This is a genomic window from Achromobacter sp. JD417 (assembly GCF_041879325.1).
In the GTDB taxonomy this organism is placed as follows: domain Bacteria; phylum Pseudomonadota; class Gammaproteobacteria; order Burkholderiales; family Burkholderiaceae_B; genus Achromobacter; species Achromobacter mucicolens.
In genome coordinates, this window is sequence record NZ_CP087159.1 from 1,022,406 (window position 1) to 1,136,139 (window position 113,734).

General features: G+C 67.0%; 100 protein-coding genes and 1 riboswitch (2 of these 101 only partly in view). Of the genes, 45 read left to right on the forward strand and 55 right to left on the reverse strand.

Annotated features, from left to right (window positions below; all coding sequences use genetic code 11):
* On the forward strand, window positions 1–238 hold the end of the coding sequence (locus LN047_RS04695; protein WP_338618093.1) for a tripartite tricarboxylate transporter substrate binding protein BugE. 755 nt of this gene lie to the left of the window's left edge; only the last 238 of its 993 coding nucleotides appear in the window; its start codon lies off the left edge, out of view; it ends in the stop codon at window positions 236–238.
* 78 nt (window positions 239–316) lie between these two features.
* Here LN047_RS04695 and LN047_RS04700 read toward each other — a convergent pair whose 3' ends face one another.
* Window positions 317–1,297 (reverse strand): LysR family transcriptional regulator, encoded by a 981-nt coding sequence (locus LN047_RS04700; protein ID WP_373981222.1) that lies wholly within the window; start codon window positions 1,295–1,297, stop codon window positions 317–319.
* Window positions 1,298–1,424: 127 nt separating this feature from the next.
* On the opposite strand from LN047_RS04700, the gene ggt reads away from it, so the two are divergent.
* Entirely contained in the window at window positions 1,425–3,185 is a 1,761-nt protein-coding gene (ggt, locus tag LN047_RS04705) for a gamma-glutamyltransferase (protein ID WP_373981223.1), read from the forward strand.
* A gap of 66 nt (window positions 3,186–3,251) precedes the next feature.
* Here the strand turns inward: ggt and LN047_RS04710 are convergent, their stop codons facing one another.
* The 4 genes from LN047_RS04710 to LN047_RS04725 form a co-directional block, all read right to left on the reverse strand.
* The gene (locus LN047_RS04710) at window positions 3,252–4,643 is read right to left on the reverse strand and encodes an APC family permease (protein ID WP_056321019.1); all 1,392 of its coding nucleotides are present in this window, start codon (window positions 4,641–4,643) and stop codon (window positions 3,252–3,254) included.
* A 186-nt stretch (window positions 4,644–4,829) separates the two neighbouring features.
* A complete protein-coding gene (locus LN047_RS04715; protein ID WP_279213279.1) occupies window positions 4,830–5,957 on the reverse strand; it encodes a CoA transferase in 1,128 nt (375 codons plus the stop codon).
* A 14-nt stretch (window positions 5,958–5,971) separates the two neighbouring features.
* The gene (locus LN047_RS04720) at window positions 5,972–6,949 is read right to left on the reverse strand and encodes a tripartite tricarboxylate transporter substrate binding protein (RefSeq protein ID WP_226848231.1); all 978 of its coding nucleotides are present in this window, start codon (window positions 6,947–6,949) and stop codon (window positions 5,972–5,974) included.
* Window positions 6,950–7,019: 70 nt separating this feature from the next.
* Window positions 7,020–8,720 carry an acyl-CoA dehydrogenase family protein gene (locus tag LN047_RS04725; protein ID WP_373981224.1) on the reverse strand — a complete coding sequence of 567 codons (1,701 nt, stop codon included), beginning with the start codon at window positions 8,718–8,720 and terminating at the stop codon, window positions 7,020–7,022.
* 120 nt (window positions 8,721–8,840) lie between these two features.
* Here LN047_RS04725 and LN047_RS04730 point away from each other — a divergent pair, with 120 nt between their 5' ends.
* Entirely contained in the window at window positions 8,841–9,752 is a 912-nt protein-coding gene (locus LN047_RS04730) for a LysR family transcriptional regulator (protein WP_373981225.1), read from the forward strand.
* Window positions 9,753–9,755: 3 nt separating this feature from the next.
* Here the strand turns inward: LN047_RS04730 and purU are convergent, their stop codons facing one another.
* From purU to LN047_RS04760, 6 genes are all read right to left on the reverse strand, one after another.
* Window positions 9,756–10,610 carry a formyltetrahydrofolate deformylase gene (gene purU / locus LN047_RS04735; protein WP_056321032.1) on the reverse strand — a complete coding sequence of 285 codons (855 nt, stop codon included), beginning with the start codon at window positions 10,608–10,610 and terminating at the stop codon, window positions 9,756–9,758.
* A gap of 41 nt (window positions 10,611–10,651) precedes the next feature.
* A complete protein-coding gene (locus tag LN047_RS04740; protein ID WP_373981226.1) occupies window positions 10,652–11,761 on the reverse strand; it encodes an NAD(P)/FAD-dependent oxidoreductase in 1,110 nt (369 codons plus the stop codon).
* Entirely contained in the window at window positions 11,758–12,282 is a 525-nt protein-coding gene (locus tag LN047_RS04745) for a flavin reductase family protein (protein WP_056321038.1), read from the reverse strand. Before LN047_RS04745 ends, LN047_RS04740 begins: the two co-directional genes overlap by 4 nt.
* Window positions 12,283–12,351: 69 nt before the next feature.
* Window positions 12,352–12,981, reverse strand: coding sequence for a pyridoxamine 5'-phosphate oxidase (gene pdxH, locus LN047_RS04750; RefSeq protein ID WP_056321041.1), 630 nt, complete (start codon window positions 12,979–12,981; stop codon window positions 12,352–12,354).
* A gap of 114 nt (window positions 12,982–13,095) precedes the next feature.
* Window positions 13,096–13,752: a gamma-glutamylcyclotransferase gene (locus LN047_RS04755; RefSeq protein ID WP_108005390.1), complete on the reverse strand. Its 657-nt coding sequence runs from the start codon at window positions 13,750–13,752 to the stop codon at window positions 13,096–13,098.
* Window positions 13,753–13,754: 2 nt separating this feature from the next.
* Window positions 13,755–14,963, reverse strand: coding sequence for an MFS transporter (locus LN047_RS04760; RefSeq protein WP_128830020.1), 1,209 nt, complete (start codon window positions 14,961–14,963; stop codon window positions 13,755–13,757).
* A 312-nt stretch (window positions 14,964–15,275) separates the two neighbouring features.
* On the opposite strand from LN047_RS04760, the gene LN047_RS04765 reads away from it, so the two are divergent.
* The 5 genes from LN047_RS04765 (at window position 15,276) to LN047_RS04785 (ending at window position 22,800) form a co-directional block, all read left to right on the forward strand.
* Window positions 15,276–16,460 carry an efflux RND transporter periplasmic adaptor subunit gene (locus LN047_RS04765; RefSeq protein ID WP_373981227.1) on the forward strand — a complete coding sequence of 395 codons (1,185 nt, stop codon included), beginning with the start codon at window positions 15,276–15,278 and terminating at the stop codon, window positions 16,458–16,460.
* Between the two features lies 1 nt (window position 16,461).
* The gene (locus LN047_RS04770) at window positions 16,462–18,420 is read left to right on the forward strand and encodes a MacB family efflux pump subunit (protein ID WP_062840311.1); all 1,959 of its coding nucleotides are present in this window, start codon (window positions 16,462–16,464) and stop codon (window positions 18,418–18,420) included.
* Between the two features lie 5 nt (window positions 18,421–18,425).
* Window positions 18,426–19,853, forward strand: coding sequence for an efflux transporter outer membrane subunit (locus LN047_RS04775; RefSeq protein ID WP_253856267.1), 1,428 nt, complete (start codon window positions 18,426–18,428; stop codon window positions 19,851–19,853).
* Between the two features lie 803 nt (window positions 19,854–20,656).
* A complete protein-coding gene (locus LN047_RS04780) occupies window positions 20,657–21,631 on the forward strand; it encodes an IS110 family transposase (RefSeq protein ID WP_373981228.1) in 975 nt (324 codons plus the stop codon).
* 320 nt (window positions 21,632–21,951) lie between these two features.
* Window positions 21,952–22,800 carry a ThiF family adenylyltransferase gene (locus tag LN047_RS04785; RefSeq protein WP_373981229.1) on the forward strand — a complete coding sequence of 283 codons (849 nt, stop codon included), beginning with the start codon at window positions 21,952–21,954 and terminating at the stop codon, window positions 22,798–22,800.
* An 89-nt stretch (window positions 22,801–22,889) separates the two neighbouring features.
* Here LN047_RS04785 and LN047_RS04790 read toward each other — a convergent pair whose 3' ends face one another.
* The 3 genes from LN047_RS04790 to LN047_RS04800 are packed head-to-tail and all read right to left on the reverse strand — an operon-like array spanning window position 22,890 to window position 24,950.
* Complete coding sequence (locus tag LN047_RS04790; protein ID WP_062840314.1) at window positions 22,890–23,201, reverse strand: non-heme iron oxygenase ferredoxin subunit; 312 nt, start codon at window positions 23,199–23,201, stop codon at window positions 22,890–22,892.
* A gap of 14 nt (window positions 23,202–23,215) precedes the next feature.
* Entirely contained in the window at window positions 23,216–23,689 is a 474-nt protein-coding gene (locus LN047_RS04795; RefSeq protein WP_217618764.1) for an aromatic-ring-hydroxylating dioxygenase subunit beta, read from the reverse strand.
* 1 nt (window position 23,690) lies between these two features.
* Window positions 23,691–24,950: an aromatic ring-hydroxylating dioxygenase subunit alpha gene (locus LN047_RS04800; protein WP_373981230.1), complete on the reverse strand. Its 1,260-nt coding sequence runs from the start codon at window positions 24,948–24,950 to the stop codon at window positions 23,691–23,693.
* Between the two features lie 211 nt (window positions 24,951–25,161).
* Here LN047_RS04800 and LN047_RS04805 point away from each other — a divergent pair, with 211 nt between their 5' ends.
* A complete protein-coding gene (locus LN047_RS04805; RefSeq protein WP_062840316.1) occupies window positions 25,162–26,064 on the forward strand; it encodes a LysR family transcriptional regulator in 903 nt (300 codons plus the stop codon).
* 24 nt (window positions 26,065–26,088) lie between these two features.
* Here LN047_RS04805 and LN047_RS04810 read toward each other — a convergent pair whose 3' ends face one another.
* The 3 genes from LN047_RS04810 to uvrA all read right to left on the reverse strand — a co-directional run bounded on the left by LN047_RS04810 (window position 26,089) and on the right by uvrA (window position 33,738).
* Window positions 26,089–26,721 carry an aminotransferase class IV family protein gene (locus LN047_RS04810; protein WP_373981231.1) on the reverse strand — a complete coding sequence of 211 codons (633 nt, stop codon included), beginning with the start codon at window positions 26,719–26,721 and terminating at the stop codon, window positions 26,089–26,091.
* Window positions 26,722–26,799: 78 nt separating this feature from the next.
* A complete protein-coding gene (locus LN047_RS04815; protein WP_373981232.1) occupies window positions 26,800–27,936 on the reverse strand; it encodes an aminodeoxychorismate synthase component I in 1,137 nt (378 codons plus the stop codon).
* A 6-nt stretch (window positions 27,937–27,942) separates the two neighbouring features.
* Window positions 27,943–33,738 (reverse strand): excinuclease ABC subunit UvrA, encoded by a 5,796-nt coding sequence (gene uvrA, locus LN047_RS04820; RefSeq protein ID WP_373981233.1) that lies wholly within the window; start codon window positions 33,736–33,738, stop codon window positions 27,943–27,945.
* Window positions 33,739–33,965: 227 nt separating this feature from the next.
* On the opposite strand from uvrA, the gene LN047_RS04825 reads away from it, so the two are divergent.
* The 4 genes from LN047_RS04825 to LN047_RS04840 all read left to right on the forward strand — a co-directional run bounded on the left by LN047_RS04825 (window position 33,966) and on the right by LN047_RS04840 (window position 36,607).
* On the forward strand, window positions 33,966–34,751 hold the full coding sequence (locus tag LN047_RS04825; RefSeq protein ID WP_152383532.1) for an IclR family transcriptional regulator: 786 nt from the start codon (window positions 33,966–33,968) through the stop codon (window positions 34,749–34,751).
* 22 nt (window positions 34,752–34,773) lie between these two features.
* On the forward strand, window positions 34,774–35,424 hold the full coding sequence (locus LN047_RS04830) for a bifunctional 4-hydroxy-2-oxoglutarate aldolase/2-dehydro-3-deoxy-phosphogluconate aldolase (protein ID WP_062840322.1): 651 nt from the start codon (window positions 34,774–34,776) through the stop codon (window positions 35,422–35,424).
* Window positions 35,417–36,349 (forward strand): sugar kinase, encoded by a 933-nt coding sequence (locus LN047_RS04835; protein ID WP_062840323.1) that lies wholly within the window; start codon window positions 35,417–35,419, stop codon window positions 36,347–36,349. The genes LN047_RS04830 and LN047_RS04835 overlap by 8 nt, the downstream gene beginning before the upstream one ends.
* A gap of 129 nt (window positions 36,350–36,478) precedes the next feature.
* Window positions 36,479–36,607, forward strand: a complete 129-nt coding sequence (locus tag LN047_RS04840) for a hypothetical protein (RefSeq protein ID WP_006226408.1) — start codon at window positions 36,479–36,481, stop codon at window positions 36,605–36,607.
* Between the two features lie 99 nt (window positions 36,608–36,706).
* Here the strand turns inward: LN047_RS04840 and LN047_RS04845 are convergent, their stop codons facing one another.
* Window positions 36,707–37,672 carry a LysR family transcriptional regulator gene (locus LN047_RS04845; RefSeq protein WP_062840324.1) on the reverse strand — a complete coding sequence of 322 codons (966 nt, stop codon included), beginning with the start codon at window positions 37,670–37,672 and terminating at the stop codon, window positions 36,707–36,709.
* Window positions 37,673–37,895: 223 nt separating this feature from the next.
* On the opposite strand from LN047_RS04845, the gene LN047_RS04850 reads away from it, so the two are divergent.
* Window positions 37,896–38,831: a glycosyltransferase family A protein gene (locus LN047_RS04850; protein ID WP_056321085.1), complete on the forward strand. Its 936-nt coding sequence runs from the start codon at window positions 37,896–37,898 to the stop codon at window positions 38,829–38,831.
* Here LN047_RS04850 and LN047_RS04855 read toward each other — a convergent pair.
* From LN047_RS04855 to LN047_RS04920, 14 genes are all read right to left on the reverse strand, one after another.
* Window positions 38,796–39,545 (reverse strand): ABC transporter ATP-binding protein, encoded by a 750-nt coding sequence (locus LN047_RS04855; protein WP_062840326.1) that lies wholly within the window; start codon window positions 39,543–39,545, stop codon window positions 38,796–38,798. The two genes, LN047_RS04850 and LN047_RS04855, sit on opposite strands and share 36 nt — an antisense overlap.
* Window positions 39,542–41,338: a branched-chain amino acid ABC transporter ATP-binding protein/permease gene (locus LN047_RS04860; protein ID WP_152383536.1), complete on the reverse strand. Its 1,797-nt coding sequence runs from the start codon at window positions 41,336–41,338 to the stop codon at window positions 39,542–39,544. Before LN047_RS04860 ends, LN047_RS04855 begins: the two co-directional genes overlap by 4 nt.
* Window positions 41,335–42,375 (reverse strand): branched-chain amino acid ABC transporter permease, encoded by a 1,041-nt coding sequence (locus tag LN047_RS04865; RefSeq protein WP_063953265.1) that lies wholly within the window; start codon window positions 42,373–42,375, stop codon window positions 41,335–41,337. The genes LN047_RS04860 and LN047_RS04865 overlap by 4 nt, the downstream gene beginning before the upstream one ends.
* Before the next feature lie 165 nt (window positions 42,376–42,540).
* The gene (locus LN047_RS04870) at window positions 42,541–43,692 is read right to left on the reverse strand and encodes an ABC transporter substrate-binding protein (protein WP_062840328.1); all 1,152 of its coding nucleotides are present in this window, start codon (window positions 43,690–43,692) and stop codon (window positions 42,541–42,543) included.
* Window positions 43,693–43,854: 162 nt separating this feature from the next.
* A complete protein-coding gene (locus LN047_RS04875; RefSeq protein WP_056321097.1) occupies window positions 43,855–44,583 on the reverse strand; it encodes an SDR family NAD(P)-dependent oxidoreductase in 729 nt (242 codons plus the stop codon).
* Window positions 44,584–44,621: 38 nt separating this feature from the next.
* Window positions 44,622–45,407: a cyclase family protein gene (locus tag LN047_RS04880; protein WP_373981234.1), complete on the reverse strand. Its 786-nt coding sequence runs from the start codon at window positions 45,405–45,407 to the stop codon at window positions 44,622–44,624.
* A gap of 106 nt (window positions 45,408–45,513) precedes the next feature.
* Window positions 45,514–46,761: an SDR family NAD(P)-dependent oxidoreductase gene (locus tag LN047_RS04885; RefSeq protein WP_373981235.1), complete on the reverse strand. Its 1,248-nt coding sequence runs from the start codon at window positions 46,759–46,761 to the stop codon at window positions 45,514–45,516.
* A complete protein-coding gene (locus tag LN047_RS04890) occupies window positions 46,758–47,927 on the reverse strand; it encodes a thiolase family protein (RefSeq protein ID WP_373981236.1) in 1,170 nt (389 codons plus the stop codon). The genes LN047_RS04885 and LN047_RS04890 overlap by 4 nt, the downstream gene beginning before the upstream one ends.
* Window positions 47,924–49,564: an AMP-binding protein gene (locus LN047_RS04895; protein WP_373981237.1), complete on the reverse strand. Its 1,641-nt coding sequence runs from the start codon at window positions 49,562–49,564 to the stop codon at window positions 47,924–47,926. The genes LN047_RS04890 and LN047_RS04895 overlap by 4 nt, the downstream gene beginning before the upstream one ends.
* Before the next feature lie 9 nt (window positions 49,565–49,573).
* Complete coding sequence (locus tag LN047_RS04900) at window positions 49,574–50,065, reverse strand: aromatic-ring-hydroxylating dioxygenase subunit beta (protein WP_373981238.1); 492 nt, start codon at window positions 50,063–50,065, stop codon at window positions 49,574–49,576.
* A complete protein-coding gene (locus tag LN047_RS04905; protein ID WP_373981239.1) occupies window positions 50,062–51,381 on the reverse strand; it encodes an aromatic ring-hydroxylating dioxygenase subunit alpha in 1,320 nt (439 codons plus the stop codon). Before LN047_RS04905 ends, LN047_RS04900 begins: the two co-directional genes overlap by 4 nt.
* A 20-nt stretch (window positions 51,382–51,401) precedes the next feature.
* Complete coding sequence (locus LN047_RS04910) at window positions 51,402–52,379, reverse strand: PDR/VanB family oxidoreductase (protein WP_280148499.1); 978 nt, start codon at window positions 52,377–52,379, stop codon at window positions 51,402–51,404.
* Between the two features lie 27 nt (window positions 52,380–52,406).
* The gene (locus LN047_RS04915; RefSeq protein ID WP_373981240.1) at window positions 52,407–53,951 is read right to left on the reverse strand and encodes an indolepyruvate oxidoreductase subunit beta family protein; all 1,545 of its coding nucleotides are present in this window, start codon (window positions 53,949–53,951) and stop codon (window positions 52,407–52,409) included.
* Between the two features lie 13 nt (window positions 53,952–53,964).
* Window positions 53,965–56,211, reverse strand: coding sequence for a thiamine pyrophosphate-dependent enzyme (locus LN047_RS04920; RefSeq protein ID WP_373981241.1), 2,247 nt, complete (start codon window positions 56,209–56,211; stop codon window positions 53,965–53,967).
* A gap of 367 nt (window positions 56,212–56,578) precedes the next feature.
* Here LN047_RS04920 and LN047_RS04925 point away from each other — a divergent pair, with 367 nt between their 5' ends.
* From LN047_RS04925 to LN047_RS04950, 6 genes are all read left to right on the forward strand, one after another.
* The gene (locus LN047_RS04925; protein ID WP_056322688.1) at window positions 56,579–57,076 is read left to right on the forward strand and encodes a MarR family winged helix-turn-helix transcriptional regulator; all 498 of its coding nucleotides are present in this window, start codon (window positions 56,579–56,581) and stop codon (window positions 57,074–57,076) included.
* Between the two features lie 186 nt (window positions 57,077–57,262).
* Entirely contained in the window at window positions 57,263–58,834 is a 1,572-nt protein-coding gene (locus LN047_RS04930) for an ABC transporter substrate-binding protein (RefSeq protein ID WP_346529158.1), read from the forward strand.
* A 58-nt stretch (window positions 58,835–58,892) separates the two neighbouring features.
* Window positions 58,893–59,882, forward strand: coding sequence for an ABC transporter permease (locus LN047_RS04935; RefSeq protein ID WP_008158681.1), 990 nt, complete (start codon window positions 58,893–58,895; stop codon window positions 59,880–59,882).
* Window positions 59,882–60,796 (forward strand): ABC transporter permease, encoded by a 915-nt coding sequence (locus tag LN047_RS04940; protein WP_056321125.1) that lies wholly within the window; start codon window positions 59,882–59,884, stop codon window positions 60,794–60,796. Before LN047_RS04935 ends, LN047_RS04940 begins: the two co-directional genes overlap by 1 nt.
* Window positions 60,797–60,804: 8 nt before the next feature.
* Window positions 60,805–61,791 carry an ABC transporter ATP-binding protein gene (locus LN047_RS04945; protein ID WP_062840339.1) on the forward strand — a complete coding sequence of 329 codons (987 nt, stop codon included), beginning with the start codon at window positions 60,805–60,807 and terminating at the stop codon, window positions 61,789–61,791.
* A complete protein-coding gene (locus LN047_RS04950) occupies window positions 61,788–62,783 on the forward strand; it encodes an ABC transporter ATP-binding protein (RefSeq protein WP_062840340.1) in 996 nt (331 codons plus the stop codon). Before LN047_RS04945 ends, LN047_RS04950 begins: the two co-directional genes overlap by 4 nt.
* A gap of 51 nt (window positions 62,784–62,834) precedes the next feature.
* Here the strand turns inward: LN047_RS04950 and LN047_RS04955 are convergent, their stop codons facing one another.
* On the reverse strand, window positions 62,835–63,353 hold the full coding sequence (locus tag LN047_RS04955) for a hypothetical protein (protein WP_056321133.1): 519 nt from the start codon (window positions 63,351–63,353) through the stop codon (window positions 62,835–62,837).
* 220 nt (window positions 63,354–63,573) lie between these two features.
* Here LN047_RS04955 and LN047_RS04960 point away from each other — a divergent pair, with 220 nt between their 5' ends.
* The 4 genes from LN047_RS04960 to LN047_RS04975 all read left to right on the forward strand — a co-directional run bounded on the left by LN047_RS04960 (window position 63,574) and on the right by LN047_RS04975 (window position 67,561).
* The gene (locus LN047_RS04960) at window positions 63,574–64,494 is read left to right on the forward strand and encodes a DMT family transporter (protein WP_373981242.1); all 921 of its coding nucleotides are present in this window, start codon (window positions 63,574–63,576) and stop codon (window positions 64,492–64,494) included.
* A gap of 92 nt (window positions 64,495–64,586) precedes the next feature.
* Window positions 64,587–66,260, forward strand: coding sequence for an energy-dependent translational throttle protein EttA (ettA, locus tag LN047_RS04965; protein WP_056321139.1), 1,674 nt, complete (start codon window positions 64,587–64,589; stop codon window positions 66,258–66,260).
* A gap of 350 nt (window positions 66,261–66,610) precedes the next feature.
* Window positions 66,611–67,144, forward strand: coding sequence for an isochorismatase family protein (locus tag LN047_RS04970; protein WP_062840342.1), 534 nt, complete (start codon window positions 66,611–66,613; stop codon window positions 67,142–67,144).
* A gap of 192 nt (window positions 67,145–67,336) precedes the next feature.
* The gene (locus tag LN047_RS04975) at window positions 67,337–67,561 is read left to right on the forward strand and encodes a glycine zipper 2TM domain-containing protein (protein WP_056321146.1); all 225 of its coding nucleotides are present in this window, start codon (window positions 67,337–67,339) and stop codon (window positions 67,559–67,561) included.
* A 91-nt stretch (window positions 67,562–67,652) separates the two neighbouring features.
* On the opposite strand, the gene minE is transcribed toward LN047_RS04975, so the two are convergent.
* From minE to LN047_RS04995, 4 genes are all read right to left on the reverse strand, one after another.
* Complete coding sequence (gene minE, locus LN047_RS04980; protein ID WP_006217654.1) at window positions 67,653–67,910, reverse strand: cell division topological specificity factor MinE; 258 nt, start codon at window positions 67,908–67,910, stop codon at window positions 67,653–67,655.
* Between the two features lie 3 nt (window positions 67,911–67,913).
* Entirely contained in the window at window positions 67,914–68,729 is an 816-nt protein-coding gene (gene minD / locus LN047_RS04985) for a septum site-determining protein MinD (RefSeq protein WP_008158705.1), read from the reverse strand.
* Window positions 68,730–68,871: 142 nt separating this feature from the next.
* On the reverse strand, window positions 68,872–69,804 hold the full coding sequence (gene minC, locus LN047_RS04990) for a septum site-determining protein MinC (RefSeq protein WP_056321149.1): 933 nt from the start codon (window positions 69,802–69,804) through the stop codon (window positions 68,872–68,874).
* Between the two features lie 160 nt (window positions 69,805–69,964).
* Window positions 69,965–71,731, reverse strand: coding sequence for a glutamine--tRNA ligase/YqeY domain fusion protein (locus LN047_RS04995; RefSeq protein ID WP_373981243.1), 1,767 nt, complete (start codon window positions 71,729–71,731; stop codon window positions 69,965–69,967).
* Between the two features lie 136 nt (window positions 71,732–71,867).
* On the opposite strand from LN047_RS04995, the gene LN047_RS05000 reads away from it, so the two are divergent.
* Window positions 71,868–73,211, forward strand: a complete 1,344-nt coding sequence (locus LN047_RS05000; RefSeq protein ID WP_373981244.1) for a cytochrome ubiquinol oxidase subunit I — start codon at window positions 71,868–71,870, stop codon at window positions 73,209–73,211.
* Window positions 73,208–74,263, forward strand: coding sequence for a cytochrome d ubiquinol oxidase subunit II (locus LN047_RS05005; RefSeq protein WP_142050730.1), 1,056 nt, complete (start codon window positions 73,208–73,210; stop codon window positions 74,261–74,263). Before LN047_RS05000 ends, LN047_RS05005 begins: the two co-directional genes overlap by 4 nt.
* 52 nt (window positions 74,264–74,315) lie before the next feature.
* On the opposite strand, the gene recQ is transcribed toward LN047_RS05005, so the two are convergent.
* On the reverse strand, window positions 74,316–76,145 hold the full coding sequence (recQ, locus tag LN047_RS05010) for a DNA helicase RecQ (protein WP_056321158.1): 1,830 nt from the start codon (window positions 76,143–76,145) through the stop codon (window positions 74,316–74,318).
* A gap of 93 nt (window positions 76,146–76,238) precedes the next feature.
* Window positions 76,239–77,576, reverse strand: coding sequence for a fimbrial protein (locus LN047_RS05015; RefSeq protein WP_373981245.1), 1,338 nt, complete (start codon window positions 77,574–77,576; stop codon window positions 76,239–76,241).
* A 219-nt stretch (window positions 77,577–77,795) separates the two neighbouring features.
* Here LN047_RS05015 and LN047_RS05020 point away from each other — a divergent pair, with 219 nt between their 5' ends.
* From LN047_RS05020 to LN047_RS05040, 5 genes are all read left to right on the forward strand, one after another.
* The gene (locus LN047_RS05020; protein WP_056321163.1) at window positions 77,796–78,497 is read left to right on the forward strand and encodes a response regulator; all 702 of its coding nucleotides are present in this window, start codon (window positions 77,796–77,798) and stop codon (window positions 78,495–78,497) included.
* The gene (locus tag LN047_RS05025) at window positions 78,497–80,083 is read left to right on the forward strand and encodes a sensor histidine kinase (RefSeq protein ID WP_373981246.1); all 1,587 of its coding nucleotides are present in this window, start codon (window positions 78,497–78,499) and stop codon (window positions 80,081–80,083) included. The genes LN047_RS05020 and LN047_RS05025 overlap by 1 nt, the downstream gene beginning before the upstream one ends.
* A gap of 85 nt (window positions 80,084–80,168) precedes the next feature.
* Window positions 80,169–81,242 carry a Holliday junction branch migration DNA helicase RuvB gene (gene ruvB / locus LN047_RS05030; RefSeq protein ID WP_056321167.1) on the forward strand — a complete coding sequence of 358 codons (1,074 nt, stop codon included), beginning with the start codon at window positions 80,169–80,171 and terminating at the stop codon, window positions 81,240–81,242.
* A gap of 103 nt (window positions 81,243–81,345) precedes the next feature.
* On the forward strand, window positions 81,346–82,311 hold the full coding sequence (locus LN047_RS05035) for a threo-3-hydroxy-L-aspartate ammonia-lyase (protein WP_056321169.1): 966 nt from the start codon (window positions 81,346–81,348) through the stop codon (window positions 82,309–82,311).
* A gap of 104 nt (window positions 82,312–82,415) precedes the next feature.
* A complete protein-coding gene (locus LN047_RS05040) occupies window positions 82,416–83,342 on the forward strand; it encodes a complex I NDUFA9 subunit family protein (RefSeq protein WP_180098909.1) in 927 nt (308 codons plus the stop codon).
* A 6-nt stretch (window positions 83,343–83,348) separates the two neighbouring features.
* Here LN047_RS05040 and ruvA read toward each other — a convergent pair whose 3' ends face one another.
* From ruvA to LN047_RS05070, 6 genes are all read right to left on the reverse strand, one after another.
* On the reverse strand, window positions 83,349–83,921 hold the full coding sequence (gene ruvA / locus LN047_RS05045; RefSeq protein ID WP_128830056.1) for a Holliday junction branch migration protein RuvA: 573 nt from the start codon (window positions 83,919–83,921) through the stop codon (window positions 83,349–83,351).
* Between the two features lie 70 nt (window positions 83,922–83,991).
* Window positions 83,992–84,540 (reverse strand): crossover junction endodeoxyribonuclease RuvC, encoded by a 549-nt coding sequence (gene ruvC, locus LN047_RS05050; RefSeq protein ID WP_056321180.1) that lies wholly within the window; start codon window positions 84,538–84,540, stop codon window positions 83,992–83,994.
* Complete coding sequence (purH, locus tag LN047_RS05055; protein WP_373981247.1) at window positions 84,540–86,129, reverse strand: bifunctional phosphoribosylaminoimidazolecarboxamide formyltransferase/IMP cyclohydrolase; 1,590 nt, start codon at window positions 86,127–86,129, stop codon at window positions 84,540–84,542. The genes ruvC and purH overlap by 1 nt, the downstream gene beginning before the upstream one ends.
* Window positions 86,130–86,230: 101 nt before the next feature.
* Window positions 86,231–86,470 (reverse strand): helix-turn-helix domain-containing protein, encoded by a 240-nt coding sequence (locus LN047_RS05060; RefSeq protein ID WP_006217670.1) that lies wholly within the window; start codon window positions 86,468–86,470, stop codon window positions 86,231–86,233.
* A 36-nt stretch (window positions 86,471–86,506) separates the two neighbouring features.
* Entirely contained in the window at window positions 86,507–87,532 is a 1,026-nt protein-coding gene (dusB, locus tag LN047_RS05065) for a tRNA dihydrouridine synthase DusB (protein WP_056321185.1), read from the reverse strand.
* A 117-nt stretch (window positions 87,533–87,649) separates the two neighbouring features.
* Entirely contained in the window at window positions 87,650–88,819 is a 1,170-nt protein-coding gene (locus LN047_RS05070; RefSeq protein ID WP_373981248.1) for a UbiH/UbiF/VisC/COQ6 family ubiquinone biosynthesis hydroxylase, read from the reverse strand.
* Between the two features lie 78 nt (window positions 88,820–88,897).
* On the opposite strand from LN047_RS05070, the gene LN047_RS05075 reads away from it, so the two are divergent.
* Window positions 88,898–89,362 carry an NINE protein gene (locus LN047_RS05075; RefSeq protein WP_373981249.1) on the forward strand — a complete coding sequence of 155 codons (465 nt, stop codon included), beginning with the start codon at window positions 88,898–88,900 and terminating at the stop codon, window positions 89,360–89,362.
* Between the two features lie 13 nt (window positions 89,363–89,375).
* Here LN047_RS05075 and LN047_RS05080 read toward each other — a convergent pair whose 3' ends face one another.
* Complete coding sequence (locus tag LN047_RS05080) at window positions 89,376–90,716, reverse strand: aminopeptidase P N-terminal domain-containing protein (protein ID WP_373981250.1); 1,341 nt, start codon at window positions 90,714–90,716, stop codon at window positions 89,376–89,378.
* Window positions 90,717–90,861: 145 nt separating this feature from the next.
* A riboswitch (yybP-ykoY riboswitch) is annotated at window positions 90,862–91,052 on the forward strand.
* 43 nt (window positions 91,053–91,095) lie between these two features.
* On the opposite strand from LN047_RS05080, the gene LN047_RS05085 reads away from it, so the two are divergent.
* The 5 genes from LN047_RS05085 (at window position 91,096) to LN047_RS05105 (ending at window position 98,239) form a co-directional block, all read left to right on the forward strand.
* On the forward strand, window positions 91,096–92,100 hold the full coding sequence (locus LN047_RS05085; protein ID WP_056321193.1) for a sodium:calcium antiporter: 1,005 nt from the start codon (window positions 91,096–91,098) through the stop codon (window positions 92,098–92,100).
* 441 nt (window positions 92,101–92,541) lie between these two features.
* The gene (locus tag LN047_RS05090) at window positions 92,542–92,874 is read left to right on the forward strand and encodes a hypothetical protein (protein ID WP_223574398.1); all 333 of its coding nucleotides are present in this window, start codon (window positions 92,542–92,544) and stop codon (window positions 92,872–92,874) included.
* 429 nt (window positions 92,875–93,303) lie between these two features.
* Entirely contained in the window at window positions 93,304–96,102 is a 2,799-nt protein-coding gene (gene mgtA, locus LN047_RS05095; RefSeq protein WP_373981251.1) for a magnesium-translocating P-type ATPase, read from the forward strand.
* Between the two features lie 53 nt (window positions 96,103–96,155).
* Entirely contained in the window at window positions 96,156–97,259 is a 1,104-nt protein-coding gene (locus tag LN047_RS05100; RefSeq protein ID WP_373981252.1) for a porin, read from the forward strand.
* Window positions 97,260–97,366: 107 nt separating this feature from the next.
* Window positions 97,367–98,239 (forward strand): cytochrome c oxidase assembly protein, encoded by an 873-nt coding sequence (locus LN047_RS05105; protein WP_142050699.1) that lies wholly within the window; start codon window positions 97,367–97,369, stop codon window positions 98,237–98,239.
* Window positions 98,240–98,291: 52 nt separating this feature from the next.
* Here LN047_RS05105 and galU read toward each other — a convergent pair whose 3' ends face one another.
* A complete protein-coding gene (gene galU, locus LN047_RS05110; RefSeq protein ID WP_056322690.1) occupies window positions 98,292–99,143 on the reverse strand; it encodes a UTP--glucose-1-phosphate uridylyltransferase GalU in 852 nt (283 codons plus the stop codon).
* 56 nt (window positions 99,144–99,199) lie between these two features.
* Here galU and LN047_RS05115 point away from each other — a divergent pair, with 56 nt between their 5' ends.
* The gene (locus LN047_RS05115) at window positions 99,200–100,723 is read left to right on the forward strand and encodes a M48 family metalloprotease (protein WP_373981253.1); all 1,524 of its coding nucleotides are present in this window, start codon (window positions 99,200–99,202) and stop codon (window positions 100,721–100,723) included.
* Between the two features lie 168 nt (window positions 100,724–100,891).
* Here LN047_RS05115 and LN047_RS05120 read toward each other — a convergent pair whose 3' ends face one another.
* The 4 genes from LN047_RS05120 to LN047_RS05135 form a co-directional block, all read right to left on the reverse strand.
* Window positions 100,892–101,992, reverse strand: a complete 1,101-nt coding sequence (locus LN047_RS05120) for a YheT family hydrolase (protein ID WP_142050696.1) — start codon at window positions 101,990–101,992, stop codon at window positions 100,892–100,894.
* Between the two features lie 17 nt (window positions 101,993–102,009).
* Window positions 102,010–102,432, reverse strand: coding sequence for a nuclear transport factor 2 family protein (locus tag LN047_RS05125; protein ID WP_056321209.1), 423 nt, complete (start codon window positions 102,430–102,432; stop codon window positions 102,010–102,012).
* Between the two features lie 39 nt (window positions 102,433–102,471).
* Complete coding sequence (locus LN047_RS05130) at window positions 102,472–102,690, reverse strand: zinc-finger domain-containing protein (RefSeq protein WP_056321210.1); 219 nt, start codon at window positions 102,688–102,690, stop codon at window positions 102,472–102,474.
* Window positions 102,691–102,779: 89 nt separating this feature from the next.
* A complete protein-coding gene (locus LN047_RS05135; RefSeq protein WP_062840360.1) occupies window positions 102,780–103,700 on the reverse strand; it encodes a branched-chain amino acid transaminase in 921 nt (306 codons plus the stop codon).
* Window positions 103,701–103,931: 231 nt separating this feature from the next.
* Here LN047_RS05135 and LN047_RS05140 point away from each other — a divergent pair, with 231 nt between their 5' ends.
* The 3 genes from LN047_RS05140 (at window position 103,932) to LN047_RS05150 (ending at window position 106,769) form a co-directional block, all read left to right on the forward strand.
* Window positions 103,932–104,681, forward strand: a complete 750-nt coding sequence (locus LN047_RS05140; RefSeq protein WP_062840361.1) for an AzlC family ABC transporter permease — start codon at window positions 103,932–103,934, stop codon at window positions 104,679–104,681.
* On the forward strand, window positions 104,678–105,013 hold the full coding sequence (locus tag LN047_RS05145; RefSeq protein WP_056321218.1) for an AzlD domain-containing protein: 336 nt from the start codon (window positions 104,678–104,680) through the stop codon (window positions 105,011–105,013). The genes LN047_RS05140 and LN047_RS05145 overlap by 4 nt, the downstream gene beginning before the upstream one ends.
* A 283-nt stretch (window positions 105,014–105,296) precedes the next feature.
* On the forward strand, window positions 105,297–106,769 hold the full coding sequence (locus LN047_RS05150) for a DEAD/DEAH box helicase (RefSeq protein WP_152383560.1): 1,473 nt from the start codon (window positions 105,297–105,299) through the stop codon (window positions 106,767–106,769).
* A 78-nt stretch (window positions 106,770–106,847) separates the two neighbouring features.
* On the opposite strand, the gene LN047_RS05155 is transcribed toward LN047_RS05150, so the two are convergent.
* A complete protein-coding gene (locus LN047_RS05155) occupies window positions 106,848–107,231 on the reverse strand; it encodes a thioredoxin family protein (protein ID WP_062840363.1) in 384 nt (127 codons plus the stop codon).
* A gap of 63 nt (window positions 107,232–107,294) precedes the next feature.
* Between LN047_RS05155 and LN047_RS05160 the strand changes: the two genes are divergently transcribed.
* The 3 genes from LN047_RS05160 to LN047_RS05170 all read left to right on the forward strand — a co-directional run bounded on the left by LN047_RS05160 (window position 107,295) and on the right by LN047_RS05170 (window position 109,964).
* Complete coding sequence (locus LN047_RS05160) at window positions 107,295–108,104, forward strand: EI24 domain-containing protein (protein ID WP_056321226.1); 810 nt, start codon at window positions 107,295–107,297, stop codon at window positions 108,102–108,104.
* 31 nt (window positions 108,105–108,135) lie between these two features.
* Window positions 108,136–108,951 (forward strand): molybdopterin-binding protein, encoded by an 816-nt coding sequence (locus LN047_RS05165; protein WP_142050690.1) that lies wholly within the window; start codon window positions 108,136–108,138, stop codon window positions 108,949–108,951.
* A 149-nt stretch (window positions 108,952–109,100) separates the two neighbouring features.
* The gene (locus tag LN047_RS05170) at window positions 109,101–109,964 is read left to right on the forward strand and encodes an IclR family transcriptional regulator (protein ID WP_056321230.1); all 864 of its coding nucleotides are present in this window, start codon (window positions 109,101–109,103) and stop codon (window positions 109,962–109,964) included.
* 105 nt (window positions 109,965–110,069) lie between these two features.
* Here LN047_RS05170 and LN047_RS05175 read toward each other — a convergent pair whose 3' ends face one another.
* Window positions 110,070–111,047 carry a tripartite tricarboxylate transporter substrate binding protein BugD gene (locus tag LN047_RS05175; RefSeq protein WP_062840366.1) on the reverse strand — a complete coding sequence of 326 codons (978 nt, stop codon included), beginning with the start codon at window positions 111,045–111,047 and terminating at the stop codon, window positions 110,070–110,072.
* Between the two features lie 381 nt (window positions 111,048–111,428).
* Here LN047_RS05175 and phaP point away from each other — a divergent pair, with 381 nt between their 5' ends.
* A complete protein-coding gene (gene phaP, locus LN047_RS05180) occupies window positions 111,429–112,007 on the forward strand; it encodes a TIGR01841 family phasin (protein ID WP_062840367.1) in 579 nt (192 codons plus the stop codon).
* A 143-nt stretch (window positions 112,008–112,150) separates the two neighbouring features.
* Here phaP and LN047_RS05185 read toward each other — a convergent pair whose 3' ends face one another.
* A complete protein-coding gene (locus tag LN047_RS05185; RefSeq protein ID WP_056321238.1) occupies window positions 112,151–113,194 on the reverse strand; it encodes a quinone-dependent dihydroorotate dehydrogenase in 1,044 nt (347 codons plus the stop codon).
* Window positions 113,195–113,258: 64 nt separating this feature from the next.
* A protein-coding gene (locus LN047_RS05190; protein WP_373981254.1) for an arginyltransferase crosses the window boundary here: on the reverse strand, window positions 113,259–113,734 show its 3' portion. 262 nt of this gene lie beyond the right edge of the window; only the last 476 of its 738 coding nucleotides appear in the window; its start codon lies beyond the right edge, outside the window — the gene reads right to left on this strand; it ends in the stop codon at window positions 113,259–113,261.

Here is a 113,734-nt window from a genome sequence, read left to right on the forward strand (position 1 = left end):
GCTGAACCAGCCCGTCTGGTATGGCCTCCTGGCGCCCAAGGACACGCCGATGGACATCGTGAACAAGCTGCGTGACGCCGCCGTCGTCGCCCTGAAGGACCCGAAGGTCATCAAGGCGCTGGAAGAGCAGGGCTCGGCGCCGTCGGGCAACACGCCGGAAGAATTCGCCAAGGAAATCCAGGAGCAGTTCAACTGGGCCCAGGACGTGGTGAAGAAGCAGAACATCAAGCTGGACTGATGTTTCGCGGGGCAGGCGAATCTGCCCCGATCGATATTGCAGCGGGCGCCTTCGGGCGCCCGTTGTGCTTTGTGGCTATCAGACCCGCGCGTCCAGTCCTTCCAGCAGTGCGGCGCAGGCGGCGCGCAGGCGCTCGATCAGGTCGCGGTGCAGGGCGGAAAGCGGATCCTGGTTGCGCGTCATGATGCTGATCGGCACGCGCAGCGCGGGATCCAGGCGGCGCAGGGTCATGCCGGGACGCAGCATGGCTTGCGCGGTGATGGCGTCGACGATGGCATCGCCGCATCCCGCGTCCACCAGCGCGCACGCCACGTAATGCGTCTGCACCTGGATGGCGACCTGCGGCGCCAGGCCCTGGGCGTCCAGCGCCAGTTGCAGCAATGCGCCGGAGGCGTCGCTGGCGTCCAGCACGATCAGCGTATCGGCTGCCGCGGGGGAACCCGACGCACTGGCGCCCAACGCCGCGGCGCCCGACGCAGCGGCGCCCGACGCTTCTACGCCTCTCGCTTCCGACAGCTCCGACAATCGCAGTGGACCCTGCGCGGCGCGGCGGCTCAGGTGCACGAGCTCGGTGTGGCCCAGCCCCATGCGCGTGAGGCCGGGATAGTCGTTGGTGTCGAACGTGATGGCCAGATCCAGTTCGCGCGTCAGCAGCCCCTGCACCAGCTCGGCGCTGTGATGCGTGTGGATATCGAACGTGATGCCGGGCTGCGCGTCGCGGCTGTCGCGCACGACGCCGGGCAGCAGGCCAAGTCCCAGCGCGGGCGCGCAGCCCAGGCGCAGATGGCCGTTGGGCCGGTCGCGCAGGTTGGACGCCAGCCGGCGCACACTGCTCAGGTCCTGGCTCAGCCGCGCGATCTCGGGCGTCAGGATCTCTGCCTCGCGCGTGGCGACCAGCCGGCCCTTCACCCGGTCAAACAGCTTGAAGCCAAGCTGGCTTTCGGCATGCGCCAGCAACTTGCTGGCGGCGGGCTGTGAAATGTGCAGCGCGGCGGCAGCTTCGGTCAGGGATCCGGTGCGGCGGATCGCTTCGAATATCTCGATGTGGCGCAGGCGCATGGCGCAAACGGGGGCTCTGGTGATCCGTAAACCGCGATTCTAAGCCGGAAGGCGCGCATGGGCAGCGGCGCGGGCCTTTGACTATCATGGACGCCTGCCGGACGTCCGGCGATCACCGGAGCTTTCCATGCGCCTACGCCGCCACGCCGCCCTGCTGCTCGCCGCCGCCATCGCCGGCCTGCCGTTCGCATCCGCCAGCTGGGCGCGCACGCCCGCGGCGGAAGACCTGAATCCCGAAGCCGCCAGCGGCGTCCAGCAGCGCGAGCTCGTGCGCGCGCCGCATTTCATGATGGTGTCCGCCAACCCCCTTGCCAGCCGCGCGGGCGACGCCATGCTGCGGCGCGGGGGCAGCGTGGTCGACGCGGCCATCGCCACGCAACTGGTGCTCAACCTGGTCGAGCCGCAATCATCGGGCATCGGCGGCGGCGCCTTCATGGTGGTGTATTCGGCGGCAGACGGCCAGATCCGCACCTACGACAGCCGCGAGACCGCGCCCGCGGCGGCGCGGCCCGACCGCTTCCTGGATGCCGAGGGCAAACCGCTGCCCTTTGCACAGGCCGTCAACAACGGCATGTCGGTCGCCGTGCCCGGCCTCTTGCGCGGGCTGGAACTGGCGCACAAGGCGCAGGGCAAGCTGCCCTGGGCCGATCTGTTCCAGCCGGCGATCGAATTGGCGGAATCGGGCTTTGCGGTGTCGCCGCGCCTGCACGCGCTGCTGGCCGGCAACAAGGCGCTGCCGCAACAGGCCGCCGCCGCCGCGTACTTCTACGCGCCGGACGGCACGCCGTGGCCCGTGGGGCACGTGCTGAAGAATCCGGCGTTCGCGCGCACCCTGCGCGCCGTGGCCTCGCAGGGCGCCGACGCCTTCTACCAGGGCGACATCGCGCGCGACATCGTGGCGGCGGTGCAGGGCCACGAGAAGCCCGGCGACCTGGCCTTGGCGGACCTGGCGGACTATCGCGCCAAGACGCGCGATCCGGTGTGCGGCGCGTACCGCGGCTATCAGCTCTGCGGGATGGGGCCGCCCAGCAGCGGGCCCATCGCCGTGTTGCAGATGCTGGGCGAGCTGGAGCAGTTCCCGCTCAGCCGGTATGCGCCCGGCACGGTGCAGGCCGTGCACTATTTCTCGGAGGCTGGCCGGCTGGCCTTTGCCGACCGCGATTTCTACGTGGCGGACCCCGACCTCGTGCGCGTGCCGGTGCGCGCCTTGCTGGACCCGGCGTATCTGCGCGCGCGCGGCGCCCTGATCCAGCCGGATCGCAGCATGAAGGTGGCGCTGCCCGGCGATCCCGAAGGCAAGCTGCTGTCGCTGGGCAAGGACAACGCGCTGGAGCTGCCGTCCACCAGCCATCTGGTGGCGGTCGACGCGCAGGGCAATGCCCTGACCATGACGACCACGATCGAAAGCGAATTCGGCAGCAAGATCTTCGTGCGGGGCTTTCTGCTCAACAACGAGATGACCGATTTTTCGTCGTCGTTCAAGGATCCCGAAGGCCGGCTTGTGGCCAATCGCATCGAACCGGGCAAGCGGCCGCGCAGCTCGATGGCGCCGATGATGGTGCTCAAGGAGGGCAAGCCGTACCTGCTGGTGGGCTCGCCGGGCGGCAGCGCCATCATCAACTACGTCGCCAAGACGCTGGTGGGCGTGCTGGACTGGAATATGGACATCCAGTCGGCGATCGACCTGCCCAACATGGGCAGCCGCAACAAGGAAACCGAACTGGAGAAGGGCACGGCGCTGGAAGCGCTGGCGCCGGAGCTTGAGCGCATGGGACACCCCGTGCGGATCACGGAGTTTCCCAGCGGCATCCACGGCATCGTCATTGACGCCAAGGGACTGGAAGGCGGCGCGGATCCGCGCCGCGAAGGGCTTGCGGTGGGCGGCTGAAGCGCGCCCGGACCCGCGCCGCGCAGCCGCGCGCCAGCGGTCCGGGCGCCCGCGGCCCTTGCGGCATCACTCCAGCGACGACGGGTCCAGCTCCATCCTGGACTCGCGGCGCCGCGCCAGCCAGGTCACGAACCACATCACCACGCCCAGCAGCAGCAGCCAGCCGGCCACCTGGTACTGGATCACGTCACGGCCGGTCAGCGGGGTGACCAGGAACAGGCAGGCGGCGGCGCCCACCCACGGGACGAGGCGGTTGATGGAGAAATGGCGATGCGCCACCTTGTCGCGCCGCAGCACCAGCACCGCGACGTTCACGAAGGCGAACACGCCCAGCAGCAGCAACGCGGTGGTGCCGCCCAGCGCGCGGATGGCCTGCGAGTCGGTCAGCGAGACCAGGATGATGAGGCCGAAGGCCAGCGCCGTCGTGAACAGGATGGCCGTCCACGGCGTCTGGTTCTTGCGGTGCACGTGCGCCAGGAAGGACGGCAGCACACCCTGGCGCGACATGCCGTACAGCAGGCGGCTGGCCATCATCATGTTGATGAGCGCCGAGTTCGCCACGGCGAACATCGAGATGATCGGCATGATGTATTCCACCGGCAGATCCGGCGCGGCGCGCTTGACCACCAGCACCAGCGGCGTGCTGCTCTTGGCCAGTTCGCCCACCGGCACCAGCGCAACGGCGCAGATGGACACCAGCACATAGATGAGCGCCGTGATGCCCAGGCCGGTCAGCATGACCTTCGGGAAGATGCGGCTGGGATCGTGCGTTTCCTCGGCCATGTTGACCGAGTCCTCGAAGCCGACCATGGCGAAGAACGCGAGCGCGGTGGCCGAGGTCACCGCCAGGAACACACTCTTGTCCTCGGGCGTATCGAACGCGACGACGCGCGAGAAATCCGCCTGGCCGTCGGAGATGGCGTAAAAGCCCAGCAGGATGACCATCAGCAGGCCCGACAGCTCGATCAGCGTGAGCACGACGTTGGCGCGCACGCTTTCAGTCGCGCCACGAAAATTGACCAGCATGACCAGCGTCATGAAGCCCAGCGCGCCAAGGGTGATCCAGTGCTTTTCGGCCTCGATGCCCATCGCGGCGAACAGGTTGGCGGCGAAGGCCTGCGAGGCGGTGGCGGCCGACGTCAGGCCGGAACACATGACGGTAAAGCAGACGATGAACGTCAGGAAGTGCACGCCGAACGCCTTGTGGACGTAGAGCGCGGCGCCGGCGGCGCGGGGGTACTTGGTGACCAGTTCAAGGTAGGAAAGCGCGGTCAGCAGGGCCACCCCGAAGGCCACCAGGAACGGCAGCCAGGCCGCGCCGCCGACTTCGGCGGCCACCTGCCCGGTCAGCGCATACACGCCGGTGCCCAGGATGTCGCCAACAATGAATAGCAGCAGCAGTTTCGGGCCCATCACCCGTTTCAGCTGGCCGTGGTCTTGTGAGTCGTTCGTGGCCATAGTCTTTTATTTCCTCTTATGTGGCTCGGGAAAAGCGTGCGGAGAGCAACGCGAGATGCGGAAAAAAGTCTAAGGCGGCAATCGGGCGGCGTGCTGAAACCAAATGTCTAAGTTGTTGCGCGTGGGGCGGCGGCTCGCTTGGGAAAAAAAAGCCCGGCGGGCGCCGGGCGGTTCATCGATGCGGGATCAGCCCTGTCCAGATGGCGGCGCCAGGTCTGGCGGCAGCTTGCGCAGCGTGGCGGGCGTGCGCGACAGCTTGATGGGCGAGCCCACGCCCTTGTAATCGCCTTGTTCCAGCACCATGCCGCGATGCCGGGTGTGCGGATGCGCGAGCGCCTGGTCCACCGTCTGCACGGCGGCGGCGGGCACGCCCGCGCGCAGCAGCTGGTCCGCTAGCGTGGCCGCCTCATGGCGGGCCAGCAGGGCGGCAAGGTCATCGCGCAGTGCCTGGCGGTTGCGCAGGCGGTCCGCGTTGGTGGCGTAGCGCGGGTCGTCGGACAGCGCGGGGGCGTCCAGCGTCCGGGTCAGCATTGCAAATTGGCGGTTGTTGCCGACGGCCAGGAAGATCGGGCCGCTTGCGGTGGGCAGCGTTTCGTAGGGGGCAATGTTGGGGTGCGCGTTGCCGCTGCGCTGCGGCACCTTGCCGCTGTAGAAGTAGTTCGGCGCATGCGGGTGCAGCAGCGACAGCGCGCAGTCGTACAGCGTGATGTCCAGGAATTGTCCCAGCCCGCTGCGCGTGCGCTCGTTGAGCGCCAGCAGGATGGCCACGGCCGCGTTCAGGCCCGTCACCATGTCCACGACCGGCAGCCCCACCCGGGTTGCCTCGCCGTCCGCCTCGCCGTTCACGCTCATCAGGCCGCACATGGCCTGCGCGCAGGCGTCGTAACCCGGCAGGCCGCCCAGCGGGCCATCCGAGCCGAAGCCGCTGACGCGGCAATGGATGAGCGCGGGAAAGGCCTGCTTCAGGTCGTCGTAGCCCAGGCCCCACTTTTCCAGCGTGCCGGGCTTGAAGTTCTCGACCAGCACGTCGGCGTCGGCCAGCAGGTGGCGCAGCAGTTCCTGTCCGGCGGGCTGCGACAGGTCCAGCGTCATGCCGTCCTTGTTGCGGTTCACGCCGACGAAATACGAGGCGGTCTCGCCCAGGAAGGGCGGGCCCCAGCCGCGCGTCTCGTCGCCGCCGGGCGGCTCGATCTTCAGCACGTCGGCGCCGTGGTCGGCCAGGATCTGGGTGCAGTACGGGCCGCCCAGCACGCGCGACAGATCGATCACCTTGCAGCCCGCGAGGGCGCCGGCATTGGGTAGGGTTTGGGCCATGGCTATGCTTCGCGTCAGTCGATGGAAACGTTGGCGCTCTGAATCAGTTCGCGCCACTTGGGGACTTCGGTGGTGATGAAGCTGGACAGGCCCTGCGGCGTCTTGTCCTGCGCCTCGACGATGCCCTGCGTGCGTAGCGTCTGCGCGATCGTGGGATCGGCGAGGGCGGTCTTGAAGGCCTGGTTCAGCGTGTTCACCACATCGGCGGGCGTGTCCTTGGGGGCGACGATGCCGAAGAAGACGCTGACGTCATAGCCTTTCAGGCCCTGTTCTGACAGCGTGGGCAGATCGGGCAGCGCATCGGAACGCTGGGCGCTGGCCAGCCCGATGGGGCGCAGCTTGCCCGCCTTGATGTAGGGCAGCGCGGTCAGGATGTCGGTGAACGACATCGACACCTGTCCGCCCAGCAGGTCGTTCAGCGCGGGTCCGGTGCCCTTGTACGGGATGTGCATGATCTTGGTGCCGGCCATGCGGTTGAACAGGATGCCGGCCAGGTGCGACGACGCGCCATTGCCGGACGAGGCGTAGCTCAGCTTGTCCGGGTTCTTCTGGGCGTAGGCGATCAGTTCCTGCAGGTTGTTGGCGGGCACCGACGGGTTCACCACCAGGATGTTGGGCAGGTGGCCGATGCGGATGATGGGCGCGAAGCTGGTCTCGGGGTTGTAGTTCTGCTTTTTGTACAGGCTGACGTTGATGGCCAGCGGGCCGGACGTGCCGAACAGGATGGTGTAGCCGTCGGGCTTGGCCGAAGCGACATATTCGGAGCCGATGTTGCCGCCCGCGCCGCTGCGGTTTTCGACGATGACGTTCTGGTTGAGGGGCTCGCGCAGCTTTTCGGCCAGGCGGCGCGCCAGCGCGTCGGTGGGGCCGCCCGGCGGAAAGGGCACCACCAGCGTGACCGGCCGGGCCGTGGGGAAGGCGTCGGCTGCCACGACGGGCGTGGCGGCGATGGCGGCGGCCGCCAGGAACAGGGGGGCAAAATAGCGTTTCATGCGTGTCTCCAGTGGATGACGCGCCGGCTGTGCCGCCGGCGTCGGGTTACCGCGAAAGCCCTGACAGGTGCTACAGCGCGTATTGCAGGATGGCCTGGCAGGCCGCGCTTTCGTCAGGCGGGATGGCGTAAGGGTCGCGCGGCGCCAGGCGGTGCAGCAGCACCTGGTCGGCCAGCCGTGCGCGGGTTTCCAATCCCGCGCCGGTGGCTTCCCACCGCAGCGCGGCCATGGAGACGGCGTGATAAAGCAGCGACGCGGCCTGGCGGGCCAGCTGCGCATGGTCGCCCTGCGCGGCGTGTTCCGCCAGCGCATAGGTCTTTTCCAGGGCGCTGGCCTGCATGCCTGCCAGTTCGGGCGGGCAGGGCGCGCCGTCCGCCAGCAGGCGGTCGATGTGGCTGCGCAGCGCCGGCAGGGAGTTTTCTTTCTTGATGGCGCGCAGCACGTCCAGCGCGACGATGTTGCTGGTGCCTTCCCAGATCGAGCCCAGATGCGCGTCGCGCACCAGGCGCGGCTCGGTCCATTCCTCGATGTAGCCGCAGCCGCCGCGCACTTCCATCGCGTCGCCCGTGACCTTGCGCGCGTCGCGGCACGCGCGGAACTTGATCAGCGGCGTCAGGATCCGGGCCAGCGCGGGGTCGGCCGCGCCCTGGTCGGCGTCGGCCAGCGCACGCGCCGTCTGGAACATGACGCTGCGCGCCTGTTCCGCCCACACGGTCATCTTGACGAGCTGGCGCTGCATGAGCGGCATGTCGATCAGGCGCTTGCCGAACGCGCGGCGGTGCTGCGATACGTAGATGGCCTCGGTGACCGCGCGGCGCATCAGGCCCGCGGCGCGCATGCCGTTGGACAGGCGCGAGTTGTTGATCATGTCGGCCATGTGCTTGAAGCCGCGGCCGCGTTCACCGACCAGCCAGGCGACGGCGCCCTCCAGTCGGATCTCGCCGCTGGCCATCGAGCGCGTGCCCAGCTTGTCCTTCAGGCGCAGGATGCGGTAGTGGTTGTGCGTGCCGTCGGCCAGGTCGCGCGGCAGCAGAAAGAGCGACACGCCCTTCAGGCCCGCGTCCGGTTCACTGCGCGCCAGCACCATTGCGAAACCGGCGTCAGGGTTCGAGCAGAACCACTTGTCGCCGTGGATGCGCCAGGTGCCGTCATCCTGCGGCTGGGCCGTGACCTCGGTGGCGCTGACGTCCGAGCCCGCGCCCTGTTCGGTCATGAACATGGCGCCTTGGCGCAGCGTGTCGAAATCCTGCGAAGTCACCTGCGGCAACACGCGCTCGACCAGCGCGGGATCGCCGAATTTGCGCAGGGTGCGCGCCAGCGAGTCGGTCATGCTGACGGGGCAGCACAAGCCAAATTCGGCCTGCACGAAAAGATGGCTGAGCGCGTACTTGGCCGCGGCGGGCATGGGCTCGGGCCAGCCCAGCACGCCGCCCCGGTGGGACAGCGCCGCCAGGCCGAATTCGCTGTAGGCCAGGCGTTCAAGTTCGACGTAGGCGGGATGCTTGTCGATGCGGGATTCGTCCGTGCCGGCGCGGCTGCGCACCGATAGCGTGGGCGGGTGCTTGTCGGCGACCGACGCCAGTTCGTCCATGACGCCGCCGGCCAGTTCGCCCAGCCGGCTCAGATGCGGCAGCAGGTGCGCATGCAGCTCGGCCGGCAGGTAGCGGCGGCTCAGCGCCTCGGCGTAGGGGTCGGCATCGAACAGATTCAGCCCCCGGGAGTCCGGTACGGGCGTGGCGGTGGCGGCAACAGGCAAGACAGGGGTATCCATGGCGGCATCCGGGTCGGGACGGGAGATGCCCTATGTTGCGGGGGTTGATTCATCTACTCAAATACTGTTTTGATGTAGATCAATCCAAAATAAATATAGATGTGCCCAAAGGAGGGACGCATGGATCTTGAACCGCGTCTGCTGCGCTACTTCATCGCCGTGGCCGAAGAGCGCCATTTCAGCCGGGCGGCGGCGCGCCTGCATATTTCGCAGCCGCCGCTCAGCTACGCGATCCGCCAACTGGAAGAAAACATCGGCGCGCGCCTGCTGGCCCGCACCAGCCGGCACGTCGAGTTGACCGACGCCGGCCAGGCGCTGTACCACGAAGCGGTGATCCTGCTGCGCCAGGCCGAGGAGGTCCGCACGCTGGTGCGCCAGGTGGACGCAGGCCTGCGCGGCCGGCTGCGCATCGGCTTCGTGGGGTCCATGCTGTATCGCGGACTGCCCGCGCTCTTGAACGTCATGCGCAAGGAACTGCCCGACGTGGAACACGTGCTGACCGAACTGAACTCGAACGACCAGATCGAGGCGGTGCGGCGCGGCGAGCAGGACCTGGGCTTCATCCACGCCAATCCGGTGCCGGAGGGCGTGCAGGCGCGCGACCTGATGGCCGAGCCCTTCGTGGTGTGCCTGCCCGATGCGCATCCGCTGGCAGATCGCCAGACCCTGCGGTTGACGGAACTGGCGCAGGACGACTTCGTTTTTTTCGCGCGCGCGGCGTCGCCCAGCTATTACGAGACGGTATTGGCCATGTGCGTGTCGGCCGGCTTCATGCCGGCGATCCGGCACGAGGTGCGCCACTGGCTGAGCGTGGCCTCGCTGGTGTCGCAGGGCTTGGGGGTGTCGATCGTACCGGCCTGCCTGTCGCGCAGCGGGCTGGCGGGCACGCGGTTCATCGCGTTCGAGCACGAGGCGCGCTCGATCAGCCAGGTGATCTGGCCGGATGCGGCGCGCTCGCCCTTGCAGGAGCGCGCGGTGGCGCTGGTGGGGCAGGCGTTTGCGCCGTGGCAACCCACCCCTGCAAGGGCCTGAGGATCAGCGGAACACGACGGTCTTGTTGCGGTTCAGAAGGATGCGGTGTTCGACGTGGCTGCGCACCGCGCGCGAGAGCACCAGGGATTCGATGTCGCTGCCCACCTGGGTCAAATCCTGCGCCGTCATCGTGTGGTCGACGCGTTCGATGTCCTGGTCGATGATCGGGCCTTCGTCCAGGTCCGACGTCACGTAGTGCGCCGTGGCGCCAATGATCTTCACGCCGCGCGCATGCGCCTGGTGGTAAGGGCGCGCGCCCTTGAAGCTGGGCAGGAAGCTGTGGTGAATGTTGATCGCGCGGCCGGTCAGGGCGCGGCACATGTCGGCCGACAGGATCTGCATGTAGCGGGCCAGCACGACCAGGTCGATGTTTGCCTCGTCGACGATCTTGAGCACCTGCTTTTCCTGTTCCAGCTTGGTGTCGGGCGTGACCGGCAGGTAGTGGAACGGAATGTTGTAGGTTGCCGCCAGGCTGGCGTAGTCGTTGTGGTTCGAGACGATGGCCGCCACTTCGGCATGCAGATGGCCGCTGTGCACGCGGAACAGTAGGTCGTTCAGGCAGTGGCCCTGCTTGCTGACCATGATGAGCAGGCGCTCCTTGCGGCGCGCGTCGTGCAGCTTGAGCTCCATGCCGTAGTCGGCGGACATCGCGTCCAGGCGGGCGCGCAGGTCGTCGGCGGACGCGCTGACCGGAAGGTCAAAGTGCACGCGCAGGAAGAAGCGGCCCGTCTCTTCGTCGCCGAACTGCTGCGAATCCAGGATGTTGCAACCCAGTTCGAACAACAGGCCGCTGACGCGGTAGACGATGCCGGTGCGGTCGGGGCAGGACAGGGTCAGGATGTAGTCGTTGTGCTGCATGGCAGGAATGGCTGAATAAGAGAGAAGGGAAGCGGGCGGGGTCAGGCGGACAGGCGCGCCAGGGTTTCTTCCGCCAGGGCCAGGCTGGAGGTCAGCCCGGGGGATTCGATGCCGAACAGGTTCACCAGACCGGGCACGCCGTGAACGGCGGGCCCCGCGATGACGAAGTCCGCGGCCGGTTCGTGCGGACCGGAGATCTTGGGGCGGATGCCCGTGTAGCCGGGCGCCAGCGCGCCGTCGGGCAGGGCGGGCCAATAGCTGCGCACGGCTTCGTAGAACACATCGGCGCGGGAGGGATCGAGGGTGTAGTCCTCGGTGTCCACCCATTCGGTGTCGGGGCCGAACTTGGCCTGGCCGCCCATGTCCAGCGTCAGGTGCACGCCCAACCCGGCATGCTGCGGCACCGGGTAGATCAGGCGCGAGAACGGCGCGCGGCTGGACAGCGTGAAATAGCTGCCCTTGCACAGGTAATCGGTGGGAATGCTGTCCGCCGGCACGCCCTCGATGCGGCGCGCCAGCGCGGGCGCCTGCAGGCCGGCCGAATTGATCAGCACGTTGCAGGTCAGGCTCATGGCGTCGTCGCCGCCGAATTGCAGCTCGAAGCCGCCTTCAGGCCGGACGCGGCCCGACGCGAGCGGCGTATGGAAGACGCACTGGGCGCCCGCGTTCTCGGCGTCGCCCTGGAACGACAGCATCAACGCGTGGCTGTCGATGATGCCGGTCGACGGCGACACCAGCGCGGCGGTGCACTGCAGCGCGGGCTCCAGGCGCATGGCTTCTTCGCCTGAAATGAATTGCAGATCGTCCACGCCGTTGGCGCGGGCGCGCTGGGCGATGCCTTCAAGCTGGGTGGCCTGCTCGGGGCTGGTGGCCACGATGAGTTTGCCCAGCCGGCTGTGCGGCACGCCGCGTTCGGCGCAGTACGCGTACAGCAGATGCTTGCCGCGCACGCACAGGCGCGCCTTCAGGCTGCCGGCGGGGTAGTAGATGCCGGCGTGGATGACTTCGGAGTTGCGCGAGCTGGTGCCGGTGCCGATGGCCTCGGTGGCTTCGGCGACCAGGACTTCACGGCCCGATTGGGCCAGCGCCCGGGCGATGGCCAGGCCGACGACGCCGGCGCCGATGACGACGCAATCGACGTCGGCGCTCATGGCTTGGCCTTTTCTGCGCGGGTGCCGGCCGGCGTCAGATCGAACCCGCCGGCGTGAAAGACCAGCGGCGGTTCGCCGCTATGTCCGCAACGTTCGACTTCTCCGACCATGATGACGTGATCTCCCTCGACGTAGCGACTGCGGTTGCGGCATTCGAACCAGGCGGCGCAGTGGCCGTCCAGCATCGGCGTGCCGCCCGGGGCATGGTGCACCTGCAGCCCGGCATAACGGTCCCGCGTCTTGCCCGTCGCGAAGCGGCGCGCCAGCGCGATCTGGTCGGCGCTCAGCACGTTCACGACGTAGCGCTCGCACTGTTCGAAGGCGTCCAGCGACGACGAGCCCAGCGACAGGCTCCACAACACCAGCGGCGGATTCAGCGAGACCGAGTTGAACGAGCTGACGGTCAGGCCGATGGGGGCGCCGTCCAGGCCGGTGGTCGTCACGACCGTCACGCCGGTGGCGTATCGGCCCAAGGCGGTGCGAAAGAAGACGGAGTCGAAATCAGGGGAGGAGGCGGACATGCAATAGACAGTTCGGTCGGGCGCAGGAGGCGCCCGGCGGATGGACGCCCCGCGTCGGGGCGCCCCGTATCAGGGAGACAGGCGTTCGATCTTCCAGCCCGCCCCGTCCGCCACGTAGCGCAGGCGGTCGTGCAGGCGGGACGGGCGGCCCTGCCAGAATTCAAAGGCCGTGGGCTTGAGGCGATAGCCGCCCCAGTGCGGCGGACGCGGCGGTTGTTCGCCGAAACGCTCGCGGAATTCCTTTTCGCGGGCTTCCAGCTCTTCACGGGTGATGGGCTGGCTCTGGCGCGAAGCCCAGGCGCCGATGCGCGAGCCGGCCGGGCGGCTGTGATAGTAGGCGTCCGACTCTTCGGCCGCCACCTTTTCGACCACGCCCTCGATGCGGACCTGGCGTTCCAGCGGCTGCCAGAAGAACAGCAGGCTGGCGCGCGGCTCGGCTTGCAGGTCCAGGCCCTTGCGCGATTCGTAATTGGTGAAGAACGTGAAACCCTGCTCGTCAAACCCCTTGATGAGGACGATGCGGGCGCTGGGCTGGCCGCTGGCGTCCACCGTGGCCAGGGTCATGGCGTTGGGTTCGGGCACCTTGGCGGCCAGGGCCTCGTCGAACCAACGGGTGAATTGCTCGAACGGCGAGGAGGCTGCCTGGCTTTCCAGCAGCACATTCTTTTCGTAGCTTTGACGCAGATCAGAGACGGACATGGTCTTGGGGGTTCAGCGTTGATAACACGGAGTTTATACCGCCTGGGAGACCGGCCCCTCATTGACCCCGCGCAGGCCCCGGACAAGTTTGCCGCCTCCAGCCGCGGGGGCGCGTCACGGGCCCTCGGGCAGCGGGTGGCCGTCCAGCTCCAGCCGGCGGGCAATGGCGTCGAGCCGGGCGTCGTGGATGCCGGCGGACCGCAGGGCCTGGGCCGTCTGCACCACGTAATCCGTGCAGGGACCGTAGCGTCCTGCCGCGCGGCGTACGATGGCCAGCAGTTCCGCCTCGGGCAGGGCCCGGATATAGGCGGGGTTGTCGCGGTTCATGATGAAGACCAGCGCCCGGACGACGCCTTCGTCCGTGGCGCAGTTGATCCAGCGGGGCAGATAGGCGCCGGTGGACATTTCGCGCTCCCAGAGGGCGGGGAAGTAATGGGGGACCTGTTCGCCGGCCAGGCGGTACACCACGCCCCGGCAGGATCCGCCGCGGTCCAGGCCGAACACCAGTCCCGGGCACTCGGGCGTGCCCCGGTTCACCCGCGACCACAGGCAAAGCGCGCGGTGGTGGCCGCGCAGCGTGGCCAGGCGGCGTTCCATGAAATCGAAATCCGGCCGCCAGATAAGCGATCCGTACCCGAATACCCATACATCTTCCCCAGCCGGCCAGTGCCGCAGCGCGTCGTCGAGCGAGGCTTGCCGTTCCTCGGGCGTCCACAGCCGGAAGGGCAGCGTGGCGCCGGAGAGGTCAGAGTGGGATGACTGCTTGTTCACGACTACGTATTCCGTTCAGACTCGTGCGGAGGGTTGCGGTTGGCCCAGCCCCCGGCCATCAGCGCCACGGAGTAGGCCCAGAAAAGCGGGGCAACGCCAATTACCGCACCCAGCGCCCCGAAGGTCAACGGCAGGGAGACCTGCGAACCGTTGATGAGCGCCATGCGCAGGCCCACCGCCTCGGCCGCGCGGCCGGGGGGCGAGTGCTGGTGCAGCAGGGCCAGCATGCTGGGCTGACAGCAGCCCAGGGCCAGGCCCAGGATGAAAGACAACACGATCAAGACGGTAACGTCGGTGAACAGCGGGTAAAGCATGAAGTCGATGGCCGCGGTCGCCATCGCTACGCGCACCAGCGTCCAGGACCGAACGCGGCGCTGGATAAGAGGCAGAATCAGGCGGATGACGAACGTTGCCGCCGCGAAGGAGGCAAGAATGAGGCCGATTGTGGTGGCTGACAGCCCGATCGCCACGCCAAAGATCGGCACGACGAACAGGTGGGTGTCCCATGCGCCGGACAAAATCGTGTTGACCATGAGAATGCGGCGCAGCGCGGGCACGGCCAGCAATTCGGTCACGCGGCGGCGCTGGGCCTCGCGCACGCCCGTGATGGCCGCATCCACGGCCTTCAATTGATGACGCAGGCTGTACAGGCCGACCGCCGACAGTAGCGGGCCGACCGCCAGAAGGCCGAATGCCGTCCGTGTGCCCAGGTGGTCGATCGCCAGCCCGGCAATCAGCGGACCGGAAAAGCCCGATCCGGCCAGTGCCAGGGACATGAAGGAGAAGTTGCGCAGCCGCTGCTCGGGCTCGGCGTGCCCCAGCAGATCCTGTGTGGCCACCTGGTGCAGCATGAAGCCGATCCCGATGGCGCAGGACGCCACCAGCAGCGCGGACTGGGTTTGCGAGATAGACGGCAGTAGCGTGCCGAAGGCGACCAAAGTGGTGCCGATGACGAGGGGACGCACGATGCCGACGCGGTCCACCCAGCGTCCCGCCCGCACCGAGAACAGCATCGGCAGGACGGCAAACACGGCGACCAGCGTGCCGACCGTGAAGGTGGACAGCCCCATCTGCAGCGCCGTCAGGGAAACGGTGATCCGTCCCCCGGTCAGCGCCACATGATTCATCATTGCCAGCAGGCACAAAAGCACCGCCCCGGAAAATTCCGGGGAACTGGATGGCGAGGAGGGGGATCTGTTGGAGGTAGACACGGCTTAACTGCATTCATTCTGTTCGTAACATCCGTCTATGTCGAGGCGACGCTTTTTTGCGCTGCGTCATGGGGTGACTAGTCACTCTGCGGAGTTAACAGGCTCTAGCGGACAAGTCCCCCGCTTATTCGGCAAGATGACGGCACGTTCACGGCAGGTGCGGTAAAACGGTTCCGCAACCTCCCGGGGATCGTTGTATCGTTCACGCAACGGAACCCTCCGCGCGGTGCAACCCGTCTCTGGTATTCACCGCTTTTTTGCCGCATTACCGGCGCCGCAGATGGCGCCCGCCGTTCCCATCGTCCAGGTTCAATGAAAAAGTCCCGCAGCAAGTTCAAGCGCTACGCCCTGATAGCCGCCATCCTCCTGCTTCTCGTTTTTGGCGCGCGAGCCGCGTTTTTCTCGGCCCCGCCGCCGCCCACGTTTGCCGTGGCCGAGGTGTCGCGCGCGGACCTGGAGGACAGCGTGCTGGCCAGCGGCACCATCGATGCCATCGAGCGGGTCAGCGTGGGCGCGCAGGCCACCGGCCAGTTGAAGTCCCTGAAGGTGGAACTGGGCGACCGGGTCAAGAAGGGCCAGCTGGTGGCCGAGATCGACGACCTGACCCAGCAGAACGAGCTGCGCAACGCGCAAGCTGCGCTGCAGACTCGGCGCGCCGAGCGGGCCGCCAAGGTGGCCACGCTGAAACAGGCGGAGCTGGCCTTCAAGCGCCAGCGCCAGATGCTGGCGGCGGACGCCAGCTCGCGCGAGGCCTACGAAACGGCCGAGGCCACGCTGGCCGTGACCCGCGCCGAGATCGCCTCGCTGGACGCGCAGATCGCCCAGGCCGAGATCCAGGTCGACACCGCCCAGGTCAACCTGGGCTACACGCGGATCGTCTCGCCGATCGACGGCATGGTGGTGGCGGTGGTCACCAAGGAAGGCCAGACCGTCAACTCGATCCAGAGCGCGCCCACCATCATCAAGGTGGCGCAGGTGGACACCATGACGATCAAGGCGCAGATCTCCGAGGCGGACGTGACGCGGGTCAAGCCCGGCCTGCCGGTCTACTTCACCATTCTCGGCGAACCCGACGAGCGCTACCGCGCCACGCTGCGCGCGGTGGAACCGGCCCCGGATTCCATCCAGAAGGAAGACGCGGCGTCGTCGCTGACGACCTCATCCAGCACATCCACCAGCGCCGCGGTCTATTACAACGGCCTGTTCGACGTGCCCAATCCCGACGAGAAGCTGCGCATCTCGATGACGGCGCAGGTCTTCATCGTGCTGGGCGAGGCGAAGGACGCCGTGGTGGTGCCCGCCTCGGCGCTGGGCAAGCGCGGCAAGGACGGGCGCTACGAGGTGCGCGTGGTGCTGGACGGCAACAAGACCGAGACGCGGCAAGTGCGCATCGGCATGAACAACAATGTGCAGGCGCAGGTGCTGGAAGGCCTGGAGGTGGGCGAACGCGTCGTGTCGGCGGATTCCTCGCCGGCCGCCGCCAAGCCGGGAGCCTGACATGGGCGGCCCGCTCATTTCCCTGTCTGGCGTGCGCCGCGAGTTTCCCGCAGGCGACCAGACGATTGCGGTCCTGAAGGACGTCAACCTGTCGATCGAGGCGGGCGAGATGGTCGCCATCGTGGGGGCGTCCGGCTCGGGCAAGTCCACGCTGATGAACATCCTGGGCTGCCTGGACCGGCCCACGCGCGGCGACTACAAGGTCGGCGGCCGCAGCACCGGCGAACTGGATCCCGACGAACTGGCCGAACTGCGCCGAGAGCACTTCGGGTTCATTTTCCAGCGTTACCACCTGCTGGCGGACCTGAGCGCGCAGGGCAACGTGGAGGTGCCGGCCGTCTACGCGGGCAAGCGCCGCGAGGCGCGGCTGGAACGCGCCTCGGCGCTGCTGGCGCGGCTGGGGCTGGCGGATCGCACTGGCCATCGGCCCGGCCAGCTGTCGGGCGGCCAGCAGCAGCGCGTGAGTATCGCGCGGGCGCTGATGAACGGCGGCGACATCATCCTGGCCGACGAGCCCACCGGCGCGCTGGACACGCATACCGGCCAGGAAGTGCTGCGCATCCTGGAGGAACTGAACGCGGCGGGGCACACGATCATCATCGTCACGCACGATATGAACGTGGCGCGCCACGCCCAGCGCATCATCGAGATCAGCGACGGCGAGATCGTCGCGGACAAGCGCAACCCCGATGCGCCGCGCCATCAGATGGCGCGGGACGAGACCCCGGAAATGGCCCAGCGCCCGGCGTGGCAGGCCTATCTGGACCGCTGCGGCGAGGCGCTGCGCATGGCTTTGCTGGCCATGAACGCGCACCGCCTGCGCACGTCGCTGACGATGCTGGGCATCATCATCGGCATCGCCGCCGTGGTGTCGGTGGTGGCGCTGGGCGAGGGCTCGCGACGCAAGATCCTGGAAGACATCAGCGCGATCGGCACGAATACGGTCGAGGTTTTCCCGGGCAAGGACTTCGGCGATGAAAAGGCGGTGAACATCCGCACGCTGGTGCCGGCCGATGCCGACGCGCTGGCGCGCGAGTCGTATGTGGACAGCGTGACGCCGGAGGTGGGCACGAGCAATACGCTGCGCTACCGCAATGTATCGGTGAACGGTTCGATCCAGGGCGTGGGCGAACAGTACTTCCGCGTGCGCGCGATCAAGCTGGCTGAAGGAAAGTTCTTCGATGAGACCAGCGTGGCGCGCCGGGCGCAGGAGGTGGTGATCGACGAGGGCACGCGGCGCGCGTTGTTCGGGTCGCACACCGAACCGATCGGGCAGGTGATCTTTTTGGGGTCGATGCCGGCGCGGGTGATCGGGGTGACGCAAAAGAAGGACACGGTGTTCGGCAACAATGATTCGCTGAACGTGTGGATCCCGTACACGACGGCGCTGTCGCGGGTGCTGGGGCAGCAGCACCTGAAGAGCATCACGGTGCGCGTGAACGACGCGACGCCGCCGGCCGCGGCCGAGCAGGCCATCGTGCGGGTGCTGACGCGCCGGCACGTGGTGAAGGACTTTTTCGTGTTCAACACGGACGCGGTGCGCAAGACGATCGAACGCACGACGGCGACGATGACGCTGCTGGTGTCGCTGATCGCGCTGATTTCGCTGATGGTGGGCGGCATCGGGGTGATGAACATCATGCTGGTGTCGGTCACCGAGCGCACGCGCGAGATCGGGGTGCGCATGGCGGTGGGCGCGCGGCGCAGCGACATCATGCAGCAGTTCCTGATCGAGGCGGTGCTGGTGTGCCTGATCGGCGGCGCGGTCGGCATCCTGCTGTCGCTGGGACTGGGCGTGCTGGTCAGCAAGGCCACGGGCGGCTCGTTCCAGATGATCTATTCCACGGCATCGATGGTGGCGGCATTCACGTGCTCGACGCTGATCGGTGTGATTTTTGGCTATCTGCCGGCGCGCAATGCGGCGCGCCTGGATCCCGTCGAGGCGTTGGCCCGGGAATGAGGAAGATGAGAGCAGTTTCTTTTTTGTGCAAACCGCTGGGCGTGGCGCTGCTGCTGGCGTTGGGCGGCTGCGGCGGCCTGCTGCGCACCGATTACGAGCCGCCGGCCGCAAGCGTGCCGGCGTCCTGGACCCACGCGCGCCCGGCTTCCGATGCCGGCGCAGCGGCGTGGCTGGCGGAGGGCGGGGCCTGGTGGCGCAATTTCGACGATCCGGTGCTCAATGGGCTGGTGGAAGCGGCGCTTGCGCGCAACAACGATCTGGCGGCGGCGGCGATTCGCGTGCGCCGGGCGCAGTATCAGGCGGGATTGGCGGACGACCAGCTGATGCCGCAGTTCGGTGGCGACGCAAACGTGTCGCGGGTGCGCAATCTGTATGGCGACCGCACGATCACGCGAGCCAATTCGGCCGAGCTGACGGTGAGCTATCAGGTCGACCTGTGGGGCAAGCTGGCGCGCCAGCGCGACGCGGCGCAGTGGGAGGCGCTGGCGACGGAACAGGACCGCCAGAGCGCGGCCCTGTCGCTGGTGGGCACGACGGCGACGCTGTATTGGCAGACGGCATTCATCAATCAGCGCATCGCGAGCAGCGAGGAGAGCATTGCCTACGCGCGCCGCACGCAGGATCTGGTGCGGGCGCAGTACGCGGCGGGCGGGGCGTCGGCCCTGGAGCTTGCCGAGGCGGAGCAGACGGTGGCAAGCCAGCAGGCGGCGCATGCGCTGCTGGTGCAGCAGCGGGTGGAATACATCAATGCGCTGACGATTCTTTTCGATGGCCCGCCGGATCGCATCACGGCGGATCCGGCGCGGCTGCCGTCCAGCGCATTGCCCGAGGCGCGGGCGGGTGTGCCGGCGGAGCTGCTGGGGCGGCGCCCGGACCTGCGTGCGGCGGAACTGCGGTTGCGGGAGTCGCTGGCAAACGTTGATGCGACACGGGCAAGCTTTTATCCGCCGGTGACGTTGACGGGGGCGCTGGGCACTTCGAGCCCGACGTTGTCGGATGTGCTGAAGAATCCGATCGGGACGCTGGGCGCGGGGTTGACGCTGCCATTCCTGCAGTGGAATCAGATGCAGCTGAACATCAAGATCTCGAAGACGGATTACGAGGAACGGGTGGTGACGTTCCGGCAGGCGCTGTATCAGGCGATGGCGGATGTGGAGAACGCGTTGTCGAATCGCACGCAGTTGTCGGTGCGGGCGCAGCAGCTGGATCTGTCTTTACGGGCGGCGCGGGAGGCTGAGCGGCTGTACGAAGTACGGTACCGGGCGGGGGCGGTGCCGCTGCGGGATTGGCTGGATGCGCAGGAAAAGCGCCGGGTGGCTGAGGTGGCGCGGGACGAGAATATGCTGAACCGGTTGGTGAATCAGGTGACGGTTTATCAGGCGTTGGGGGGGGATGATGTGGTGGCTGTTGACGGGGATGGGCTGCGGGGGTGATTCCTTGCTTGTGCTCGGGGCGAGATGCGCTGATGCGGCTTTCGGACGGGGGCTTTCTGCTTCGTTGGGGGGCGTTCTTAAGACGTCCGGCGCGGAGGTTTGCGTTGGTAGCCGGGGGCAGGCGTCGATCGTGGTTCTTTTGACGCCCGGCGCGTCGGCGGCCTGGGGCGCGCGGGGCTACGATTGCGGTCCGGAGCCTTCGCTCCGGACTGGCCTAGGCGGCCCCCCCCTTCGTCATCGTCGTTGTCGCCTCCGGCGACTGCCTTCCGATTCCCTCGGGCGCATCTACACGCCCCGCGCACCCCAGGCCGCCGCCACACCGGGCTCGGGTGAGTTCAGCTTGGCGGGCGCTGGGGCGGGTGGGGTTCTTAAGGTTCTTGCCTGGGCTTGCGCGGCTTTGAAGCATTTTGCGGGGCCCGCGCCCGGTTGGCCGCGCGGGCTGCCTCCGGGCGCTTACGCGGTGTCTTGCGTCCGGGGATGACGCTTCGCGCTTGCGGTGGGGGGCGGACGCCGCTGCCTCCGGTGTCTGACACCCTTGGGGCACATCCTTGGTATGACGGCAGTCTCTGTAGGGTGTCAGACACCTTGTATCTTGGCCACTGTAGTGATTAGCTATCGCTACACGCGGACCGATGAGCGTGTTCAGACACCTAGAGCCTGGACTTTGTGGTTCAGATTACGCCTCGGTTCCGCACCTCTGAGCCGGCTGGACACTGGACGGTAGCCTAGGGCTTTGGACCCTGTATGTACAAGGCAAGTGGGCGCAGCGGGCTTCTTTGGTATTGGCAAGGGAGCTTAGGTTTATGTTTTTTCTCGGAATTGACGTTTCTAAGGCGAAGCTGGATTGCGCGCTGCTTGGCAGCGATGCCAACAAACGCAAGACCAAGGTCGTACCCAACTCGATAGCGGGCGTGCAGACGCTGCTGCAGTGGTGCGCCAAGCAGGGAGCCGAGCCTGCGCAGTTGCATGCCGTGCTCGAGCCCACAGGGCAATATCACGAGCAGGCCGCCACGGCCCTGCATGACGCTTCGGTCAGTGTCTCGTTGGTCAACCCTGCCCAGGTGCGCGACTTCGCTGGGGCGCTGGCGGTGCGCTCCAGAACCGATGGGATCGATAGCTACGTGCTGGCCCGCTACGGTCAGGCGCTCAAGCCTGGGCTGTGGCGCCCCGCACCGCTGCATGCCCGTCAACTACGGGCCTTGTTGGCTCGGCGCGACGCGCTGGCCAAGGATCTGCAGCGCGAACTCAATCGCCAGGAGAAGACGCAGTTCAGTGATCCACCCGTGCTGGTCGAGGGATCCATCGCCAAAACGATCGCGTTCCTGCGTGAAGAGATCAAACGCCTGGATCATGCGATCAATGACCACATCGACCGCCACCCGGACCTGAAGGAGGATCGAAAACTGCTGACCAGCATCCCCGGCATCGGGGATCGAGCGGGGAACTCGATCCTGTCGATCATGCATAACCGGCCCATCGAGTCAGCCGAGGGCTTGGCCTCCTACCTGGGGGTGGTGCCGGTGCAACGCCAGTCCGGCACCAGTCTGAACAGCCGGCCGCGGCTATCTAAAACGGGTCCCAGCACAGTACGTGCCACCCTCTACATGGCCGCTATCGTCAGCAAGCGCTTCAACCCACACGTTGGTGCGCTTTATGCGCGACTCTTAGCAGCTGGAAAGAGCAAAATGGCCGCGCTAGGCGCGGCCATGAGAAAGCTGGTGCATCTGTGCTTCGGCGTGCTTAAAACTCGGACACCGTATCGGCCCGACTACGTCTGAACGCTTGACGGTCAAGACGGTATCTTGTCTACACCTGGTCTGCAGGAATGGGGAAGGTGGGTTGGCGGCCGGCTGCCATAGTGCGCCGGTGTCTGACACCCTTGGGGCACATCCTTGGCATGACGGCAGTCTCTGCAGGGTGTCAGACACCTTGCCCGTGGGTTCCTCCCGGATCTGGACGGGTTTCGAAAAGTGCGCCGGTGTCTGACACCCTTGGGGCACATCCTTGGCATGACGGCAGTCTCTGCAGGGTGTCAGACACCTTGTCTACACCTTGTCTGCTTGAATGGGCGGTTGGGTTGGCGGCCGGCTGCCATAAAATGCGGTCCATGAACTCGCCCGAACTCATTCCTGAACCTGCCGATCTCGACCGTCGTTTTGGCGCGCTGTCGCGCCTCTATGGTCCTGAGGCGCCTTCGCGTATCCGAAATGCCCATGTTGCCGTCGCCGGGCTGGGCGGCGTGGGGTCGTGGACGGTGGAGGCGCTTGCTCGTTGCGGGGTGGGGGCGTTGACGTTGATCGATCTGGATCACATTGCCGAATCCAACGTCAATCGGCAGATCCATGCGTTGAGTTCGACGCTTGGGCAATCCAAGGTCGACGCGATGGCCGAGCGGGTGTTGGCGATCAATCCGGAATGCCGCATCACGCGGGTGGACGACTTTGTGTCGCCGGAGAACGTGGGCGAGGTGTTGCCGGGGCCTTATACGGTCATCATCGATTGCACGGACCAGGCGGCCGCGAAGATTGCGATGATTTTGCATGCGCGGGCGCTTGGGGTGCCGATGCTGCTGTGCGGGGGTGCGGGCGGGAAGACGGATCCGTTGGCGTTGCGCGCGGGGGATCTGTCGGGGGCGGTCAATGATGCGCTGCTCTCGAAGCTGCGCAACAAGTTGCGGCGCGAGCATGGGTTTCCGCGGGCGTCGGACAAGAACGGCAAGGCGCTCAAGCGGGTGCCGAAGATGGGCGTGCATGCGTTGTGGTTCGACCAGCCGGCGATTTTGCCGGATGCGTGGACCCGCCTTCGGGAAGGTGAAGATGATATGGGCGCGTCGGGTCTGAACCTGGCGCCGCAGGGCCTGTCGTGCGCGGGTTATGGGTCGGTGGTGACCGTGACCGCCGCCATGGGCATGGCGGCGGCGAACGAGGCTTTGCGGCTGGCGGTCTGAGGGCCGCCGGGGTGGGGGCGCCTCGATGCCTGAGCGCCGCGGGCCTCAACGGCCAGACGCCACGTCGCTGCGTCCGGCGCGCAAATAACTCATAACGCCACGAACACCACGCCATCCTCAATCCGCACGGGATATGTCGCGATGTTTTCCCGCAGCGGGGAACACAGGGCGCGGCCGTCGCGGATGTCGAAGCGGCCCTGGTGCAGGGGGCATTCGATTTCGTGGCCAGTCAGGAAGCCGTCGCAGAGTCTGGCGTTGCCGTGCGTACAGAGGTTGTCGGTGGCGTAGACCTCGCCGTCGACGCCGTATAGCGCGATTTCCTTGCCGCCCGCCTCGACGGCGATGACGTCTTCTTCGGGCACGTCATCGCGTCCGATGGCCTTGATCCATTGCACAGTCATTGTTTGTCTCCGGGTCAGATGGGGTAGATCAGCGAGTTCGGGATCAGCTCGCTGTCGAAGATGCATAGCCGCGATTCGAATTTCAGGCCGTCGGGCGTCTGGCGGATGACGTCCAGATAGCGGCCGACGTTGAAGACGGTGGTGAGCTGGCTGGGTTTGGTGCGGAAGATGGCGTAGTTGGCTTCGGATTCGATGCGGCCGTCCTGCACCAGCAGCACGCGTGGGGCGCCGACGACATGGCGCTGGTAGTAGGGATCGTGAAAGATGGTTTCGGTGGCGCCGTAGATGCGGTCCTTCAGCATTCCGCGGCTCTCGAAGGCCATGGTCGCGAGCGGAAATCCGCGTTCGTGGTTCTCGCGCGGCAGCACCTTGTAGACGCAATCCTCCACGAAGAAGTCGGGCCATTTCTCCCATTCGCCGGCGTCCAGCGCGGCGGCGTAGTCGGTGTAGAGGCGGGTGAGCTGGTAATAAAGCGGAAAGTCCAGCATGTCACGCCTCCATGACGCGGCGCCAGTACGCGTACATGCCGCGTATGAGCGTTTCGGTGACCATGTGGTCGGTGTTTTCGGCGGTCTTGCCGCCCAGTTCGGCGACGCTGCGGTGCCACGGCTTCTGTTCGAAGCCGGATTGCGAGAATTCGATGACCTCGCCGTCGTCGGCGGACACGAAACCGGCGGGACCGAACAGGTTGGCCTGGCGCAGGCGGCGTTGGGTCATGTCGGGGGTGTCGTCGGCAAATCCGAAATGGGTCCAGACAAAGTCGAAGGCGTCATGGCCGACGGGCTGGATGTGCCGGGTGGATAGCGAATTGACCTGCTGCTGGATGATGACGCTGGGAAACAGCGTCATGAGCACGGCGGTGGGGCCGTTCCACCAGGGTTCCTGCACGATGTCCAGAAAGCGGTCGTCGTTCAGCGACATCTGCTCCTTGAAGCTGGACACGCCGCTGGTGACGGTGCTTTTGCCGCCCTGGCCGCGCGTGGAAATCATGGCGGCGTGGCGGAAGTGGCGGTCCATCTTCAGTTCGGACCGGTTGTCCGCGCGCCATAGCCCGAAGGTGACAAACCAGGTGTGCAGGAGGCCGGGGTGGTAGGGGTCTTTGATGTTCTCCTGCATCAGCTTCCAGTTGCCGGGAATGCGCTGGCGGCTGTAGCCGTGGATCACCAGTTCGCGGCCGTCGAAGACGCGGTCGAAGTAATGCGCGATGTCGGGCCCCAGGTAGTCTTCCAGCGGTTCGACGTCATGGTCGAACGACGCGAAGACGACGCCGTTGCGCGCGGCCACCGCCAGCTTGGTTAGGCCGTGCTCCTCGGGCTTGAAGTCGGGCGGCATGCCGCCGTTGATCTTGCCGTCCTGCTTGACGCCGCGGCGGAAGGGCACGCCGATCAGGTTGCCTTGCAGGTCGTAATTCCATTGGTGGTACGGGCAGACGAACTCGCTGCGGTTGCCAGCGCGTTCGCGGCAGAACTGCACGCCGCGATGGGCGCAGACGTTTTCCACGACGCGCACCTGGCCTTCGTTGTCGCGCAGCAGGATGACGGAGCGCTCGCCCACGACCGTGCGCTTGAAGTCGCCGGGATTGGGGATCTCGGCTTCAAGGCCCACGTAGCTCCAGTGCCCGCGGTAGAAGAAACGCTCCAATTCCCGCTGGTGCAGCGCCGCATCGGTGTAGACGCCGAACGGGATGCGATGCGAGCCGTCGCCTTGCCAGGGCGGGACGATATGGATGGGATGTTCGGGGGCGTTCATGGGCGGCCCCTGCGACAGGACGTGAGGCGGCGATGCGTGCGGATGCGCATGATTTGTCTCCATTTTCAGCTGGCCGAGCGGCGGCCGGGCAGTGCCTTGCGCGGCATGGGCGCAGGCATTTTTCTGCATCATCGGGCACGCCCAGAGATTAATAAATAGAATCTGGCTTATTACATAAATCACCAAAATCAATATTGGTGGAGACAAGCGCATGAACCTGAAAGACGTGGATTTGAATCTGCTCGTCGTCTTCAATGAATTGCACAAGCATGGCCGGGTGTCGGCGGCCGCGGAAAGCCTGGGGATTTCACAGCCGGGCGTCAGCAACGCGCTCGCCCGCTTGCGCAAGCTGCTGGGCGACGAGCTGTTTCTACGGACCTCGCGCGGGATGGTGCCGACGCCCTATGCCGAGAGTCTGGCCCAGCCGATTGCCGATGCGCTTGCCGCGCTGCACGGCACGTTGAATGCACGGGTGGCGTTCGATCCGGCGCGCAGCGAGCGGGCGTTTGTGATCGGGGTGAATGATGTGGGCGAGACCTACTTCCTGCCGCGCCTGATGCGGGCGCTGGACCAGGTGGCGCCGGGCGTGACCATCCGCACGGTGCGCACCACCTCGATCGACGTGCGGGACGAGATGGAGCGGGGCCGCATGGATCTGGCGATGGGCTTTCTGCCCGGGCTGAAAGGCGGATTCTTCCAGCGCCGGCTGTTCCGTCAGCCGTACGTCTGCATCTTCCGGCAGGACCATCCGCTGGCGCGCTCGGGGGTGTCGGCGCGGCAGTTTCGCGCGGCCGAACACGTGGCCATCGTATCCGAGGGCACCGGCCACGGCGTGGTGGACGAAGTGATCGCGCGCGCGGGCATCCGCCGCCGGCTGCGGCTGACGGTGCCGCACTTCATGGCGGTGGGGCCGGTGCTGCAGGCCACCGACATGATCGCGGTCGTGCCGCAGCGCTTTGCCGACTGCGCCTGCGGCCCTTTTGGCCTGGCGTCCGCGCCCTGTCCGGTGAAGATCCCGGAATCCGTCATCAACGTGTTCTGGCACGCCCGCAACCACCGCGAAGCCGCCAACCAGTGGCTGCGGCAGGTGGTGGTGGACGTGTTTGCGGATTGATGCCGCGGCGGGCCGGGGGCTGCGCTACGCCTCGCGCAGCGACACCGTGAACCACCCGCGCAGCGCGTTCGACAACCGGATCTCGTCGGCGGCATGCAGGTCGGCCAGGGTCAGCACGCGTTCTTTCGCCTCGCCGGCATCGAGCAGCTGCGCGCGCTGCACGCCGGGCAGGCAGCCGCTGTCGACGGGCGGGGTGTACCAGTGGTCGTCCATGCGCAGGTAGACGTTGCTGCGGCTGCCTTCGCAGAGTTCGCCGCGCTCGTTCAGGTAGACGAGGTCGAAGATGTGCGGATGCGAAGGCAGCCATTCGATCGTCTTGGTGTACCAGGGGCGGTGCGTGGTCTTGTAGCGCAGCAGGGGTTCCGAGGACCGCAGCGCCTCGGGGGCAAGCATCACCTCCTGGTGCGCGGGCAGGGGCGGCAGGACGGCGGTCTGGATGTGGCGGCTGCCGTCGCGCGCGACCAGCAGGCGCAGGCGATGCGGTCCGGCGGAGGACAGGGCCATGACGGCGAGAAGGATGTCGCCTTCGACGTCGCGGCCGCCCCAGACGTAACCCAGCGCCTTGCAGGACGCTTCCAGACGGTCGAGGTGGCGCGCCAGCAGGGGCACGTTGCCGGACGATTCCACCAGGATGGTCTCGATCAATTCGGGTTGCATGGGACTCTCCTGGAATAAGCCGGTCATGGCCGGGCCAAGCCGCGCTCTATGCTACTACCGGCCGTGAGGTTTGCGCTGTCAGGCGCGCAGGATGCGGGCTTTCCAGTGGCATTCCTGCCATTCGCCGGCGGGGTCCGAATCGTAAACGATGCCGCCGCCGACGCTGTAGACGCCGTGGCCGTGCTGGTCCAGGACCAGGGTGCGGATCGCGACGTTCAACGAAAAATCGCCATCCGGGGCCAGCCAGCCGATGCTGCCGCAATACAGGCCGCGCGGGGCGGTTTCCATCTGGCGGATGCGGCGCATGGCCGCGACTTTCGGGGCGCCCGTGATCGACCCGCAGGGAAACAGGGCGTGCAGCACGTCCGACAGCGTGGCGTGCGGCGCGGTGGCCGATACGGTGGACGTCATGGTCCAGACCGTGGGGTAGCGCTCCAGCGAAAAGAGCGCGTCGACCTTGACCGATCCGGGCTCGGCCAGGCGGCCCAGGTCGTTGCGCAGCAGGTCCACGATCATCAGGTTTTCGGCGCGGTTCTTGTCGCTGGCCAGCAGTTCCTGGCCCAGGCGTTCGTCTTCGGCCGGGTCGGGATGGCGGGGCGCGGTGCCTTTCATGGGCCGGGTTGTCAGCCGGGCGCCGTCGCGCCGGACGAAAAGCTCGGGCGAAAACGACAGCACCGTGCGAGCGCCGTCCTGGATGTAGGCGCCATGGGCGACCGGATTGCGCGCCGCGATGCGGCGGTACAGCGTGGCCGGGTCGCCCTGAAAGCCGACGTCGAGCGGCTGCGTGAAATTGACCTGATACAGCTCGCCGTCCTGGATCAGGCCGCGGATGGCGTCGATCTGGCGCACGTAGGCGGCTTCGGTCATGCGCGGCGCGGGCAGGCTGATGGACGCGGCCGGCGCGTCGGGGGCTGGTGCTGCCCACGGCGTCTCGTCGATCTTGCGGTCGAACACCAGCGCGGTCAGGCGGGGCGGCCCGTCTTCGCGCGGCGGCGTCCAGGGGCCGGCCGGGGCGGGCCGGGTGGCCTCGGGCAGCAGCCATTCGCCCAGCTCGTAATCCAGCAACAGCGCGATCCAGCGGCCTTCACGCCGCGCGGCCTCGATGGCGGCCAGCGCGGGCGCGACCTCGGCGGCCGAGCGCGCTTCGATCCGGGCGCGAAAGCCGTCCAGGCGCAGGGCGCGCCCGGCCAGCCGGTCTTCAAAACGACAATCCATGATGGCTTACGGCTGTTGTTGCGCAAGGAACTCCGTCAGGACGCGGCCCGTATGGGAATGGTCGGCCAGCGTCATCACGTGCTCGGGCGAGCCTTCGCCCACCAGCTGGCCGCCGCCCGTGCCGCCCTCGGGACCCAGGTCCAGCAGCCAGTCGGCCTCGGCGATCACGTCCAGGTTGTGTTCGATCACCACCACCGTGTTGCCCGCCTCGACCAGGCGGTGCAGCACGTGGATCAGCTTTTCGACGTCCGCCATCGACAGGCCGACCGTCGGCTCGTCCAGCACGTACAGCGTGTGGGGGATGCGCGAGGCGCGGCCGGTCTTGATCAGCCCATCGGTCAGGCGGGCCTTGGACAGCTCGGTCACCAGCTTGATGCGCTGCGCCTCGCCGCCAGAAAGGGTGGGCGATGGCTGGCCCAGCGTCAGGTAGCCCAGCCCCACGTCCTGCATCAGCTGCAGCGGACGATGGATCTTGGGATGCGCCGCGAAGTAGCCGATGGCGTCGTCCACTTCCATGGACAGCAGATCGCCGGCGTTCTTGCCGCGCATCTGCACGCTGAGCGTGTCGTTGTTGAAGCGCGCGCCGTTGCAGGCGTCGCACGGCACCTTCACGTCGGGCAGGAAGTTCATTTCGATGGTGCGCATGCCCTGGCCTTCGCAGATCGGGCAGCGGCCGTCGCCGGTGTTGAACGAAAAGCGCGCCGCCGTCCAGCCGCGCATGCGGGCCTCGCGGGTGTCGGCGAACTGCTTGCGCACGTCGTCCCAGAAGCCCACGTAGGTGGCCGGGCACGAACGCGGCGTCTTGCCGATGGGCGTCTGGTCCACTTCCAGCACGCGGTCGATGGCTTCCCAGCCCTTGATGCTTTCGCAGCCCGCCCAGCCGGGGGCCTTGCCCTGCGAGACGGCCTGGGTCAGGTTGTCCAGCAGGACCTCGCGCGCCAGCGTGGACTTGCCCGAGCCGGACACGCCGGTCACCACGCTCAGGCGGCCCACCGGAATGCGCGCGTCCACGCTGCGCAGGTTGTGCAGGCGCGCGCCACGGATCTCGATCATGGGCGTGTCGGCCTCGACCGGACGGCGGCCCTGCAGCGGATGCGCCAGCGGCGTCTTCAGGTAGCGGCCGGTCACGGATTCGGGCGCGTCGATCACGTCCTGCACCGTGCCTTGCGCCACCACGCGGCCGCCGCGGATGCCCGCGCCCGGCCCGATGTCGATGACGTGCGAGGCGCGGCGGATGGTGTCGTCATCGTGCTCGACCACCACCAGCGTGTTGCCGTTGCCTTCCAGGCGCGCCAGCGCGTCCAGCAGGATGCGGTTGTCGCGCGGATGCAGGCCGATGGTGGGTTCGTCCAGCACGTAGCAGACGCCCTGCAGGTTGGAGCCCAGCTGCGCGGCCAGCCGGATGCGCTGCGCCTCGCCGCCGGACAGCGTGGGCGCGGCGCGGTCCAGCGCCAGGTAGTTCAGGCCGACTTCCTGCATGAAGTTCAGGCGGCCCCGGATCTCGGCCAGGATGTCCCGGGCGATCTCGCCTTCGCGGCCACGCGCCACCAGGCCGGTGAAAAAGGTGTGCGCGTCCGACACCGGCAGCGAGGCCAGTTCGGCAATCGACTTGTCGCGCCAGCGCACGGCGCGCGCCACGCGGTTCAGCCGCTGGCCGTCGCACTGCGTGCAGGTCTTGGCCTCGCCTTCGTACCACGCGTTCCAGGCGGTTTCCTCGCCGGTCTGTTCTTCGTCAAAGCCCTGCAATTGCAGGCCCGTGCCGTAGCAGCCCGTGCACCAGCCGTGCTTGGAGTTGTACGAGAAAAGGCGCGGATCGGGTTCGGGGAAGCTGGTGCCGCAGGACGGGCACGCGCGCTTGACCGAGAAGTGCTGCTGCTGCAGTTCGCTGTTCAGCGCCTCGTGCAGCTTGTTGACCGGCCACACCACCGACATCACGCCCTGGCCGTTTTCCAGCGCGCTCTTGACGGCCGCGCGCAGCTCGGCCTCGTTGGCCGGGTCCACAACCACGTCCGCTACCGGCAGTTCGATCGTGTGTTCCTTGTAGCGATCCAGGCGCGGCCACGGGGCCACGGGAATGAATTCGCCGTCCACGCGCAGGTGGGAATGGCCTTTTGAGCCGGCCCATTTGGCCAGGTCCGTGTAGTAACCCTTGCGCGCGGTGACTAGCGGCGCCAGGAGGCCGATGTGCACGCCCTTGTGCTCGCGCAAGAGGCGCGCCACGATCTGGTCGGTGTTCTGCGGCTCGACCGCCACGTTGCAGTCCGGGCAGTACTGCGTGCCCAGCTTCACGTAGAGTAGGCGCAGGAAGTGGTGGATTTCCGTCATCGTGGCCACAGTGGACTTGCGGCCGCCGCGGCTGGTGCGCTGTTCGATCGCCACGGTGGGCGGGATGCCGAAGATGGCGTCCACGTCCGGCTTGCCCGCCGGCTGCACGATGGCGCGCGCGTAGGCGTTCAGGGATTCCAGATAGCGCCGCTGGCCTTCGTTGAACAGGATGTCGAACGCCAGCGTGGACTTGCCCGAGCCCGACACGCCCGTGATGACCGTGAACTTGTCGTGCGGGATCTCGACGCTGATGTTCTTCAGGTTGTGTTCGCGCGCATTGCGGATCTCGATGGCCATGCTGCCCTGGCGGCGTTCGCGCACCAAGGATTGCAGCGGCGTGCCCACGCCCGCGCCGTATTCGGCTTGCGGCTCGGCGATGCGCGCGGTCAGGCCCGCCTGCTCGGCTATCTGCGCGTCGGCGTCGCTGCTGACCACCACGTCGGCCGCGCCGCCGGCGACGGCGTCGGCCGGCAGGATGCTGACCTCGTAGTCGCGCAGGGCGGCGCCCGTGTGCGACTTGGGGTTGTCCATCAGGTCCTGCGGCGTGCCGGTGCCCATGACCAGGCCGCCGGCGTCGCCGCCTTCCGGTCCCAGGTCGATCAGCCAGTCGGCCGCGCGGATCACGTCCAGGTTGTGTTCGATGACGAGCAACGTATGGCCCGCGGCCAGCAGCTTGCGGAATGCGCGCATCAGGCGCGCCACGTCGTCAAAGTGCAGGCCGGTGGTGGGCTCGTCGAACAGGAACAGGCTGCCCTTCTTGGCGACCTTGGCGGTGGAGATGCCGCTGCGCGCCGCCTCGGCCAGGTGGCCGGCCAGCTTCAGGCGCTGCGCCTCGCCGCCCGACAGGGTCGGCACGGGCTGGCCCAGCCGCACGTATTCCAGGCCCACGTCGGCCAGCGGCGCAAGACCCGTCTGCACGTCGCGCAGACCCTTGAAGAAGTCCAGCGCCTCGCTGACCGTCATTTCCAGCACTTCGTCGATGGACGCGCTCTTGCCCAGGTGCTCGACGCGCACTTCCAGGACTTCGGGGCGGAAGCGCTTGCCGTCGCAATCCGGACAGCGCAGGTAGACGTCGGACAGGAACTGCATTTCGACGTGTTCGAACCCGGTGCCCCCGCAGGTCGGGCAGCGGCCGTCGCCGCCGTTGAAGCTGAACGTGCCGGCGGTGTAGGCGCGCTCGCGCGCCAGCGGGGCCTGGGCAAACAGCTTGCGGATGGCGTCGAACGCGCCGACGTAGCTGGCCGGATTGGAGCGCGCGGTCTTGCCGATGGGCGTCTGGTCCACCATGACCACGTCGGCAATCTGCTCGGCGCCCAGCAGGCGGTCGAACGCGCCCGGCGCTTCCGACGGCTTGCCCTTCTGCTTGAGCAGCGCGGGGTAGAGCACGTCCTGCACCAGCGTGGACTTGCCCGAGCCGGACACGCCGGTCACGCAGACCAGGCGGCCGAGCGGCAGCTCGACCGACACGTTCTTCAGGTTGTGCGCATTGACGCCTTCTAGCAGCAGGCGCGGCGTGTTGGCCGCCACCGGCATCGGGCGCGGCGCTTCCACGCGCAGGCGGCCGCCCAGGTAGTCGCCCGTCAGCGAGGGCGCGGCGCGCAGTTGCGCGGGCGTGCCGTCGAAGACGATGCGGCCGCCGCGTTCGCCGGGGCCGGGGCCGATGTCGATGATGCGGTCCGCGGCCACCATGACCTGCGGATCGTGTTCCACGACGACCAGCGTGTTGCCGGCGTTGCGCAGGCGGTGCATGACCTCCACCACGCGGTGCATGTCGCGCGGGTGCAGGCCGATGGAGGGCTCGTCCAGCACGAACAGCGTGTTCACCAGCGAGGTGCCCAGCGCCGTGGTCAGGTTGATCCGCTGGACCTCGCCGCCGGACAGCGTGCGGCTCTGACGGTCCAGCGTCAGATAGCCCAGCCCCACGTCGCACAGGAACTTCAGACGCGCGCGCACCTCGGTCATGAGCAGGTCGGTGGCGGCGTCCAGCGCGCCCGAGAACGACAGCGTGTCGAAGAATTTACGAACGCGTTCGATCGGCAGCAGCATCACGTCGTGCAGGCACAGCCCGTCCAGGCCGTTGAGCTGTTCGCGGCTCCAGGTGGTGCCGACGGGCATGAAGCGCTTGTAGCGGCCGTCTTCGGGCGGCAGCACGGCGTCGGCTTCCTCCTTGTTGCCCAGGCGCCAGAGCAGGGCGTCGGGCTTCAGGCGCGCGCCGTTGCAGGTAGGGCAGGGCGTGTAGCTGCGGTACTTGGACAGCAGCACGCGCACGTGCATCTTGTAGGCCTTGGTTTCCAGCCAGTCGAAGAAGCGCTGCACGCCGTACCACTGGTGCTTCCAGGCGTCGTTGCCGCCCTTCCAGTCAGGGGTGCCGTACAGGACCCAGCGCTTGTGCTCGTCGCTCATGTCCTTCCAGGGCACGCCCAGCGGCACGCCCGCGCGCGGCGCGTACTTTTGCAGGTCGTCCTGGCATTCCTTGTAGGACGGCGTGGTCCACGGCTTGATGGCGCCTTCGAGCAGGGTCTTTTTCTCGTCGGGGATGACCAGGCCGAAGTCGATGCCGATGACGCGGCCAAAGCCGCGGCAGGCCTCGCAGGCGCCCAGCGGCGAGTTGAACGAGAAGCTGCTGGGCAGCGGGTCGGTGTATTCGATGTCGCAGTCGGCGCAGTGCAGCCGGTCGCTGTACTTCCAGATATGCGCGTTGCCGCCATCGGCATCCATGACGTAGACGGCGATGTGGCCGGCGCCCATGCGCAGCGCCGTGTCCAGCGCTTCCATGATGCGTTCGCGCTCGGTGCCGGCAAAGCGGAAGCGATCCTGGATGACGTGCAGGATGCGGCGTTCCTCGGTGGCGGCCTTGGCGGTCTTCGTGGTCTTGGCCTTCTTGGCGCCCTTGGCGGGGGCGGCGGCGCGCGGCACGGCGGTTTCCTCGGCGTGCACGCGGGTGTAACCCTGCTGCTCAAGGAAGCCGCGCACTTCGTCTTCGGTGAAGTTGGCCGGCACGGCGATCGGGAACGTCACGACCAGGCGCGGATCGCCCGCCTGCGCGGCGCGCTCGGCCAGCGAGTGATAGACGGATTCGGGCGTGTCGCGCCGCACCAGCTTGCCGCAACCGCGGCAATAGAGCTTGGCGCCGCGCGCGAACAAGAGCTTCAGGTGATCGTTCAGTTCGGTCATCGTGCCGACCGTGCTGCGCGAGCTGCGCACCGGATTGGTCTGGTCGATGGCGATGGCCGGCAGGATGCCTTCGATGCGGTCCACCTGCGGCTTGTCCATGCGGTCCAGGAACTGGCGCGCATAGGGCGAGAAGGTTTCCACGTAACGCCGCTGCCCCTCGGCGTACAGGGTGTCGAAAGCCAGCGAACTTTTGCCGGACCCCGACACCCCGGTGACGACGACCAGTTCGCCGGTGGCGATGGTCAGATCCAGGTTCTTGAGATTGTTCTGGCGGGCGCCAACGATGCGGATATGGGAGCTCATGGACGGTATCGTAGCCTGACGAAGGGAGCATGCCGGCGCGGCGACCCATCGCTGGTTCCGGGCGCGTCGATATGGAATAATTGACTATATTGTGAGGCGTCAGTCCATAATGTGGACACACGGCGCCTCAGTAGCTGTACAAATAAACAGTATCGCAGATTCGTCTGAAAATCGCGCTGGTCGCGTTGCGCATCTGCCTGGGCTATCGCCTTTATTTGGGGACGTGTGTGCAGGAATCCAAGGTGGCCGGCGCGGCGGCGTTCGGCAAATTCATGGCGGTGCTGCAAGCGGTGGCCGATGCGCCGCAGCCGCCGACGGCCCCCGTGCTGGCCCGCACCTGCGGCTATCCCCGCCCCACCGTCTACCGCATCCTGGCGGCGCTTGCCGAGCAGGGAATGGTCGCGGAAAGCGGGGGCGCCTATCGCCTGGGCACGCGCCTGATGTCGCTGGCCAGCAAGGCCTGGTCCCAGTTCGACCTGCGCGCCGCGCTGGCGCCGGAACTCCAGGCGCTGCGCGACCAGACCGGCGAAACGGTCCATCTGGCCGTTCCCGCCGGCCACGAAATGATCTACATCGACAAGCTGGAAAGCCCCGGCCCCGTGCGCATGGTGTCGCGCGTGGGGGCGTCCGTGGCGCTGCATTCCAGCGCCGTCGGCAAGGCCTACCTGGCCGCGCTGGATGAGGCCTCGCGGGAACGCCTGCTGCAGGATCTGCCGCTGTCGTCCCGGCTGCCCGCCACGCTGACCAGCCTGCCCGCGTTGCGCGAGGCGCTGGGCGCGGCGGCCGAGCAGGGCTACGCTATCGACAACGAGGAAAACGAACCCGGCATCGTCTGCTACGGCGTCGCGCTGTGCGACGGCGCTGGCCGGCCGGTCGCGGGCGTCAGCGTCAGCACGCTGCTGTTCCGCCGGGCCGGCGACCCGCAGGCCGCCTATATCGACCCCTTGCTGCGGCTGCGCGACGCCGCCGCGGCCAAACTCGCCGTCCTGCCGGTATCGTCCGGCGGCAACTGATCGCTCGCTCCAGAGGAAATCCATGACCGCAACCGCTGCTCCCATCGCCTCCAAGCTCGCCGCCCTGCTGGCTGCCCGCGTCGTGCCCGTGCTGCGCTACACCGACGCGGCCGCCGCTGCCTATGCGGCGGAAGTCGCGGTCTCGGCCGGCTGCACCACGCTGGAACTGACCTGGACGATCCCCAACGTCACCGACCTGGTGCGCGCCCTGCGCGACAAGCACGGCGCCAGCCTGCTGCTGGGCGTGGGGACGGTGCTGGACGAATCCCAGGCGCGCGAGGCGCTGGTGGCGGGCGCGGACTTCCTGGTGTCGCCCGCCCTGGCGCACGAGATCGTGGACATGGCCCACGCCGCCGACGCGCTGTGCATGCTGGGCGCCTTTACCCCGACCGAAGTCCTGGCCGCGCGCCGCGCGGGCGTGGACGTGGTGAAGGTGTTTCCGGCCGACACGGGCGGCCCCAAGCACCTGGCCGCGCTGAAGTCGGTGTTTCCGGACACGATCTTCTGCCCCACGGGCGGCATCACGCAGGAAAACATGGGCACGTACTTCGCCGCGGGCGCGGGGCTCGTGGGCATCGGCAGCAATCTCTACGACAAGGCCGCCTTCGCGTCGCGCGACACCGCCGCGCTGGTGGCGCAGATCACCCAGACACGCGAGGCCGCCCATGGCTGATTTCGATATCGTGGCGCTGGGCGAGCCGCTGGTCGAACTGAACCAGACGCACAAGGGCCAGCGGCAATACCTGCAGGGGTTCGGGGGCGACACCTCCAACGCGGTCATCGCGGCGGCCCGGCAGGGCGCGCGCTGCGCGTATCTGACCCGGGTCGGCAATGACGCCTTCGGCAAGCAGTTCCTGGACCTGTGGCAGGCCGAGGGCGTGGACACCACCGGCGTCGAGGTCGACGACGATGCCCACACCGGCCTGTATTTCGTGCAGCACGGGCCGGACGGCCACGCCTTCAGCTATCTGCGGCGCGGGTCGGCCGCCAGCCTGATGACGCCCGCCAGCCTGGATGCCGGCCTGATCGAACGCGCCCGGTTCCTGCACGTCTCGGGCATCAGCATGGCCATCAGCACCACGGCCTGCGACACGGCGTTTGCGGCCATCGCGCGGGCGCATGCCGCCGGCGTGCAGGTCAGCCTGGATTCGAACCTGCGGCTGCGCCTGTGGCCCGTGGACCGGGCCCGCGCCATCCTGCGCGAGGCGATGCGCGCCGCGGACGTGTTTCTGCCCAGCATGGACGACATGCAGCATCTCACCGGCAACGACGACCCGGAGCGCACGCTGGACTGGATCCGCGATGGCGGCGCGCCGGGCGTGGTGGTGCTCAAGCTGGGCAAGGACGGCTCCATCATCGACGACGGCCACACCCGCACCCCGATGCCGGCGCTGCGCGTGCAGGCCGTCGATGCGACGGGCGCCGGGGATTGCTTTGCCGGCAGCCTGCTGGCGCGCCGTTGCCAGGGCGACGCCTGGGAAGACGCCGTGCGCTACGCCAATGCGGCGGCGGCGCTGTCCACCCTGGGCTATGGCGCGGTCGATCCGCTGCCGCGGGCCGAGCAGGTCTGGGAACGGCTGAAAGCCGCTTCAACCTAGCCAAAAACCGGCCGGTTGGCGTCCTTTCCGGATTTCAGGCTAAAATGCCAAGTTATCCGAATTTTTTTCCGCCAGCCCGATTTCCGGTTGTGCGGGCCAATTTCCGCGAATTCAACAGGAGAAATCAACATGGCTGAACGCAAACGCGTGCGTCGTAACACCCTGGAACGCCGTTGCCTGGGCAAGGCTTTCAAGCGCTTGTTCGTCAAGTCGCCCAAGGGTGTGTTCAAGATGCTGGAAAAGATCAAGCGCGTCTAAATGACGTGTCTGGCCCGGTGGTCGTCAAAACCTGCCGGGCCCGATCAAAAAAAACCGCAGGGCGCGAGCCTTGCGGTTTTTTTTCGTCTGCGCGGCGCGTCAGCCTTGCGGGGGGCCGAGCTTGGGCCGGATGAAATCCATGAATGCGCGGGTCTTGGCCGGCTGAATGCTGGACGGGTACACCACGTAGATCGAGATCGGGTCCACCGACCAGCCCGGCAGCACCCGCCGCAGCGAATTGCGCTGGATGATGGGCTCCAGGGCATGGCAGTGCGGCATCCGCGTGATGGCCAGGTCCAGGCCGGCCAGCGTGCCGGCGATGCTCATGTTGTTGGCGGCCAGGTGACCCGTGACCGCGACGCGCTGCGAGATCGCGCCGTTGTTCAACGTCCAGTACGAGTGCTCCTCGTCGATCGTCGTGCGCAGGCATTGATGCTGCGACAGGTCGGCCGGCGTCTGCGGCGTGCCATGACGTTCTATATAGCGGTCGGACGCATACAGGTGCGTTTCCAGCGAAACCAGCTCCTGCACCACGGCGCCTTCGATGGCGCGATGCGGCGTGCCGTTGCCGTTGCCATTGCCGGCGGAGGCGCCCGGGTAGTCGGCCTCGCGGCCAAACCGCAGCACCACGTCGAATGGCGTGCCCTGCGCGTCCGATGCCGTCATCATGCTCAGGTCGAACTCGCACTCCACGTCGGGATAGCGATCGGTGAAATCGCTGATGGTCTCGGGCAGCAGCCAGATGGCCAGGCTATAGGGCATGGACACGCGCAGATTGCCCGACGGGCCGCCCGACAGCGAGAGCAGCTGCTCGTGCGCCAGGCGGGCTTCGTCGATGAGGCCTTGGCAACGGCGCATGTAGGCCGCGCCCGCATCCGTCAGATCGAGCCGGCGCGTGTTGCGGTTGATGAGCCGCAGGCCGATGGCGCGCTCCAGTTCGTTGATCCGGCGGGAAAGCGTGGACGTCGGCATCTCCAGCGCGCGCGCTGCCTGGCTGAAGCTCTTGCGCTTGGCCACCTCGACGAACAAGGCGATGTCATTGAGCTGGACGGGCGAGGCTTCCATAGGCGTTCCGAATTGGGCCGCCCGAGTTTACGCCAGTCCGCTGCGCGCCCCAACGGCCGCGGCCGGGCGCGGTCTCAAAAAAAACCGCACGGTTTGTCAGATTTGATTGCAAATTCCAAAGACGTGCCATCGGTTGGCGCAGGCATATCCCCTACACTTCAGGCGAAATCATAAGAACCAAGACCGCAGCGGTTTCTGGAAGATCGCAAGGGGCACAGCAGGCATGACCGATACACCGATTTTTTTCACTGTTCTGACGCCGACCTACAACCGGGCAGGGACCCTGCACCGCGTCTACGAATCGCTCTGCCGGCAGACTTTCCGGGATTTCGAATGGGTCGTCGTGGACGATGGCTCCACCGACAACACGCACGAGTCCATCCTGCACTGGCAGTCGCTGGCGGATTTTCCGATCCGCTATGTCTGGCAGAACAACCAGCACAAGAAGACCGCTTTCAACCGTGGCGTGCGCGAGGCGCGCGGCCAGATGATCGTTGGTCTGGACAGCGACGACGAGATGCCCCCCGACGCGCTGGCCATCTTCCATGAAGCCTGGAACGCGATTCCGCCCGCGCGCCGCGACTCGTACTTCGCCATCACCGGCCTGTGCGCGCGGCCCGACGGCAGCATCGTGGGCGACCGCTACCCGCAGGATGTCTTCGACAGCACGGCGGTGGACGTGTATTTCCGCTATCGCATCAAGGGCGAGAAATTCGGCTGTATGCGCACCGACATCCTGCGCAAGTATCCGTTTCCCGAGGACGTGGCGGGCTTCGTGCCCGAAAGCCTGGTGTGGTGGGCCGTCGCCCGCGCCGGCTATCTAAGCCGCTTCATCAACCGCGTCGTGCGCACGTATCACGACACGCCCGGCGGGCTGAGCCAGGGGGCGGTATCGGTGGCGAACAACGCCCAGGGCCTGTATCTGCTGGCCTGGGACATGCTGCAGCATCACCTGGAATTCTTCCGCTACCGTCCGCGCGAATTCATGATGGCCGCGGCGCGCTACACGCGCTTCAGGCTGCACCTGAAACATTCAGGCGTGCCCACGGCCGTCCAGGCTTACCGCCTTACCCATCCGGTCGCGACGTTCCTCGTGGCCGTCATGTACCCGCTGGGCTACGCGCTATACCGCCGCGACCGGCGGCGCGGCGTGGCCTAATCCCAGATAGACCTCCACCACGCGCGGATCCTGCGCCACGTCGGCCGCGGGGCCTTCCAGCGTGACGGCGCCGGTTTCCAGCACGTAGGCGTAATCGGCCACTTGCAGCGCGGCGCGCGCGTTCTGTTCGATCAGCAGGATGGACACGCCCATCTCGCGCAGCCGCGCCACGATGCGAAAGACCTCGCGCACGATGCGCGGCGCAAGCCCCAGGCTGGGTTCGTCCAGCATCAACAGGCGGGGCTTGGCCATCAGCGCGCGGCCCACCGCCAGCATCTGGCGCTCGCCGCCGGACAGCGTGCCGGCCAGTTGGACCCGCCGTTCGCGCAGCCGGGGAAACAGGTCATAGACCTCGGCCAGCGTCTGGTCCTGGTCGCGCAGGCCGCGGCGATAGCGGTCGAAAGCGCCCAGCATCAGGTTGTCCTCGACCGTCATCTCGGCAAAGAGCTCGCGCTTTTCCGGCACCAGGTTCATGCCGGCGGCGACCATTTCCTCGATCTCGGCGTGCGCTTGCGTCTTGCCGCCAAAGACGATGCCGCCCTGCGACGGCAGCACGCCCATGATGGCCGACAGCAGCGTGGTCTTGCCCGCGCCGTTGGGACCGATCACGGTGACGATCTGGCCTTCGCCCACTTCCAAACTGACGCCCGAGACCGCCTCGACCTTGTCATAGGCCACACGCAGGTCGCGCACTTGCAGCAGTTTTGCGCTCATTCTTCCACTCCGCCCAGATACGCTTCAAGCACTGCGGGATTCTGCTGGATCTCGGCCGGCAGGCCTTCGGCAATCTTTTCGCCGAAGTCCATGACCACCACGCGATCCACCAGACCCATCACGAAATCCATGTCGTGCTCGACGAGCAGGATGGCCATGCCCTCGGCGCGCAGGCGTTTCAGCAATTCGGCCAGCTCGCATTTTTCCTGGTAGCGCAGGCCCGCCGCAGGTTCGTCCAGCAGCAGGATGCACGGGTCCGAGGCCAGGGCGCGCGCGATTTCCAGGATGCGCTGCTGACCCAACGCCAGCGAGCCGGCCTCGTCGTGCAGATGCTTGCCCAGTCCCACGCGCTCGACCTGGCGCGCGGCTTCGGCCAGCAGACGGGCTTCTTCCGGACGGTCCAGCCGCCAGGCAGCCGGCAACACGCCGCGATGCCCGCGCAGGTGCGCGCCGATGGCCACGTTTTCCAGCACGCTCATGCGGCCCAGCAGCCGCACGTGCTGGAAGGTGCGCGACAGCCCCAGGCGCGCGATCTTGCGCGCGCCCACGCCGGCCACCGGCTGGCCCAGCAGCGTGACCTGTCCCGAGGTCGGCGTGTCCACGCCGGATATCTGGTTGAACATCGTGCTTTTGCCCGCGCCGTTGGGGCCGATCAGCGCCAGCACTTCGCCCGCGCGGATCTCCAGGTTCATGGCGTTGTTGGCGACCAGGCCGCCGAACTTGCGGGTCACGTCCACGGCTTTGAGCACCACCTCGCCGCGCGGCGGCATGGTGCGGCGGGGCAGCGGCTCGGCGGTCATGTCGACCGTGCGCGGCTTGCGCTTGACCGGCACCCAGCGCGTCAGCACGGGCCACAGGCCGCTGCGGGCGCGGTGCAGCAGCAGCACCATGCCGAAGCCGAATACGATCACTTCGAAGTTGCCGGTCTGGCCCAGTACCTTGGGCAAGAGGTCCTGCAGCCATTGCTTGAGCACCGTGAAGACGCCCGCGCCCACCAGCGCGCCCCACACCTGCCCGGCGCCGCCGATGACGGTCATGAACAGGTACTCGATGCCCATCTGCAGGCCGAAGGGATTGGGGTTCACGAAGCGCTGCATGTGCGCGTACAGCCAGCCCGACGCGCAGGCCTGCAAGGCCGCGATGACGAAGATCACCATGCGCGAGCGCGCCGTGTCCACGCCCATCGATTCGGCCATCACGCGTCCGCCCTTGAGCGCGCGGATCGCGCGGCCTTCGCGCGAGTCCAGGAGGTTCTGCGTGGACCAGATGGCGACGAGCAGGAAGGCCCAGATCAGGTAGTAGATGTTGCCGCCCTGGTTGAGCGTCCAGCCGAACAGGCTGATGGCCGGAATGTCGGGAATGCCGGTGTGGCCGCCCAGACCTTCGACGGAGCCGAACACGAAATACAGCGACAGGCCCCAGGCGATGGTGCCCAGCGGCAGGAAGTGGCCGGACAGTTTCAGCGTAATGGCGCCCAGCAGGTACGCAAGCGCCAGCGTCAGGGCCAGGCCGGCCAGCAGCGTGAGCCAGGGCGACGCGCCCAGCCAGCCCAGCCACGCGGGCAGCGTGTCCGCGCGGGTGGTCAGGAGCGCTGTCGTGTAGGCGCCCACGCCCACGAAGGCGGCCTGCCCGAAGCTGGTCAGGCCGCCGACACCGGTCAGCAGCACCAGGCCCAGCGCCACCAGCGCATACAGGCCGATGTAGTTCAGCAGCGTCACGTAGAAAGGCGGCAGCACCAGGGGGCCGAGCGCCAGCAGAGCCAGGAAGGCGAGGAGGATGTGGCGCGGGGTCATTCGTCTTCTTCCTCGACGTGATGGCTGTTGAGTGAACGCCAGAGCAGCACGGGGATGATCAGCGTGAACACGATGATCTCCTTGTAGGCGCTGGCCCAGAACGACGAGAACGCTTCGATCAGGCCGACCAGCACCGCGCCCGCCGCGGCCAGCGGGTAGCTCACCAGCCCGCCGATGATGGCGCCGACGAAGCCCTTCAGGCTGACCATGAAGCCCGAATCGAAATACATGGTCGTGATCGGCGCGATGAGAATGCCGGACACGGTGCCGATCAGCGCCGCCAGAAAGAACGTGGCCTTGCCCGCGAACACGGGCGAGATGCCCATCAGGCGCGCGCCGATCCGGTTGAACGCCGCGGCGCGCAGCGCCTTGCCGTACATCGAGCGTTCAAAGAACTGGTACAGCACGACGATCAGCACCACCGACACCGCCACGACCCACAGCGCCTGGCTGTTCACGTTGACCGGACCCAGCGTCAGGCTGGCGTCGCTGAAGGGCGCCGTGCGCGCGCCTTCCGCGCCGAAGGCCAGCAGCCCCAGGCCGACGAGCGCCAGGTGGACCGCGATGGATACGATCAGCAGCACCAGCGTCGAGGCCGACGCGATCGGCTGATAGAACAGGCGATAGAGCTGCGGTCCCATCGGCACCAGCAGCAGCAAGGTCAGAAGCGCCTGCACGGCCATCGGCAACTGCGCCAGCGGCAGGCGGTACAGCAGCAGCGCGAGCGCCAGCGGATAGATCACCTTGGCCGCCATGCGCCAATGGGCGCCGCGCCGGGCGGGCCGTTTGCGGCGCGCCATCAGGTCGGCCGCAGCCTCGGCCAGCGCGAACGCAAGCAGCAGCCACACCAGCAGGATGGGCTTGCCGGCCTGCATCGCGGCCATGGTCAGCGCGCCGAAGGCGACGAACTCGCCCTGCGGGATGAACAGGACGCGGGTGACGGTGAAGACGAGCAGGATGGACAACGCCAAGAGCGCGTAGATGGCGCCGTTGGTGATGCCGTCCTGCCCGAGTATCAAGGCAATCTGAGCATTCATACAGAATTCCAATAAGCGGATGTCCCCCCCGAAGCGCTGCGCGCTTCCCCCCAGGGGGCATGCCTGCGGACCGGCGGAGCCCGGATCCGCGGCATCCCGATGGGACGCGCAGAGCCTGCTTTCTGGCGACGCCCGCATCGCATGTGAGCGTGGGGGGAGATCCTTTTACTTGACTAGCGTCCAGTTGCCGTCCTTGACGGTGATGAGTTCGCGGCCGCGTTCGTCAAAGCCGCTGTGGTCGGCGGCGCTCATGTTGTAGACGCCTTGCGTGCCGACCAGCTCCTTGGTTTGCTCCAGCGCATCGCGCAGCGCGCTGCGGAACTCCTTGGTGCCCGGCTTGCCGGCCTTCTCGGCGATCGGCACGGCCTTCTCCAGCAGCAGGCCGGCGTCGTAGACGTTGGCGCCGAAGGTGGCGGGCTTGGAGCCGTTGAGCTTTTCGTAGGCGGCGATGTAGTCGGCGGCGACCTTCTTGGACGGATTGCTGTCCGGCATTTCGGGCAGCACCAGCATCAGGCTGGCGGCCAGCACGGTGCCTTCGACTTTCTTGCCGCCCAACTTCAGGAAGTCGGGCAGCGCGGCGCCGTGGGTCTGGTAGAACTTGCCCTTGTAGCCCTGGTCGAACAGCGTCGTCTGCGGCAGCACGCTGGCGGCGCCCGGCGCGGCCACCAGCACGGCGTCCGGCTTGGCCGACAGGATCTTCAGCGCCTGGCCCGTGACCGAGCTGTCAAAGCGCAGGTAGCGTTCGTTGGCGGTGATCTTGATGCCCTTTTCCGCGGCCAGTCCCGAGAAAACCTTGTACCAGTTCTCGCCGTACGGGTCGTTCAGGCCGATGAAGCCGACGGTCTTGATGCCGGTCTTGGCCATGTGGTCCACCAGCGCGCGCGCGATGATGTCGTCGTTCTGCGTGGTCTTGAACACCCACTTCTTCTGGTCGTTCATCGGCAGCACCACCGCGGCGGTGCCCACCGGCGCCAGCATCGGCACGCCGGCCTCGGCGGCGAACTGGATCACGCCCATGGCGTTGGGCGAACCCGACGGGCCGATCAGCGCGTCCACGTTCTGCTCCGTGATCAGTTTCTTGAAGGCCGTGACCGAGTTGGTCGAGTCGCTGGCGTCATCCAGCGAGATGTATTCCACGGTCAGGTCGCCGATCTTCTTGGGCAGCAGCGGCACCGTGTTCTTTTGCGGAATCCCGACCAGCGCGGTGGGGCCGGTGGACGAGGTGACCACGCCGACCTTGACTTGGGCCAGGGCGGGCAGGGCGAACAGGGCGGCGACGGCAGCGACGGCGGCCAGGGGGAGTTTCTTCGACAGCATGGCAAAACCTCCGGGGTAGGGAGCAGAGTGGGAGTGCGGCTGGAAAGCGGAGAAAACGGGAACTGCGGAAATACTTGTTGCTTAAAGTTTCTTACCTTCAAGGATCAGCACTGTAGACCCGGGTCCCGGTGCTTACCTATCCGTCAAAACCCGAAGCGACGGTCAGATGGTGATTGAGCTGACGCTCGCGCCGCCGCAGACGAACAGCGTCTGGCCGGTCACGAAGCTGTTGGCAGGATCGGCAAAGAACATGACGGCGCGCGCCACGTCGTCCGAACGGCCCAGCCGCTTGACCGGGATGCCCTCGGCAAGCTGCCGTTCGCGTTCGCTGCCGGCTTCGATCACTTCGTAGAACATGTCGGTCTGGATGGGGCCGGGCGCCACCACATTGACCGTGATGCCGTAAGGCGCCAGTTCCAGCGACCAGGTGCGCGCCATGCCGATCATGCCGGCCTTGGTGGCCGAGTAGGCGGTGCGCGTGGGCAGGCCCAGCGCGCCGCGCGAGGACATCATCACGATGCGGCCGAACTTGCGTTCCTGCATGCCGGGCAGGGCGGCCTGGACCAGGCTGATCGCCGCGCCCAGGTGGATCTGCGTCAAGCCATGCAGTTCTTCCTGCGTGACCTGCGGCAGCAGGTTCGGCCAGATCACGCCGGCGTTGTGGATAACGTGGCTGACCGGAAACTTCGCGGCGACGTCGGCACCCGCCTGCGCGGTGGCGGCGGCGTCCAGCAGGTCCACCTGCACGTTGTGCAGCCGCGGATGCGAGAAATCCGCCGCGCGGCGCGCCATCGAGATCACCTCGTAGCCCGCGTCGAGCATGCTGCGGCAGATTTCCGCGCCGATGCCGGCGCTGCCGCCGGTCACGATGGCCACATGGGTTTGCGTCATGGTTTCCCCCTTTGATTATTGGTGTGGGCGGGACGGCGTCAGGCCGTGGGCGCCAGCGCCAGCACGCGCAGCGGGCTGCCCGAGCCGCTGCGGATCTTGAGCGGCGCCGAAAAGATCACCGCGCCGGTGGCCGGCAGCTGGTCCAGGTTGGTCAGGCACTGCAAGCCGTAGCGGTTGTTGCCGTGCATGTAGTAGTGGCAGGGATAGGGCGGATCCAGATGCTGGGCTTGCCCGGCGTCCGTGCCCACCGATTCGGTGCCGAACCCATGCACGTCGCGTTCCTTGATGAGCCACGGCACGACCTCTGCATCCGGGCCGGGCGAATGCGCGCCGTCCGCCTGCATGTTCAGGTAGTCGGCGGGCTTGGCGCGCTTGGACCAGTCGGTGCGCATCAGCACCCAGGACCGCGCGGGAATGCGGCCGTGCTGTTCTTCCCATTTCTTGACGAAGTCGATGGTCAGGAGGAAGTCCGGGTTGCCGGCCGCCTGGGCGGAACAGTCGATCACGCAGGCGCTGGCGATGAAGGCGTCGACGGGAATGGTGTCCACCGTGTTGTCCGGCTGGTCCTTGCCCGTGACCCAGTGCGCGGGCGCGTCGAAGTGCGTGCCGGTGTGTTCCGAGCACGAGAAGTTGTTCCAGTACCAGGCAGGACCGCGCTCGTCGTAGCGCGAGATTTCCTCGATCCGGAACGGCCAGGCCTGCCCGAATTCCGGCGGCAGCACAATGGTCGGAAACTCCGGCGTCAGCGTTTCGGTCAGGTCCACCAGGCGGATGCGCCCGGAGACCAGCTCGGTCATGAACTGGGCAAGGATAGGTTGACTCACGATGCGCTCTCCTGTTGGTTCCTGCGGGTGTCGGACACCCTTTGCTTCGTAGGTGTCTGACACCCGTTGCTGCTGCGTAGGTGTCTGACACCGCGTTATCCAGCGGTCAGCCGCCCGCGCCCAGCTCCCGTTCCAGTCCCTTCGGGTTCTCAGCCAGCCGCGCCCGGAATTCCTGCGCCACGTCGCCCACGTACACGTCTTCGATGCCATCCTTCAGCGCGCGCACGATGGCGGCGGCGATGGCCGCTGGCGCAACACGCGGGGGCGGGGTGCGTTGTTCCCATTCGTGATCGACCGGGCCGGGAAACACGTTCACCACCCGCACGCCCGCGCCGCGCATTTCCGCGCGCAGGCATTGCGCCAGCGACAGCGCGGCGGCCTTGGATGCCGACCACATGCCGCGTGCCGGCAGGTTCATGTGCGCGTAGATCGACAGCACGTTGACCCACGCTGCGGCGCTGTTCACGCCGTCGGCGGCGCGGCCGCACAGCGCCGGGCCGAAGCTCTGCGCCAGCCGCATCAGCCCCAGCACATTGACGTCCATGGCATCGCGCGCGGTGTTCACGTCCTTGCGGCTCAGCAGCCCGCCCTCGCGCTCCAGGTCGGCCGTGTTGACCAGGATCTCGACCTTGCCGCCGATGGATGCGGCCACGCGCTCCACGGAATCGGTGTCGGTCACGTCCAGCGTCACGGCCTGCACGCGCGGGTCCGCCGCCAGGGCGTCGAACGCGGCATCGCGCCGCCACGCCTGCGGATCGCCCAGGAAGACCAGCGGGCTGCCCGCATCGAGCAGCGCGCGCGCCACGGCCTGGCCCACGGCCGACTTGCCGTCGGTGACCAGCGCGCGGCGGAACTTCGGATCGCACGAGGTCTCGCGCAGTGTCTTGTCGTCTTCCATGTTCGGCGTATTCCTTTCGGGCAGGGCGATCATCACGGCCTGGCCGCTGCGGTCCAGCTTCAGGGCCAGGCGCACGCGCGCGCCGTCGGCGCAGTCCTGGTGGACGTGCGCCACGACGGAGGGACCGGCGTCCATCCGCACCGTGCCCACGCGCCACGGCAGGCGTTCGCGGAAGTACAGGTCGTTGCTGTGATGCAGCGTCGTGCTGACGAGCAGCACGCCGTTCGGGTCGGCGGGCCGCCAGGGCAGGTGCTCGGACAGGCAATGGCCGCACACCTCGCGCGGCGGGTACTGCACCGTGCCGCAGTCGGCGCAGGTCTGCAGATCGAAACGCCCCTCGGCGGCGGCGGCGGTCAGGCCCAGCGCGGCGCGGCTACGCGAGCCGGGCGGCAGCGTGGGCTGCCGCGTCCGGGCGACGGGGTTCTTGCGCGGCGGCTTGGCCAGCGGCTCGGTCATGCGTCGCTCCTTGCCAGGATGGCCGCGGCGGTGCACAGCCCGCGGTCGTAATTGATCATGCCGAAGCCGCTGACCAGCCCCATGCGCGCCTCGCGCACCTGCGTGCCGCCGGCCGTGCCCGTCAACTGGCGCAGCGCCTCGACCATGCCCAGGTAGCCGCCGGCCGCGCCGGCCTGGCCCACCGACAGCTGGCCGCCGTTGGTGTTGAACGGAAAGCTGCCGTCCACGGTGAAGGTGTTGTCCCGCACGAACTGCGGCGCGGCGCCTTTCTTGCAGAACCCCAGGTCTTCCATCTGAATCAGGTTGATGACGGGATAGTCGTCATAGGCCTGCAGGAAGTCCATGTCCGCGGGGCCGGCATTGGCCTGCCCATACAGTTCATCGATGTCCAGCGTCCAGCCGCCCCGGGTCTGAATGGGATCGTCGATCCACGCGTTGTGGCGCTCGATGGTGGACAGGATGCGCGCATAAGGCAGGTTCAGCGCGCGGGCGCGGTCCTCGCGCATGACCAGAAACGCGTCGGCGCCCGCGCACGGCATGACGCAGTCGAACAGGTGGATCGGTTCGGTGATGACGCGCGCGTCCAGGTACTGGGCGAGCGTCAGCGGCTTTTTCATCAGCGCGTGCGGGTAGCGCAGGGCGTTGTCGCGTTGCGCCACGCAGAGCTTGCCGAAGTCCTCGCGCGTGGCGCCGGTCTGGCGCATGTAATTGGCGGTCAGCAGCGCAAAGCTCGCATTCGGGCCGCCGGCGCCATACGGATAGACGGCGTCCTGCGCAAAGCGCGAGAACTGGCTGACCGTGTTGCGAAACGAGTCCACGTGGTTGGTGTCGCCGGCCAGGCAGGCCACGATGTCGGCATCGCCCGCCTGCACGGCGCGCGCGGCGCGGCGCAGCGCGGCCACGCCGCTCGCCCCGCCCATCGGAATGTGATCGAGCCAGCGCGGCGTCATGCCCAGATGCTGGACCAGACCGACCGCCGTGTCCGGCGCCAGCGTGAAGCTGGACACGCACAGGCCGTCGACGTCGGTCTTGGCCAGCCCGGATTGCCGGATCAGCGCGCCCAGCGCGCGTCCCAGCCACCAGTGCGCGGCGTGCGTGGAATAGCGTTCATAGGGAATGGTGACGGGCAGGGCCGCCACGACGCCGTCGTAGCCCAGGCGACTCATGGGCGAGTCCCCTCGGCCGGGCGCTTCTTCATGTGGCAGGTGTCCACGCAGCGCGCCGTGCCCGGCAGGGTGGGCGCCAGCGCCTTCATTTCGCCGCGCTGGATCTTGTTGGTGGTGGTGAGCGGCAGGCTGTCCACGAACGCGACATACCCGGGCGCCTTGTAGTACGCCAACTGCGACAGCGACCATTGCACGATGCTGCGCGCGGCTTCGGCCATGGCGTCCGCGCCGGCGGGCAGCGTTTCCGGCACGACGCACGCCAGCACCTCGTCGCCGCGCACGGCGTCCGGCACGGCGGCCACCGCCACGGCCTTCACCAGCGGATGCTGCATCAGCACGCTTTCCACTTCCACGGCCGAGATGTTCTCGCCGCTGCGGCGGATGACGTTCTTCTTGCGGTCGACAAAGCGCAGGGCGCCGTCGGCCTCGCGGCGCACGATGTCGCCGGTGTGGAACCAGCCGCCTTCCCAGGCTTCGTTGGTGGCGGCGTCGTCCTTCAGGTAGCCGGCAAAAAAGCCATAGCGCGGATCCTCCCCGGCATGGCGCACCAGCAGTTCGCCCGGTTCGCCGATGGCGGCCGGATCGCCCGCGTCGGTCACGATGCGCACCTCGACGTCAGCTTCCTCGCTGCCGAAGCTGCTGGTGCCGACGTGGCGCGGTTCCCGGTTGGCGATGATGACGGCGCCCGCGCCGGTCTCGGTCATGGCCCAGGCCTCCAGCAGCGGGAAGCCGAAGCGCGCCTCGAAGGTGGCATGCAGCTTGCGGTCCACGCCCGCGCCGAAGCCGAAGCGGATGGCCGGCTGCAGATCCTGCGGGGAAGGCTCGGCCTTCATCAGGATGGCGGGCATGACGCCCAGGTAGTGCAGCACGGTGGCGCGCGACTCGCGCACGCTGTCCCACCACGAGCGCGGGTGAAAGCGATCCAGCGGGATCAGGCAGCCACCCGTCAGCACCATCGCCATTGCGGAATAGGCCATGGCGTTCATGTGCACCAGCGGCAGCGGCGTCAGCATGCGTTCCTGGCCGGGCCGCAGCGCGGCCAGGCCGCCGATGCGGGCGTACCAGCCGCCCGCATGCAGAAAATAGCGGTTGGGCAGGATGCAGCCTTTGGGCCGGCCGGTGGTGCCGGACGTGTAGAGCAGCGCGCACTCGGTCAGTTCGGAAGGCGGCGTGCCTTGCAGGGGCGCGGCGAAGGGCGCGGTGGGCGGCGCGTCGTCCGGACCCATCACGCGCAGTTCCCGGCCCGCCCGGTCCGCTGCCGCCTGCAGGTCCGCGTGGCGTCCCGGCAGCGCGACCGCCAGCGCGATCTCGGAATGGCCGGCCAGATACTCCAGTTCGGCGGCGCGCAGGTCCGGATTGATCGGCACGACGGACACGCCCAGCGCATTCAGCGCAAACCAGTGCAGGAAGAACGCGGGCCGGTTTTCCAGCAGCAGGCCGGCGCGGTGGCCGTGGCCATAGCCAGCCTTCTCATACGCGGCGCGCAGCGTCTCGATGGCGTCGGCCGCCTTGCCGTAGGTCAGTTCGCCGGCCTCGATCCCATAGGCATCCGCCGTTTCGGGCAGGATGCACAGGAATGGCTGGCCGCCGTGGCGGGATGCGGTGTCGGCAAAGGCCTGGTGGACGGTGGCGGTCACGGTCCGCTCCTACATGAACAGTTGGATGTTGCCGAAGGCCGCGTCGCAGTTGACGAGGTCCACGCGTTTCAGGCGGATGCGCAGCGCGCCGTCCTGTTCCAGCAGGTGATGCGTGGCCCAGCCCGCAAAGAGGGTCTGCGTGTCCTGCCGCGTTTCGACGTAATGGAAGGCGGTGCGCACCACGTGCCGCCCTTCGGCAGGCGCCGATTCGGGATGGTCATGCTCGACCGTGGGCGCCTGCAGCAGGTGATGGCAGCGGCTCTTGGGCTGCTGCGAGAACGTGCGCTGGCCCGCCAGCCGCTCGACGCGCACGCGCAGCAGCAGCTTGTCCTCGTACATCAGCGAGGCGTGCAGCTTGGCATCGGTCTGGCCGTGCGCCAGCGGCATCCAGTAATAGCCGTCGTCCGTGTACAGGTTCAGCCATTCCTCGAAACGCAGCTCGTCCAGCATGCGCGCCTCGGCATAGACAAAATCGATCAACTCGCGGTCGCTTGCGCTCATACCGACTCCGATCCGGTCATGTGGCGGCCCCATGCGCGGTACTGGTTGCGCATCTGCCATTCGTTGGTGCCATTGGTGACGACGTTCTTCTGGTCCGCTTCGCCGGGCGCGTAAAGCCGTCCCACGTTGACCCAGTCGCGTGCGCGCGAGTGCAGGCCGTCCTGGGCGCGTTCGTACATTTCCAGGTCGTCGTGGCCCACCACGGACGTCGGCGCGTTGATGAGCCGGTTGTACATGAGCGTGCGTTCCAGCAGCAGGTCCGGCGCGCCCACCAGGCGGAATGTCCAGGACTCCACCAGCGTGCGGTCGGCGGCGATCGGCTTGAAGATCCGCAGCGTCTGGATCGGCCCCTTGACCATGATGTTGGGGAAGTACACCGTGTTGTGGCGCACGTCGCCCAGGATCGCCTTGGCGCGGTCTTCGCCGTAGGCCTGCACCATCGAGTCCCAATACCCCGGAATGCCGGAATACGAGGCGTGGATGGAGTCGGAAACCCCGGTGTGCCCGTGTCCGTTTTCCCAGACGCGGATGCCCATGTTCTCGAAGAACTCGTAGGGCGAGATGAACGGCGCGAACAGCTCGACCGCCATCGGCTTGGGCGTGCCTTCGGGCGCCTGCTCCCAGACCTTGACCGCCGTGCCCGCCGAGGATTCGTGCGCGACCATCGGATGGCAGGTGTCGGTCTGGTTGTCGACCAGCATCTTCCAGTTGCAGCGGTGCATGTAGCGCAGCACGCCGCCGGCGACTTCAAGGCGGCCTTCGGGCGAGCGGTCGACCATGTTGTCCAGCGTCGAAAGCGAATCGCCGAAGAATTCCTCGAACGACTGGCCCTCGGGGTTCAGGCGGCAGAAGACGAAGCCGCGATGGTTGCGCACGTCTTTCACGGCGGCCATGCCCTGGCTGGCTTCGCAGTTTTCCAGGCCGGTGTTCTCGTAGCCTTTTTTCAGCGGGATCGACAGCAGGCTGCCGTCCGTCTTGAACGTCCAGGCGTGATAAGGGCAGCGAAAGAACTTGCCCGTGTTGCCGCAGGCCTCGCCCGCGACCATGGTGCCCTTGTGCGGGCAGCGGTTGTGCAGCACGCGCACGCTTTTGTCGCTGTGGCGGACCATCACCACCGGCTGGTTGCCCACGGTGGTGGTGATGTAGTCGCCCGGGTTGGGCACCTGGCTGTCATGGCCGACATAGACCCAGGTGTTGGCGTACAGGCGTTCCATTTCCAGGTCGAACAGTTCCTGGTCGATGAAAAGGTCCTTGTGCACCTCGGTGTCGCGGAGCAGCGCGCGGATGGCGTCGGGATTGTCGCGGTATTTGCCCATGGTCGCTTCCTAGTCGGGGACTACAGGTCCAGCACCAGGCGCGCGGACTTGGCGCGCGAGATGCAGATCTGGATGATCTTGCCGCTCGCCTTCTCGGTGTCGGACAGGTAATAGTCGCGGTGGTCGGGCTCGCCTTCCAGCACGGTGGCCTGGCACACGCCGCATTCGCCGCGCTTGCAGTCGACCATCGGGTCGCAGCCTTCTTCTTCCATGACCTCGACGATGGTCTTGTCGGCAGGAATCGTCAGCACGCGGCCGGACTGGCGCAGTTCGACCTCGAAGGCCTGGTCGCCGGCCTGGGGCGCGGCCGTCGCGAAAAGCTCGAAATGGATGTGGGCGTCGGGCCAGTGGCGCGCGTGCGCGCCCTGGATGACGGCGTCGATCAGCCCCTTTGGGCCACAGACGTACAGGTGCTGGCGCGGGGTGGCCGACGCCAGCAGCGCCTGCAGGTCGAACCGGCTCGCGGGATCGTCGTCGGCGTGCAGCGTCAGGTCGCCGCCCGCCAGCGCCTGCAGCTCGGGCAGGAAGGCAAGCTGGTCCTTGCTGCGGCCGCAGTAATGCAGATGGAACGCGCGGCCGGCGGACTTGAGCGCGGCGGCCATGGACGCAATCGGCGTGATGCCGATGCCGCCCGCAATCAGAATGACCGGCTCGTCGCCGGCAGGCGATTCGTGCAGCGGAAAGTCGTTCTTCGGGCCTTCCACGGTCAGCACGTCGCCCTCCGACAGCGCGTGCATGTGGCGCGATCCGCCCTGGCTGGTTTCTTCCAGCCGCACGCCCAGACGGTACTCGGCGGGTTCGGCAAAGCGTCCCGCCTCGGGCGCCATCTGCACCAGCGAATAGCAGCGCGGGTCGCGCAGGCTGGGGATCGTCACCTTCAGGTGCGCGCCGGGGCCGAAGGCGGGCAGCGCGCCGCCGTCTTCGCGCGCCAGCCGGAACGAGCGAATCAGCGGCGATTCCTGCCGGACTTCCCGGACGATCAGTTTGAGTGTCTGCACGATATCTGTCTCTGTCTGTTGGCGGCCTCAGGCGGCCAGTTTTTCCGCAATCTGGCGTTCCATGGGCTCGCACTTCACGTTGGCAAGCGCCGTGTCGCGCAGCGCGCGTAGCGCGTCGGCGGCATCGGGACGGCCGGCCAGCTGGTCCGCCGCCGCGATGAGCTGCCGGTACTTGCCGCCGCCGCGCACATGGGTATCGCTGTAGCCCTTGACCAGGCGGCGGCAGTTGACGGTCTCGACCGCCAGCGCGTAGTCGCGCGGCGCCAGCCGGGCCACCAGCGCCAGCCACGTTTCCAGCGATTCGGCCTCGATCTGGTGGCGCAGCGTGCCGCGCCGGAAGCGCCGCATGCCGGCCAGCGTGTACAGCATCAGGAAGCCGCCCAGCGTGCCGCTGCGCAGGCGGCGGCCCTTGCCGAGCCTGCGCTCCACGAAGCCGCCGAAGGCCTTGGAGCCCTCCAGCCAGCGGCCCAGCCGCGCCGGCAGGGTGCCGCAGATCTCTTCCAGCCGGGGGTGCATGAATTCGGTGGTGTCCACGAGCTGGCCGGGGCGCGCGCCGACTTCCGAACGCACGCGGTCAAAGCGCGTGCCGCGGGTCTTCAGGTCCGCCACGCGGATCACGTCGTCGTATGCCATGGCCGTGGCCACGTAGCGCGCGGCGGCACAGGTCAGCGCCCATTGGCGGGCGTCGCCGCCGTGCTGCGCGTCCAGGTCGCGGATCGCCTTCATCCGGCGCAGGTAGTCTTCGGCGTAGGCCAGGTCCTGGAATTCGATCTGGCGGCGCACACCCGCGGTCAGCATGGGCTGCGCACAGGCCGGAAAGTCGCGCCGGATGGCGTCCAGCAAGGCCTGCGCGCGCGGGCTGGCGGCGCGCTCGGGCACGGGCGGAACGGGACGCGCGAGGTTGATGGCGGCGGGCGCGTCCGGCGCCTTGTCGGCCGACTCGAAGCCCAGCGCAAACGCCCGCAGGCTCGCGTCCACGCCCAGGCCCGCGCGCCGCACGGTGGCCTCGAAGTCGTCGCGGGTAAAGGGCAGGGCGCCGCTGCCGGCCACCGCGCCAAAGAGGCTGGCGCTGATGACGCTGCCGGCGCGGTCGGCCAGATCCTGCAGGTCGAAGCACAGGAAGCGGCGCGCGGCGGCGCGTCCCGCTTCCAGCACCTTGTTCGGGTCCGCGATCCCGTTGCCGGGCGCGGACTTTTCGCTGACCGCAAAGCTGCGGTGCGACGACGCGATCAGGACCGTGCGTTCAGGTGTCACAAGACCGCGCTGGATGGCGCGGCCGCCTTCCATCAATTCGGCGGCCACCACCAGGTCCACGTCGCCCGGCGTGGGCATCAGCGCCAGGGCCGGCTGGCGGCCCGCGCGCTGCACGTCGGCCTCGGGCAGCAGCTCCAGGTAGTAGATCGTGGCGCCGGTGCGCTGCGCCACGCCTGGCACCGAGGTGGTCTGCGCCCACCAGCCCGCGTGCTCGGCCATGTCGACGATCCAGTCGGCCAGCACGCCGCCGCCCTGGCCGCCCATGGCCAGGATGGCGATCTTGATGGGGTTGCCTTGTTGCATCACCGCCGCGTTCATGGTGCTGGGTTCCTCAAAGGGCGTCGTGCGCCAGGCGCGCCGCGCGGCGCCGTTGCAGAAAGCCGATCACTGCGCCGCGCAGGCGCGCCACGAAGCGGTCGGCGCCGGTCGGGTTGTGGATGATGTCGGCGCGGTAGAACGACGGGCACAGCACGGCCGCATGCGCGACCTCGCCACAGTTGCCGCAGCCCACGCAGCTGCTTTCCACGTGCGCGACCGGGTCTTCCTTGAGGGGATCGCCGCTGTCCTTGACCGTCAGCGACGGGCAGCCGGACAGCCGGATACAGGCGTGGTCGCCCGTGCAGACATCCGGATCCACGCCAAAGCGTTCCTTCACGACGCGCTTGCCTTCCTTGACCGCCTTGTTGAACAGCGGCTTCACGCGCCGCTGCTTGTTCAGCATGCATTCGGACTGCGCGATGATGACCTTGGGACCCTTGATGTCGGTGGTCAGCGCCTCTTCGATGGTGGCGCGCACCTTGGCGACGTCGTAGGTCCGGTCCAGCGTGCGCACCCACTTCACGCCCACGCCGCGCACGGCCTGGTCGATCGGGTTGTTGGTCGAGCGGTCGGGATTGTCGGCGCGCGAGGACAGGATGTCCTGCCCGCCGGTGGCCGAGGCGTAGAAGTTGTCGACGATGACGATGACGCCGTCGTACTTGTTGAACACCGCGTTGCCGATGCCGGACGCCAGCCCGTTATGCCAGAAGCCGCCGTCGCCCATGATGGAGATGGGCCGCTTGGCGGCCGGCACGTTGAACGCGGCCGCGCTGGAGGCGCCCAGGCCGTAGCCCATCGTCGTGGCGCCCAGGTTGAACGGCGGCAGGATGGAAAACAGGTGGCAGCCGATGTCGCACGAGATATGGTGCTGGCCCAGCGTTTCCTGCGCCAGCGTCAGCGCCGAAAAGATCGGCCGCTCCGGACAGCCCGTACAGAAGCCGGCGGGCCGCGGCGGCACCACGGCCGCCAGGCCTTCGACGTGCTTGTGGAAGGTAATGGGCTGCTCGGCGGGGCGCGGCGGTTTGGGCCGCGAGATTTCGGTGATCGAGATCGCGGCAGGTTCCGCCTGCGGTTCAGCCGGGGCTTGCGCCTGGCCATCCGCCGCCACCGCCGGATGCGTCTGCAGCGATTCCGGCCGGTTGCGCTTGAGGAACTCGCGCAGGCCGTCGCGCATGACCTGGGTGGTGTATTCGCCTGCCATCGGCAGCACGTCCTTGCCGGACAACTGCGTGCTCACACCCGCCCGGCGCAGCACCGCGTGCAGGTTCTGCTCGATGTAGTCGGGCTGGCCTTCCTCCAGCAGCAGCACGGCGCGCTTGCCCCGGCAGAAGTCGATGACCTCGTCCTCGATGACGGGGTAGGTCACGTTCATGACGTACAACGGGATGCGGCTGTTGCCGAAGTTGTCGGCCAAGCCCAGCAATTGCAGCGCGCGGATCACGCCGTTATACAGGCCGCCCTGCAGGATCAGGCCGATGTCGTCCTGGTCGCCGTCGAAGTGTTCGTTGAGCTGGTTTTCCTTGATGTAGCGGATGGCCGCGGGCCAGCGCTCCTTGATCTTTTCCTGTTCGTGCAGGAACGACGCCGGCGGCAGCACGATGCGGCTGGTGTCGCGCGCCGGGCTTTCCAGCGCCTCGGCCAGGCTGAAGGCCGGGCGCTTGTTTTCCTTGGCGATGAAGCGCCCGTGCACGTGGCAGCCGCGGATGCGCAGTTGCAGCATCACAGGCGTCTTGCTGGCTTCGGACAGCGCAAAGCCGTCCTCCACCGCCTTGACCATGCTTTCCAGGTTAGGGCGCGGGTCCAGCAGCCAGATCTGCGACTTCATGGCGAACGCGTGCGAGCGTTCCTGCATGATCGACGAGCCTTCGCCGTAGTCTTCGCCCACGATGACCAGCGCGCCGCCCGTGACGCCGCCCGAGGCCAGGTTGGCCAGCGCGTCCGACGCGACGTTGGTGCCCACCGTGGATTTCCAGGTGACGGCGCCGCGGATGGGGTACATGACGGAGGCCGCCAGCGTGGCCGCGGCCGTGGCTTCCGAGGCGCTGGCCTCGAAGTGCACGCCCAATTCCTGCAGGATGTCGTTGGCGTCGGCCAGCACGTCCATCAGATGCGAGATCGGCGAACCCTGATAGCCGGCGACGTAGCCCACGCCCGATTGAAGCAGCGCCTTCGTGACGGCAAGAATCCCTTCGCCGCGAAATTCCTCGCCCGCGCCGATGCGCAGCTGCTGGACTTCTTTCTTGAAAGATCTTTCCGCCATCTGGATCCCTTACGCGGACCCGGGCGGGTCCTTAATCCGTGCTGCCGTGCAGCATCGTCCTGCCACGAAAACATCGCCTGAAAAATACTTTAGGAGTCAACGTTTTAGCTGTCAATAAAAAAGATGAAATTTCATGGAAATTAAAAAATATCACGCAAAAACAAGGGTGTATATACTGGTTGTCCTTTAGCTTTTTGACGGATTCGGAGCGCTGCAATGGTGCAAAAACGGGTTGCGATTTGGGGTATACCCTGTGCTGCGCAACAGCATTGCGGTACATCATGGCGCGCGGCTGCGCCGTCGTGGTGCAATGCGCTTTTCGGCAACGGGGCGGGCCTTCGAAATGGGTGCGTGGGAGCAAACCAACATGCAGGCAGATAAGCCACGCGGCACGCGCGCGGCCGCAACGGGCCCGCGGTTCGTCGACGGCTACCTGGCCTACCTGCTCGCGCAGGCCAGCCAGCGCATCTCGGCGGAATTCCATCAACAGGTCAAGGCCGCCGGGTTGTCCGTGACCGAATGGCGCGTGCTGGCCAGTCTTCAGGGCAGCGCCGGCGAAACCATCGGCAGCCTGGCGGTGCTGGCCATCACCAAGCAGCCCACGCTCAGCAAGGTCGTGCAGCGCATGGAAGCCGACGGGCTGGTGGCCCGCACCGGCGTGCGCGCAGACCGCCGTCAGACGCGGGTCTGCATCACGGCCAAGGGCTCAAACCTCATCGGCGGGCTGTGCGAACAGGCCTTGCAGCATCAAAAGGCGGTGCTCGCGCCCTTCGGCGAAGCCAAGGCCGCGATGCTGATCGAAATGCTCGATGTCCTGATGACCGAGCACGTGCCGCTGGAACTGCCCATCGACACCGACGAATGACGCCATCCGTTGCAAGCACGCACTCGAACATCGTTCGGTCCGATTATTTCGTTACATGCTATGCGTCCCTGATTGCTCCCGCTCTCTGAAAACCCCCTCCGGTACGCACAAACCCTGAATTGACGCGGGTCTCGCGGGTAGGCACACTCGCGCCGGTATTCAGACTACTGTCAGGAGTTGACACTTATGCGCCGCACTTTGATTGCTATCGCGATCGCCGCCGCCGTGGCAGTGCCCTCGATCGGGCAAGCCAAGACCTTCCGTTGGGCCGCCCAGGGCGACATCCTCACGTTCGACCCGCACTCGCAAAACGAGGGCATGACGATCGCCGCCAACAGCTACATCTACGAGCCGCTGGTCGACTACGACAAGTCCTTCAAGGTGTCGCCGCGACTGGCCACGGAATGGGAGCAGGTGTCGCCCACGCTGTATCGCTTCAAGCTGCGCCCCAACGTCAAGTTCCATGACGGCGCCGCGTTCACCGCCGACGACGTGGTGTTCTCGATCCACCGCGCCATGGCGCCCACGTCCAACTACAAGGCCTACACCACCGGCATCAAGGAAGCGCGCAAGATCGACGACCTGACGGTCGAGATCGAAACCTCGGCGCCCAACCCCGTGCTGCTGCGCCAGCTGACCAACGTGTTCATCATGAACAAGGCCTGGTCCGAAAAGAACAACATCGCCAAGCCGCAGGACTTCGTCAACAAGGAAGAAACCTACGGCGCGCGCAACACCAATGGCACCGGTCCCTACAAGCTCAAGAGCCGCGAAGTCGACGTGCGCACGGTCTTCGAGGAAAACAAGGACTGGTGGAACAAGGCCGGCAAGGTCGGCAACGTGACCGAAGTCGTGTTCACCCCGATCAAGCAGAACGCCACGCGCACCGCCGCGCTGTTGTCCGGCGAGATCGACTTCGTGCTGGATCCGGCCGCGCAAGACCTGGACCGCCTGCGCCAGTCGCAGAAGGTCGTCGAGGGCAACGAATACCGCACCATCTACCTGGGTCTGGACCAGAAGCGTCCGGAGCTGCAGTACTCCAACATCAAGGGCAAGAACCCGTTCCAGGACGTCCGCGTGCGCGAAGCGCTGTACCGCGCCATCGACGTCGACGCCATCAAGCGCGCCGTGATGCGCGGCCTGTCGGCGCCCACCGGCACGATGATCGCGCCGCAGGTGCATGGCTGGGCCGAATCGCTGCACAAGCGCGTGCCCTACGATCCCGAAAAGTCCCGCGCCCTGCTGAAGGAAGCCGGCTACGACGGCACGCTGAACTTCACGCTGGACTGCCCGAACAACCGCTACATCAACGACGAAGCCATCTGTCAGGCCGTCGTCGGCATGTGGGCCAAGGTCGGCGTCAAGGCCACCATGAACGCCATGCCGCGTTCCACCTACTTCCCGAAGGTGCAGTCGTTCGATACCAGCGCCTATCTGTTCGGCTGGGGCGTGCCCACGTTCGACGCCATGTACACGCTGCAGAACCTGATCCGCACCAAGGGCGAGGGCGCGGACGGCATGTACAACCTGGGCAACTACAGCAACAAGGAACTGGACGTCATCATCGACCGGATCAAGACCGAGACCGATCCCAAGAAGCGCGACGCCGACATCATCACCGTGCTGGAAGGGCACGCCAAGGACTTCGGGCACATCCCGCTGCATGACCAGGTCATCCCCTGGGCCATGCGCAAGAACGTCACGGTCATCCACCGTGCCGACAACCGCCTCGTTGCCGATTGGGTCAAGGTTGACTGATCCAGGCTAACCAGACGGCGGGACCTACCCGGTTCCGCCGTCTTGCTTTTTTCCGCCTATGTTCGCTTTCATACTGCGTCGCCTGTTGCAGGCCGTAGCGGTGATGCTCACCGTCGCGCTACTGGCCTTCGTGCTTTTTCAATACGTCGGCGACCCTGTCACCATCATGCTGGGACAGGACGCCACCGATGCCGAGCGCATCGAACTGCGTGAACGCCTGGGCCTGAACGAGCCCGCCATCGTTCAATTCGGCCATTTCGTGGCCAACGCCGTGCAGGGCAATTTCGGCATCTCCCTGCGCCAGAGCGAACCCGTTTCCACCCTGCTCAAATCCCGCCTGCCCGCCACGCTTGAGCTGTCGATGGTGGCTGCCTTGCTGGCGCTGGTCGTGGGCGTGCCGCTGGGCGTGTACACCGCGCTCAAGCGCAACAGTCTGGTCTCGCAGATGCTGCTGGCCGGGTCGCTGCTGGGCGTGTCGCTGCCGACCTTCCTGATCGGCATCCTGCTGATCCTGGTGTTCTCGGTGCAACTGGGCTGGCTGCCCAGCTACGGGCGCGGCGATACCGTCAGCCTGGGCTGGTGGACCTCGGGCCTGTTCACCGCCACGGGCTGGAAGCATCTCATCCTGCCGTCCATCACGTTGTCGCTCTTCCAGATGACGCTGGTGCTGCGGCTGGTGCGCTCCGAAATGCTGGAGGTCCTGCGCTCGGACTACATCAAGTTCGCGCGCGCCCGGGGCCTGAAGCGCCGCGCCATCCACTTCGGCCACGCGCTCAAGAACACGATGGTGCCCGTCATCACCATCACCGGCCTGCAACTGGGCGGCATCATCGCCTTCGCCATCGTGACCGAGACCGTGTTCCAGTGGCCGGGCATGGGCCTGCTTTTCATCCAGGCCGTCCAATTCGCCGACGTGCCGGTGATGGCCGCGTACCTGTGCCTGATCGCGCTGGTGTTCGTGGTCATCAACCTGATCGTCGATCTTCTGTATTTCGTCGTGGACCCGCGGCTGCGTTCCGGGCTGACTCGCGGCGGGGGGGCTCACTGATGCGCGCCGTACTCAAACGCTGGTGGGACAGCGACATTGCCTGGGCCTGGCGCCGGGCGCCCGTGGCCATCGTGGCCACCCTGTTGCTCGCGGCCCTCCTGATCGGTTCCTTCGGGGCCGGCTGGGTCGCGCCGCACAATCCGTTCGACCTGACCAAGGTCGAACTGCTGGACGCGCTGCTGCCGCCGGCCTGGGAACCCAACGGGCAGGCCACGTACCTGCTGGGCACCGATAGCCAGGGCCGCGACCTGTACTCGGCCATCCTGTACGGCACGCGCGTGTCGCTGCTGATCGGCCTGGCCTCGGTGCTGCTGTCCATGCTGATCGGCATCGTGCTCGGGCTGGTGTCGGGTTATGCCGGCGGCCGCATCGACGCCTTCATCATGCGGGTCGCCGACGTGCAGCTGTCGTTCCCCGCCATCCTGATCGCGCTGCTGATCGACGGCGTGGCGCGGGCGGCGGTGCCGCGCGAGATGCACGAGATCATCGCCTTTCCGGTGCTGATCGGCGCCATCGCGCTGGCCGGCTGGCCGCAGTACGCCCGCACGGTGCGCGGTTCGACGCTGGTCGAAAAGAACCGCGAATACGTGCAGGCCGCGCGCGTGATCGGCGTGGCCTCGCCCGTCATCATGTTCCGCCACGTGCTGCCCAACGTGCTGGGTCCGGTGCTGGTGCTGGCCACGGTGCACCTGGCCACCGCCATCATCACCGAGGCGACGCTGTCGTTCCTGGGGGTGGGGGTGCCTCCGACCGCGCCGTCGCTGGGCACGCTGATCCGGATCGGCAACGATTTCCTGTTTTCCGGAGAGTGGTGGATCACCATTTTCCCGGGCGCGGCGCTGGTGTTGCTGGTGCTGTCGGTCAACCTGCTGGGTGACTGGCTGCGCGACGCACTCAACCCGCGTCTGAACTGAGGGTAACCATGAGCGCATTACTCGAAGTCCGCAACCTGCGCGTGGAATTTCCCACGCGCCGCGGCACGCTACGCGCCCTGGACGATGTGTCCTTTTCCATCCAGGCCGGCGAAGTCCTGGGCGTGGTGGGCGAATCCGGCGCCGGCAAATCGCTGACCGGCGCTTCCATCATCGGTCTGCTCGAACCGCCAGGCCGCATTGCCGCTGGCGAGATCCTGCTGGCGGGCCGGCGCATCGACAACCTGCCCGACGAACAGATGCGCCGCGTGCGCGGCCGCGAGATCGGCGCGGTATTCCAGGACCCGCTGACCTCGCTAAACCCGCTGTACACGGTGGGCAGGCAACTGGCCGAAACCATCGTCACGCATCTGGACATGACGTGGTCGCAGGCGCGCAACCGCGCGGTGGAACTGCTGGCCTCCACCGGCATTCCCGCCGCGCGCGAGCGCATCGACCACTACCCGCACCAGTTTTCCGGCGGCATGCGCCAGCGCGTGGTGATCGCGCTGGCCCTGGCCGCCGAGCCGAAGCTGGTGGTGGCCGACGAACCCACCACCGCGCTGGACGTGTCGATCCAGGCGCAGATCATCGAACTGCTCAAGCGCCTGTGCCGCGAGCACGGCACGGCCGTCATGCTGATCACGCACGACATGGGCGTGATCGCCGAGACCGCCGACCGCGTGGCGGTGATGTACGCCGGCCGCGTGGCCGAGATCGGGCCGGTGGCCGACGTGATCCACAAGCCGCGCCACCCCTACACGGCGGGGCTGATGGGGTCCATTCCCACGCTTGAAGGCCACATCGAGCGGCTGGTGCAGATCGACGGCAGCATGCCGCGGCTGAACGCCATTCCCCCAGGCTGTGCGTTCAACCCGCGCTGCGGCCAGCGCCTGCCGCGCTGCGCGCACGACCGCCCCGAGCTGATGCCCGCGGGTACGTCGCGCGCGGCCTGTTGGCTGCATGACAAAGGCAATACGTTGGAGGTGGCCGCATGAGCACGCCCTTGGTTCAAGTAAAGGACGCGGCGCGCTGGTTCGACGTGTCGCCGCCCTGGCTGGAGCGCACGCTGGCGCGCAAGCCCAAAGTGATGCTGCGCGCGGTGGACGGGGTGTCGTTCGACATCGCCCGCGGCGAGACGCTCGCATTGGTGGGCGAATCCGGCTGTGGAAAATCGACGGTCGCCCGCATGCTGGTGGGGCTGTACGGCCTGACCCGCGGCGACATCCAGTTCGATGGCCAGCCGCTGTCGCGCATGTCCGAGTCGGGCGGCCGCGCCTTGCGAAAGCGCCTGCAGATGATCTTCCAGGATCCCTATGCCAGCCTGAATCCGCGCTGGCGCGTGGGCCGCATCATCGCCGAGCCGATGCTGACCCACACGCAGATGACACAAGACGAGCGCGTCGCGCGCGTGGGCGATCTGCTCCGGCAGGTGGGCCTGGACCCGGCGGACCAGGGCCGCTATCCGCACCAGTTCTCGGGCGGCCAGCGCCAGCGCATCTCGATCGCGCGGGCGCTGGCGGTCAATCCGGAGTTCCTGGTGTGCGACGAGCCCACCTCGGCGCTGGACGTGTCGGTGCAGGCGCAGGTGCTGAACCTGATGAAGGACCTGCAACGCAAGCTGGGGCTGACGTACCTGTTCATTTCCCACAACCTGGCCGTCGTGCACCACGTGGCCGACCGCGTGGGGGTGATGTACCTGGGGCGCATGGTGGAAGTGGCGCCGCGCGACGAACTCTTTGCGCGGCCGCGGCATCCCTACACGCGGATGCTGCTCGAGGCGATTCCGGACATCAACGGCGCGGGCAAGCCGCGCACGGCGGTGGCGGGCGAGGTGCCCAATCCCCTGAATCCGCCGTCCGGCTGCACCTTCCATCCGCGCTGCCCGCACGCCAATGACCGATGCAAGGCCGAGGCGCCGGCCGCGAAGCTGGCGGGGGTGTCGATCGTGGCCTGCCACGCCGTCGAGGAAGGCCGGATCACCGTGTAATCCTGCCGCCGCCGCGGACCGGGCGCCTGCCCGGGCTGCGGCGCGCCGCGCTCAATGGCGGTGGTTGTGGACGTCGTCGTAGGGCGTGTCGTCGTCCTCGTCGTCCGCGTCGTCGTCCTCTTCCTCGTCTTCTTCGTCCGGATCGGGCTGCGGTTCCTCGGTCAGGGCGAAAGGCAGCACTTCCTCAAGGTTGTCGGACCAGGCGGACTCTTCGCCGTCGTGGTCCAGCTTGATGAAGCGCTCGCCGTCGTTCAGCGAGATCTGGATCGCCCACAGGTACAGGCAGTCGTAGGTGTCGTCATCGGACTGCGGCAGGCCGCCGCGGTTGCCGAGCAGGCGCGCGCCCGGCCCGCCCATCTGCACGTGCGTCTGTTCCTCGTCCGCCTCGGCTTTCTCGTCCATTGGGACGCCGTAGGTCACCCATTCGGTGCCTTCGTCGCCCAGCACCACTTCCGCCAGCACCGGCTTGCCCAGATAGGCGCTGAGGGCGTCCGCGGTCTTGGCCAGCATGTCCAGTTCGGGGGCGCTGAAATGGGTCAAGGAAGCGGGCGGAGTGGCAGAGGCGGACATGTTGGTTCCTGGGCGCGATGAAGCCGCGACGGCACGGCAGATACGTCAGGCGCTATTGTCGCGCGAACGGCGCTGCGTTGCATCGGGCGCTTGGATTACGAAGAAACGTGTGCGGTATCCGGATGGCGTGCCGGGGCGGCTGCATATCGGTGACGTATACATCGAGCCGGACGAGGCCTACACTGGCCGGCTTTCGTCTTCCTGCCTTTCCGTTTCAAACATGCGCGCCGACGCTCCGCAGCTTCCCCTCCGCTTTTTCCTGTTTCCCCTGCTGGCCGCCCTGATCTGGTCGGTCAACATGATCGTGACCAAGATGGCCGCCGGCGTGATCGCGCCCGCCGCCATCGGCTTTTACCGCTGGGCGCTGGCGGGCATCGTGCTCACCCCCTTTGCATTGCCTGGCGTCTGGGCGCAGCGACGCCAGGTGCTGGCGCATCTGCCGAAGTTCGCGGTGCTGGGCGGACTGGGCATGGCGCTGTATCAGGGCCTCGCCTACGTGGCGGCCGCCTCGACCACGGCCACCAACATGGGTTTCATCACCGCGATGATTCCGCTCATGACCATTGCCGTCATGGCGGTCATCATGCGTGAGCGGCCCTCGGCGATGGCGGTGCTGGGCAGCCTGGTCTCGCTGGCCGGGCTGGCGTTGCTGATCGGCGAGGGCGATCCGGCCCGGCTGCTGGCGGTGGGCGCCAACCATGGCGACGTGCTGATGGGGCTGGGCGCGCTGGCCTACGCGCTGTACGGCGTGCTGCTGCGGCGCTGGGCGCTGCCGGTGGGGCCGTGGCAGTCGCTGTACGTGCAGGTCGCGTTCGGCATCCTGTTCCAGCTACCCGCCTTCCTGATGGCCGCGCCGTCGCCGCTCAATGCCGCCAACGTGCCGCTGGTGCTGTATGCCGCGGTGTTCCCGTCGCTGTTCGCGCCGTATCTGTGGATGCAGGGCGTGCGCCATCTGGGGCCCAACCGCGCCAGCATCTTCCTGAACGTCATGCCCGTGTTCACGGTGGCCATCGCGGCGCTGTTCCTCGATGAAAAGCCGCATCTCTTTCACATTGCCGGCGGCGCGCTGGCGCTGGCCGGCGTGATGCTGGCGCAGATGCGCACGCCGGGCATGCCGGGGCGTGCGGCAAAAACCCGCTGAGGCGGCATGGGGCCGGATCACGCCTGCCGCACGCCGGTCAGGGTTCCGGCCTACAATCAACGGTTTCTCAGCTATATCTCACCTACGAGCCCATGGCCCAATACGTCTACACCATGAACCGCGTCGGCAAGATCGTGCCGCCCAAGCGGCAGATCCTGCGCGATATCTCGCTTTCGTTTTTTCCTGGCGCCAAGATCGGCGTGCTGGGCCTGAACGGCTCGGGCAAGTCGACGCTGCTGAAGATCATGGCGGGCGTCGACCGCGAGATCGAAGGCGAAGCCGTGCCCATGCCCGGCCTGAACATCGGTTACCTGCCGCAGGAACCGCAGCTCAATCCCGAGCACACCGTCCGTCAGGCGGTCGAGGAAGGCCTGGGCGCCGTCGTCACCGCCAAGAAGCGCCTGGACGAGGTCTACGCCGCGTACGCGGAACCCGACGCCGATTTCGATGCGCTGGCCGCTGAACAGGCCGAACTCGAAGCCATCATCGCCGCCGCCGCTTCCAGCGGCGCGGACGACATCGAACACCAGATGGAAATCGCCGCCGACGCGCTGCGCCTGCCACCCTGGGACGCCATCGTCGGCAAGCTGTCCGGCGGTGAAAAGCGCCGCGTGGCCCTGTGCCGCCTGCTGCTGTCCAAGCCCGACATGCTGCTGCTGGACGAGCCCACCAACCACTTGGACGCCGAGAGCGTGGAGTGGCTGGAGCAATTCCTGCACAAGTTCCCCGGCACCGTCGTCGGCGTGACCCACGATCGCTACTTCCTGGACAACGCGGCCGAATGGATCCTGGAACTGGACCGCGGCTACGGCATCCCCTGGAAGGGCAACTACAGCTCGTGGCTCGAACAGAAGGAAGACCGCCTCAAGCAGGAAGAGTCCTCCGAATCCGCGCGCCAGAAGACCATCAAGAAGGAACTGGAGTGGGTGCGCCAGAACCCGAAGGGCCGCCAGGCCAAGGCCAAGGCGCGTCTGGCGCGTTTCGAGGAACTGTCTTCGTACGAATACCAGAAGCGCAACGAAACCCAGGAAATCTTCATTCCCGTGGGCGAGCGCCTGGGCAACGAGGTCATCGAGTTCAACAACGTCAGCAAGGCCTACGGCGACCGCCTGCTGATCGACAACCTCAGCTTCAAGGTGCCGCCGGGCGCCATCGTCGGCATCATCGGCGCGAACGGCGCCGGTAAGTCCACGCTGTTCCGCATGATCGCCGGCCGCGAGCAGCCGGATTCGGGCGAAGTGAAGATCGGCCAGACCGTCAAGCTGGCGTACGTCGACCAGTCGCGCGACGCGCTGGAAGACAAGAAGACGGTATTCGACGCGGTGGCTGACGGCGCCGACCTCTTGACCGTGGGCAAGTTCGAAATGTCGTCGCGCGCCTATCTGGGCCGCTTCAACTTCAAGGGCGGCGACCAGAACAAGGTCGTGGGCCAGCTCTCGGGCGGCGAACGCGGCCGCCTGCACATGGCCAAGACGCTGATCGCCGGCGGCAACGTTCTCTTGCTTGACGAACCGTCCAACGACCTCGACGTCGAAACGCTGCGCGCCCTGGAAGACGCGCTGCTCGAGTTCCCCGGCAGCGTCATGGTCATCAGCCACGATCGCTGGTTCCTGGACCGTATCGCCACGCACATCCTCGCGTTCGAAGGCGATTCGCAAGTCGTGTTCTTTGACGGCAACTACCAGGAATACGAAGCCGACAAGAAGCGCCGCCTGGGCGAAGAGGGCGCCAAGCCCAAGCGCCTGCGCTACAAGGCGCTGAAGTAAAAGGCCGAAAGCCGAAAGCCGATCCCTCTGGTGTCTGACACCCAACTGGCACAGCCGTCAATTCAAGACGCCGCCGCAAGGGTGTCAGACACCAGCCAGTAGGAATACACGCCAAGCATCCCGGCCAAGCGCCGGGGTTTTTTTTGGCGTCAAAGATCCTCCGAAGTGTCTGACACCCTGGTGAGATTCGCGTCATACAGCCTCCGAGGTGTCTGACACCCTGGTGAGATCGGCGTCATACCAAGTGCGTCTCCCAAGGGTGTCAGACACCGGCCCATCAAACACCGGCCCCGCGCGACGCCATCGCCCCACAGCGTTATGCTGACGCCTTACCCCCGGGAGTCCTCACCATGCTGCTGTCCGCCACCGATTCCACCCTGCTGATCGTCGACATGCAGGGCCGCCTGATGCCTGTCATCCACGACGGCGATGCCGTGCTCAACGCCGCGCACAAGCTGGCGCAGGCGGCGCGGCTGCTCGACGTGCCCGTGGTGGCCACGGAACATCACAGCAAGATGCTCGGGGTCACGGTCGACCCGTTGCGCGAACTGGTCCAGGCCACCTTCCAGAAGATGCACTTTTCCTCGGCCCGGGAACCGGGTTTCGACGGCTGGCTGCCGGCCTCGCGCCGCACGGTGCTGGTGGCGGGCTGCGAGGCGCACATCTGCGTGCTGCAAACCGTCATCGGCCTGGTGGAACTGGGCTACAAGGCCGTGCTGGTCGCGGACGCGGCAGGTTCGCGCAAGCCGTCGGACCATCATGCCGCGTTGCGCCGCGCCCGCGCGCACGGCGCGGAAATCGTCACGTCGGAAATGGCGATTTTCGAGTGGATGGAAACCTGCGAGCACCCGCGCTTTCGCGACGTGTTACGTCTGGTCAAATAGCGGCCCGCGCCTGCAACATCGTCCCCAGGAGAGCGCAACGATTTGCTCTCCCTTTGACACAATTCCTGGGCAAACCTAACACCATGTCCCCGGATATTTTGCGATCCTGAAGGCTCCTAACCCCAAAAAGGTCCGCGCGCTCGCGTTTGGGTTCACCGGTGCGGCCCCGGGTAAAAGAACAGGAGCTTCATCATGAAAATCGCATCGCTTTCCAAGATCTGTGCCGCTGTGGCGCTGGCTGCCACCATGGCGGGTTGTTCATCGTGGGATGGCATGAGCCATCGCCAGAAGAGTACCGTGGGCGGCGCCGCACTGGGCGGCGTGGCGGGCGCCGTCATCACCAACGGCGGCGTGCTCGGCACGGTCGGCGGCGCGGCGATCGGCGGTGTGATCGGCGACCAGGTGGGCAAGCGCTAAGCCTTCGTCGTTTCAAAAGCAACGCCCGGCAAATGCCGGGCGTTTTTTTATGCGCAATGCGCGCCGGCAAAGCCGGCGCACAGCAGAGACATCACGTCTCGTTCTGCGGCATTTCGATCTTCACTTCCAACACCTCGAGCGTGTCCTGGCGTTCCAGGTGCACCTTGATGTCTTCAGGATTGATCTTCACGTACTTGGAAATGACCGCGATCAGTTCCTGCTGGAGTTGCGGCAGGTAATCGGGGGAATCCCCGCGGCCACGCTCGTGGGCAAGGATGATCTGCAACCGTTCTTTGGCGACGGACGCGGAGGTCTTCTTTTGACCGAGCAGAAACGACAGGAAGGACATCGCTTACTTGCCTCCGAACAGGCGTTTCAGGAAACCCGGCTTTTCGTAGTCGGTAAAGCGCAGGGCCTTGTCTTCGCCAAGGTAACGGCTGACCACGTCCTTGTAGGCTTCCGAGACGTCGGTGTCTTTCAGGTGGATGGCCGGCAAGCCCTGGTTCGAGGCCTGCAGCACGGCTTCCGATTCGGGAATCACACCGATGAGCTTGATGCGCAGGATGTCTTCGATGTCGGTCAGCGACAGCATTTCGCCGTCGGACACGCGCTTGGGGTTGTAGCGCGTGAGCAGCAGGTATTCCTTGACCGGCTCGTCACCCTCGACCGCGCGCTTGGACTTGGCGGCCAGGATGCCCAGGATACGGTCGGAGTCGCGCACCGACGAGACTTCGGGGTTGGTGACCACCAGCGCGTCATCCGCGAAGTAGGCCGCCATCAGCGCGCCGGTCTCGATGCCCGCGGGGGAGTCGCAGACGATGTAGTCGAAACCCATTTCCTTCAGGTCGTTGATGACCTTTTCCACGCCTTCCTGCGTCAGCGCATCCTTGTCGCGCGTTTGCGAAGCCGGCAGGATGAAAAGGTTTTCGAGCTGCTTGTCCTTGATGAGCGCTTGCTTGAGGGTCGCCTCGCCCTGGATCACATTGACGAAGTCATACACCACGCGACGCTCGCAACCCATGATGAGGTCGAGGTTGCGCAGGCCGACGTCGAAGTCGATGACAGCGGTCTTGTGGCCCCGCATCGCGAGGCCCGCGGAAAAACTGGCGCTCGTCGTGGTTTTGCCCACGCCGCCTTTGCCGGAAGTCACCACAACAATGCGTGTCATGACGATCAAACCCTTATGTTCGAATAAATCGCGTTATCGTAAAGCAAAAAGCCCGTGTAAGGCTTCTTACAGGATGTGTTGAGATTTGAGCGGGCCGCTGCCGGGCCGCCGTCTCGCAGGATGCCGCACACAGCGCGCGGCATCAGGCCTTCAGTGCTTCGATGCGCAGCGTGTCGCCATCCAGCCGGACCAGCGCGGGCTGATTCTGCAGCGTGCGGTCGAGCTTGTCCTCGACCACGCGATACACGCCCGCCACTGCCAGCAGTTCCGCATCCAGATGCGTCGTGAAGATGCGCGCCGACGTATCGCCGCGCGCGCCGGCCATGGCCTTGCCGCGCAGCGGACCGTAGACGTGCACGTTGCCGTCGGCGATGACCTCGGCGCCCTGGCTGACCATGCCGATCACCACCAGGTCCGTGTGGCGGGCATAGACGCGTTGCCCCGAACGCAGCGGACGCGTGATCACCAGCGCCGAAGACGAGTGCGGCGCCGCGGCCGTCGGGCTGGACGCGGACGTGGTGCTGCTGGCCGCGCGGGCGGGCAGGGGATCCGCATCGGGCGCCGGGGCGGCAGCCTGCGCATCGGCGGCTTCATCGGCCGCGGGCTTGTCTTGCGCGGCCGCATCGGACGCAGGCGCCGGCGCGGCCTGGGCCGAGGTGTCGGTGGGTGCGGGCGCGATTTCGACCGCGGCCGCCGGCACGGACGGCACCGGCGTGGCGACGTCGTTGGGCGGCGCGGTGTCCACCACGGGGGCGGGGCGCGCTGCCGGCGTGGACAGTTCGACGGGCGTCAGGCCGGCTTCGCGCGCGGCCTGCAGGTTGGCGCCTTCGGCCACCACGCCGATCGGGGGCAGGTTGTGGCCGCGCAGCGCCGCCACCAATGCCGTCCAATCGATCTTTTCCTCGACGCGGCTGGCGTCGATGACGACGGGCTCGTTTTCAAAGAAGCTGCCGGCATCGGCCATGCGTTTGGCGAGCGCAGCGTTCAGGCGTTCGGGATCGGCACTATGCAAAACCACCCGGATGGCATAAAGGGTGGCGCTCTTGAAGTCCAGGGCTAGCGATTCAGTGTTCATCTTGATTTTGGCTGGCGGTCTGGACGCCGGAAAACGGCGTCCTCGACCGGCTGCGGGATGTCGGGGATGATAACCCGCCCGGGACGGCCTGCGCCGGGCGCACGGCGAAAGAAAAAGGCGCCGCAAGGCGCCTTTTCCCGGTATTGCGCGCGTGAGCGCGTCAACCCTGGGCCCAGGAATCGCGCAGGGTCACGATGCGGTTGAGCACCGGCGCGTCAGGCGTCGAGTCCTTCAGGTCGGCCGTGAAATAGCCCAGGCGCTCGAATTGCCACGTGGCGCCGGGCGTGGCCACGGTGCCGGGCTCCAGCCAGGCCGTGACGGTCTGCTTGGAGTTGGGGTTCAGGCAGGCCAGGAAGTCCTTGTCGCCGCCGTCCGGACGCGGATCGGCAAAGAGGCGGTCGTACAGGTGAATCTGGGCAGGCACCGCGTGCGCCGCGCTCACCCACGTGATGTTGCCCTTGACCTTGACGCTGTCCGCGCCGGGCGTGCCGCTCTTGGTGTCGGGCAGGTATTCGGCCTGCACTTCGACGACTTCGCCGGCTTCGTTCTTGGTAAAGCCGGTGCAGCGCACGACGTAGCCGTACTTCAGGCGCACGGTGTTGCCCGGGAACAGGCGGAAATACTTCTTGGGCGCTTCCTCGCGGAAGTCGTCGCGTTCGATCCAAAGTTCGCGCGACAGCGGGAATTCACGCACGCCGGCCTCGGGGTCATGCGGATTGCGCGGCGCGGTGCAGGTCTCGGTCTGGCCTTCGGGGTAGTTGGTGATGACCAGCTTGATCGGGTCAAGCACGGCGACCGAACGCGGGGCGATGGGGTCCAGATCGTCGCGCACGGCCTGCTCCAGCAGGCTGTAGTCGATGCGCGAGTCGGACTTGGACACCGCGGTGCGGTCGCAGAACAGGCGGATCGACGCGGGCGTATAGCCGCGGCGGCGCAGGCCGAAGATGGTGGGCATGCGCGGATCGTCCCAGCCGTCCACGTGGCCTTCCTTGACCAGTTGCAGCAGTTTGCGCTTGCTGGTGACCACGTAGCTCAGGTTCAGGCGGGCGAATTCGTATTGATGCGGCAACGGCTGGGCCAGCTTGCCCAGTTCGGCCAGTCGCGCCAGGATCCAGTCGTAGAACGGACGCTGGTCTTCGAATTCCAGCGTGCAGACGCTGTGCGTGATGCCTTCCAGCGCGTCTTCCACCGGGTGCGCCCAGCTGTACATCGGGTAGATGCACCACTGGTCGCCGGTGCGGTGGTGCGTGGCGTGGCGGACGCGATACATGACCGGGTCGCGCAGGTTGATGTTGGGCGAAGCCATGTTGATCTTCGCGCGCAGCACCAGGCTGCCGTCCGGATGCTTGCCGTCGCGCATCTCGCGCAACAGCGCGATGGACTCGGCGGCCGGGCGGTTGCGCCAGGGCGAGTCCGTGCCGGGTTCGGTCAGGGTGCCGCGATTGGCGCGAATCTCGTCGGCGCTTTGCTCGTCGACGTAGGCATGGCCGGCTTCGACCAGGGCTTCGGCGAACTCATACATATAGCCGAAGTAATCGCTGGCGAAATACAGGTTCTCGCGGCCGTCGGCCTTCCAGTCGAAGCCCAGCCAGTGGACGGCCTCGATGATGGCGTCGACGTATTCCTGGTCTTCCTTCTCGGGATTGGTGTCGTCAAAGCGCAGGTGGCAGACGCCGCCAAAGTCGCGCGCCAGGCCGAAGTTCACGCAGATGCTCTTGGCGTGGCCGATGTGCAGGTAGCCGTTGGGCTCCGGCGGAAAGCGCGTGCGGATGCGGGCCGGGTCCGCTTCCCCCTGCTGCTGCAAGGCCGCCGGGCCAGGCTTGCCCGCCCAGCGCTTGCCCTGGAAGCGGTTGGCTTCGAGGTCGTCTTGGACGATGTTGAGCAGGTAGTTTGATGCGGCGGGGGTCGGCGTCGTGGCGGAGGTCATTCTTGAAAGAATAGGAAAAAGCAGCGACAAAGCGTCAATTTTGCCACGTTCCGCACCGCGCCCCTTTTCGTCATGCCTGCAACCGGTTTCAATCCGCCCCCATAGTCGTGTAACTGGCTCTACACTACGGGCCATTATGGATATCTCGACCCTATCCCTGGCCCGGGCGCAGTTCGTGGCCAGTCTTAGCTTCCTGGCGCTGTTTCTCGCCGTCTCCCTGGCCCTGGCCTGGGTGCTGCTGTTCTTCAAGATCCGCGCGCGGTGGTCCAGCCATGGCGGCTGGACGGGGGCCTACCGCTTCTGGGTCCGCATCTTCGCCCTGTCCTTCGTGCTGACGCTGGCCGCCAGCGTGCCCGTCCTGATCCAGATCGGCAGCCTGTGGGCGGGGCTGATGGACAAGATCGGCAACGTGGCCGGTCCGCTGCTGGGCTACGGCATCCTGTCGGTCTTCATCCTCAAATCCTGTTTCCTGGGCGTCATGCTGTTCGGCCAGCGCCGCGTGTCCGATGGCGCGCACACGCTGGCTGTCCTGATGGTGGCGGTGGGGCAGGTCGTGGCCGTGTTCTGGGTGCTGGCCCTGCAATCCTGGATGCAGACGCCCGATGGCGCGCTGCTGGTCGACGGCCGCTATCAGGTCTATGACTGGATGAAAGTGGTGCTCAATCCCTCGGTCGGCTGGCGCCTGGCCGTGGTGATGGTCGGCGCGGCGCTGGCCGCCTCGTTCCTGATGATGGGCGTGACCGCGCTGCAGGCGTTGCGCCGGCCGCTGGGCGAGGGCGAGCGCAGCGCGTTCAAGACGGCGCTGGTGGTGGCCGTGGTGGCCGCCTTCCTGCAAGTGCCGGTCGCAACCGGCGCGGGCCAGCTGATGGCCAAGCTGCAACCGGCCAAGGCCGCCGCCGCGGCGGGCTTCTGGCAGAGCGGTCCCGTGCCGCAACTGGTGGTGTTCGGCTGGCCGGACGCCCGGGCGCACGTCAATGTCGGCGACCTTACCTTCAACAATGCGGGCGGCATGTGGCTGCACCGCAATGCGGACGGCACCTATCAGGGCCTGGACAAGTATTCGGGGATGCTGCCCCCGGTGGCCGTGACCTTCTGGTCGGTGCGCGTGGCCGTGGGCCTGGGCCTGCTGATGCTGGCCGTGGCCTGCGTGACCTTCCTGTGGACCTTCCGCCGCGGCCTGGACGCGTCGGCCCTGCCGCCGTGGTGGCAGCGGGTCCTGTGCGGCATGATGTTTTCCGGCGGTATCGCCGTCGTCGCGGGCTGGTGGGTGTCCATCATCGGACTGCAGCCCTTCGTCGTGAACGGCACGGTCACGCAATCCGAGGTCCTGGGTTCCATGCCGTCGAGCACCGTGCTGTATGGCCTGGCCGGTTACGGGGTCTTGTACGCGCTGCTGCTCGCAGCGTTCGCCGGCATGCTGTTCCATGCCGCGCGCTACGGCGTCGTGCCCGTGCGCAAGCTGAGCGGAGGTGCGCCATGATCGCCATGCTGGCGGCCTCTCAAGGCCTGAGCCCCGACGATCCTTCTTTCTGGATGCCGCTCGCCTTCATGGCGCTGCTGTTCGTCGTGATTGCCGCGGGCATGGTCCTGGACGGCTTCGACCTCGGCGTGGGCATCCTGCTGCAGATCGCGCCGGAGCACGAGCGCGGCCGCATGATGAGCCTGCTCAGCCCGTGGCGCGACGCCAATGAATTCTGGCTGCTGCTGGGCATGGGGTTGTTCGCGGCGGCGTTTCCGTTTGCCTGGGGCGCCGTGCTGGGCAAACTCTACGGACCGCTGACGCTCATGGTGCTGGGGGTGGTGCTGCGCAGCGTTGCGTTCGAATTCCGCATCCGCGCCCGCAACGAATTGAAGCCGCGCTGGATCTTCGCTTTCTGGGCGGGCTCGCTCATCACCGCCTTTGGCCAGGGCGTGCTGCTTGGCCGCATTGCCACGGGCTACCAGTCCGATGCAGGCTATGGCTGGTTCGCGATGTTCGTGGGCCTGTGCGCGGTGGCGGCCTACGTGCTGCTGGGCGCCGCGTGGCTGGTCATGCGCGTCGATGGCGACCTGCAGCGCCGCGCGGCCAACTGGGCGCGCCACGCGATCCGCTGGACCGCCGTGGGCATGGTGTCGATCGCGGTCACCCTGGGCCTGGCCAACGCCGGCATCTTCTACAAATGGAGCAACATCGCGCACCTGAGCCTCGCGGCGTCGGTGTGGGTGCTGATGCTGGCCGGTTTCGTGGCCGCGGAAATGCTGCTGGCGCGGCTGCCCGGCCGCGCCGACCGCTTCAGCTGGCTGCCGTTCGTGCTGACGGTCGCGCTGTTCCTGCTGATGCTGAGCGGGCTGGCCTACAGCCTGTTCCCGTACCTGATCCTGGACGACATGACGCTGTGGGACGGCGCGGGCGCGCTGGGCTCGATGCGGCTCGTGATGGCCGGCGCCGTGGTGGGGATACCGGTGGTGCTGGTGTTCAACATCCTGGCGTACCGGTCCGTGTTCGGCAAGGAACGCCGCCGCGTGCCGCTGCTGCCGCCGCCGTCTTACTAAGGGTCTTGCGGGCCGGGCGCCATGCCGCAAAGGCGGGGCGCCCGGGCCGGCGCTACAGCACCGGCCGCGCCACCCGCTGCAGGATTTCTTCGCCGTAGGCTTCCAGTTTGCGGGCCCCCACGCCGTTGATGTGGCTCAGGTCGTCCATGGACTCGGGCTGCGCCAGCGCGATCTCGCGCAGCGTGGCGTCGTGAAAGATCACGTAGGCGGGCACGCCGTGGCTCTTGGCGACTTCGCCGCGCCAGGCGCGCAGGGCTTCGAACACGGGCTGCAATTCGGCCGGCAGGTCGATCGCCGCCGCCTTGGGCCGTCCGCTGCCCGTCTTGCCGGACCGCGGTTTCTTTTCGGATTCGCGCCGCAGCATGAGCTGGCGTTCGCCCTTGAGCACGGCGCGGCTGCCTTCGGTCAGGGCCAGCGTGCCGAAGCCTTCGTTGTCCACCGTCAAGAGGCCCTGCGCCAATAGCTGGCGCAGCACGCCGCGCCAGGCGGTGTCGGACAGGTCGGCGCCCACGCCGAATACGCTGAGCGTCTCGTGGCCATGCTGCTGGGTGCGGTCGGTGACCTTGCCGCGCAGGATGTCGATGATGTGGCCGGCGCCATAGCGCTGGCCGCGTTCCTTCCAGAGCCGGTACACCGCCGACAGCACCTTCTGCGCCGCGACGGTGCCGTCCCACGCCTGGGGCGGGTCCAGGCAGACGTCGCAGTTGCCGCACGCGGTGATCTGCTGGCCAAAGTACGCCAGCAGGCGCACGCGCCGGCATTCCACGGTTTCGCACAGGCCCAGCATGGCGTCGAGCTGCTGGCCCAGGCGCCGGCGATAGGACTCGTCGCCAGGCGATTCGTCGATCATGCGGCGCTGCTGCACCACATCCTGCAAGCCGTAGGCCAGCCATGCGGTGGCGGGCAGGCCGTCGCGGCCGGCGCGGCCGGTTTCCTGGTAGTAGCCTTCGACCGACTTGGGCAGGTCGATGTGCGCCACGAAGCGCACGTCCGGCTTGTCGATGCCCATTCCGAACGCAATGGTGGCGACCATCACCACGCCGTCCTCGCGCAGGAAGCGCGACTGGTTGGCCGCCCGCACCTGGGCGCTCAGGCCCGCGTGGTACGGCATCGCATCGATGCCCTGGTTGCACAGGAATTCGGCCGTTTCTTCCACCCGGGCGCGCGACAGGCAGTACACCACGCCGGATTCGCCTTCGTGCTCGGTGCGGATCATGTCCAGCAGCTGCTTGCGCACCTCGTTCTTTTCGACGATGCGGTAGCGGATGTTGGGGCGGTCGAAGCTCGAGACGAAATGGCGGGCTTCGTCCAGCGACAGACGCTGCGCGATCTCGGTACGTGTGACGGCGGTGGCGGTGGCCGTGAGCGCGATGCGCGGCACGTCAGGCCAGCGCTCGTGCAGCATGGACAGGCCCAGGTATTCGGGACGGAAATCGTGACCCCATTGGGACACGCAATGTGCTTCGTCGATGGCGAACAGCGCGATGCGGCCACGGTCCAGCAACTGCAGGCAGCGGTCGGTCAGGAGGCGTTCGGGCGCGACATACAGCAGGTCGAGCTCGCCATCCAGGAACGCCTGCTCCACGTCGCGGGCCACGCGCCATTCCTGCGTCGAATTCAGGAACGCCGCGCGCACGCCCAGTTCCGTCAGGGCGTCGACCTGGTCCTGCATCAGCGCGATCAGGGGCGACACGACAATGCCCGTGCCTTCGCGCACCAGCGAGGGAATCTGGTAGCACAGCGACTTGCCGCCGCCGGTGGGCATGAGGACGAGGGCGTCGCCGCCGCCGATCACCTGATCGACAATGGCTTGCTGGTCGCCGCGGAAGGATTCGTAACCGAAAACGCGCTGCAACACGCCGAGGGCGCGCGCGTCAGACATGGGGGTAGGCCGGAAGCATCATGGCAGGGATTTTAAGCCCCAATTCCGGCCGGTCCCATCCCAGGGGGATTTTTTGGTCCGCGTTCCCGGCGCTTACCAGCTGAGCCAGGTGCCGCGCATGAAGGTGTCCACGGGCATGCTCAGGTTGGCGCGCCAGCCATAGTCGCCCGTCACGATGTCGCGGTCCGCGCCCACGGCCAGCTTGACCTTGGGGGCGACGAACATGCTGTGGGACAGGCCCACGCGCTGCTCGGCCAGCACCGACCCCTCGCGCAGGCCGGAATACGTGCCGCTCAACGTGCCCCAGCCCGACAGCGGCACGCCCGCAGAGATCGTATTGCGGGTCTGCGCGGCGGACGCGACGCCGTCGGAATAGGTCGACAGGTCGCCGTAGCCCGCGCCGATCTGCTCGTTGGTGTAGCCCAGCGTCACGGTGTCGGCCACATCGACGCTGTAGCCGAAGCGGTAGCGGTAGCCGCTAGCCGCATCGAACGAACTTTGCGTGGCGCCTGCCCGGAAGGTGCCGAATTCGCCGGCGTTGTACGTGGTGCCCACGCCGCGCGTGGTGAGCGACGGCGCGCTCTGCATCTGGCCCTCCACCGTCAGCACCGGCGTGAGGCCGTAGCGCACGCTGCCGCTGCCGACGGACGCGCCGTAGTCCACGGCCCCGGACTGGGCGGCCGGGTCCATGAGATTGAGCTTGCCCAGCGAGGACGAATAACCGAAGCTGCCTTCCGGCAACGTGGCGCCGGTGCCGCCCCAGTTGGCGATCTGCAGCCCGCCCACCGGCGCGCCGCTGCCCCAGGCGGGCGCGTTGGGGTTGACGTTGCCCACCGTGAGGGACGGGCCCGAGGTATTGCGGTATACCCAGTTGCGGCTGCCGCCATAGCGCAGGCCGTCCTGTCCGCTCACCGACGAAAACCAGGGGCGCGAGGGGCGGGAGACGCCGGAGATCACCACGACCGGCACGCTCGGCAGGTCACCGTCTTCAAGCGCAAAGGAATAATCCGGCGGGATGTCCGCCGCGGACGCGGGCGCCGCCAGCGGATCGCACGTCAGCGGAACTGGCGGCGCGCTGCCGGTCAGGCCCAGGCCCGTGCCGGGGATGAACCCGTCGGCCGTATCCGGGCCGCCGTCGCGCACCGAGGTGTCCATGCCGGGTTCGGTCGCGTGCAGGTCGCAGGGCGTGGGGTCCAGCGGCACGGCCCGGTCGTCGAACGACGGGGCGGGGCGCACCGGCAGGGATTGAACCGGCGAGAGCACGCCAATGCCGCGCGCCACGCGCGTGACCTCGCCCGCCGGGGGCGGCGTCAAGGTAAACGGGGACACGTCGGGCTCGTCGCCAAACGCAGGCGCCATCGGCCAGGCAAGGCCCGCCGTCAATGCCGCGTGCAACAGCCCTCTGCGCCAGATGTTAGCTGTGGCGACCATGGGGACAGTGTAGAGAGCGCGCTGCCGCGCATCTGTAAACGATCTTTAGAAAAGTCCACGAGGGGCGGCAGGCGAAGCGCCATTCTAGGGCAGTCGCGAGTCTGGGGCACGTCCGATCGCGAAAAGCCCGAAACATCCGGCCAACATCGTGCAACGGGTATATTTCAGATGATTTCCTGCCCCTTGCAGGCGAGCGCGCCGCGCCGCACTATCACGCCCATGGACAATTCCCACACCAAGCTGCTGGTCGTCGACGATGATCCGGCGCTGCGCCAGCTGCTGGCCGACTACCTGAACCGGCATGGCTACGACACGCTGCTGGCCCCGGACGCGACCGACCTCTCCTCGCGCATCACCCGTTACGCGCCCGATCTGCTGGTGCTGGACCGCATGCTGCCCGGCGGCGACGGCGCCGATGCCTGCCGCCGCCTGCGCGAGCAGGGCGAGGACATCCCCGTCATCCTGCTGACCGCGCGCGACGAAGCCGTGGACCGCATCATCGGCCTGGAGGCCGGCGCCGACGATTACGTCGGCAAGCCCTTCGACCCCCGCGAACTGCTGGCCCGCATCGAGGCCGTGCTGCGCCGCAAGCGCGGCCCGTCCGCGCTCACCAAGGATGCGCCGGTCGCTTTCGGCCCGTTTGTCTTTGACCCCTCCACGCGTCAGCTGTCCCGCGAAGGCACCGTGGTCAAGCTGACCGGCGGCGAAATCAACCTGCTTGAAGCCCTGGTGCGCAATGCGGGCAAGCCGCTGTCGCGCGAACGCCTGCTGGCGCTGGCCCGCGACGACGACGCCGGCGAGCGCAACGACCGCGCCATCGACATCGCGATCCTGCGCCTGCGCCGCGTGATCGAGGACGATCCCAAGCAGCCGCGCTGGATCCAGACCGTCTGGGGCATCGGTTACCGGTTCTCTCCCTGATGCGCTTTTCCCCCGGCATTCTCGTGCCCCGCTCGCTGCGGGCGCGGCTGATCCTGCTGATCCTCGGATCGGTCCTGCTCACGCAGGCCGCCACGCTGGTGACGGTGTCGTACTTCCGGCACAAGTTCATGGAAGACGTGGCCATCGGCTATATCGTCACCACCATCCGCACGCTGCGCGCCGCCGTGTCCCAGGTGCCCGCCGAAGACCGCGCCGACTTCGTGCGCGCCGCATCGCAGAACCAGTGGCGGTTGTGGTCACGCGTGCTGCCCGCCGAAGCCAAGCTGCAGCGCTTCAATGGCCGCCGTCCGCCGCCGCGTGCCGCGCCGCGCCCGCCGCCTCCCGCACCCCCGCCCGCCCCGGATTCGCAATTGCACGGTCCGCCTCCGCCGCCCCCGCCGGAGGTGCATGGCGACGAACGCGAAACCGATGCGGCGCAGGCAGACGCTGGCAGCGATGCCCAGCGCGACGGCGACCGTGCCCGCGAGGAGCACGCGCGCCGCCACAAGTCCGAGCCCGAGCCCGACGATATTCGCCGCGACCTGCGCGTGCTGGTTCAGCAGCTCAACGAACGCCTGAACGACGGCACGCGCGTGGCGCTGTCGCGCGGCCCCACGCCGGAGATCTTCATTTCGCTGGCGCCCAACCCGGCCACCGAAGACGCGCCGCGGCTGCGCGAGTGGCTGGTCATTCCGCTGGACCGGCTGGATCCGCCCGTTGCCACGCCCTTCATCGCCGCCTGGCTGGGCGGGCTGGGATTGCTGCTGCTGCTGGCCGTGGGTTTTTCGTGGCACATCACGCGCCCGATCACGCGGCTGGCCGACGCCGCGGACCAGCTTGCTGCGGGCCAGCCCCAGCGCGTGGAACCCTCCGGTCCGCACGAAACCCGCGTGCTGGGCGAACGCTTCAATGCCATGCTGGACGCCTTGTCCGAGTCCGATTCCGTGCGGCGCACGCTGCTTTCCGGGCTGCCGCACGACCTGAAAGGGCCGCTGTCGCGCATGTGGCTGCGCGTCGAGATGGCCGACGATTCGACGCTGAAGGAAGGGCTGCGCACCGACCTGCGCGACATGCAGCACATGGTGGACCAGTTCATCGGTTTCGTGCGCGGCACCGATCCGGCGGCCTACCGCTATGCGCCCATCGTGCTGTCGGAATGGCTGACCGAGCGCGTGGGCGCCTGGCAGGGCGCCGGCACCGCGATCGGCCTGAACACCGATGCCCAGGCCAGCGGCGCCGTGGTGCAGGCCGACGCCGTGGCGTTGGGGCGCCTGCTGGACAACCTGATCGGCAACGCGCTGAACCACGGCGCGCCGCCGGTGGACGTCGCGTTGCGGCGCGAAGAGGAATACGCGGTGCTGGACGTGGCCGATCACGGGCCGGGCATCGTGCCGGAACGCCGCCAGGAGGCCTTGCGGCCTTTCAGCCGGCTTGACGACGCGCGTACCCGCACCGGCAGCGTGGGCCTGGGCCTGGCGCTGGCCGAGGCCATTGCGCGGGCGCATGGCGGATCGCTCGAATTGCGCGAGGCTCCGTCCGGCGGGTTGTGCGTGCGCGTGCGGCTGCCGCTCTCCCAGACTGCCTGACCGACCTGGCCCCGGGGACGGCCCCGGGGCAGCCCGCGCTACGGTACGATTCATCCTGCTTCGTCCTTTGCCCGTACCCCGCACCATGGCCATCCAGTCCGATTCGCTTTCCTCCCGTCCCGACGCCCCCCGCATCGTGACGCCGCAGCCGGTGTCGCCCAACGAGGAGTCGATCGAACGCGCGTTGCGGCCCAAGGCGCTGGAAGAATATGTCGGGCAGCAGCGCGCCCGCGAACAGCTCGAGATATTCATCGCCGCGGCCAGAAAGCGGGGCGAGGCGCTGGACCACGTCCTACTGTTCGGCCCCCCGGGCCTGGGCAAGACGACGCTGGCGCACATCATTGCGCACGAAATGGGCGTGCAATTGCGGCAGACGTCCGGCCCCGTTCTCGAACGCCCGGGCGACCTGGCCGCGCTGCTGACCAACCTGGAAAAGAACGACGTCCTCTTCATCGACGAGATCCACCGCCTGTCGCCCGTGGTCGAGGAAATCCTTTACCCCGCGCTCGAAGACTTCCAGATCGACATCCTGATCGGCGAGGGGCCGGCCGCGCGCAGCGTGAAGCTGGACCTGCAGCCCTTCACGCTGGTGGGCGCCACGACCCGCGCGGGCATGCTGACCAATCCGCTGCGCGACCGCTTCGGCATCGTGTCGCGGCTCGAGTTCTACAACGCCGCGGATCTGGGCCGCATCGTGACGCGCAGCGCGGGCCTGCTCAATGCCGTCATCACGCCGGACGGCGCGGCCGAGGTGGCGCGCCGCGCCCGCGGCACGCCGCGTATCGCCAACCGCCTGCTGCGCCGGGTGCGCGACTACGCCGAGGTAAAGGCGGGCGGCACCATCGACGCCGACGTGGCGGGCCGCGCGCTCGCCATGCTGGAAGTCGATCCGCAGGGCCTGGACCTGATGGACCGCAAGCTGCTCGAAGCCATCGTCCACAAGTTCGATGGCGGTCCGGTCGGCGTGGACAGCCTGGCCGCGGCCATCGGCGAAGAGCGCGACACGATCGAGGACGTCATCGAGCCGTACCTGATCCAGCACGGTTATCTGCAACGCACGCCGCGCGGCCGCACGGCCACGCTGACCACGTGGCGCCACCTGGGCCTGGCGCCGCCCGCAGGCACCACGGGCGGCAGCGGCGACCTCTTCGGCAAATAGGCTGCCCTCGCGCCGTCATGCCTTCGGGCGGCGCGCAAATCGCGCCGGCGGGTTTATGATCCGAGGGTTTCGTTTCCCCCTCGCGATCTAAGGACCTTATTCCATGCAGCCCGAATTGCCCTCCTATGATGATGTCGCGCGCGCCAGCGAGCGCCTGGCCGGCAACGCACACCGCACGCCCGTCCTGACCTCGGCCACCGCCGATGCCATCGCCGGCGCGTCGCTGTTCTTCAAGTGCGAGAACTTCCAGCGCATGGGCGCCTTCAAGTTCCGGGGTGGCTACAACGCGATCGCGCGCCTCACGCCCGAGCAACGGGCCGCGGGCGTCGTGACGTTCTCGTCAGGCAATCACGCGCAGGCCATCGCGCTGGCCTCCCGGCTGCAAGGGGTCCAGGCCACCATCATCATGCCGCTGGACGCGCCCGCGGCCAAACGCGCGGCCACCGAAGGCTACGGCGGCAAGATCGTCACGTACGACCGCTACACCGAAGACCGCGAGACCATCGCCCGCCGCATCCAGGCCGAAACCGGCGCCACGCTGATCCCGCCGTACGACCACGAAGACGTGATCGCGGGGCAGGGCACCGCCGCCAAGGAATTGTTCGAGGAAGTCGGCGAGCTCGATTACCTTTTCGTGTGCCTGGGCGGCGGCGGCCTGCTGTCGGGTTCGGCCCTGTCCGCCTTCGCGCTCAGCCCGCGCTGCCTGGTCTACGGCGTGGAGCCCGAAGCCGGCAATGACGGGCAGCAGTCCTTGCGCAAGGGTGAAATCGTCCGAATCCCCGCGCCCAAGACGCTGGCCGACGGCGCGGCCACCACGCATCTGGGCAATCTCACCTTCCCCCTCATCCAGAAGTACGTGCGCGACATCGTCACGGTGACGGATGAACAGCTCGTGACGACCATGAAGTTCTTTGCCGAACGCATGAAGATGGTCGTGGAACCCACGGGCTGCCTGGCGGCGGCGGCCGTCATGCAGAACGTGGTGCCGGTGCGCGGGGCCCGGGTAGGCGTGATCATCAGCGGCGGCAACGTCGATCTTCCGGCCTACGCAAAGCTCCTGGCGGGCTGACGCGCATCAAGCAGCGCGCGCGGCGCCCCGCTCGCGCGCGCTTGCGCATGCCGACCTTGCAGGGCAGAATCGAACCTCGATCCTGACGAACCGGAGGCTACGCCATGCGTATCCTTGTCATTGGCGGCACGGGCTTCATCGGCCGCCACTTGGTAGCACGGCTTTGCGCGGACCCGCATCAGATCGTCGTGCCCACGCGGCTTCTTGCTCGCGGACGCGACCTGCAATTACTTCCCACCGTCACGCTGCTTCAGGCTGACATCCACGACGACGCCGCGCTCGATGGCATGGTGCAAGGGTGCGATGCCGTCGTGAACCTGGTGGGCATCCTGCACGGCAACGTGGGCCGGCCGTATGGGTCCGATTTCGCGCGCGCCCACGTGCATCTGCCGCAGCGCATTGCGCAGGCCTGTGTGCGCCATGGCGTGCGGCGCTTGCTTCACGTCAGCGCGCTGGGCGCCGACTCCAGCGGCGACAGCATGTACCAGCGCTCCAAGGGCGACGGCGAGGCCGCCATCAAAGCGGCCTGCCAAGGCCGGCCCGACATCTGCTGGACCATCTTCCGTCCGTCGGTGCTTTTCGGACCCGACGACAATTTCACCAATATGTTCGCGTCGCTGGCGCGTTGGCTGCCGGTGCTGCCGCTGGCGGGCGCCAATGCGCGCATGCAGCCCATCTATGTGGGCGATGTGGTGACCGCCATGGTCAACGCGCTGGCCGACACCCACACCTGCGGCAAGACCTACGAACTGGGCGGGCCGCAGGTCTACACGCTGGGCGAGATCGCGCGGCTGTGCGCCGCCTGGAGCGGGCATCCGCGCCCCGTCATCAGCATGCCGATGGGGGTGGGGCGCATGCAGGCCCGGCTGTTCGAATGCATGCCGGGCACGCCATTGATGTCGCGCGACAACCTGGATTCCCTGCGCCGCGACAACGTCTGCGGCGGGCCCATCGCCCCCGAGTTGCACGTGGTGCCCACGGGCCTGGAGGCCGTGGCGCCGCGCTACCTGCAGCACGGCAAGGCGGCTTAGCGCCAGTTAGCGCACCAGCGCCTTGAGCGCCTGTTTGATGCCGTCGGACACGCCTACGCCTTCGGGCAGCGTCTTTAGCGCCGACAGCGATTCCTTCTCGGAGTAGCCCAGCGCCAGCAGGGCATTCAGGATGTCGGACTGGTTGTCGTGCGTGACGTGCGCCGCTGCGCCGATGTCCGCGCCCAGCTTGCCGCGCATCTCCAGCAGCAGCCGTTCCGCGGTCTTCTTGCCGATGCCGGGCACGCGGGTCAGGCGGCCGGACTCCTGCAGCGTGATGGCTTGCGCCAGATCCGCGACCGACAGGCCGGACAGCACGGACAGCGCCGTGCGCGCGCCGATGCCGCTGACCTTGATGAGTTCACGGAACGCGCTGCGCTCGCCGGCCGAGGCAAATCCATACAGGATGTGCGCGTCTTCGCGCACGGTCAGGTGCGTGTAGAGCGTGACGCGCGCGCCCGTCTCGGGCAGCGAATACAGCGTGCTCATGGGCACGTCGATGTCATACCCGATTCCGCCCACATCCACGCAGATCGTGGGGGGCAGTTTTTCGATCAGGGTTCCGGTGATTCTTCCGATCATGGTGAGAGGCCTGCAATGGTGGCGGCCGCGGAACGCGCGGCGAATGCGGGGATTCTATACGGGAGGGCGCTCAGCCGATCAGCCGGCCATTGCGGATGCGGGTCTTGCCGCCCATCCGCAGCGCGCTGCCCAGGCGTTCCAGCTTGTCCTGCAGCGGTCCCACGTGCGCGTGGCAGATCGCGCAGGCCAGCGCGTCGGCCGAGTCGGGGGCCGGCATGCCATCCAGCGCCAGCAGGTGCTGCACCATCATCTGCACCTGCTCTTTCGCGGCGCGGCCGGTGCCGACCACGGCCTTCTTGATCTGCAGCGCGGTGTACTCGTGCACGTCCAGCGAACTGTCGGCCAGCGCGCAAAGCGCCGCGCCGCGGGCCTGGCCCAGCAGCAGGGTGGATGCGGGATTGGTGTTCAGAAAGACGATTTCCAGCGCGGCCACGTCGGGTTGCGTGTCGCGGGCCACCTGGCGCAGGTTGTCCAGGATGACCTTCAGGCGTTCGGACAGCGTCAGCGCCGGCGGGACCACGATGGTCCCGCTGGCCACGTAACGCAGCCGCGAGCCTTCGGCATCGATCACACCGAAGCCGGTGCGGCGCAGGCCGGGATCGATGCCGAGGACGCGCATCAGTGGCGGAAGTGGCGGGTGCCGGTCAGCACCATGGCGATGCCGTGCTCGTCGGCGGCGGCGATGACTTCGTCATCGCGCACGCTGCCGCCGGGCTGGATCACGCAGGTTGCGCCCGCCGCCACCACCACGTCCAGGCCGTCACGGAACGGGAAGAACGCGTCGGATGCCACGGCCGAGCCCTTCAGGGTCAGGCCGGCGTTTTCCGCCTTGATGGACGCGATGCGCGCCGAGTCGATGCGGCTCATCTGGCCCGCGCCCACGCCCAGGGTCATGCCGCCGCCCACGAACACGATGGCGTTGGACTTGACGTACTTGGCGACCTTCCAGGCGAACGACAGGTCGTTCATTTCCTGTTCGGTGGGCTGGCGCTTGGTGACGACCTTCAGGGCGTCGCGCGGCACGTTGTAGGCGTCCGGCGTCTGCACCAGCCAGCCGCCGCCCACGCGCTTGATGTCGAAGGCGTTCTGGCCGGTGCCCATCGGCACTTCCAGCACGCGCACGTTCTTCTTGGCGGCCAGGATGGCCAGCGCGGCGCCGTCGTAGGCGGGGGCGAGCAGCACTTCCAGGAACTGCGCGCTCACGGCCTCGGCCGTCGCGGCGTCAACCGGACGGTTGAAGGCGATGATGCCGCCGAAGGCCGACGTCGGGTCGGTCTTGAAGGCCTGCTGGTACGCGCCCAGCGTGTCGGCCGCCACGGCCACGCCGCAGGGGTTGGCATGCTTGACGATGACGCAGGCGGGCGCCTCGAAGCTGCGTGCGCATTCCCACGCCGCGTCGGCGTCGGCGATGTTGTTGTAGGACAGTTCCTTGCCCTGCAGCTGGCGGTAGTTGCCCAGCAGGCCGGCCGGACGCTGCGCGTCCACGTAGAAGGCGGCGCTTTGATGGGGGTTCTCGCCGTAGCGCAGCGCCTGCTCCTGCTTGACCTGCAGGGTCAGCGTGCCGGGCCATTCGTTACGGGCGGGCACGGCGTCCTGCTCGGGCTCGGTTGCGGTCAGGCTGGTCAGGTACGCGGCGATGGCGCCGTCGTAGGCGGCCGTGTGGGCGTAGACCTTGGCGGCCAGGGCGAGGCGCAGGCCGTAGGAGGTGGCGCCGCCCTTGTCCATTTCGGCCAGGACGCGCGAATAGTCGACCGGGTCGATCACGACCGTAACGCCGCCGGCTTCGGTGCCGTGGTTCTTGGCGGCGGCGCGCAGCATGGCGGGCCCGCCGATGTCGATGTTCTCGACGGCGTCGGCAAACGTGCAATCGGGCTTGGCGACGGTTTCACGGAACGGATACAGGTTGACCACCAGCATGTCGATGCGATCGATGCCAGCCGCCTTAATGGTGTCCATGTGCTCGGCGCTGTCGCGGCGGGCCAGCAGGCCGCCGTGGATCTTGGGGTGCAGCGTCTTCACGCGGCCGTCCAGGATCTCGGGTGAACCGGTGTGAGCGGCCACTTCGGTGACGGTCAGGCCGGAGTCGGCGAGCAGCTTGGCGGTGCCGCCGGTCGAGAGCAGGCGCACGCCGCGCGCGGCCAGGGCGCGGGCAAATTCAACGATGCCGGTCTTGTCGGACACCGAAAGCAGGGCGGTTTCGATTTTCATGATGGGACGGAGTGGGGCGGGAGCGCCTTTCTCGTTCTGGTCGGATGGGAAATCTGGAAGCGGCGGCGGCGCGACGCGTGCGCCGCCCGCGCGAGGGAAATCTATACCTGGATATTGTGCGCCAGCAACTTCTTGCGCAGGGTGTTGCGGGTGATGCCCAGCATCTCGGACGCCCGGGACTGGTTGCCGCCCGACCGCTCCAACGCTACTTCAAGCACCGGGCGCTCCACGCAGCGCATGACCATGTCCCACATATCGTGGGGCTCGGACTCGCCCAAGTCTTCGAAATAGCGCTCCAGGCTGGCGCGCACGCATTCTTCCAGGACATCTTTCTTGCTCATTTGAGTACAGATATTTTTATGTTGGTGTTGAGGCGGTCATGCCGCCAGCAGGGCTTCTGCGGCCGGCGCCGGGGTACAGCTGCCGTCGCTTGAGAGGGTGTCGAACCAGTCCGCCACCGCCCGCCATTGGTCGCGGGTGTTGTCGATCAGGTTCATGCGGGCGCAAAACGAATCCGCGCCCGGCAGGCCGTCCACATACCAGCCTATGTGCTTGCGCGCGGTACGTACGCCGGTGTGCTCGCCATAGAAACGGTAGTGGTCGTCGAGATGTTCGAGCAGCAGCTCGCGCATTTCCCCGTAAGAGGGAGGGGCCAGTGTTTCGCCCGTGCGCAGGTAGTGGTCGATTTCGCGGAAGATCCACGGGCGGCCCTGGGCCGCCCGGCCAATCATGACCGCATCGGCGCCAGTGTAATCCAGGACGTGCCTGGCTTTGGCGGGCGAGTCGATATCTCCGTTCGCGATCACGGGGATGCCGATTTCAGCCTTGACGGCGCGGATGGTGTCATATTCCGCCTCGCCCGTATAGAGGTCGGCCCGCGTGCGCCCGTGCAGGGTGAGGGCGGCTATGCCCGCGTTTTCGGCCAGCTTGGCCACGCGCAGCGCATTGCGGCTGCTGCGGTCCCAGCCGGTCCGGGTCTTCAGGGTGACGGGCACGCCAAGCGGCGCGCAGGCGGCCACCACGGCGTCCAGGATGCGGACGATCAGGTCTTCGTGGCGCAACAGCGCCGACCCGGACGCCACGTTGCACACTTTCTTGACCGGACAGCCCATGTTGATGTCGATGATCCGGGCGCCCTTGTTGGCGTTGAACGCCGCGGCCTCGGCCATCATGGCCGGATCCGCCCCCGCAATCTGCACGGAAATGGGGGCGATCTCGCCGTCGTGGTTCAGGCGGCGCGATGTCTTGACGCTATCCCACAGTTTGGGGTTGCTGGCGGCCATCTCGGACACCGCGTAACCCGCCCCCAGCTTCTTGCAAAGCTGGCGGAAAGGACGGTCCGTCACGCCCGCCATGGGCGCGACAAGAACGTTGTTGGGAAGGGTCCACTGGCCTATGCGCATGCTCACATTTTAACCGGCTCGATCGAACCCCCATTTTTGGAGGGGCGATGGCCTGGTAACAGATGGGGGGGAACGAGGGGAAGCCGGCCCCTGAACGGGGCCGGATCCGACGGGGATTTACGCGCGGAATCCTTGGAGCAGGTGCTGGGCGAGCGGGGCGCGCAACGGGGAGGCCAGATCCATCCCCAGCAAGGCGGCGCCGCAGGCGTGTTCCACGGGCGCCAGCCCCGTGGCGAAGATGCGCGGCATGAAATCGGTAAGCCCGGCCGTGATGAAGCGATCCAGATGGCGCGCGCTGGCGAACTCGGCCAGGGCCGGTCCGGGATTGGCGCCGGGACGGGCCAGCCAGCCGGTCAGCGTCTGGGCAAGGCGCGCCGCATCGCGCAGGCCGAGGTTCAATCCCTGTCCCGCCACCGGGTGCAGGGTCTGCGCGGCGTTGCCGATGGCCGCGACCCGGCCGTGCACCTGGGCGCGCCGGGCGGACAGCGCCAGCGGAAAGACATGGCGCGGCGCATGGCTGGTCAGGCGGCCCAGGCGGTCGCCAAAGGCCTGCGTCAGCGCATGCGAGAAAGCGACGTTGTCCAGGGCCGCGAGTTCGGCCGCGCGGTCCGGCGCGCTGCACCAGACGACGGAGTAGGCATCCGGGGTCTGCGGGTGCGGCAGCAGCGCCAGCGGACCTTCGGAGGTGAAGCGCTCCCAGGCCCAGCCGCGCCGCGGCAGGGTGGCGTGGGCGGTGGTCAGCACGGCGTGCTGGTCGTAATCGCGCCGCACATCCGTGGCGCCGGCGCCGTCGGACTGCACGGCGACGCCGCAGAGGATTTCCGTGTCGCCCTGCTGGATGCGCACGCCGTCGGCGTCCTGCATGCCGATCTGCGCCGGGGGGCCGGCCAGCACGGAGACGCCGCAAGCGGCCACGCATTCGTCCAGCTTGGCGTACAGGCCGGAATAGGCCACCACGCAGCCCAGCTGGGGCACGCCAAAATCGGTGTTCTGGATGAGCGTCCGGCCCAGCCGGCCGCGCTGCGACACGTGGATGTTGCGAATGTCGGCCGAGCGTTCGGGCCAGGCATGCAGCGACTCCAGCAGCACCCGGCTGCCGTGGTTCATGGCCAGCACGCGCGGATCCGCGGCGGGCACGGCCGCGGCCGGGGTGACGGGCGCCGGTGCGCTGCCCGCGAGCAGGGCGATGCGCGCCGGGTCCGGCGCCACGCGCGCCAGCATCAGGGCCAATACGCGGCCCACGGGGCCGGCGCCAAGAATCGCAATGTCGTAGGCGGAGGAAGTCATGCCCGGATTTTAACCGTCCACTACAATCGCGGCAGCCGCCGCCGCTTGGCGCCTACGCCCCTTTTCCGGTTGATTGACATGACGCAGGCTCAGGCTTCCTCTTCGCTTTCCGCCGTCTCCGCGCGCCGCCCCCGCAGCAAGGTCGCGGTGGGACTCCTGGCCTGCCTGTTCGGCGCGTTTGGCGCGCACTGGTGGTATCTGGGCCGGCGCCACGCCTGGCTGGTGACCGTGTTCGCCGCCGTGTGCCTGTTCTGCGCCGTGCGCTTTTACCCGATCTGGTACGACAACCCCGCGTTCTTCCTGCTGTTCATTCCCATGATCGACGGGTTCATCGAAAGCGCGGTCTATTCCCTGATGCCGGACGAGAAGTTCGACCGGATCTGCAATCCGGGTCTGGGCAAGGTGTCTTCGACAGGCTGGGGGCCGGTGCTGGTCGCCATTCTGGCGTGCCTTGTCGGCGCCATCGCCACCATGTTCGCCATCGCGATGGTGGTGGTCTATGTCTGGGTGGCCATGGGCTGGCTGGACGGCTACGTGCTGTAGGCCGCCCGCCGCGTCATTCGCGCATCAGCGCCTCGATCTCGCTGGCCTGCACCGGCACGCCGCGGGTGATCAGTTCACATCCTTCGTCCGTGACCAGCGCATCGTCTTCCGTGCGGATGCCGATGTTCCAGTAGGCCTCTGGCACGTCGTCGGCGGGGCGCACGTAGATGCCCGGCTCGATGGTCAGCATCATCCCGGTTTGCAGCGTGCGCCACGGCCGATCGGTGCCGGGCGCGCCGGGCTGGCGGTAGTCGCCGACATCATGCACGTCCAGGCCCAGCCAGTGCCCAGTGCGGTGCATGTAGAAGCGGCTGTAGTCGCCCGATTCCAGCACGCCGTCCAGCGATCCCTTCAGCAGTTTCAGGTCCAGCATGCCTTGCGCCAGGACGCGCAGGGCGGCCTCGTGCGCATCGTTGAAGCTGCGGCCGGGCGCGGTGGCCTGGGCGGCCGCGTCCTGCGCCGCGACGGTCAGGTCATAAAGCGCGCGCTGCGGGCCGCTGTAGCGGCCGTTCGCCGGAAAGGTGCGGGTGATGTCGCTGGCGTAGCTGTCCACTTCGCAGCCCGCATCGACCAGCACCAGATCGCCGTCGCGCAGCACTGCCTCGCCCGCCGGGTAGTGCAGGACACAGGCGTTGGCCCCGGCCGCGACGATGCTGTTGTAGGCCACGGACTGGGCGCCGTGGCGGCGGAATTCATAAAGCAGCTCGGCCTCGATCTCGTACTCGCGCATGCCGGGCCGCGCCACGCGCATGGCGCGCGCGTGGGCGCCGGCCGAAATCTTGGCCGCGCGCCGCATGGCGGCGATTTCCGAGGCGTCCTTGATGAGCCGCATGTCGGCCAGCAGCGGCCGCACGTCCTGCTGCCGGCTGGGCGGCTGGCGCCCGCCGCGGCTTTTCTCGCGCGCCGCCGCCAGCCAGCGGTGCAGGCGGCCGTCCGTGCGCTTGTCCCCGGCCAGCGGGGCGTACAGGGTGGGGTGGTCCAGCATCAGCGCGGGCACCAGTTCGTCCAGCGCGTCGATGGGATGGGCGTCGTCGAATCCGAAGTGGGCGGCCGCGGCCTCGGGGCCGAAGCGCTTGCCCTCCCACAATTCATGCTCCACGTGACGTGGCCGGCAGAACAGCACGGCGCGGTCGGTCGCGCCCGCCACCAGCACCACCCAGGCGTCGGGTTCGGTAAAGCCCGTCAGGTAGAAGAAATCGCTGTCGTGCCGGTAAGGAAATTCCGCATCGCGGTTGCGGATGGCTTCCGTCGCGGTTGCCAGGATGGCGATGCCGCCGCCTTCCGCGCGCATGCGATCCATCAGGCGCTGGCGCCGCGCGGCGAAAGGGGCGAGGTCGTCGGGAGGCAGGCTCATGTCGGGCGGGCCGGGCGCGCAGCCCCGGCAAGGGCGGAAGATGGGGCTACTTTACCTGCCATCCCGCGAATGCAACACCCCGAGGCGTATCCGCGTTGGCCGTGCGGTGATGACTGGACAACGTGCCGGCCGCTGCTACAATCGCCGCTCTGTCATTGGGGAGTAGCCATCCTTTGTCCCCAAAGGAGTCAGCGTCAACAGACTTGGTGGTTCAGTGCTGCGGAGCAGCCGCTAGAACCCCATGGCGCTGACGGCACCCACGTCCGGCTTGCAGCCGCGTGGACCAGCCAGGCGAGACCTTTGGCCGCGTAGCGTTCACCCTTGGCCGGGCGAGCCGCTGCGTCGCGCCAATGGTATCCGCTCGTCCGGCCGCATTCCCATGTTGCTCACCCTTTTTCTGTTCTTCCTGTCCGCGGCAGTGATCTACGTCGCGTGCGAGTTCTTCGTCAATGGCGTCGAATGGGTCGGTCACCGCTTCCAGCTGGGCGCGACCGCCACCGGCACCGTGCTCGCCGCCTTCGGCACCGCGCTGCCGGAAAGCGCCGTCACCTTCATGGCCGTGGTCTTCGGCGATACCCCCGAACAAAAGGACATCGGCGTCGGCGCCGCGATGGGCGGTCCCCTGGTGCTTGCCACGCTGGCCTATGCGGTCGTCGGCCTGGCCCTGTGGCGCGCCCGCCGCGGCAAGCCCACGCAGGCGAACTGTATCAACGCGGACCAGCGCCGGCTGGCCCGCGACCAGGCCTGGTTCATGGGCATCTTCATCTTCAAGGTGGGCCTGGGCCTGCTGGCCTTTGCCTGGAAGCCCTGGCTGGGCTTCGTGTTCCTGGTCACCTATGCGCTCTACATCAAGCGTGAGCTCAGCAACGACGAGGCATCCCTGGACAGCGATGACCTCGAACCCCTGAAACTGCGGCCGCGCGACGAAGACCCCTCCATGTTCTGGGCCGTCACGCAGACGGTCATGGCGCTGGTCGTGATCGCCGGCGCCTCGCACGTGTTCGTCAACCAGATCGAACTGCTGGGCATCGCCATGGGTGCCTCGCCCCACGTGGCCGCGCTGCTGCTGGCCCCGGTGGCCACCGAGCTGCCGGAGATCATGAATGCGCTGATCTGGGTGCGCCAGGGCAAGGAACGCCTGGCGCTGGCCAACATTTCGGGCGCCATGATGATCCAGGCCACGATCCCCAGCGCGCTAGGCATCTTCATGACGCCGTGGCTGCTGGACGCCCCGCTGCTCGCTGCGGGCTTTTTCACGATGCTGTCGATCGGACTGCTGTGGCTGCGTTTCCGCCGGTCGGCCATGAGCGTGCCGGCGCTGTCGGCGGTGGGCGGGCTGTACGCGATTTTCGCGGGGTACCTGGGCTGGCACTTCTACGGGTAACGGCGGGCAGGCCGGGCAGGCGTGCGCGCCTGTCCTGCTTTGGCGCTTTTCTGCGTCAAAAATGCACCCAACCCTTGTCCATCAGTACAAACCCGCGTAAAATTTCGCTGTTTTCCATCCCAGGAGCAGTCTTCGTGAATACCGATTCCGGCGAAAGTTGTCGATCTTGCATCGACGTCGCTGTCTGACAGGATCCACGCAGAACTCCGTCTGCCGCATCCTGTCATTCAGCAGGTTGCGGTGTATCCCAGGCGCCAGGCTTCAGCCCGGCCAGTAGCGCAGGCTCTTGGCCTGCCGGGACTCTCCCCAACGTAAACCGCCAGAACCGCCGCTAGTCGCAGCGCCAGCGTTCGTGCACGTTCGTCGTGTCCGCCGCCAGGGCGCTGTCCGGCTGCGCACGTGTTCGCGATCACGCTCCGCCTTCTTGTCATGGAGGTCGTTATGCGTTTCTTCGACTTGTTCCTGCGCCGTGCCGGCGTGGACCGCGCCACCGCCCTGGGCCGCCGCCGCGGCACTTCCCGGCTGACGGTGATCTGTCCGCGCGGCGAGCTGGGCGCACTGCGCAAGCAGATCTGCCTGGACTTCGGCGCCGCTGGCCTGGACGTCGCCCAAGTGCAGGTCGACCAAGGCCAGGATCCCGATCTCGCGTCGGCTTGCATCACGATCAATTGCCCGCCCGAACTGCGGGCTGAATTGATGACGCAAGCGCGCCGTTTGAGCGCCAATCCCGCTGTGCGCCACGTGCATTTCGGCGCGCAGGCCGCGATGGCCTGAACCCCCCAAACATTTCCTTCCCCGGAGAAATCATGCCTAGCGCCTTAGACCCAGAGCCTCGATTGCGCCCTGTGCGCGGCTCCGGCATGCCTATCTGACCCGTCACTCACTGCGAGCCGACTGGCCGGATAGACATCCCGGTCCGTACGGAACCCGCAGCCTGGAATCCCCGGCCCCGCCCGCGTCCTGCGCGCATCGGCGTCCGGTCCCGGTTCCACCGCCCGCTTCCCTTCCGTTTTCCGCACCCGGCGCGCCATAGACGCGATCCGGACACCGGCAACATTGCTCCGGCGCCTTCGCACGCCCGTCAGCGGCGGCCTCACGGCATTTCCCAGGAAACGCCGCGGTCCGCTGCTGCCTGCGCGCGGCCGCCACCGGCAGGGTCGTCCGTGTCTCCCGCAACAACATCAATAAATGCGGAGCACTCCCATGTTTGCTTTCCTGAAATCCTTTTTTTCTTCCGCCGCGCGTCTGCGCCGCACCGGCCGGCACTTTCGCCGCGCCCCCATCCTTGAACAAGGCGCGGACAACGCCGCGGTTTCCTCCGAGGCCGCCCGCCGCGCCAGCCTGCGCATGGTCGAGACGTCCCGGCTGGGCTTCGATTCCCTGTTCGAGCGGTTCGGCAGCGGCTGGGGCGGGCTGTCCGACGCCCAGGCGCAGGCCGCCCGCGATCGGCATGGCGCCAATGAAGTCGACCACGAGAAGCCGCTTTCCTGGCCGCATCACCTGTGGCTGTCCTATCGCAATCCGTTCAACCTGCTGCTGACCGCGCTGGCGGTCCTGTCGTGGCTGACCGACGTGCGCATGGCGGCGCCCGAGGACCAGTCGTGGACGGCCGTTGCCATCATCGGCTCGATGGTGCTGATCTCGACGGTGCTGCGCTTTGTGCAGGAGCAGCGTTCGAACCGCGCCGCCGAAGCCCTGAAGGCGATGGTGCGCAACACCGCGACGGTTCTGCGCAGCGATGCCGGATCGCCCGACGCGGGCAATGGCCGGCGCTTCTTTGGCGCGGCCTTGCACGCCACCGGGTCGCAACAGCGTGAAGTGCCGCTAGCCGATCTGGTGCCCGGCGACGTCGTGCTGCTTTCGGCCGGCGACATGGTCCCCGCCGATTGCCGCATTCTGAACGCCAAGGACCTCTTCGTGGCGCAGGCCGCGCTGACGGGCGAATCGCTGCCTGTTGAAAAGCATATGTCTCCGCGCGTGCAGTCGGCCAACCCGCTCGAACTGGAGAACATGGCCTTCATGGGCACCAACGTGGTCAGCGGCGCGGGCAGCGCGCTGGTGGTGGCGACCGGCTCGGACACTTACTTCGGCCAGTTGGCTGGCCGCGTCACGCAGACCTCGCGCGCGCCCACGCAATTCCAGCAAGGCATCAACCGCGTGAGCTGGATCCTGATCCGCTTCATGCTGGTGATGGCGCCGGTGGTGATGCTGATCAACGGCTTTACCAAGGGCGACTGGCTGGAGGCGCTGCTGTTCGCGCTGGCCATCGCCGTGGGTCTGACGCCCGAAATGCTGCCCATGATCGTCACGGCCACGCTTGCCAAGGGCGCCGTGCGCATGTCCCGGCGCAAGGTCGTCGTCAAGCGTCTGGACGCGATCCAGAACCTGGGCGCCATGAACGTGCTGTGCACCGACAAGACCGGCACGCTGACGCAGGACCGCATCGTGCTCGAGCGCCACACCGACGTCTATGGCGCGGCCAGCGACGACGTGCTGGCTTATGCCTATCTGAACAGCTACTACCAGACGGGCCTGAAAAACCTGCTGGACGTGGCCGTGCTGGAGCATGCGGAAGTGGCGCGCAGCCTGGACCTTGCGGGCCGCTACCGCAAGATCGACGAGATTCCGTTCGACTTCTCGCGCCGCCGCATGTCCGTCGTGGTGAACGAGACCGAAAACGGCCGCGACCACCACGAACTGATCTGCAAGGGAGCGCTCGAGGAAATGCTGGAAGCCTGCACGCGGCTGCGCGTGGGCAGCGAAGTGCATCCGCTGACCGACGCGCGCCGCGCCGACATCCGTCACGTGACGGCCGGTCTGAACCGGGAGGGCCTGCGCGTCATTGCGGTCGCCGTGAAGGAACTGCCGCCCACGCAGCAGGCCTACGGCGTGGCGGATGAATCCGACCTGGTGCTGGTGGGATACATCGCATTCCTGGATCCGCCCAAGGAGTCGACCGGGCCCGCGCTGGCCGCGTTGAAGGACTCGGGCATCGAGGTCAAGGTGCTGACGGGCGACGTCGAACTCGTCACGCGCAAGGTCTGCCGCGAGGTGGGACTGGACGTGCGCAAGGTGTACCTGGGCGCCGAGATCGAGGCGATGGACGACGCCGAGCTGGCGGTCGCCGTGCGCGAGGCCAACGTGTTTGCCCGGCTGGCGCCGATTCACAAGGAACGCATCGTTCGCAGCCTGCGCGCGCAGGGCGACACGGTGGGCTTCATGGGAGACGGCATCAACGACGCACCGGCGCTGCGCGCGGCGGACGTGGGCATCTCGGTGGATTCCGCGGTGGATATCTCGAAGGAGGCCGCCGACATCATCCTGCTGGAAAAGAGCCTGATGGTGCTGGAGGACGGCGTGATCGAAGGCCGCAAGACCTTCTGCAACATGCTCAAGTACCTGAAGATGACGGCCAGCTCGAATTTCGGCAACGTGTTTTCGGTGCTGGTCGCCAGCGCCTTCCTGCCCTTTCTGCCGATGCTGCCCATCCATCTGCTGCTGCAGAACCTGATGTACGACATCTCGCAGACGGCGATTCCGTTTGACAATGTCGACGAAGAATTGCTGAAGCAGCCGCAGCGCTGGGATCCGGAAGGCCTGGGCCGGTTCATGGTGTTCTTCGGCCCGATCAGCTCGATCTTCGACATCGCGATGTACGCCGTCATGTGGTTCGTGTTCCAGGCCAATTCGCCCGAGCATCAGACGCTGTTCCAGTCCGGCTGGTTTGTCGAGGGCCTGTTGTCGCAGACGCTGATCGTGCATATGATCCGCACTCGCCGCATTCCTTTCCTGCAAAGCCGCGCGTCCTGGCCCCTGATGGGAATGACGCTGATGGTGATCACGTTGGGGCTGGTGCTGCCGTTCTCGCCGCTGGCGGAGTACTTTCAGTTGCAGGCGCTGCCCTGGAGCTACTTCCCCTGGCTCGTCGGCATTCTCCTGGGATATTGCATGCTGACGCAGACGCTCAAGCACTTCTGGGTCCGCCGTTACGGCTGGCAGTAGGCTGATGCAACCGGCGGCGGGCTCCGCGCCCGCCGCCAACGCAAGGAAAGATCATGAGAATTGCATTTTTCGCCGCCTTGGCGGCGGCCGGCCTGATGCCCTCCTGCTCGGCGGTGGCCGCGGATGGCGGCACCAGCGTGCAGCTGTACGGCATTGTGGACGCCGGCGTTGCCGTGACCCGGGTGTCGGGGCAGGGCAGCCAAAGCGGCCTGCTGAACGGCGGCCTGACGGACTCGCTGTGGGGCCTGCAGGGGACGGAAGACCTGGGCTCCGGGTGGACCGCCAGTTTCCAGCTTGAAAGCGGCTTTGACCCGTCCAGCGGCACCGCGGCCGACAGCAGCCGGCTCTTCAACTATGGCGCCTGGGTCGGCTTGGCCCATGCCAGCTACGGCGACCTGCGCATTGGCCGCCAGTACACGGTCGGCCAGACCTACGGCAACGCGCTTGAAATCGCCTCGTGGAAAGACATGGGCATGGGGGCGACCTTCAAGGCGTCCGACAATTACCAATTCAGCAACATGGTGAACTGGTATTCCCCGCAATGGCAGGGGTTCCAGGCCGGGGTCGGCTATGCCTTCGACGCGGATGGACAGGACCAATTTCGCACCAACCAGAACACTCGTGCGATCAGTCTCGGCCTGAAGTATGAGGACGGGCCGCTCCTGGCCGTGGCAACCTGGGAACAATTGCGCCTGGCGACCCCGCCCGCGCAGGCGGGCGGGCGTCCGCAGGCATTCCAGGTGGGCGCCTCGTATGACTTCGAGGTGGTCAAGGTGTCGCTTGCCTGGTCGCGCCAGCGCAACGGTTATGTGGGGCTGGACGGCGGCGACCCCGACGAACTGGGCCTCGGGTTGGGACCCGCGGCCTTCGTGCAGGGCGGCACGGTCGACGCCTGGCTGGTCGGGGTCAGTGTCCCGGCCGGGCCGGGGGCCGTTCTGGTGCAATGGTCGCTGGCCCGGCCCGACTGGCGTTGGAACAATGGCATGACGGCGCGCAATGCGCAGGTTGCGACGCTGGGCTATACCTACGACCTGTCCCCTCGCACGACGCTCTATGCCTTCGCGGGCTACGCGTCGAACTACACGCTGGATAACCAGTTCGACCCCGGCAACGCCCACACCACGCGCATCGGAACGGGCGTGTCACACCGTTTCTGACACGTTCCAGCCCGGGCCTGCGCCCGGCAGCGCGCAATGGCGGGGTCTACTACAATCGCCGAAAGACGGCGCCGGGCGCCGGCCCTTGTCTTCGCGTCGTTTCTCGGATGGCACGCATGGATAGTCTCGAATGGCTCGTACCCTGGGAGTTCTCTCCCACGCTGGTGGCTTCCTTCCTGGTGGCCATCGTGCTGTTCGTACGCGGCCAACGGGTTCATCACGTCACGCGCGCGCGTCAGATCCTTTTCTGGACGGGGATGGTCCTCCTATACCTGTCCCTGCACACCCGGCTCGACTATTACGCCGAGCGCATGTTCTTCATCCATCGCATCCAGCATCTGGTGCTGCACCATCTTGGGCCGCTGCTCGTCATGGCGGCCTTCCCGGGGCAGGTGATGCGGGCGGGATTGCCGATGCGATGGCGGTTGCGGCTGCGCGATTTCCTGCGCACCGGCACGGGCCGGGCCACGGTGGCGGTGCTGACCCACAAGATCTTCGTGCCGGCGCTTTTCGTGTTCCTGGTGCTGATCTGGCTGATTCCGTCGGTGCAGTTCTACTCGATGCTCGACTGGCGTCTTTACCGCCTCATGAACTGGTCGGTCGTGATCAGCGGGTTCATGTACTGGAACCTGATCCTGGACCGCCGTCCCGCGCCCCCCGCGGCCATGTCGCCCGGCGGACGCGTCATTTCGCCGGTGGCGACCATGCTGCCGCAAATGGTGGCGGGCGCCGTCATCGCCTTCACGGAGAGCGACATCTATCCGCTCTTTGAGCTATGCGGGCGTGCGATTGCCATGTCGGCGCAGACGGATCAGACCATTGGCGGACTGACGATGTGGATTCCCGCCGCGCTCGTTGAGGTGATCGGGCTGATGGTGGCGTTGGGCACGCTGATGCGCCTGTCGGCCAAGGGGCGGCTGCGCAAGGCGGACCGCGATGCGCGCGCGCGCGCCAAGTCGGGCGCGGCGCTGTCTTCCTGAACCCGGCGGTGAACGCGGCACTGATGTGCCCATTCCCGCCAGGCCGCGCCGGTCATTCCGGCAGCAGGCCGTGATACTTCTTGCCCAGCGCCACGGTGGCCTGGAACATCCCTGCCTTGTTGCCGCAGTCGTAGCGCACGCCATCGAAGCGGTGCGCATAGACCTCGCGCTCGCGCATCAGCGAGGCGATGCCGTCGGTCAACTGGATTTCATTGCCCGCGCCCATCTTGGTCGAGCGCAGATGGTCGAAGATCGCGGCTTCCAGCACGTAGCGGCCCACCACGGCCAGCGTCGACGGCGCGGCTTCGGGATCCGGCTTTTCAACGATGTGCGTGACGCGTTCCGTGCGGCCATCCGCTTGCGTGTCGCCCGTGTGCGTGGCCACGATGCCGTACTTGCGGGTGTCGGCGCGCGGCACGTCCTGCACACCCAGCACGCTGGCGTTGCGCGCCACGGCGACGTCCACCAGCTGCTTCATCGCGGGCGTATCGGCGTCGATCAGGTCGTCGGCCAGCAGCACCGCAAAGGGCTCGTCGCCCACGGCGGGGGCGGCCGACAGCACGGCATGGCCCAGGCCCAGCGGGGCCGATTGGCGAATATAGAGGCAATTGACGTGCGCGGGTAGAATGCCCCGCACCATCGCCAGCAGTTCATGCTTGCCCTTGCTTTCCAGGTCGGATTCCAGCTCGGGCGCGGAGTCGAAATGATCTTCGATGGCGCGCTTGTTTCGGCCAGTCACGAATATGAGATCGGTAATCCCCGCAGCGACGGCTTCTTCCACCGCGTACTGAATGAGGGGCTTGTCGACCACGGGCAGCATTTCCTTGGGCATCGCCTTGGTGGCGGGCAGGAAGCGGGTGCCCATGCCGGCGACAGGGAAAACGGCTTTACGGACGGGACGCATTGAGACCTCGTTGAGGATTCGATGAAACATTTTAAGCTCATCGCTATCATAGGCTTATGAACCGCAGGAAAATGCCATCCATTTGCTCGATTGCGAAACGGGGCGCGATCGCGAGCCTTTGCGCGGCGCTCGCCATGCCCGTTGCCCCCGTCACGGCATGGGCGCAGCCGGTCGGGCTGCCTTCCATGGGCGCCGCCTCGTCGTCAGACCTGTCGCCCATGCTGGAGCGCACGCTGGGCGAAGCGATCATGGCGCAGGGCCGCCGCGACCCTTCCTATATCGACGATTCCGAACTCAGCCAGTACCTCACGACGATGGGGCGCAAGCTTGCGGCGTTTGCGCCGGGCGGCGTGCCCGAGGTCGAGATGTTCGGCGTGCGGGATCCCGAGATCAACGCGTTCGCGATGCCGGGCGGCTTCATCGGGATCAATACGGGCCTGATCGTGTCGTCGGCCAGCGAATCCGAACTGGCCGCCGTGGTGGCCCACGAAATCGGACACGTCGTGCAGCGCCACATTGCGCGCGGCATGACCCAACAGAACCAGAACGGCATGCTGATGCTGGCCAGCCTGGCGGGCGCGCTGCTGGCGGCGTTGGCGGGCGGCGGCGGCAACCTGTCGATGGGCGTGGCCGCCTTCGGGCAGGCGGCGGCCATCAACCGCCAACTGGGTTTCTCGCGCGACGCGGAACGCGAGGCCGACCGCGCTGGCTTGCAGATGCTGACGAAGGCTGGCTACGACGCCGACGGCATGTCTCAGATGTTCGCACGGCTGATGAACGCATCGCGCCTGAACGAAGGCGCGGGCGGCGGCTCGTGGGCCAGCACCCACCCGTTGTCGATCGAGCGTATGTCGGACGTGCAGAACCGCGCCCGCGCGCTGCCGGCCTCGCGGCATCTGGACAGCGACGACTTCTGGTACATCCGCGCCAAGATGCGCGTGGTGCAGGGCCGCGACACGGTCGGCCTGCGCACGGCCGGCCAGCAGTTGCAGGACGAGGCCCAGGCCCTTTCGGGCGTGCGGCAGTCCGCCGCGTATTACGGGCTGGCCCTGCAGAACTTCCAGCGCAACAACCTGTCGGAAGCGGAGCGCTACTGGAACCTGGCTTCCGCCAATGGCCGCAGTTCGCCGCAGCTGGCAAAGCTTGCTGTGGATATCGCGCTGGCGCGCAAGGATTATCCGCAGGCGATGTCGCTTGCCCAGGCGGGCACCAAGCGCTATCCCGATCATCGCGCGCTGGGCATTGCCTACGCCCAGGCTCTGCAGGCGAACGGCCGGCATGCCGAAGCGCAGGATTACCTGCGCGAGAAGATCAAGCAGTGGGGCAGCGACGAACCGAGCCTTTATCAGATGCTGGCGCAAAGCGAAGAGCGCAACGGCAAGCCGGTGCAGGCGCGCCGCGACCTGGCCCGCTACTACGTCATGACGGGTGCGTACGCCGCTGCGGAGTCGCAGCTGCAACAGGCGCGCGGCCTGTCCAACGACTTCTACGAGCAGTCGCAGATCGACGTGCAGATCAAGGAAGTCAAGGACAAGCTGGCCGAAGAGCGCCGGCTGCTCGAGCGCTTCAAGTCAGGTTGATACAAGGTGTCTGACACCCCTGAGGCAGCGTCGCAAGCCGCGGTTGACGCTCGCGGGTGTCAGACACCTTCCGCAGTTTGACAAGGTGTCTGACACCCTTGCAGCAGCGTCGCAAGCCCGCGGTTGACTTTCGCGGGTGTCAGACACCTACTGAGCTGGCCGCAGCTTTTACAGCCCGGTTTCGAAGAACCGTCCCAGGCGCTGGGGCAGCCAGTTCAGGTGCCCCGGAAAGCTGCCCGTGGGAAAGCCCGCGTGCCCGCCATCGGAAGGTTGATGCAGCAGGATGCCCGGCGCGCAGTCTTCCGGCTTGGGCAGCGAGGCGGCCGGGATGAACGGGTCGTTGCGCGCATTGAGCACCAGCGTCGGCACGGCGATCTTCGGCAGCCACGGCTTGCTGGACGCGCGCGTCCAGTAATCCAGCGCATTGCGAAAGCCGTGCATCGGCGCGGTGTAGGTGTCGTCGAATTCGCGCAGGTCGTGCGCGTGCGCGATCCGCATGACATCGATGGAACCGGGAAAACGATGCGCTTTTTCCAGCACCTTGTGCTTGAGCGTCTTCAGGAAGTGCGCCGTGTAGACGCGCCGGTTGAAGATGCCGGTCGACAGCGTCTTGCCGCAGGCGACCAGATCCAGCGGCGCCGACACGCCGGCGCAGGCGGTCAGCCAGGTGGTGTCTTCCTGGTGTTCTCCCAGATACTTCAGGAGCGCATTGCCACCCAATGACACGCCGACGGCGTGCCAGCGCGCGTGCGGAATGCGCTGGCGCACGGTGTTCAGCAGGAAGCCGACTTCGGCCGAGTCGCCGGAGTAATACGCGCGGGCCAGCCGGTTGGGCACACCCGAGCAACCCCGAAAGTGCGCGATCACCACGATCCAGCCGCGTGCCCGGAAGTAATGCGCGATGGACTGCGCATAGCGGCTGTTGCTGCCGCCTTCCAGGCCGTGGAACAGGATCAGGGCAGGGGTGTCGGGGGTTTGCGGCAGCGACTTCCAGTCGGCGTCCGTCATCCAGCGTGCCGCGGCGGTCTTGCCGTTGCCGACCGGGCGTTGCCCGCTTACCGGCGCGCCGTCGGCGGCCTTGTGCGGAAACAGCCCAGGGCCGGTCCAGTCGAAATCGACGAAGTCCGTGTCCGGCGTGTCGACGCGGTCGCGCACGAACGCGATGCGGTGATACTGCGCGAACAGGGCGGCGTAGACCGTCTGGCTGTCGCCCCCGGGAAGCCAGGGCGGGACGGGGCAGGGCGTTGTATCAAGACGAGCAGGGGCCAACTGGGAATCCACCCGGGTCAATGAAGCATGTCGGGCACGTCGTGCAGGTCGAGCACCCCGGCTTCCGAGGGCGCCTGCGAGGCATGGTGCATGACCATGCGCCAGCCGGTGGGGCCCTTGTGGTAGATGTTGGTGGCGTAGCAGTTGGCGAACTGCGTGCCCTCACGCGTGCGCACCGCCACCTGTTCGACCAGGACGTGCACCGCGCACATCATGCTGAGCATGACGAGCGGGCGCAGCGGACGCACATGCAGCGGACCGTTGGACAGCACCTGTTGCCAGGACTCGTGCACCGCGGAATGACCGACGACGCGCAGGCCTCCCGGATGGATGCATACGACTTCCTCGTCGTCGGCCCAGACCTGCATCAGGCGGACGGCGTCCGCCTGCTCAAGGGCTTCGTAGAACGCGTGTTCTGCTTCTTCGGGCGTGGCGAACATGGCTGCTGAAACGGTTAAGCGTGTTGTGGGGCGGCGAGGTCAGTGGTGGCCGTGCAGCACCGTGCCCGCCTTCAGGCGGTACTCGGCGCCACAGTAGGCGCAGCTTGCGGAACCCGTGCGGGCCACATCCAGGAAGACGCGGGGGTGCATGCTCCAGAGCGGGGCCTTGGGGCCGGGACAGAACACGGGCAGGTCTTCAGCGCCGACCTCGATGACTTCGTGAGCGCGGGAGACGGCGGCCGGGGCAGCAGCGGTCATGAATATTCCTGAAAAAAGAACCGATGAACGGCAGGTTGAAACAATGATGCGGTCTTGCTGGGCAAAAGCGCGCCAATCAGAATTGAAAATCAGACTTTACTTAGCCAGTGATGGTACTTCGGGTTGCGGCCATTCACCACGTCAAAAAACGCGTTCTGCAATTGTTCGGTGATTGGACCGCGCCGGCCCGAGCCGATCCGACGGTTGTCGACTTCGCGGATGGGCGTGACTTCGGCGGCCGTGCCGGTGAAGAAGGCCTCGTCCGCGATGTAGACGTCGTCGCGCGTCAGGCGCTTGGTCAACACGCGCAGGCCCAGGTCGGCCGCCAGGGCGTGAATGGTGGAGCGGGTGATGCCCGTCAGCGCCGAGGCGATCTCGGGCTCGCAGAGCACCCCGTCCTTGACGATGAACAGGTTCTCGCCGGAGCCTTCGGCGACAAAGCCGTCGGTGTCCAGCAGCAGGGCCTCGTCGTAGCCGTCCTGCAGGGCTTCGGTGTTGGCGAGGATGGAATTGGCGTACGTGGTGGCGACCTTGGCGCGCGGCATGGTGACATTCACATGCTGGCGCGCGAACGACGACACCTTCACGCGGATGCCGTTGGAGAGCGCCTCTTCGCCCAGGTACGCGCCCCACGGCCAGGCCGCGATGGCCACGTGCACCCGCGCGCCCTTGGGCGACACGCCCATTTTTTCGGGACCGTAGAACACGAGGGGCCGCAGGTAGCCGGATTCCAGCTGGTTTTCGCGGACGACCATCCGTTGGGCTTCGTTGATCGTGTCGCGATCGAACGGCATGGGGATCTGGTAGATGTGCGCCGAATTGAAGAGCCGGTTGGTGTGGTCTTCGAGGCGGAAGATGGCGGTGCCGAGCGTGGAGCGATAGGCGCGCACGCCTTCGAACACGGACAGCCCGTAGTGCAGCGAATGCGTCAGGACATGCGTGGTCGCGTCTCGCCATGGAACGAGCTTGCCGTCATACCAGATGAAACCGTCGCGGTCAGCCATCGACATGGTCTTCTCCACACAGTGCGCGCCAGACCTGCCGCCGCGCGCCAGGCCCCAAGGGGTCAAGAATCGTGAGGGCGCTATTGTATCAAGCAGCGAGGTTACAATACGCGCCTATTCGCGCACCGGTCTGGGGCCAACGGCCTTGCAGCATGATGCCGGCGGGCGAACGGGCCGTCGCGTGTTCATTCCATAGAGTTTCCATGTCGTCCTGTCTGCATCGCCAGGGGCCAGCCGTTGTCCTCTGAATCCGCGCTTCCTGAATCCGAAGACCCAGGCCTGGTTCGCCAGGAACGCCTGACCGCCTTTCGCGCCGGCGTCCATGCCATCGTGCCCGCCCTCATCGCCACCGCGACGTGGGGCCTGGTGACCGGCGTGGCCATGGTCAAGTCCGGACTGACCGAATCCATGGCGCTCGCCATGACGCTGCTGCTGTACGCCGGCTCGGCCCAGCTCACTTCGTTGCCGCTGATCGCGGCGGGCGCGCCGCTGTGGCTGATCTTCGCGGCCGGCTGCGTGGTCAACCTGCGTTTCATCATCTTCGGCGCGGCGTTGCAGCCGTACTTCCGCCATCTGTCCTGGCCCAAGCGCCTGGGACTCGGCTATTTCACGACCGACATGGGCTTCGTGCTCTTCATGCCGCGCTTTGGCGACTCGGTCGAGCGTGGCACGCGCGAGCAGCTCTGGTTCTTCCTGGGCTCCATCGTGCCGGGCTGGCTGGTCTGGCAGTCCTCGTCGATCATCGGGATTTATCTGGGCGCCCAGGTGCCGACCAATTGGTCCCTGGATTTCGCCGCCGTGCTGGCGCTGCTGGCCATCACGGTGCCGCTGGCCAGCTCCAAGCCCATGCTGGTGTCCATGCTGGCGGCCGGCGTCGTCGCCTGGGTGGGGCAAGCCATGCCCTTGCGTCTGGGACTGGCCGCGGCGGTCATCTCCGGCGTCATCGCCGGCATGTGGGCCGAACGCTTCTTCAAGGCGCGTCCATGACGAATTGGTCCTGGGAACTCTACGTCTATTCCGCCATTCTGCTGCTCGCGCTGTGCAGCGTCCTGACGCGGGCCGGCTTCATGCTTTTTGGCGACTACATTCCGTTGTCCGACAATGTGCGGCGCGCCTTGCGTTATGCGCCCGCCGCCGCGCTCACCGCCATCGTGGTCCCGGATCTGCTGCCCTGGAAAGCCGGTCTTGGCCCCGTGTTCGATTACAAGCTGGTCGCCGGTCTGGTCGCCATTCTGGTGTTTCTGCGCACGCGCAGCGCCGTATTGGTCATCGTGGTTGGCATGCTGGTGCTCTGGGGTTTGCGCTGGCTGGCCGGCTGACGGCCACGATTTCTCTGCCGATATGTCCACCTGATGGACGCTCACAGTGTCTTTTTCGCCTCGGCGGGCGCTTTGAACGCGCGGCTAACCGGCCGTTGAATGGTCCGTTTGACCGTGTGGTAAGGCGGCTGCGCTAAAATTCATCAATCCACAGCAATCCGGGCCTGGTGCTGCCCACATAAGTATCGACTCCAGCATGGTTGCCCCGATGCTTATGTAGTGCAGTGCATGCAGCACTCTCGTTTTGTTCTTTTTCACTGGTCCCGGTACTTGCCTAACCCTGATGACTGAATCCACTCAAACCGTAGCACCCACCGCTGACGCGCCCGCGCCGACGTTCGACGATTTCGGGTTGCACCCCCTGTTGTTGCAGTCCATCGCCGAAACCGGCTACACCACCCCGACGCCCATCCAGGCGCAAGCCATTCCCGTGGTGGTGTCGGGCCGCGACGTCATGGGCGCCGCCCAGACCGGCACCGGCAAGACGGCGGCGTTCACGGTCCCGATCCTGCATCGCCTCATGCCGCTGGCCAACACCAGCGCTTCGCCCGCCCGGCATCCGGTGCGCGCGCTGATCCTGGCGCCCACGCGCGAACTCGCGGACCAGGTCTTCGAGAGCGTCAAGCGCTACAGCAAGAAGACGCCGCTGCGCTCGGCAGTGGTGTTCGGCGGCGTGGATATCGGTCCGCAAAAGGAAGCGCTGCGCCGCGGCTGCGAAGTGCTGGTCGCCACGCCGGGTCGTCTGCTCGATCACGTTGAACAGAAGAACGTGAACCTCAGCCAGGTCGGCATCCTGGTGCTGGACGAAGCGGACCGCATGCTCGACATGGGCTTCCTGCCCGATCTGGAACGCATCATCCGCCTGCTGCCCGCGCAGCGTCAGGGCCTTTTGTTCTCGGCCACGTTCAGCAACGAAATCCGCAAGCTGGGCCGGTCGTACCTGAACCACCCCGTCGAAATCGAAGTGGCGGCGCGCAACGCCACCGCCACGACCATCACGCAGATCGCCTACAAGATGACCAGCGACGCCAAGCGCGCCGCCGTCGTGCATCTGGTGAAGTCGCGCGGCCTCAATCAGGTCATCGTCTTCTCGAACACCAAGATCGGCACCGCACGCCTGGCGCGCGACCTGGAACGTGATGGCGTCAAGGCCGAATCGATCCACGGCGACAAGACCCAGGCCGACCGCATGAAGGCCCTTGAGGCCTTCAAGGCCGGCGAACTCGAAGTGTTGGTCGCCACCGACGTGGCCGCGCGCGGCCTGGATGTGGCCGGCGTGCCCTGCGTCATCAACTACGACCTGCCGTACAACGCCGAAGACTACGTGCACCGCATCGGCCGTACCGGCCGCGCGGGCGCATCGGGAGAAGCCATTGCGCTGTTTACCGCCGACGAAGAGCGCTTCCTGCTCGACATCGAGAAGCTCATCAAGCGCGAAGTGCCGCGCGGCACGCTCGACGTGCCCGCCGACCTGATCGCGCGCAGCCATCGCCGCAGCGACAGCAGCTCGCATTCGCGCGAAGGGCGCGAAGGCGGCCGCGAAAGCCGCGGCGACCGGGGCCGTTCTTCCGAGCGCCGTTCCAGCCACCATTCCGGCGGCTCGCGCCAGCCCGTGGACGACTTCTTCTTCAAGCCCTACGAGCCCTCGGCGCCCGTCGCGCCGGCCGAAGAACAGGAATCGCGCGGCAACGCCACGCCGTCGTCCGCGCCCAAGCGCCAACTGGCCGTTCTGCTTGGCGGCAGCCGCAAGCCCTGATCGCAATCGGGTTCCGGCCCATGAAAAAACCCGCAAGGCCAGCCGGCGTTGCGGGTTTTTTGTTGGGTGCGACGCGCGTCAGGCGGCCAGCATCCGGGGCAGATCGGGCAGGGCGGTGTTCACGGCCGCGCTCTCTGCGTTCAGGCTTGCCAGAAGACGCTCCAGATGGCCGATATGCGGCAGCATGGGGCCGTAGAACACGACGCGATCGCCGATCTGCACCATCAGGGTCGGGAAGTTCTCGACGTCCACGTCGCCCAGCAGTTCGGCGTGGTCTTCGATGTCTATCCACGCAAAGACATGCTGCGGCATTGCGTCGGCCAAGGCTTGCAGCTTGGGCTTGTATTCTTCGCAGGTGTCGCACCAGGCGGCGCAGAAGCAGGCGATGAGCCAGGCGCCGGGTGTGGCGTCCAGCCGCGCGCGCAGCGGAGCAAGATCGGTACCGGGGGTGAGCAGTGACATGTGAGCGGATCGGGGCGGGTTTGACTATGATACCCGGGTTGTTCACCCCTCACTTCGACTGCCATGACCGCTCTGCGTACTGATCCTCCCACCCCCGGGAACGGCCGCCTGTCCGGCGCCGGCGCGGGCGCGGTAAGCGTGGGCCAGGCGTTCAAGCGCGCGCTGGTGTCGCAGTGCCACCCGACCATGCTGTTCGCGGTGTTGCTGCCCTTTCTGATCGCGCTGGTTGGCGCGATCCTGCTGCTCTGGTTTTTCTGGACGCCCCTGACCGACTGGCTGCGCGCCGAGGTCTCGCACTGGGATGTCGTCAATCGCGTTGACGAATGGCTGGTCGCGGTAGGCCTGTTCTCGCTCAAGATCTGGCTGATTCCCGTCATCGCCGCAGCCATCCTGCTGCCGGTGTCCGGCATCCTGGGATTGGCCATCGCCGCCGTGTTCGTCATGCCGCTGGTGTTGCGCCACGTCGGCCAGCGTGAATATTCCACCGTCGCCCGCCGCGGCAAGTATTCGACGGCGGTCAGCGTGTGGAACGCGGTGTGGGTGTCCGCCGCCTTTGCCGCCGGCTGGGTGTTGACGCTGCCCCTGTGGCTGGTGCCGCCCATGGCCGTGGTGCTGTCGATCTTCTGGTGGGCCTTTGCGTTCTCGCGCATGATGCGCGTGGACGCCATCGTCGAACACGCCAGCCCGGAGGAACGCAAGCTGATCCTGGAACGGAACAACGGCGGCTTCTGGAGCATCGGCCTGATTTGCTCGCTCTTGAACCTGCTGCCGCCCGCGTGGATTATCCTGCCGGTGTTTTCCGCCCTGGTCTATGCGCATTACGGCCTGGAAGCTCTGAAGCGCCTGCGGCAGGACCGCGTCATCGACGTCTGACCGGCGTCATTTCTCACCTTTGGAATTGGACATGGCTGCAGAATCCACCGCCCGCCGTATCGGTCTCATCATCGTCGGCGATGAAATCCTGTCGGGACGACGTCAGGACAAGCATTTTTCCAAGATCGTCGAGATGCTGGGCGCGCGCGGCATGCACCTGAGCTGGGCCGAATTCCTGCCTGACGAGCGCGACCGCCTGGTGGACGCCTACAAGCGCAGTTTCGCCACCGGCGACGTCGTGTTTTCGTGTGGCGGCATCGGCGGCACGCCGGACGACCATACCCGCCAGGCCGCGGCCGCCGCGCTGGGCCTGCCGCTGGCGCTGCACCCGGAAGCCGAAGCCGCCATCGCGCTGCGCACCCGGGAAATGGCCGAGAAAGGCCAAGGCACCGCCGACATGAGCGCGCCCGAAAATCAGCAGCGCCTGCAGATGGGCATGTTCCCCGAGGGCTGCGAGATCGTTCCCAACCCTTACAACCGGATCCCCGGCTTCTTCATCAAGGACCACACCTTCGTGCCGGGCTTTCCCGTCATGGCGTGGCCGATGCTGGAATGGACCCTGGACACGCGCTATCGTGCGCTGCAGCATGTGCGCGTTCACGCCGAACATTCGTTTCTGGTTTTCAGCATGCCGGAATCACGCATCACGCCGTCGATGGTCAGCGTGGAATCCCGCTGGCCCGGCGTGCGCGCGTTCAGCCTGCCCAGCGTCGGCGAGGCGGGCGGAATGCCCCACATCGAGCTCGGCGTGAAGGGCGATCCCGAGGCAGCGGCCGAGGCGCTGGAGTTTTTGCGGGCGGAAGTGCTGCGCCTGGGCGGCAAGCTGGCGCCCCCGGCGGCCGCCTGACCGGGGTGCCGGCGGGACACCGCCGGTTGCAGGGCCCGATCAAATTCTGATTGCAAAACCGGCTCGTAAATTTCACAATACGGGAAAGAACCGCTTGCTGCAGTGCCGCAACGCACCCCCGTGCGCGGCGGCGCCAGCCCAAATCTTCCATGGCCCGTCTTCCAACGCCCCGCAATCCCCTGGACGCCGAAACCGAAGGCGCGTCCGCTCATCCGATCGCCATTCAGGTCATCGAACGCGCCATGCGGCTGCTCGACGCCCTGGCCGCGCAGCCTGATCCGGTCACGCTCAAAGAGCTGTCGGCAACCACCGGCCTGCACGCATCCACTGCGCACCGCATCCTGAATGACCTCGTGGTGGGCCGCTACGTCGAGCGGGTCGACAACGGCCTGTATCAGCTCGGCATGCGCCTTCTGGAGCTGGGCTCGCTGGTGAAGGGACGCCTGAACGTGCGCGAGGCCGCCATTCCCGCCATGCGGTCGCTTCACAAGCTGACGGGGCAGACCATCAATCTTTCTGTCCAGCAGGGCGACGAGATCGTCTATATCGACCGCGCCTGGAGCGAACGCTCCGGCATGCAGGTGGTGCGGGCCATCGGCGGCCGCGCGCCGTTGCACCTGACCTCCACCGGCAAGCTGTTCCTGTCCACGGGCGACACGCGCCAGGTGCGGGCCTATGCGCTGCGCACGGGGCTTGCCGGCCACACGCGCAACAGCCTGACCGATCTGGACAAGCTCGAACGCGAACTCGCCCTGGTGCGCCGCCATGGCTATGCGCGCGACAACGAAGAACTGGAACTCGGGGTGCGCTGCATCGCCGCGGGCATCTTCGATGACACCGGCAAACTGGTGGCGGGGCTGTCGATTTCCGCGCCGGCCGAACGCTTGCAGGACGACTGGATCAAGGCGCTGGTCGATACGGCTGCCAGCATTTCCGAGGCCTTGGGCTACGAGCCGTCGGTTTCCACCGGCTTCAACGGCCTGGGCATGGCGGCCGAAGCGATGCGCCCGTAGCGCGGTGCCTGGCCCCAAATACAAAAGCCCCCGCGAGGGGGCTTTCGTTTTTCAGGCATTGCCGCCCGAGGCCGCCACGGTCGTGGACGGCCCCATGGGTTGCGCTTATTGCTTTTCGATGCCGGCCTTCTTGAACAGCTCGGCCCATTGCGGGACTTGCTGCTTGACCTTGGCGGTCAGCGCGTCGGGGTTGGCTTCCGAAGTCAGCACGGTGGCGCCGAGCTGCTTCATGCGTTCCTGGAACTTGGGATCGGCCAGGCCTGCCTGCAGGCTCTTGACCAGCTTGTCCACGACGGGCTTGGGCGTGCCCTTCGGCACCCACATGCCATGCCAGATGCCCACTTCGAAGCCCTTGTAGCCGGATTCGTCCATGGTCGGCAGCTTGGGCAGGGTGGGAACGCGCTTCAGGCTGGTCACGGCGTAGGCCTTCACCTTGCCGCCCTCGATCTGTTGCGTCGTGTTGGTGGTCTGGTCGCACATCAGGTCGACTTGCTTGCCCAGCAGGTCGTTCATGGCGGGCGCGGTGCCCTTGTACGGGATCGTCAGCAGTTGAACGCCAAGCGCTTCCACCAGCATGGTGCCGCACAGGTGGCTGGCGGCGCCGATGCCCGCATTGGCCAGCGACACCTTGTCCTTGTTCTTTTTGACGTAGTCCGCCAGCTCGGCGATGTTGTTGGGCGGGAAGTCCGAGCGCGCGACGATCGTCATCGGCACGTCGACCACCAGGCCGATAGGCTCGAAGCTGGTGAAGGGGTCGTACCCCGGATTCTTGTAGAGCGAAGGCGCGGTCGAGAAGCCGGCGTGCATCAACAGGATGGAATAGCCGTCCGGCTGCGCGCGGGCGACCTGGGTGGTGCCGATGGTGCCGCCGGCGCCGCCCTTGTTTTCGACCACGACTGTCTGGCCCAGGCTGGTGCGCATGGCTTCCGCGAGGGAGCGGGCGACGTTGTCGGTCGGGCCGCCTGCAGCGAACGGCACCACCATGTTGATGGGGCGTTCCGGGTATTCCGCGTGCGCGGCGCCGGCCGCGAACAGGGCACCGGCCGCGAGCAGGGCCGAAAGCGTGCGGGGGATCAGGGTCATGAGGTCTCCGATTGCAGGGTTTTGCTTGCTGCGATTTAGTTATCAACCGCTGACATGTATTTGGTATTTGTCTGTCATCAGCGTGAAAGCAGTGTAGAAAAGAATTGATACCGCGTCATGTCCGGTATTTCCCGAGTTCTGGGAAATCATTGAGCGCAATCAAGCCGGGCAAGGTGCCGCACCGATAAAGTGCAAACACTTGTTGCGCCGCACAAAAAGCGCTTGACAAGTTTTTTACCGAGTCTAGAATGGCAATTGTGCAGTGCATCAAACGGGCCGGCGGTAGCTTGTAGTACCAGTTTCCGCGCACGTTTCTTATTTCGTCGCAGACAACCATCCTTATTGCCGGACAGCCTCCGGCTACCCTGAGAGGAGCATTCTATGAGCGCAATCCCGCAACAAGTCCTGGACCGCCAGAAGGCCAGCATCAACACCATCGTGGCTGCCCAGTCCGCCGTTTTCGCCGGCTTTGAAAAGCTGGTCGAACTGAACCTGAAGGTCGTGAAGGCCACCCTGGACGAAGTCGCCCAGAAGTCGCAGCAAGCTTCCGAAGTGAAGGATCCCCAGGAAGCCGCCGCGTTTGCCACCGGCCTGCTGCAACCGGGCGCCGAAAAGGCCCTGGCCTACACCAAGCACGTGTATGACATCGTTGCCGGCGTGCAAGGCAGCCTGGTCAAGCTGACCGAAGAACAGATCGCCGAAAGCCAGCAGCAGCTGAGCGAAGCCGTCGACCAGTTCTCCAAGAACGCCCCGACCGGCTCCGAAAGCGCCGTCGCCCTGATCAAGTCCTCGCTGGCCACCGCGACCAGCGCCTACGATTCGATGACCAAGGCCGCCAAGCAGGCCGCCGAAGTCGCCGAGTCGAACATGAATGCCGCCGCCAACGCGACCTTCAAGGCTGCCACGGACGCTGCCGATGCCGCCACCAAGGTCGCCAGCCGCAGCCGCCGCAGCGCCTAAGTATTTGGCGCACGGTGCTGCGCGAATCGCAGTAATGTAGTACTGTTGAGTGACAGAGCAGAGCTGGAATTAGGGCCACCCACAGGGTGGCCCCTTTTTTTGCCTGCGTTTTGTGGGGCAGGTTCGTGGGGCAGGTTCCGCGGTCAGCGGCGCGCCACGGCGCGCACGCATTCGCCGACCAGCCCCGGGCCGCGGTAGATCAGGCCCGTGTAGAGCTGCACCGCATCGGCGCCGGCGTCCATCTTTTCGCGGGCTTGCTGGCCAGACAGCACGCCGCCCACGCCGATGATGGCAAGGCTATTGCCCAGCCGCTCCTTCAGGCGGCGGATCACCGCCAGCGACAATTCATGCACGGGCGCGCCGGACAGGCCGCCTGCTTCTTGCGCGTGGGCCTGGCCTTGCACCGCGTCACGCGACAGCGTGGTGTTGGTGGCGATGACGCCGTCGATGCCGTGGCGCGGCAGGATCTCGGCGATGGCGTCGATCTGCTCCTGCGTCAGGTCCGGTGCAATCTTCACGGCCATCGGCACCCGCCGCTGGTGCTGGTCCTCCAATGCGCGGCGCTTGTCGGCCAACTGCCCGAGCAGGGCGGAGAGCTCGTCGCCGCTTTGCAGGGCGCGCAGATTCTTGGTGTTGGGCGACGAGATGTTCACGGTGACGTAGTCGGCATGCGGGTACACCCCGTCCAGACCGATCAGGTAGTCGTCCGCTGCGCGTTCGATGGGGGTATCAGCGTTTTTGCCGATGTTCAGGCCCAGGATCCCGCCCTGTTTGCGCCACGTGCTGCGTTGCACGTTGGCCAGGAACGCTTCCAGTCCCTGGTTGTTGAAGCCCAGCCGGTTGATCAGCGCATTGGCGCGCGGCAGGCGGAACATGCGGGGCTTGGGGTTGCCGGGCTGCGCGCGCGGCGTGACCGTGCCGACCTCAATGAAGCCGAAGCCCAGGTTGCCCAGCGCGTCGATATAGGCGCCGTTCTTGTCCAGGCCGGCGGCCAGCCCGATCGGGTTGGCCAGCTGCATTCCCATCAGCGTGCAGGGCGCCTTGGGTTGCGCGTGCATGAGCTTGCGCGTGGCGCCGCACTCATAGGCGCGCTGCAGGCCCGACAAGGTGACTTCGTGGGCGGTTTCCGCGTCCATGGCGAACAGCGCCGGGCGGGCCAGGGGGTAGGCGTGAAAGAGGATAGACATGGGGCGGAATTGTAGAGCGATTTGATGTGTTCCCGCCGCTCATGGACCCAACCGGAAGGTCTGTTCAGACGGGCGGCCGCTCGGGCGTGTCGCGCCATTGCCCGTCGACCAGGAACTGCGCCGGACGGAAGGCCGATTTATAGGACATTTTCCGGCTGTCCGCGATCCAGTACCCCAGATAGAGCCAGGGCAAGTTCAAAGCGCGGCACTGTTCGATCTGCCAAAGGATGCTGTAGGTGCCCAGGCCGTCGGCAATGTCCGGGTCATAAAACGTGTAGACCGAGGACAGGCCGTCGTCCAGCACGTCGATGATGGACACCATCACCAGCACCCCTTCGGCGTTGCGGAACTCGACCAGCCGGGTGTTGACGCGGCTGGTCAGCAGGAACTGCGCGTACTGGGTGCGGCTGTCTTCGTCCATGCCGCCGCCCGGGTGCCGGCCCTGCTGGTAGCGCGTATAGAGCCGGTAGTGCTCGGGCGACCACGCAAGTTCGGCCACGAACGACTGCAGATGCTGATGATTGCGCCACGCGCGGCGCT

Coding starts and splice junctions, on each gene's coding strand:
- mgtA (WP_373981251.1), top strand. CDS start 93,304: ATGTTTGCTTTCCTGAAATCCTTTTTTTCTTCCGCCGCGCGTCTGCGC.
- minE (WP_006217654.1), bottom strand. CDS start 67,910: ATGTCCTTCCTGTCGTTTCTGCTCGGTCAAAAGAAGACCTCCGCGTCC.
- LN047_RS04900 (WP_373981238.1), bottom strand. CDS start 50,065: ATGAGCGCAAGCGACCGCGAGTTGATCGATTTTGTCTATGCCGAGGCG.
- LN047_RS04855 (WP_062840326.1), bottom strand. CDS start 39,545: ATGAGCGCAAAACTGCTGCAAGTGCGCGACCTGCGTGTGGCCTATGAC.
- LN047_RS04860 (WP_152383536.1), bottom strand. CDS start 41,338: ATGACCCCGCGCCACATCCTCCTCGCCTTCCTGGCTCTGCTGGCGCTC.
- LN047_RS04740 (WP_373981226.1), bottom strand. CDS start 11,761: ATGAGCGCCGACGTCGATTGCGTCGTCATCGGCGCCGGCGTCGTCGGC.
- LN047_RS05005 (WP_142050730.1), top strand. CDS start 73,208: ATGATCGCCATGCTGGCGGCCTCTCAAGGCCTGAGCCCCGACGATCCT.
- galU (WP_056322690.1), bottom strand. CDS start 99,143: ATGCGTCCCGTCCGTAAAGCCGTTTTCCCTGTCGCCGGCATGGGCACC.
- LN047_RS04875 (WP_056321097.1), bottom strand. CDS start 44,583: ATGACGCAAACCCATGTGGCCATCGTGACCGGCGGCAGCGCCGGCATC.
- LN047_RS05020 (WP_056321163.1), top strand. CDS start 77,796: ATGGACAATTCCCACACCAAGCTGCTGGTCGTCGACGATGATCCGGCG.
- minC (WP_056321149.1), bottom strand. CDS start 69,804: ATGAACACTGAATCGCTAGCCCTGGACTTCAAGAGCGCCACCCTTTAT.
- LN047_RS04870 (WP_062840328.1), bottom strand. CDS start 43,692: ATGCTGTCGAAGAAACTCCCCCTGGCCGCCGTCGCTGCCGTCGCCGCC.
- LN047_RS04960 (WP_373981242.1), top strand. CDS start 63,574: ATGCGCGCCGACGCTCCGCAGCTTCCCCTCCGCTTTTTCCTGTTTCCC.
- LN047_RS04800 (WP_373981230.1), bottom strand. CDS start 24,950: ATGAACGCCCCCGAACATCCCATCCATATCGTCCCGCCCTGGCAAGGC.
- ggt (WP_373981223.1), top strand. CDS start 1,425: ATGCGCCTACGCCGCCACGCCGCCCTGCTGCTCGCCGCCGCCATCGCC.
- LN047_RS05025 (WP_373981246.1), top strand. CDS start 78,497: ATGCGCTTTTCCCCCGGCATTCTCGTGCCCCGCTCGCTGCGGGCGCGG.
- LN047_RS04915 (WP_373981240.1), bottom strand. CDS start 53,951: ATGAACGCGGCGGTGATGCAACAAGGCAACCCCATCAAGATCGCCATC.
- pdxH (WP_056321041.1), bottom strand. CDS start 12,981: ATGTCCGTCTCTGATCTGCGTCAAAGCTACGAAAAGAATGTGCTGCTG.
- LN047_RS05170 (WP_056321230.1), top strand. CDS start 109,101: ATGGCCCGTCTTCCAACGCCCCGCAATCCCCTGGACGCCGAAACCGAA.
- LN047_RS04795 (WP_217618764.1), bottom strand. CDS start 23,689: ATGCTGGACTTTCCGCTTTATTACCAGCTCACCCGCCTCTACACCGAC.
- ruvB (WP_056321167.1), top strand. CDS start 80,169: ATGGCCATCCAGTCCGATTCGCTTTCCTCCCGTCCCGACGCCCCCCGC.
- LN047_RS05115 (WP_373981253.1), top strand. CDS start 99,200: ATGAACCGCAGGAAAATGCCATCCATTTGCTCGATTGCGAAACGGGGC.
- LN047_RS04805 (WP_062840316.1), top strand. CDS start 25,162: ATGAACCTGAAAGACGTGGATTTGAATCTGCTCGTCGTCTTCAATGAA.
- LN047_RS05015 (WP_373981245.1), bottom strand. CDS start 77,576: ATGGTCGCCACAGCTAACATCTGGCGCAGAGGGCTGTTGCACGCGGCA.
- ettA (WP_056321139.1), top strand. CDS start 64,587: ATGGCCCAATACGTCTACACCATGAACCGCGTCGGCAAGATCGTGCCG.
- LN047_RS04840 (WP_006226408.1), top strand. CDS start 36,479: ATGGCTGAACGCAAACGCGTGCGTCGTAACACCCTGGAACGCCGTTGC.
- LN047_RS05135 (WP_062840360.1), bottom strand. CDS start 103,700: ATGTCGATGGCTGACCGCGACGGTTTCATCTGGTATGACGGCAAGCTC.
- LN047_RS04830 (WP_062840322.1), top strand. CDS start 34,774: ATGACCGCAACCGCTGCTCCCATCGCCTCCAAGCTCGCCGCCCTGCTG.
- LN047_RS05130 (WP_056321210.1), bottom strand. CDS start 102,690: ATGACCGCTGCTGCCCCGGCCGCCGTCTCCCGCGCTCACGAAGTCATC.
- LN047_RS04850 (WP_056321085.1), top strand. CDS start 37,896: ATGACCGATACACCGATTTTTTTCACTGTTCTGACGCCGACCTACAAC.
- LN047_RS04930 (WP_346529158.1), top strand. CDS start 57,263: ATGCGCCGCACTTTGATTGCTATCGCGATCGCCGCCGCCGTGGCAGTG.
- LN047_RS04785 (WP_373981229.1), top strand. CDS start 21,952: ATGCGGTCCATGAACTCGCCCGAACTCATTCCTGAACCTGCCGATCTC.
- LN047_RS04730 (WP_373981225.1), top strand. CDS start 8,841: ATGGATCTTGAACCGCGTCTGCTGCGCTACTTCATCGCCGTGGCCGAA.
- minD (WP_008158705.1), bottom strand. CDS start 68,729: ATGACACGCATTGTTGTGGTGACTTCCGGCAAAGGCGGCGTGGGCAAA.
- LN047_RS04710 (WP_056321019.1), bottom strand. CDS start 4,643: ATGGCCACGAACGACTCACAAGACCACGGCCAGCTGAAACGGGTGATG.
- LN047_RS04940 (WP_056321125.1), top strand. CDS start 59,882: ATGCGCGCCGTACTCAAACGCTGGTGGGACAGCGACATTGCCTGGGCC.
- LN047_RS05070 (WP_373981248.1), bottom strand. CDS start 88,819: ATGACTTCCTCCGCCTACGACATTGCGATTCTTGGCGCCGGCCCCGTG.
- LN047_RS05040 (WP_180098909.1), top strand. CDS start 82,416: ATGCGTATCCTTGTCATTGGCGGCACGGGCTTCATCGGCCGCCACTTG.
- ruvA (WP_128830056.1), bottom strand. CDS start 83,921: ATGATCGGAAGAATCACCGGAACCCTGATCGAAAAACTGCCCCCCACG.
- LN047_RS04790 (WP_062840314.1), bottom strand. CDS start 23,201: ATGACTGTGCAATGGATCAAGGCCATCGGACGCGATGACGTGCCCGAA.
- LN047_RS04715 (WP_279213279.1), bottom strand. CDS start 5,957: ATGGCCCAAACCCTACCCAATGCCGGCGCCCTCGCGGGCTGCAAGGTG.
- LN047_RS04780 (WP_373981228.1), top strand. CDS start 20,657: ATGTTTTTTCTCGGAATTGACGTTTCTAAGGCGAAGCTGGATTGCGCG.
- recQ (WP_056321158.1), bottom strand. CDS start 76,145: ATGTCTGACGCGCGCGCCCTCGGCGTGTTGCAGCGCGTTTTCGGTTAC.
- LN047_RS05155 (WP_062840363.1), bottom strand. CDS start 107,231: ATGTCACTGCTCACCCCCGGTACCGATCTTGCTCCGCTGCGCGCGCGG.
- LN047_RS05160 (WP_056321226.1), top strand. CDS start 107,295: ATGACCGCTCTGCGTACTGATCCTCCCACCCCCGGGAACGGCCGCCTG.
- LN047_RS05060 (WP_006217670.1), bottom strand. CDS start 86,470: ATGAGCAAGAAAGATGTCCTGGAAGAATGCGTGCGCGCCAGCCTGGAG.
- LN047_RS04945 (WP_062840339.1), top strand. CDS start 60,805: ATGAGCGCATTACTCGAAGTCCGCAACCTGCGCGTGGAATTTCCCACG.
- LN047_RS04955 (WP_056321133.1), bottom strand. CDS start 63,353: ATGTCCGCCTCTGCCACTCCGCCCGCTTCCTTGACCCATTTCAGCGCC.
- LN047_RS05090 (WP_223574398.1), top strand. CDS start 92,542: ATGCGTTTCTTCGACTTGTTCCTGCGCCGTGCCGGCGTGGACCGCGCC.
- LN047_RS04700 (WP_373981222.1), bottom strand. CDS start 1,297: ATGCGCCTGCGCCACATCGAGATATTCGAAGCGATCCGCCGCACCGGA.
- LN047_RS04810 (WP_373981231.1), bottom strand. CDS start 26,721: ATGCAACCCGAATTGATCGAGACCATCCTGGTGGAATCGTCCGGCAAC.
- LN047_RS04935 (WP_008158681.1), top strand. CDS start 58,893: ATGTTCGCTTTCATACTGCGTCGCCTGTTGCAGGCCGTAGCGGTGATG.
- LN047_RS05100 (WP_373981252.1), top strand. CDS start 96,156: ATGAGAATTGCATTTTTCGCCGCCTTGGCGGCGGCCGGCCTGATGCCC.
- LN047_RS05105 (WP_142050699.1), top strand. CDS start 97,367: ATGGCACGCATGGATAGTCTCGAATGGCTCGTACCCTGGGAGTTCTCT.
- LN047_RS04765 (WP_373981227.1), top strand. CDS start 15,276: ATGAAAAAGTCCCGCAGCAAGTTCAAGCGCTACGCCCTGATAGCCGCC.
- LN047_RS04995 (WP_373981243.1), bottom strand. CDS start 71,731: ATGACCTCCGCCACGACGCCGACCCCCGCCGCATCAAACTACCTGCTC.
- LN047_RS05175 (WP_062840366.1), bottom strand. CDS start 111,047: ATGACCCTGATCCCCCGCACGCTTTCGGCCCTGCTCGCGGCCGGTGCC.
- LN047_RS04720 (WP_226848231.1), bottom strand. CDS start 6,949: ATGAAACGCTATTTTGCCCCCCTGTTCCTGGCGGCCGCCGCCATCGCC.
- LN047_RS05035 (WP_056321169.1), top strand. CDS start 81,346: ATGCAGCCCGAATTGCCCTCCTATGATGATGTCGCGCGCGCCAGCGAG.
- LN047_RS04920 (WP_373981241.1), bottom strand. CDS start 56,211: ATGGCGGAAAGATCTTTCAAGAAAGAAGTCCAGCAGCTGCGCATCGGC.
- LN047_RS05000 (WP_373981244.1), top strand. CDS start 71,868: ATGGATATCTCGACCCTATCCCTGGCCCGGGCGCAGTTCGTGGCCAGT.
- LN047_RS04970 (WP_062840342.1), top strand. CDS start 66,611: ATGCTGCTGTCCGCCACCGATTCCACCCTGCTGATCGTCGACATGCAG.
- phaP (WP_062840367.1), top strand. CDS start 111,429: ATGAGCGCAATCCCGCAACAAGTCCTGGACCGCCAGAAGGCCAGCATC.
- LN047_RS05145 (WP_056321218.1), top strand. CDS start 104,678: ATGACGAATTGGTCCTGGGAACTCTACGTCTATTCCGCCATTCTGCTG.
- LN047_RS04925 (WP_056322688.1), top strand. CDS start 56,579: ATGCAGGCAGATAAGCCACGCGGCACGCGCGCGGCCGCAACGGGCCCG.
- LN047_RS04890 (WP_373981236.1), bottom strand. CDS start 47,927: ATGAGTCGCCTGGGCTACGACGGCGTCGTGGCGGCCCTGCCCGTCACC.
- LN047_RS04770 (WP_062840311.1), top strand. CDS start 16,462: ATGGGCGGCCCGCTCATTTCCCTGTCTGGCGTGCGCCGCGAGTTTCCC.
- uvrA (WP_373981233.1), bottom strand. CDS start 33,738: ATGAGCTCCCATATCCGCATCGTTGGCGCCCGCCAGAACAATCTCAAG.
- purU (WP_056321032.1), bottom strand. CDS start 10,610: ATGCAGCACAACGACTACATCCTGACCCTGTCCTGCCCCGACCGCACC.
- LN047_RS04775 (WP_253856267.1), top strand. CDS start 18,426: ATGAGAGCAGTTTCTTTTTTGTGCAAACCGCTGGGCGTGGCGCTGCTG.
- ruvC (WP_056321180.1), bottom strand. CDS start 84,540: ATGCGCGTCCTCGGCATCGATCCCGGCCTGCGCCGCACCGGCTTCGGT.
- LN047_RS04975 (WP_056321146.1), top strand. CDS start 67,337: ATGAAAATCGCATCGCTTTCCAAGATCTGTGCCGCTGTGGCGCTGGCT.
- LN047_RS04745 (WP_056321038.1), bottom strand. CDS start 12,282: ATGTCCGCCTCCTCCCCTGATTTCGACTCCGTCTTCTTTCGCACCGCC.
- LN047_RS04835 (WP_062840323.1), top strand. CDS start 35,417: ATGGCTGATTTCGATATCGTGGCGCTGGGCGAGCCGCTGGTCGAACTG.
- LN047_RS05080 (WP_373981250.1), bottom strand. CDS start 90,716: ATGAGCCTGCCTCCCGACGACCTCGCCCCTTTCGCCGCGCGGCGCCAG.
- LN047_RS04865 (WP_063953265.1), bottom strand. CDS start 42,375: ATGAATGCTCAGATTGCCTTGATACTCGGGCAGGACGGCATCACCAAC.
- LN047_RS04845 (WP_062840324.1), bottom strand. CDS start 37,672: ATGGAAGCCTCGCCCGTCCAGCTCAATGACATCGCCTTGTTCGTCGAG.
- LN047_RS05085 (WP_056321193.1), top strand. CDS start 91,096: ATGTTGCTCACCCTTTTTCTGTTCTTCCTGTCCGCGGCAGTGATCTAC.
- LN047_RS05165 (WP_142050690.1), top strand. CDS start 108,136: ATGGCTGCAGAATCCACCGCCCGCCGTATCGGTCTCATCATCGTCGGC.
- LN047_RS04950 (WP_062840340.1), top strand. CDS start 61,788: ATGAGCACGCCCTTGGTTCAAGTAAAGGACGCGGCGCGCTGGTTCGAC.
- LN047_RS04905 (WP_373981239.1), bottom strand. CDS start 51,381: ATGGGCAAATACCGCGACAATCCCGACGCCATCCGCGCGCTGCTCCGC.
- LN047_RS04725 (WP_373981224.1), bottom strand. CDS start 8,720: ATGGATACCCCTGTCTTGCCTGTTGCCGCCACCGCCACGCCCGTACCG.
- LN047_RS05150 (WP_152383560.1), top strand. CDS start 105,297: ATGACTGAATCCACTCAAACCGTAGCACCCACCGCTGACGCGCCCGCG.
- LN047_RS05185 (WP_056321238.1), bottom strand. CDS start 113,194: ATGTCTATCCTCTTTCACGCCTACCCCCTGGCCCGCCCGGCGCTGTTC.
- LN047_RS04815 (WP_373981232.1), bottom strand. CDS start 27,936: ATGGATTGTCGTTTTGAAGACCGGCTGGCCGGGCGCGCCCTGCGCCTG.
- purH (WP_373981247.1), bottom strand. CDS start 86,129: ATGAAAATCGAAACCGCCCTGCTTTCGGTGTCCGACAAGACCGGCATC.
- LN047_RS04885 (WP_373981235.1), bottom strand. CDS start 46,761: ATGACCGAGCCGCTGGCCAAGCCGCCGCGCAAGAACCCCGTCGCCCGG.
- dusB (WP_056321185.1), bottom strand. CDS start 87,532: ATGCGCATAGGCCAGTGGACCCTTCCCAACAACGTTCTTGTCGCGCCC.
- LN047_RS05125 (WP_056321209.1), bottom strand. CDS start 102,432: ATGTTCGCCACGCCCGAAGAAGCAGAACACGCGTTCTACGAAGCCCTT.
- LN047_RS05075 (WP_373981249.1), top strand. CDS start 88,898: ATGACGCAGGCTCAGGCTTCCTCTTCGCTTTCCGCCGTCTCCGCGCGC.